99 protein-coding genes, 11 tRNA genes, 1 other RNA gene and 1 riboswitch (1 of these 112 cut by a window edge) are annotated in these 114271 nt (G+C 72.6%); of the genes, 67 read left to right on the top strand and 44 right to left on the bottom strand.

What is annotated here, in order from left to right:
* Window positions 1-370 carry the 5' portion of a uracil phosphoribosyltransferase gene (gene upp, locus AB0E05_RS05865; RefSeq protein ID WP_361959383.1) on the bottom strand. Its footprint begins 266 nt before the window's first position, so the window shows 370 of its 636 coding nt (coding positions 1-370); the start codon lies at window positions 368-370; its stop codon lies beyond the left edge, outside the window.
* Window positions 371-455: 85 nt separating this feature from the next.
* On the opposite strand from upp, the gene AB0E05_RS05860 reads away from it, so the two are divergent.
* The 9 genes from AB0E05_RS05860 to AB0E05_RS05820 all read left to right on the top strand — a co-directional run bounded on the left by AB0E05_RS05860 (window position 456) and on the right by AB0E05_RS05820 (window position 6457).
* Window positions 456-710, top strand: a complete 255-nt coding sequence (locus tag AB0E05_RS05860) for a hypothetical protein (RefSeq protein ID WP_361959380.1) — start codon at window positions 456-458, stop codon at window positions 708-710.
* A 148-nt stretch (window positions 711-858) separates the two neighbouring features.
* The gene (locus tag AB0E05_RS05855) at window positions 859-1386 is read left to right on the top strand and encodes a hypothetical protein (RefSeq protein WP_361959377.1); all 528 of its coding nucleotides are present in this window, start codon (window positions 859-861) and stop codon (window positions 1384-1386) included.
* Window positions 1387-1448: 62 nt separating this feature from the next.
* Complete coding sequence (tadA, locus tag AB0E05_RS05850) at window positions 1449-1877, top strand: tRNA adenosine(34) deaminase TadA (protein WP_361959886.1); 429 nt, start codon at window positions 1449-1451, stop codon at window positions 1875-1877.
* Between the two features lie 67 nt (window positions 1878-1944).
* Window positions 1945-2029, top strand: a tRNA-Ser gene (locus AB0E05_RS05845).
* 463 nt (window positions 2030-2492) lie between these two features.
* The gene (locus AB0E05_RS05840) at window positions 2493-2657 is read left to right on the top strand and encodes a hypothetical protein (RefSeq protein ID WP_361959374.1); all 165 of its coding nucleotides are present in this window, start codon (window positions 2493-2495) and stop codon (window positions 2655-2657) included.
* A 139-nt stretch (window positions 2658-2796) separates the two neighbouring features.
* Window positions 2797-3090, top strand: coding sequence for a Dabb family protein (locus tag AB0E05_RS05835; protein ID WP_361959371.1), 294 nt, complete (start codon window positions 2797-2799; stop codon window positions 3088-3090).
* A 207-nt stretch (window positions 3091-3297) separates the two neighbouring features.
* Window positions 3298-4263, top strand: coding sequence for an RNA polymerase sigma factor SigF (locus AB0E05_RS05830; RefSeq protein WP_361959368.1), 966 nt, complete (start codon window positions 3298-3300; stop codon window positions 4261-4263).
* A 235-nt stretch (window positions 4264-4498) separates the two neighbouring features.
* Window positions 4499-5455, top strand: coding sequence for an RNA polymerase sigma factor SigF (locus AB0E05_RS05825; RefSeq protein WP_361959365.1), 957 nt, complete (start codon window positions 4499-4501; stop codon window positions 5453-5455).
* A 234-nt stretch (window positions 5456-5689) separates the two neighbouring features.
* Window positions 5690-6457: a hypothetical protein gene (locus AB0E05_RS05820; protein ID WP_361959362.1), complete on the top strand. Its 768-nt coding sequence runs from the start codon at window positions 5690-5692 to the stop codon at window positions 6455-6457.
* Between the two features lie 36 nt (window positions 6458-6493).
* Here the strand turns inward: AB0E05_RS05820 and AB0E05_RS05815 are convergent, their stop codons facing one another.
* Complete coding sequence (locus AB0E05_RS05815) at window positions 6494-6712, bottom strand: hypothetical protein (RefSeq protein ID WP_361959359.1); 219 nt, start codon at window positions 6710-6712, stop codon at window positions 6494-6496.
* Window positions 6713-6897: 185 nt separating this feature from the next.
* Here AB0E05_RS05815 and AB0E05_RS05810 point away from each other — a divergent pair, with 185 nt between their 5' ends.
* Complete coding sequence (locus AB0E05_RS05810) at window positions 6898-7449, top strand: MarR family transcriptional regulator (protein ID WP_361959356.1); 552 nt, start codon at window positions 6898-6900, stop codon at window positions 7447-7449.
* Between the two features lie 143 nt (window positions 7450-7592).
* Window positions 7593-9182: an MDR family MFS transporter gene (locus tag AB0E05_RS05805; protein ID WP_361959883.1), complete on the top strand. Its 1590-nt coding sequence runs from the start codon at window positions 7593-7595 to the stop codon at window positions 9180-9182.
* 117 nt (window positions 9183-9299) lie between these two features.
* On the opposite strand, the gene AB0E05_RS05800 is transcribed toward AB0E05_RS05805, so the two are convergent.
* From AB0E05_RS05800 to AB0E05_RS05785, 4 genes are all read right to left on the bottom strand, one after another.
* A complete protein-coding gene (locus AB0E05_RS05800; RefSeq protein ID WP_361959352.1) occupies window positions 9300-10085 on the bottom strand; it encodes a TetR/AcrR family transcriptional regulator in 786 nt (261 codons plus the stop codon).
* 110 nt (window positions 10086-10195) lie between these two features.
* Entirely contained in the window at window positions 10196-11800 is a 1605-nt protein-coding gene (locus AB0E05_RS05795) for an MFS transporter (RefSeq protein ID WP_361959349.1), read from the bottom strand.
* 267 nt (window positions 11801-12067) lie between these two features.
* The gene (locus AB0E05_RS05790) at window positions 12068-12919 is read right to left on the bottom strand and encodes a response regulator transcription factor (RefSeq protein WP_361959346.1); all 852 of its coding nucleotides are present in this window, start codon (window positions 12917-12919) and stop codon (window positions 12068-12070) included.
* 120 nt (window positions 12920-13039) lie between these two features.
* The gene (locus AB0E05_RS05785) at window positions 13040-13915 is read right to left on the bottom strand and encodes a DUF2797 domain-containing protein (protein WP_361959343.1); all 876 of its coding nucleotides are present in this window, start codon (window positions 13913-13915) and stop codon (window positions 13040-13042) included.
* 370 nt (window positions 13916-14285) lie between these two features.
* Here AB0E05_RS05785 and AB0E05_RS05780 point away from each other — a divergent pair, with 370 nt between their 5' ends.
* Together AB0E05_RS05780 and AB0E05_RS05775 are read left to right on the top strand one after the other, a co-directional pair.
* Entirely contained in the window at window positions 14286-16373 is a 2088-nt protein-coding gene (locus AB0E05_RS05780; protein WP_361959340.1) for a TerD family protein, read from the top strand.
* 167 nt (window positions 16374-16540) lie between these two features.
* Entirely contained in the window at window positions 16541-17803 is a 1263-nt protein-coding gene (locus AB0E05_RS05775; protein ID WP_361959337.1) for a hypothetical protein, read from the top strand.
* A 77-nt stretch (window positions 17804-17880) separates the two neighbouring features.
* Here the strand turns inward: AB0E05_RS05775 and AB0E05_RS05770 are convergent.
* Window positions 17881-17968, bottom strand: a tRNA-Ser gene (locus tag AB0E05_RS05770).
* Between the two features lie 72 nt (window positions 17969-18040).
* On the opposite strand from AB0E05_RS05770, the gene ffs reads away from it, so the two are divergent.
* The 6 genes from ffs to AB0E05_RS05740 all read left to right on the top strand — a co-directional run bounded on the left by ffs (window position 18041) and on the right by AB0E05_RS05740 (window position 26632).
* Window positions 18041-18139, top strand: an RNA gene (ffs, locus tag AB0E05_RS05765) — signal recognition particle sRNA small type.
* A gap of 63 nt (window positions 18140-18202) precedes the next feature.
* Window positions 18203-20452, top strand: a complete 2250-nt coding sequence (locus AB0E05_RS05760) for a DNA polymerase III subunit gamma and tau (protein WP_361959334.1) — start codon at window positions 18203-18205, stop codon at window positions 20450-20452.
* Between the two features lie 60 nt (window positions 20453-20512).
* On the top strand, window positions 20513-21766 hold the full coding sequence (gene purD, locus AB0E05_RS05755) for a phosphoribosylamine--glycine ligase (protein WP_361959331.1): 1254 nt from the start codon (window positions 20513-20515) through the stop codon (window positions 21764-21766).
* Window positions 21767-22080: 314 nt separating this feature from the next.
* Window positions 22081-23763: a hypothetical protein gene (locus tag AB0E05_RS05750; protein WP_361959328.1), complete on the top strand. Its 1683-nt coding sequence runs from the start codon at window positions 22081-22083 to the stop codon at window positions 23761-23763.
* Between the two features lie 409 nt (window positions 23764-24172).
* Window positions 24173-25636, top strand: a complete 1464-nt coding sequence (locus tag AB0E05_RS05745; RefSeq protein WP_361959880.1) for a N,N-dimethylformamidase beta subunit family domain-containing protein — start codon at window positions 24173-24175, stop codon at window positions 25634-25636.
* 75 nt (window positions 25637-25711) lie between these two features.
* Window positions 25712-26632, top strand: coding sequence for a phosphoribosylaminoimidazolesuccinocarboxamide synthase (locus AB0E05_RS05740; RefSeq protein WP_361959325.1), 921 nt, complete (start codon window positions 25712-25714; stop codon window positions 26630-26632).
* Between the two features lie 64 nt (window positions 26633-26696).
* Here AB0E05_RS05740 and AB0E05_RS05735 read toward each other — a convergent pair.
* From AB0E05_RS05735 to AB0E05_RS05700, 8 genes are all read right to left on the bottom strand, one after another.
* Window positions 26697-26769, bottom strand: a tRNA-Gly gene (locus AB0E05_RS05735).
* 22 nt (window positions 26770-26791) lie between these two features.
* Window positions 26792-27400 carry a response regulator transcription factor gene (locus AB0E05_RS05730; protein WP_361959322.1) on the bottom strand — a complete coding sequence of 203 codons (609 nt, stop codon included), beginning with the start codon at window positions 27398-27400 and terminating at the stop codon, window positions 26792-26794.
* Window positions 27397-28803, bottom strand: coding sequence for a histidine kinase (locus AB0E05_RS05725; protein ID WP_361959877.1), 1407 nt, complete (start codon window positions 28801-28803; stop codon window positions 27397-27399). Before AB0E05_RS05725 ends, AB0E05_RS05730 begins: the two co-directional genes overlap by 4 nt.
* A gap of 56 nt (window positions 28804-28859) precedes the next feature.
* Complete coding sequence (locus tag AB0E05_RS05720) at window positions 28860-29687, bottom strand: ABC transporter permease (RefSeq protein WP_361959319.1); 828 nt, start codon at window positions 29685-29687, stop codon at window positions 28860-28862.
* A 1-nt stretch (window position 29688) separates the two neighbouring features.
* On the bottom strand, window positions 29689-30606 hold the full coding sequence (locus AB0E05_RS05715) for an ABC transporter ATP-binding protein (protein ID WP_361959316.1): 918 nt from the start codon (window positions 30604-30606) through the stop codon (window positions 29689-29691).
* 186 nt (window positions 30607-30792) lie between these two features.
* A tRNA-Gly gene (locus AB0E05_RS05710) sits at window positions 30793-30865 on the bottom strand.
* Between the two features lie 77 nt (window positions 30866-30942).
* A tRNA-Gly gene (locus AB0E05_RS05705) sits at window positions 30943-31014 on the bottom strand.
* A 175-nt stretch (window positions 31015-31189) separates the two neighbouring features.
* Complete coding sequence (locus AB0E05_RS05700; RefSeq protein ID WP_361959313.1) at window positions 31190-31528, bottom strand: Lsr2 family protein; 339 nt, start codon at window positions 31526-31528, stop codon at window positions 31190-31192.
* A gap of 350 nt (window positions 31529-31878) precedes the next feature.
* On the opposite strand from AB0E05_RS05700, the gene purS reads away from it, so the two are divergent.
* The 9 genes from purS to purM all read left to right on the top strand — a co-directional run bounded on the left by purS (window position 31879) and on the right by purM (window position 41182).
* Window positions 31879-32127 carry a phosphoribosylformylglycinamidine synthase subunit PurS gene (purS, locus tag AB0E05_RS05695; RefSeq protein WP_006348228.1) on the top strand — a complete coding sequence of 83 codons (249 nt, stop codon included), beginning with the start codon at window positions 31879-31881 and terminating at the stop codon, window positions 32125-32127.
* Window positions 32124-32807 (top strand): phosphoribosylformylglycinamidine synthase subunit PurQ, encoded by a 684-nt coding sequence (purQ, locus tag AB0E05_RS05690; RefSeq protein WP_361959310.1) that lies wholly within the window; start codon window positions 32124-32126, stop codon window positions 32805-32807. Before purS ends, purQ begins: the two co-directional genes overlap by 4 nt.
* Window positions 32804-35059, top strand: a complete 2256-nt coding sequence (purL, locus tag AB0E05_RS05685; RefSeq protein WP_361959307.1) for a phosphoribosylformylglycinamidine synthase subunit PurL — start codon at window positions 32804-32806, stop codon at window positions 35057-35059. The genes purQ and purL overlap by 4 nt, the downstream gene beginning before the upstream one ends.
* Window positions 35060-35200: 141 nt before the next feature.
* The gene (locus tag AB0E05_RS05680; RefSeq protein ID WP_361959304.1) at window positions 35201-35734 is read left to right on the top strand and encodes a helix-turn-helix domain-containing protein; all 534 of its coding nucleotides are present in this window, start codon (window positions 35201-35203) and stop codon (window positions 35732-35734) included.
* A gap of 40 nt (window positions 35735-35774) precedes the next feature.
* The gene (locus AB0E05_RS05675; RefSeq protein WP_361959301.1) at window positions 35775-36644 is read left to right on the top strand and encodes a M23 family metallopeptidase; all 870 of its coding nucleotides are present in this window, start codon (window positions 35775-35777) and stop codon (window positions 36642-36644) included.
* Between the two features lie 9 nt (window positions 36645-36653).
* Window positions 36654-37457: a sterol carrier family protein gene (locus tag AB0E05_RS05670; protein WP_361959298.1), complete on the top strand. Its 804-nt coding sequence runs from the start codon at window positions 36654-36656 to the stop codon at window positions 37455-37457.
* A 121-nt stretch (window positions 37458-37578) separates the two neighbouring features.
* A complete protein-coding gene (locus tag AB0E05_RS05665) occupies window positions 37579-38415 on the top strand; it encodes an META domain-containing protein (RefSeq protein WP_361959296.1) in 837 nt (278 codons plus the stop codon).
* Between the two features lie 99 nt (window positions 38416-38514).
* Entirely contained in the window at window positions 38515-40032 is a 1518-nt protein-coding gene (gene purF, locus AB0E05_RS05660; protein ID WP_361959293.1) for an amidophosphoribosyltransferase, read from the top strand.
* Between the two features lie 79 nt (window positions 40033-40111).
* The gene (gene purM / locus AB0E05_RS05655) at window positions 40112-41182 is read left to right on the top strand and encodes a phosphoribosylformylglycinamidine cyclo-ligase (protein WP_361959290.1); all 1071 of its coding nucleotides are present in this window, start codon (window positions 40112-40114) and stop codon (window positions 41180-41182) included.
* A 195-nt stretch (window positions 41183-41377) separates the two neighbouring features.
* On the opposite strand, the gene AB0E05_RS05650 is transcribed toward purM, so the two are convergent.
* The gene (locus AB0E05_RS05650; protein ID WP_361959287.1) at window positions 41378-41632 is read right to left on the bottom strand and encodes a DUF3073 domain-containing protein; all 255 of its coding nucleotides are present in this window, start codon (window positions 41630-41632) and stop codon (window positions 41378-41380) included.
* 292 nt (window positions 41633-41924) lie between these two features.
* Window positions 41925-43025, bottom strand: a complete 1101-nt coding sequence (locus AB0E05_RS05645; protein ID WP_361959285.1) for a Glu/Leu/Phe/Val dehydrogenase dimerization domain-containing protein — start codon at window positions 43023-43025, stop codon at window positions 41925-41927.
* Window positions 43026-43191: 166 nt separating this feature from the next.
* On the opposite strand from AB0E05_RS05645, the gene AB0E05_RS05640 reads away from it, so the two are divergent.
* Entirely contained in the window at window positions 43192-44037 is an 846-nt protein-coding gene (locus AB0E05_RS05640; RefSeq protein WP_361959282.1) for a hypothetical protein, read from the top strand.
* 479 nt (window positions 44038-44516) lie between these two features.
* Complete coding sequence (gene bldC / locus AB0E05_RS05635; protein WP_003949541.1) at window positions 44517-44723, top strand: developmental transcriptional regulator BldC; 207 nt, start codon at window positions 44517-44519, stop codon at window positions 44721-44723.
* 359 nt (window positions 44724-45082) lie between these two features.
* Here bldC and AB0E05_RS05630 read toward each other — a convergent pair whose 3' ends face one another.
* The 3 genes from AB0E05_RS05630 to hrpA form a co-directional block, all read right to left on the bottom strand.
* Window positions 45083-45325 (bottom strand): DUF6274 family protein, encoded by a 243-nt coding sequence (locus AB0E05_RS05630; RefSeq protein ID WP_361959279.1) that lies wholly within the window; start codon window positions 45323-45325, stop codon window positions 45083-45085.
* A 341-nt stretch (window positions 45326-45666) separates the two neighbouring features.
* Window positions 45667-45741 (bottom strand) — tRNA-Asp (locus AB0E05_RS05625).
* A 95-nt stretch (window positions 45742-45836) separates the two neighbouring features.
* Window positions 45837-49781 carry an ATP-dependent RNA helicase HrpA gene (gene hrpA / locus AB0E05_RS05620; RefSeq protein ID WP_361959276.1) on the bottom strand — a complete coding sequence of 1315 codons (3945 nt, stop codon included), beginning with the start codon at window positions 49779-49781 and terminating at the stop codon, window positions 45837-45839.
* Window positions 49782-49981: 200 nt separating this feature from the next.
* On the opposite strand from hrpA, the gene AB0E05_RS05615 reads away from it, so the two are divergent.
* The 3 genes from AB0E05_RS05615 (at window position 49982) to AB0E05_RS05605 (ending at window position 52193) form a co-directional block, all read left to right on the top strand.
* Entirely contained in the window at window positions 49982-50386 is a 405-nt protein-coding gene (locus AB0E05_RS05615) for a hypothetical protein (RefSeq protein ID WP_361959273.1), read from the top strand.
* A gap of 149 nt (window positions 50387-50535) precedes the next feature.
* Window positions 50536-51345 carry a DsbA family protein gene (locus AB0E05_RS05610; RefSeq protein ID WP_361959269.1) on the top strand — a complete coding sequence of 270 codons (810 nt, stop codon included), beginning with the start codon at window positions 50536-50538 and terminating at the stop codon, window positions 51343-51345.
* Window positions 51342-52193 (top strand): cytochrome c biogenesis CcdA family protein, encoded by an 852-nt coding sequence (locus tag AB0E05_RS05605; RefSeq protein ID WP_361959266.1) that lies wholly within the window; start codon window positions 51342-51344, stop codon window positions 52191-52193. The genes AB0E05_RS05610 and AB0E05_RS05605 overlap by 4 nt, the downstream gene beginning before the upstream one ends.
* A 40-nt stretch (window positions 52194-52233) precedes the next feature.
* On the opposite strand, the gene AB0E05_RS05600 is transcribed toward AB0E05_RS05605, so the two are convergent.
* The 4 genes from AB0E05_RS05600 to AB0E05_RS05585 all read right to left on the bottom strand — a co-directional run bounded on the left by AB0E05_RS05600 (window position 52234) and on the right by AB0E05_RS05585 (window position 54262).
* Window positions 52234-52310, bottom strand: a tRNA-Phe gene (locus AB0E05_RS05600).
* 27 nt (window positions 52311-52337) lie between these two features.
* Window positions 52338-52412, bottom strand: a tRNA-Asp gene (locus AB0E05_RS05595).
* Between the two features lie 46 nt (window positions 52413-52458).
* Window positions 52459-52531, bottom strand: a tRNA-Glu gene (locus AB0E05_RS05590).
* Window positions 52532-52612: 81 nt separating this feature from the next.
* Window positions 52613-54262 (bottom strand): metallophosphoesterase, encoded by a 1650-nt coding sequence (locus AB0E05_RS05585; protein ID WP_361959263.1) that lies wholly within the window; start codon window positions 54260-54262, stop codon window positions 52613-52615.
* Between the two features lie 105 nt (window positions 54263-54367).
* Here AB0E05_RS05585 and AB0E05_RS05580 point away from each other — a divergent pair, with 105 nt between their 5' ends.
* From AB0E05_RS05580 to AB0E05_RS05535, 10 genes are all read left to right on the top strand, one after another.
* On the top strand, window positions 54368-54718 hold the full coding sequence (locus AB0E05_RS05580) for a metallopeptidase family protein (protein WP_361959260.1): 351 nt from the start codon (window positions 54368-54370) through the stop codon (window positions 54716-54718).
* Window positions 54715-55230 (top strand): CrcB family protein, encoded by a 516-nt coding sequence (locus tag AB0E05_RS05575; RefSeq protein WP_361959257.1) that lies wholly within the window; start codon window positions 54715-54717, stop codon window positions 55228-55230. The genes AB0E05_RS05580 and AB0E05_RS05575 overlap by 4 nt, the downstream gene beginning before the upstream one ends.
* Entirely contained in the window at window positions 55227-55589 is a 363-nt protein-coding gene (locus AB0E05_RS05570) for a CrcB family protein (protein WP_361959254.1), read from the top strand. Before AB0E05_RS05575 ends, AB0E05_RS05570 begins: the two co-directional genes overlap by 4 nt.
* Before the next feature lie 284 nt (window positions 55590-55873).
* A complete protein-coding gene (locus AB0E05_RS05565) occupies window positions 55874-56515 on the top strand; it encodes a hypothetical protein (protein ID WP_361959251.1) in 642 nt (213 codons plus the stop codon).
* A 279-nt stretch (window positions 56516-56794) separates the two neighbouring features.
* Complete coding sequence (locus AB0E05_RS05560) at window positions 56795-59008, top strand: DEAD/DEAH box helicase (protein WP_361959248.1); 2214 nt, start codon at window positions 56795-56797, stop codon at window positions 59006-59008.
* A gap of 326 nt (window positions 59009-59334) precedes the next feature.
* Complete coding sequence (locus AB0E05_RS05555; protein WP_361959245.1) at window positions 59335-59712, top strand: hypothetical protein; 378 nt, start codon at window positions 59335-59337, stop codon at window positions 59710-59712.
* Entirely contained in the window at window positions 59649-60029 is a 381-nt protein-coding gene (locus AB0E05_RS05550) for a hypothetical protein (RefSeq protein WP_361959242.1), read from the top strand. The genes AB0E05_RS05555 and AB0E05_RS05550 overlap by 64 nt, the downstream gene beginning before the upstream one ends.
* Before the next feature lie 172 nt (window positions 60030-60201).
* Window positions 60202-60834: a FlgD immunoglobulin-like domain containing protein gene (locus tag AB0E05_RS05545; RefSeq protein ID WP_361959239.1), complete on the top strand. Its 633-nt coding sequence runs from the start codon at window positions 60202-60204 to the stop codon at window positions 60832-60834.
* A gap of 135 nt (window positions 60835-60969) precedes the next feature.
* A tRNA-Lys gene (locus AB0E05_RS05540) sits at window positions 60970-61042 on the top strand.
* Between the two features lie 135 nt (window positions 61043-61177).
* Window positions 61178-61447 (top strand): hypothetical protein, encoded by a 270-nt coding sequence (locus AB0E05_RS05535; protein WP_361959236.1) that lies wholly within the window; start codon window positions 61178-61180, stop codon window positions 61445-61447.
* Between the two features lie 31 nt (window positions 61448-61478).
* On the opposite strand, the gene AB0E05_RS05530 is transcribed toward AB0E05_RS05535, so the two are convergent.
* On the bottom strand, window positions 61479-62087 hold the full coding sequence (locus tag AB0E05_RS05530; protein WP_361959233.1) for a choice-of-anchor C family protein: 609 nt from the start codon (window positions 62085-62087) through the stop codon (window positions 61479-61481).
* Between the two features lie 494 nt (window positions 62088-62581).
* Here AB0E05_RS05530 and AB0E05_RS05525 point away from each other — a divergent pair, with 494 nt between their 5' ends.
* A complete protein-coding gene (locus tag AB0E05_RS05525; RefSeq protein WP_361959230.1) occupies window positions 62582-63679 on the top strand; it encodes a methyltransferase domain-containing protein in 1098 nt (365 codons plus the stop codon).
* Window positions 63680-63816: 137 nt separating this feature from the next.
* Here the strand turns inward: AB0E05_RS05525 and AB0E05_RS05520 are convergent, their stop codons facing one another.
* Entirely contained in the window at window positions 63817-64533 is a 717-nt protein-coding gene (locus AB0E05_RS05520; protein ID WP_361959874.1) for an HNH endonuclease family protein, read from the bottom strand.
* A 171-nt stretch (window positions 64534-64704) separates the two neighbouring features.
* Here AB0E05_RS05520 and AB0E05_RS05515 point away from each other — a divergent pair, with 171 nt between their 5' ends.
* The 7 genes from AB0E05_RS05515 (at window position 64705) to AB0E05_RS05485 (ending at window position 70603) form a co-directional block, all read left to right on the top strand.
* Window positions 64705-64944, top strand: coding sequence for a hypothetical protein (locus AB0E05_RS05515; protein ID WP_361959227.1), 240 nt, complete (start codon window positions 64705-64707; stop codon window positions 64942-64944).
* 222 nt (window positions 64945-65166) lie between these two features.
* Window positions 65167-65577 carry a YciI family protein gene (locus AB0E05_RS05510; RefSeq protein ID WP_361959224.1) on the top strand — a complete coding sequence of 137 codons (411 nt, stop codon included), beginning with the start codon at window positions 65167-65169 and terminating at the stop codon, window positions 65575-65577.
* A 133-nt stretch (window positions 65578-65710) separates the two neighbouring features.
* Window positions 65711-66952, top strand: coding sequence for a sigma-70 family RNA polymerase sigma factor (locus tag AB0E05_RS05505; RefSeq protein ID WP_361959222.1), 1242 nt, complete (start codon window positions 65711-65713; stop codon window positions 66950-66952).
* Between the two features lie 66 nt (window positions 66953-67018).
* Window positions 67019-67765, top strand: a complete 747-nt coding sequence (locus tag AB0E05_RS05500) for a MerR family transcriptional regulator (protein WP_361959219.1) — start codon at window positions 67019-67021, stop codon at window positions 67763-67765.
* 75 nt (window positions 67766-67840) lie between these two features.
* Window positions 67841-67914: transfer RNA gene (locus AB0E05_RS05495), tRNA-Met, on the top strand.
* 155 nt (window positions 67915-68069) lie between these two features.
* On the top strand, window positions 68070-69167 hold the full coding sequence (locus AB0E05_RS05490; protein WP_361959216.1) for a PP2C family protein-serine/threonine phosphatase: 1098 nt from the start codon (window positions 68070-68072) through the stop codon (window positions 69165-69167).
* A gap of 286 nt (window positions 69168-69453) precedes the next feature.
* Window positions 69454-69599: riboswitch (cyclic di-AMP (ydaO/yuaA leader) on the top strand.
* Between the two features lie 11 nt (window positions 69600-69610).
* On the top strand, window positions 69611-70603 hold the full coding sequence (locus AB0E05_RS05485; protein WP_361959213.1) for a M23 family metallopeptidase: 993 nt from the start codon (window positions 69611-69613) through the stop codon (window positions 70601-70603).
* A gap of 249 nt (window positions 70604-70852) precedes the next feature.
* Here the strand turns inward: AB0E05_RS05485 and AB0E05_RS05480 are convergent, their stop codons facing one another.
* The 6 genes from AB0E05_RS05480 to AB0E05_RS05455 all read right to left on the bottom strand — a co-directional run bounded on the left by AB0E05_RS05480 (window position 70853) and on the right by AB0E05_RS05455 (window position 78243).
* Window positions 70853-72172 (bottom strand): PrsW family intramembrane metalloprotease, encoded by a 1320-nt coding sequence (locus AB0E05_RS05480; protein ID WP_361959210.1) that lies wholly within the window; start codon window positions 72170-72172, stop codon window positions 70853-70855.
* An 83-nt stretch (window positions 72173-72255) separates the two neighbouring features.
* Entirely contained in the window at window positions 72256-73098 is an 843-nt protein-coding gene (gene trmB / locus AB0E05_RS05475; protein ID WP_361959207.1) for a tRNA (guanosine(46)-N7)-methyltransferase TrmB, read from the bottom strand.
* Window positions 73099-73389: 291 nt separating this feature from the next.
* The gene (gene lhgO, locus AB0E05_RS05470; protein ID WP_361959871.1) at window positions 73390-74619 is read right to left on the bottom strand and encodes an L-2-hydroxyglutarate oxidase; all 1230 of its coding nucleotides are present in this window, start codon (window positions 74617-74619) and stop codon (window positions 73390-73392) included.
* Between the two features lie 562 nt (window positions 74620-75181).
* Window positions 75182-76315: an Mrp/NBP35 family ATP-binding protein gene (locus tag AB0E05_RS05465; RefSeq protein WP_361959204.1), complete on the bottom strand. Its 1134-nt coding sequence runs from the start codon at window positions 76313-76315 to the stop codon at window positions 75182-75184.
* 42 nt (window positions 76316-76357) lie between these two features.
* Entirely contained in the window at window positions 76358-76957 is a 600-nt protein-coding gene (locus tag AB0E05_RS05460; protein WP_361959201.1) for a DUF1003 domain-containing protein, read from the bottom strand.
* The gene (locus tag AB0E05_RS05455) at window positions 76954-78243 is read right to left on the bottom strand and encodes a CBS domain-containing protein (RefSeq protein ID WP_361959198.1); all 1290 of its coding nucleotides are present in this window, start codon (window positions 78241-78243) and stop codon (window positions 76954-76956) included. The genes AB0E05_RS05460 and AB0E05_RS05455 overlap by 4 nt, the downstream gene beginning before the upstream one ends.
* A 175-nt stretch (window positions 78244-78418) precedes the next feature.
* On the opposite strand from AB0E05_RS05455, the gene AB0E05_RS05450 reads away from it, so the two are divergent.
* Entirely contained in the window at window positions 78419-79201 is a 783-nt protein-coding gene (locus AB0E05_RS05450) for a hypothetical protein (protein ID WP_361959195.1), read from the top strand.
* Window positions 79202-79510: 309 nt separating this feature from the next.
* Here AB0E05_RS05450 and AB0E05_RS05445 read toward each other — a convergent pair whose 3' ends face one another.
* Together AB0E05_RS05445 and AB0E05_RS05440 are read right to left on the bottom strand one after the other, a co-directional pair.
* Window positions 79511-80053, bottom strand: coding sequence for a hypothetical protein (locus tag AB0E05_RS05445; protein WP_361959193.1), 543 nt, complete (start codon window positions 80051-80053; stop codon window positions 79511-79513).
* 35 nt (window positions 80054-80088) lie between these two features.
* Entirely contained in the window at window positions 80089-81204 is a 1116-nt protein-coding gene (locus AB0E05_RS05440) for a magnesium and cobalt transport protein CorA (RefSeq protein WP_361959190.1), read from the bottom strand.
* A gap of 529 nt (window positions 81205-81733) precedes the next feature.
* On the opposite strand from AB0E05_RS05440, the gene AB0E05_RS05435 reads away from it, so the two are divergent.
* From AB0E05_RS05435 to AB0E05_RS05420, 4 genes are all read left to right on the top strand, one after another.
* Window positions 81734-82369: a suppressor of fused domain protein gene (locus AB0E05_RS05435; RefSeq protein WP_361959187.1), complete on the top strand. Its 636-nt coding sequence runs from the start codon at window positions 81734-81736 to the stop codon at window positions 82367-82369.
* Window positions 82370-82499: 130 nt separating this feature from the next.
* Window positions 82500-83138, top strand: coding sequence for a DUF6758 family protein (locus AB0E05_RS05430; protein ID WP_361959184.1), 639 nt, complete (start codon window positions 82500-82502; stop codon window positions 83136-83138).
* Window positions 83139-83749: 611 nt separating this feature from the next.
* A complete protein-coding gene (locus tag AB0E05_RS05425; protein WP_361959181.1) occupies window positions 83750-84622 on the top strand; it encodes a PHP domain-containing protein in 873 nt (290 codons plus the stop codon).
* A gap of 157 nt (window positions 84623-84779) precedes the next feature.
* Window positions 84780-85385, top strand: a complete 606-nt coding sequence (locus AB0E05_RS05420) for a MarC family protein (RefSeq protein ID WP_361959179.1) — start codon at window positions 84780-84782, stop codon at window positions 85383-85385.
* A 92-nt stretch (window positions 85386-85477) separates the two neighbouring features.
* On the opposite strand, the gene AB0E05_RS05415 is transcribed toward AB0E05_RS05420, so the two are convergent.
* Window positions 85478-85630 carry a hypothetical protein gene (locus AB0E05_RS05415; RefSeq protein WP_361529577.1) on the bottom strand — a complete coding sequence of 51 codons (153 nt, stop codon included), beginning with the start codon at window positions 85628-85630 and terminating at the stop codon, window positions 85478-85480.
* Window positions 85631-85786: 156 nt separating this feature from the next.
* Between AB0E05_RS05415 and AB0E05_RS05410 the strand changes: the two genes are divergently transcribed.
* Window positions 85787-86680, top strand: coding sequence for an NYN domain-containing protein (locus tag AB0E05_RS05410; RefSeq protein ID WP_361959176.1), 894 nt, complete (start codon window positions 85787-85789; stop codon window positions 86678-86680).
* Window positions 86681-86696: 16 nt separating this feature from the next.
* Here the strand turns inward: AB0E05_RS05410 and AB0E05_RS05405 are convergent, their stop codons facing one another.
* Window positions 86697-87578, bottom strand: a complete 882-nt coding sequence (locus tag AB0E05_RS05405) for an alpha/beta hydrolase (RefSeq protein ID WP_361959173.1) — start codon at window positions 87576-87578, stop codon at window positions 86697-86699.
* 120 nt (window positions 87579-87698) lie between these two features.
* A complete protein-coding gene (locus AB0E05_RS05400; protein WP_361959170.1) occupies window positions 87699-89909 on the bottom strand; it encodes a DEAD/DEAH box helicase in 2211 nt (736 codons plus the stop codon).
* A gap of 641 nt (window positions 89910-90550) precedes the next feature.
* On the opposite strand from AB0E05_RS05400, the gene AB0E05_RS05395 reads away from it, so the two are divergent.
* Window positions 90551-91327, top strand: a complete 777-nt coding sequence (locus AB0E05_RS05395) for a ferritin-like fold-containing protein (protein ID WP_361959167.1) — start codon at window positions 90551-90553, stop codon at window positions 91325-91327.
* A gap of 102 nt (window positions 91328-91429) precedes the next feature.
* Here the strand turns inward: AB0E05_RS05395 and AB0E05_RS05390 are convergent, their stop codons facing one another.
* From AB0E05_RS05390 to AB0E05_RS05375, 4 genes are all read right to left on the bottom strand, one after another.
* Window positions 91430-91705, bottom strand: a complete 276-nt coding sequence (locus tag AB0E05_RS05390; protein WP_361959164.1) for a hypothetical protein — start codon at window positions 91703-91705, stop codon at window positions 91430-91432.
* A gap of 261 nt (window positions 91706-91966) precedes the next feature.
* On the bottom strand, window positions 91967-92194 hold the full coding sequence (locus AB0E05_RS05385) for a DUF3107 domain-containing protein (protein ID WP_361959161.1): 228 nt from the start codon (window positions 92192-92194) through the stop codon (window positions 91967-91969).
* A gap of 125 nt (window positions 92195-92319) precedes the next feature.
* Complete coding sequence (locus AB0E05_RS05380) at window positions 92320-92973, bottom strand: TetR/AcrR family transcriptional regulator (RefSeq protein WP_361959158.1); 654 nt, start codon at window positions 92971-92973, stop codon at window positions 92320-92322.
* 201 nt (window positions 92974-93174) lie between these two features.
* Window positions 93175-93405: a hypothetical protein gene (locus AB0E05_RS05375; protein WP_361959155.1), complete on the bottom strand. Its 231-nt coding sequence runs from the start codon at window positions 93403-93405 to the stop codon at window positions 93175-93177.
* Window positions 93406-93696: 291 nt separating this feature from the next.
* Here AB0E05_RS05375 and AB0E05_RS05370 point away from each other — a divergent pair, with 291 nt between their 5' ends.
* From AB0E05_RS05370 to moeZ, 7 genes are all read left to right on the top strand, one after another.
* Window positions 93697-94662: an alpha/beta hydrolase gene (locus AB0E05_RS05370; protein ID WP_361959152.1), complete on the top strand. Its 966-nt coding sequence runs from the start codon at window positions 93697-93699 to the stop codon at window positions 94660-94662.
* Between the two features lie 9 nt (window positions 94663-94671).
* Window positions 94672-96195: a DUF3152 domain-containing protein gene (locus tag AB0E05_RS05365; RefSeq protein ID WP_361959149.1), complete on the top strand. Its 1524-nt coding sequence runs from the start codon at window positions 94672-94674 to the stop codon at window positions 96193-96195.
* A 296-nt stretch (window positions 96196-96491) separates the two neighbouring features.
* Entirely contained in the window at window positions 96492-98309 is a 1818-nt protein-coding gene (locus AB0E05_RS05360; protein ID WP_361959146.1) for a DUF3492 domain-containing protein, read from the top strand.
* The gene (locus AB0E05_RS05355; RefSeq protein ID WP_361959143.1) at window positions 98306-99673 is read left to right on the top strand and encodes a hypothetical protein; all 1368 of its coding nucleotides are present in this window, start codon (window positions 98306-98308) and stop codon (window positions 99671-99673) included. Before AB0E05_RS05360 ends, AB0E05_RS05355 begins: the two co-directional genes overlap by 4 nt.
* 339 nt (window positions 99674-100012) lie before the next feature.
* Window positions 100013-101080 (top strand): NAD-dependent epimerase/dehydratase family protein, encoded by a 1068-nt coding sequence (locus AB0E05_RS05350; protein ID WP_361959140.1) that lies wholly within the window; start codon window positions 100013-100015, stop codon window positions 101078-101080.
* 41 nt (window positions 101081-101121) lie between these two features.
* Window positions 101122-102003 carry a spherulation-specific family 4 protein gene (locus AB0E05_RS05345; protein WP_361959868.1) on the top strand — a complete coding sequence of 294 codons (882 nt, stop codon included), beginning with the start codon at window positions 101122-101124 and terminating at the stop codon, window positions 102001-102003.
* A 63-nt stretch (window positions 102004-102066) separates the two neighbouring features.
* On the top strand, window positions 102067-103245 hold the full coding sequence (gene moeZ, locus AB0E05_RS05340; RefSeq protein ID WP_361959137.1) for an adenylyltransferase/sulfurtransferase MoeZ: 1179 nt from the start codon (window positions 102067-102069) through the stop codon (window positions 103243-103245).
* Between the two features lie 140 nt (window positions 103246-103385).
* Here moeZ and AB0E05_RS05335 read toward each other — a convergent pair whose 3' ends face one another.
* From AB0E05_RS05335 to AB0E05_RS05325, 3 genes are all read right to left on the bottom strand, one after another.
* Entirely contained in the window at window positions 103386-104972 is a 1587-nt protein-coding gene (locus AB0E05_RS05335; protein WP_361959865.1) for an alpha/beta hydrolase, read from the bottom strand.
* A 96-nt stretch (window positions 104973-105068) separates the two neighbouring features.
* On the bottom strand, window positions 105069-106676 hold the full coding sequence (locus tag AB0E05_RS05330) for an alpha/beta hydrolase (RefSeq protein WP_361959134.1): 1608 nt from the start codon (window positions 106674-106676) through the stop codon (window positions 105069-105071).
* Window positions 106677-106761: 85 nt separating this feature from the next.
* Entirely contained in the window at window positions 106762-109524 is a 2763-nt protein-coding gene (locus AB0E05_RS05325) for a lysylphosphatidylglycerol synthase transmembrane domain-containing protein (RefSeq protein ID WP_361959862.1), read from the bottom strand.
* A 458-nt stretch (window positions 109525-109982) separates the two neighbouring features.
* On the opposite strand from AB0E05_RS05325, the gene AB0E05_RS05320 reads away from it, so the two are divergent.
* Window positions 109983-110348, top strand: coding sequence for an MGMT family protein (locus AB0E05_RS05320; RefSeq protein ID WP_361959131.1), 366 nt, complete (start codon window positions 109983-109985; stop codon window positions 110346-110348).
* A 269-nt stretch (window positions 110349-110617) separates the two neighbouring features.
* Window positions 110618-114013 carry an ATP-dependent DNA helicase gene (locus AB0E05_RS05315; RefSeq protein ID WP_361959128.1) on the top strand — a complete coding sequence of 1132 codons (3396 nt, stop codon included), beginning with the start codon at window positions 110618-110620 and terminating at the stop codon, window positions 114011-114013.
* Window positions 114014-114271: the final 258 nt, after the last annotated feature.

Genomic DNA, 114271 nt, shown 5'->3' with positions numbered 1-114271 from the left:
GCCCGGACAGGTCCTCCGGCATCCGCGTGGCGTACGTGGACGCCTCCAGCGTCTCCTCGTTGCGGATCATCCCGAGGAAGCCGACCTCGGCCGTCGGCAGCAGCCGGACCATGCCGTCCAGCATCCCGAGCCCCGCCCGCAGGATCGGCACGACCAGGGGACGCGGGTGCGACAGCTTCACCCCGGTGGTCCTGGTCACCGGCGTGTCGATGTCGACCTGCTCGGTGCGCACGTCCCGGGTCGCCTCGTACGCGAGCAGGGTGACCAGCTCGTCGGCGAGCCGCCGGAAGGTCGGGGAGTCGGTGCGCCTGTCGCGCAACGTCGTGAGCTTGTGCGCCACCAGCGGGTGGTCGACAACGTGGATCCGCATGCCGTCCACAGTAGCCCGGCTCGCATCAAGCGAGGTGAGCGAGGGAAGGTGGAGGCTTACGTAGAGCCGTGGGGTGGTGAGGCCCGTGCCGGAGCCGGAGGACGCAGAGCACGTAGAGAAGGAGCGCGCGGAGCGCCGGGAGGAGCGCGCGGAGCAGGAGGAGCCGGGCAACCGCGGTGAGCGGGACGAGTCCGCGGAGGACGCCGAACGCCGCCGGCGCCGCGCCGCCTTCCTGCGCGAGCTGAACGAGGCGAAGGCGCTGCGGGACCGCGTCCAGCCCCGGCGCGCCAGGGCCGCCCGGATGCGCCAGCAGATGCGCATGCGGACCTTCCGCTGGTAACTCCGATGGAGCGCGCAAAACAACTGGTGGCCGACGCAACGACGGAAGACCTCTCGCAAAGCTCCGGTTTCTGCCACGATTCCGATTGGGCGGGGCACTCATGCCGCGCCGCCCGGTCGTCACACCTCTGATCAGTGGGAGAGTCACGGTGTACTTCGCCGCACTGCTCGCGCGCACTCAAGACGGGTGGGAAGCGAGCGACACAGAGCTCGACGATGTTGAGACCCTGTCGGACCTGGCCGACCTGGCCCGGGACGCCTCGATCGACGAGGACACGGTGATCCTCTTCATCGAGCAGGAGGGCGCCTGGTTCGCCCTCGTCCGGGTGGAGGGCGAGGACGACCCCCGGGTCTTCGTCTCCAACGCGGCCTCGGCCGCCCGCTCCTCGTACGGGGAGATCCTGACCAACGAGCTGCTCGGCGGGGACGATGACGACCCGGCCGGCGACCTCGACGCCCTCGACCTCGACGGCACCGAAGACGGTGAGCCGGACACGGAGGACGACGACGCTCCGCCCGGCACCGACGGCGCCGTCCCCGCGGGACCGGCCGGCGACGGCGACCTCCTCGCCGACTTCGGCCTGTCCCAGACCGACCTGCTGACCCTGGACACCGACGTCCTGGGAGAGATCGCCGAAGCGCTGGGCGCGGGCGAAGTCCTGGAGGCCGTGCGCTAGTGACGGAAGTGGCAGCGGCGCCCGGGGGGCGCGACCCCGTGCGGGACCCCTGGGTGTCGCCGATGCGCACCGCGCTCACCGAGGCGGTGCGCGCCGCGCGCTCCGGTGACGTACCGGTCGGCGCCGTCGTCCTCGACGGCGCCGGCACCGTGATCGCCGCCGCCCACAACGAACGCGAACTCACCGGCGACCCCACCGCCCACGCCGAAGTCCTCGCGATCCGCCGCGCCGCGGAACGCCTCTCCGGCTGGCGCCTGACCGACTGCACCCTGGTGGTCACCCTGGAGCCGTGCACCATGTGCGCGGGCGCGATCACCCAGTCCCGGGTGGGCCGGGTGGTCTACGGCGCGCGCGACGAGAAGGCGGGGGCCGTCGGCTCGCTGTGGGACGTCGTACGGGACCGCCGGCTCAACCACCGCCCCGAAGTGATCGAGGGTGTCCTCGCGGACGAGTGCGCGGCGGCGCTCACGACCTTCTTCCGCGACCGCTGAGCCCCGACCGCCCCCACCGCGGATACGGATTTCAGCCCGCGGCCCACCTTGGGCTAAGCTCTCTCCCGGTAGCGTGTCCGAGCGGCCGAAGGAGCTCGCCTCGAAAGCGAGTGTGGCGCAAGTCACCGAGGGTTCAAATCCCTCCGCTACCGCTCTTGTGCGAAGGGGCCCGGTTCGAAGAACCGGGCCCCTTCGTTCTGTGCCGAGCCGCAGGTCAGGGCAGCGGAGGACGTCCGGTTCGGGCCGGAGAACACGGGGCGTGCGACCGGTGTCAGCGCAGTTGATCCCTCTGGGCCTGTCCGTGCGCGGCCGTACGGGGTGACGGGCGGGCCGAGACCGGGGGAAGCGGCTACGGGGGGACTGCCGCTTCCCCCGTGTGCGGCCGGCCACAGGCCCGTGCCGCGTCGGGGGAAGCGCGCGGCACGCGGCCCCGCAGTGGGGGCCGGTCGCCCGGCCGCGGGATTCCTGCCAGATCCGCGCGGTCCGCTGCCCATCCTGCTCCCCGCGCGGGCGGAATCCGATCGGCAAAGGGCCTCGATGGTCGGGCCCTTGGTCCATAAACGCTCGGTTAGACTTCCGCGATCGCTCACGGGGAACGTCGAGAGGCAAGGGGCTATGGCGCAGGCGAAGAAGGTCGTGCTCTGGATGCTCGTCGTTTTCGTGCTGTACACGATCATCAAGACCCCGGAAAGAGCCGCGGACCTGGTCCAGATAGGCTTCCAGGGCATATCGGACGCGGCCGACAGCATCGGTGAGTTCATGACCGAGCTGGTCACTTAGGGCCTCGAAGGAGGTCCCGACCGGGGCCCGAGCACGGGTCCCGGTGCCGACGGGGTCGTACGTACGCCCCGGGCGGCGAGGACGCCGCCGCGGCCCCGCACCCGGCCGACCGGCCGGCCACGCACCGGAGGAGCGCCCCTTGATCCGCCACTTGGTCCTCTTCAAGCTGAACGAAGGCGTCGAGCGGGACGAGCCGCGCGTCGTCGCCGGGGTCGAGGCGTTCCGGGCGCTGGAGGGGGAGGTGCCGGAGCTGGTGCAGTGGGAGTGCGCGTGGAACATCTCGGACCGTCCCATCGCGTACGACTTCGCCATCAACTCCGCCGTCGTCGACCGCGATGCGCTGAAGCGCTATCTGGAGCACCCGGCCCACCGGGCAGCCGCCGGCCAGTGGCGGGCGTTCGCCACGTGGGTGATCGCCGACTACGAGATCTGAGCGCCGTTCAGCAGCGCGTTCGAGCCCGTTCGAGGTAGTTCGACGGCCCCTTGCCTCAGAGGCAAGGGGCTTTTTGAGGTTTGAGGCCCAACTTGCCCTCAACACGGTGTTATCTGGTGCTTGCACACAGTGGACATGTCTTGTGATGCTATGACCGCTTTTGACGGATGAGTTGACCGTAGTCGACCGCAAAGGGGTGGCGTCATCGTGCCGGCCAGTACCGCGCCTCATCAGGCGCCGCCTCAGAACGAGCGCCCGGCCGTGCCACCGTCCGCCCAGGCCCCCGAGGACGAAGCCGACAAGGGCGTCGTACGGGCGGACCGGCGGACGGACGGGACGGCGGACGGGGCCACCGAGGAGCCCGCGGACGGAACCGCGGGCGAGGGGGGCGCGCCCGTCCGCCCCCAGAGCCGGGGCGCGGACACCCGCGCCCTCACCCAGGTGCTCTTCGGCGAGCTGAAGGGGCTCGTCCCCGGCACCGCGGAGCACTCGCGCGTCCGGGCCGCGCTGATCGAGGCGAACCTGCCGCTCGTGCGGTACGCGGCGGCCCGGTTCCGCAGTCGCAACGAGCCGATGGAGGACGTCGTCCAGGTCGGCACCATCGGGCTGATCAACGCGATCGACCGGTTCGACCCCGACCGCGGGGTGCAGTTCCCCACCTTCGCGATGCCGACGGTCGTCGGCGAGATCAAACGATACTTCCGGGACAACGTGCGCACCGTGCACGTCCCGCGCCGGCTGCACGAGCTGTGGGTCCAGGTGAACGGTGCCACCGAGGACCTGACGACGGCTCACGGCCGCACCCCCACGACCGGCGAGATCGCCGAGCGACTGAAGATCGGCGAGGACGAGGTGCTCGCCTGCATCGAGGCGGGCCGCTCCTACCACGCGACCTCGTTGGAGGCGGCGCAGGAGGGCGACGGGCTGCCCGGACTGCTCGACCGGCTCGGGTACGAGGACCCTGCGCTCGCCGGCGTCGAACACCGGGACCTCGTACGGCACCTGCTCGTCCAGCTCCCGGAGCGCGAGCAGCGGATCCTGATGCTGCGCTACTACAGCAATCTGACGCAGTCGCAGATCAGTCAGGAGCTCGGCGTCTCACAGATGCACGTGTCAAGACTCCTCGCCCGGAGCTTCGCTCGATTGCGATCCGCAAACAGGATCGAAGCGTAGTCGGAACGGGTAGAGACCTCTCGGAGGTTCTTCCGCAGGACGTCGCACGCGTACCTGCTGCTTCCTGCATCGTTTCCTTCATCACTTGTCGACATGTCACTTCAGCGTGTTGCCGACATGTGACATTCTGCGGATGACGCGTTTGCGGCAGGCCCTGTGCCGGTATCTCAGGGGCAGGCTGCGTTCCTCCGTTGGTCGCGGCCACCGCGACCGACCGCGACCTCTAGGGGGTGGCATGTCCGTAGAACAGGGCAGCTCGAAGGTGCTCACGCTCACGCCCGCGCCCGTGCTCTCGCCCACGTCAGAGCCGTTGTCATCGATGTCGGAGACGGACGGGACGCTGCCGAAGCCGTCGGAGTCGCTGTCCGCGGCCGACTCCCCGCCCGAGCCGATCGCCGACGTGACCAGCAGCGGCGGGGCCATCGACACCCGTACGCTCTCCCGCTCGCTCTTCCTGCGACTGCGCGCGCTGGACGCCCAGCAGGCCGGCGACAGCCCGGAGCGCACGTACGTCCGCGACACCCTGATCGAGCTGAACCTGCCCCTCGTGCGGTACGCGGCGGCCCGGTTCCGCAGCCGGAACGAGCCGATGGAGGACATCGTCCAGGTCGGCACGATCGGGCTCATCAAGGCCATCGACCGTTTCGACTGCGAACGCGGCGTGGAGTTCCCGACGTTCGCGATGCCGACCGTCGTCGGCGAGATCAAGCGCTTCTTCCGCGACACCTCGTGGTCGGTGCGGGTGCCGCGCCGCCTCCAGGAGCTGCGCCTCGCGCTGACCAAGGCGAGCGACGAGCTCGCCCAGCGCCTCGACCGCTCGCCGACCGTTCCCGAACTGGCCGCCGTGCTCGGGGTGTCGGAGGAGGAGGTCGTCGACGGCCTCGCCGTGGGGAACGCGTACACCGCTTCCTCGCTGGACTCCCCGTCCCCGGAGGACGAGGGCGGCGAGGGTTCGCTCGCGGACCGCCTCGGTTACGAGGACTCGGCGCTCGAAGGCGTGGAGTACCGCGAGTCGTTGAAGCCGCTGCTGGCCAAACTGCCGCCCCGCGAGCGGCAGATCATCATGCTCCGCTTCTTCGCGAACATGACGCAGTCGCAGATCGGCGAGGAGGTCGGCATCTCGCAGATGCACGTCTCCCGGCTGCTGACGCGCACGCTCGCGCAGTTGCGCCACGGCCTGACCGCGGACTGACCGCCAACCGGCCCTGGATTGACGGTGGCCTGGCCGCGGCCGACCGCGGACCGGCCCTGGATCGACCGTGGATTGACGCCTCACCCACCTGGCTGGTCCGACCGGCGCCGACCGGACCGACCCAGCACGAACGACGCGGCCGACACCGCCGGCGCGACGGGCACGTCCGCCGTCCGCGCCGCGGACCTTCGCCGACGGCTTCCTTATTGACGGAGCGTCAGACACACTGGCGCGATGCGACGACGACGTCAGAGGGCAGTCCTCGCGGCGGCGGCGCTCTGCCTGGGCGGAGCGCTCACCGCATGCGGCGGGAGCGGTGACGACGACGGATACGCGGCGGTGGGCGCGGGGGCCGAAGGGTCCCCCGACGGCGCGGTCCCGCCGAAGGGCGAGATCGAGCTGATCCCGCTGGAGCCCGGAAGCACGTCCGCGACACCGTCGGACTCAACGGGGTCCGGCTCCGCCACCCCGCCGTCCTCGAACGCCGGCCCGACGCCCACGCCGTCGAGCGGCGGATCCGGTACGTCCTCTTCCGGTGCGACGCCCGGCACTTCGTCCGGCACCTCCGGCTCATCCGGCTCCTCCGGTGCACCTGGTACGTCACCGGGCGCGCCCAGCGCCCCGTCCGCCCCCGTCCGCCCCGGCGCCCGCCCGCCCTCGACCGCCCCCGCTCCCACGCCGCGCCCCCCTGCCGGCCCCGCCGTGCTGGCGGTCGGCGACCCGGTCCGCAAGGGGCTGGACAAGAGGTGGTGCGAAGAGGTCACCGTCGAGTTCCGCAACTCCGGTGGCACGGCGGTCACATCGGGCACCGCCACCTTCGAGACGCACGTCATCGGGGCCCTCGGCGTCGACTGGGCCACCGTCGAGACCAGCCAGCCGCTGCCCGCGCCGATCGCGGCCGGGGCGAAGCGCTCGCAGACGTACACGGTGTGCGTGGACGCCTGGCGCGTACCGCTGGGAATGCGCATCGAGACGCAGGACGTCACGGCCGCCTGGAAGTAACGAGCGCCCGCAGGGGCCGCTGGAGTCCCGGGCGCCTCAGCCCAGGGCGAGCCAGACGACCGCGCCGAGGGCGACGACCGCCGCGACGACCCCGACGATCAGCCCGACGCGGGGCCCGGACTGCGGTTCGGCGGCCCGCCCGCGCCCCTGGGGCGCGCCCTCGTCGACGAACGCACGGAACATCTGCGTGTTGCCCGCGGGGTCGTGGCCCCCGTCGGAGCCCTGACCTTGAGGAGTCTGGGATTGGTGTGCCATGGGCCACGACCCTAGCGAACGACCCCCGCCCACCCAACCCCCGACCGCGCCCGCCCGCGGCGAAGGCTTTGGGGTTCCTTTACTCCCGCACGCACCATTTCGTTTGCCTAGAGCAACCAAATAAATCTATGGTTGCTCTAAGCAACAACCTCGATGTCACTGAGAGCAGGGGAGGATCCCGGGTCATGGCCGCTCAGGCGCTCTACGCGGAACTGGCCCGTCAGCTCAACGCGATCGGCATCCTGCGCCGCGGTCTGCTGCGCGCGCTGCCCACCGACTGCCCGTCGGGCCCCGCGGCCACGCTCTCCCTGCTGCACCGGCACGGCGAGATGCGGGTGGGGCGCCTCGGCGAGCTGCTCGCCATCGACATGTCGGTGACCAGCAGACACGTCGCCCACACCGTCGACCGCGGCTGGGTCGAGCGCGTCCGCGACCCCGCGGACCGGCGCTCCCGGATCCTGCGGCTCACCCCGGCGGGCGCGGCCAAGCTGACGGAGCTGCACGACCGCACGGCGGAGATGTTCTCGCACCGGCTCGACGGCTGGTCCGACGGCGAGGTCGAGGACCTGATCGCGATGCTGACGCGGCTGCGGGACTCCTTCGGCGCGGACTGCCGCGTTCCGCTGCCCGTATCGGCAGCACCCGCCGCCGCATCCGCCGCATCCGCCACAACGCCAGCACCGCCAGCACCGCCAGCACCGCCAGCACCACGCGAACTCCCGCACGACCACGCATGACCAAGGGGGCGCCACCGCACCGGCCGTTCCCAGGACGACGTACGAGAAGGACACACATGGCTTCGACCGCACGGGCCGGTACGGGGGGCGACGGCCGCCCCGTGTCGGCACAGCCGCACGCCCACGACGACGAGACCGCCCCCATGAGCCACCGGCAGATCATGGAGGCGCTGTCCGGGCTGCTGATCGGGATGTTCGTCGCCATCCTGTCGTCCACGATCGTCTCCAACGCGCTGCCGCAGATCATCACCGACCTCGGCGGCGGCCAGAGCGGCTACACCTGGGTCGTCACCGCCGCCCTGCTCGCCATGACCGCGACCACCCCGCTGTGGGGCAAGCTCGCCGACCTCTTCAGCAAGAAGCTGCTCGTCCAGACGTCGCTCGTCATATGGATGGCCGGCTCGATCGCGGCCGGCTTCTCGACGAGCACGGGCATGCTCATCGCCTGCCGCGTCGTCCAGGGCATCGGCGTCGGCGGGCTCACCGCGCTGTCGCAGATCATCATGGCCGCGATGATCTCCCCGCGGGAGCGCGGCCGTTACAGCGGCTACCTCGGGGCGACCTTCGCGGTGGCGACCGTGGGCGGCCCGCTGCTCGGCGGCGTGATCACCGACACCGAGTGGCTGGGCTGGCGCTGGTGCTTCTACGCCGGCGTCCCCTTCGCCCTGCTCGCCCTCGTCGTCCTCCAGAAGACCCTGAACCTCCCCGTCGTGAAGCGCCGGGTCAAGGTCGACTGGGCGGGCGCCGGCCTGATCAGCGCGGCCGTGTCCCTGCTGCTGGTGTGGGTGACCTTCGCCGGCGACCGGTACGCCTGGGCGTCCTGGCAGACCGCCGCGATGGTCGGCGGCACGCTGCTGCTCGGCGCGGCCTTCCTGTACGTGGAGTCCCGCGCGGACGAGCCGATCATCCCGCTGCGGCTGTTCCGCAACAGCACCATCTCGCTGGCGGCCGTCGCCTCGCTCTTCGTCGGCGTCGCGATGTTCGCCGGCACGGTCTTCTTCAGCCAGTACTTCCAACTCGCCCGGGGCCAGTCGCCCACCATGTCCGGGGTGATGACCATCCCGATGATCGCGGGCCTCTTCCTCTCCTCCACCGTCTCCGGCCTGGTCATCACCCGGACGGGGCGCTGGAAGGCGTGGCTGGTGAACGGCGGCGTGCTGACCGCGGCCGGCCTCGGCCTGCTCGGCACGATGCGCTACGACACCCCGTACTGGTACATCGCCGCGTACATGGCCGTCCTCGGCCTCGGCATCGGCATGATGATGCAGAACCTGGTGCTGTGCACCCAGAACCAGGTCTCCGGACGGGACCTGGGCGCGGCCTCCTCCGTGGTGGTCTTCTTCCGCTCCCTCGGCGGCGCGATCGGCGTCTCCGCGCTGGGCGCGGTCCTCGGCAGCCGGGTCACCCACCACGTCGAGGACGGGCTCGCCGCGCTCGGGCCCGAGGCCGCGGGCGCCGGGCAGGGCGCGACCGCGGGCGGCGGGATCCCCGACCTCGCCCGGATCCCGGAGCCGGTGCGCACGGTGGTGGAGAGCGCGTACGGACACGGGGTGGCCGACGTCTTCCTGTACTCGGCGCCGTTCGCCCTGGTCGCCTTCTTCGTCACTCTCTTCATCAAGGAGGTGCCGCTCAAGTCCCGTACGGTCACGCCGGAGGCCGGCCCCGGGGGCGGCCCGGCGTCCGGGACCGCGGCGGAGGACGCCCGTACGCGCACCGCCGACCAGCCGGCGTGACTGCGCTGTCGTCGTGACCGCGCCGGTGCCTGTTCCGGTGCCGGCGCCGGCGCCGGTGCCGGCGCCGTGGACCGTGTGCCGGTGCTCTGAGCCCCGTGCGTGCGCGCCGGCGTGCGGTCAGCCGTGCGCGCCCTGGGACGTGCGCGCCGCCGTTGTCTCGATGCCCGTGATCAGCAGGTCCAACGCGTACTCGAAGTCGCGGGCGCGCATCTCGGCGACCGTGCCGCCGCCGCGCGCGTTCATGATGCGGCGGCTGTTGTCCAGGTAGTCGGAGAAGGCGGGCTGCCCGGTGAAGCCGCCCATGGCCATGTGGTAGTACTCGTCCTGCGTCATGCCGGCCGAGGTGCACCGCTCGACGTAGTGCCCCTCGATCGTCCCGAACCCGTAGACGAACTGGAAGACGGAGGCGATGCCGGCGGTCTGGCGCTCCTCCGGCAGCCCGGAGTTCGCCACGGCCTGCTGCGACGCCGCGGCGAACGCCAGCGATCTGGGGCCGATGTTCAGGAAGTGGCCGACGAGGGGCGAGACCCAGGGGTGGCGCACCAGTACGCTGCGCAACTCCACGGCCAGCGCGCGCAGCTGCTCGCGCCACTGCTCCGGGTCCGTGACGTCCGGCAGGTGCATGCTGGCGAACACGTGGTCGAGGGCGTACTCCAGGAGGTCGTCCTTGGTGTCGACGTACCAATAGACGGACATCGCGGTGACGTCGAGCTCGGCGGCGAGCCGGCGCATCGAGAACTTCGCGGCGCCCTCCGCGTCCAGCAGTCGCACCGCCGTCTCGACGATCTTCGCGCGGTCGAGCGAGGAGGGCTGTCCGGACCTGCGGACCCGTTCGGGCTTTCCGCTGTCCAGCCAGACGCTGGGCCGTACGGGACGCTCCGTCCGGCCGGTCGCGTTCGCCATCGCGCCACCCCTCTCGCTCGCCCTCGCAGGTGGCCGCCGGCGCGTCGTCCGCGGCGGCCACCGGGTCATTTCGGCACGCACGCGGCAATCACGTGTCACCGGTGTCGATGCTATGCCGAGGTGGATGCCTCCGGGACGGCGCCGTCAGGCTTCCCCGCCCCGTCCGTCCCTGCCGGCTCGCCCTGCCGCGGCCCGCCCGTCTTGTCTGCCTTGTCCGCCTGCTCGGCGCGCCACAGCATCGCGGCGGCCAGCAGACCGCCCGCCAGCACGGCGACCGCGCCCACGAGCTGGCTGGTCTCCAGACCCGACGCGAAGGCGTCGGTGATCGCGGCCCGCTCGTCGGGTCCGCTCGCCGCGGCGAGCGCGGCCGGCAGCGACGCGGCGCCGACGGCGGTCGGCACGAGCGCGGCGAAGCGGGCGTTGAGCACCGCGCCGAGCACGGCGACGCCGAGGCCGTTGCCGAACTCCGCGAGCGTGCCGTTGATCCCGCCGCCCACGCCCGCCTTCTCCGGCGGAATGGCGCTCATGATCGCGTTGGCCATCGCCGGCATGCAGAGCGCGATACCGGAGCCCATGACGACCAGGCCGAGGAGCATGCCGCCGTAGCCGTTGCCGCTCATCAGCGCGATCGCGGCGAGACCGGCCGAGGCGAGCGTCATGCCGATGGCGATGGTCAGCGGGGTGCCGACCTTCAGCAGCAACCGCGGGCCGAGCCCGGAGAAGTTGAGCAGGACGACCATGAGCGCCATCGGGGCGGTGCGCAGACCCGCGTCCAGCGGGTCGTACCCGAGGACGAACTGGAGGTGCTGGGTGAGCAGGTAGAGGGACCCGGTCATGCCGAAGGCGACGAGGATCGTGCCGGCGACGGCCCCCACGAACTTCCGGTTCTGGAAGAAGTGCATGTCGAGCATCGGGTACGGGATCTTCAGCTCCCACAGCACGAAGCCGACGAGGACGCCCACGCCGACCACCGCCGCGACCAGCACCCGGCCGGAGCCCCAGCCGTGCTCGGGCCCGGAGATGATCGCGAACACCACCGCGGTCATGCCGATCGTGGACAGCAGCGCGCCGAGCAGGTCGGGCCGGTCGCCCTGCTTGCTCTTGGACTCCGGTACGAGCGCGGCGACCGCGAACAGGCCGAGCACCGCCACCGGCAGGTTGATCAGGAAGATCGCGCCCCACCAGAAGTGGTCCAGGACCACGCCGCCGAGCAGCGGCCCCATGGCGAAGCCGAGGGAGCTGACGGTCGACCAGATCGCGATCGCCTTGACGCGCTCGGTCTCGGAGAAGATCTGGACGATGACGGCGAGGGTGGTGGTGAGCAGCAGCGCACCGCCGACGCCCATGCCGGCGCGGGAGGCGATGAGCTGGGCGGACGTCTGGGAGAGCCCGGCGGCGAGGGAGCCCAGGCCGAAGATCGCGAGGCCGGCGAGGAGCAGCTTCTTGCGGCCGTAGCGGTCGGCGGCGTTGCCCGCGGTGAGCAGCAGGCCGGACTGGACCAGGGCGTACGCGTTGATCATCCACTGGACGTCCGAGGTGGAGGCGTCCAGCTCGCTGGTGAGGGAGGGGATCGCCACGTTCAGCACGGTGTTGTCGATCAACACGACGAGCTGGGCGAGACAGATGACCCCAAGGATCAGCCAGCGCTGGGGGTGCCCGCCGGTGGGGGCGAGCGGGGGCGTGCCGGGTGCGGCGTCGGTGGAGGGCGCTGCCACGGGCACCTCCTTGTACGGTGTACGGGGACAGGTTCCCGTACACCGTACAAGGCTTAGCTATACGGTGTACAACTGCTTTCTCGGTGCCTGCCGGCGCATGGTGGCGGGCACGGCGCGGGTGTCGGTTCCAGCGCGGGTAGCGGGCGCCGGCGCGCAGGAACCCACGCGGGCGCGCGGCATCGGGCGGGGCGCGCCACGTTGGTCAGGGGCGCGCGGCGAGGGGCGCGCGGGGTGCGTGTGGGTGGGTGCGGGTTGGGTGCGTGCGGGCTATTCGCCGGGCTTGATGAGGTAGCCGGCGCCGCGCCGGGTGTGGATCATCGGCGTCCGCCCCGCGTGGATCTTCTTCCGCAGGTACGACACGTACAGCTCGACCACGTTCGCCTGCCCGCCGAAGTCGTACGACCACACCCGGTCCAGGATCTGTGCCTTGCTGAGCACCCGGCGCGGATTGCGCATCAGATAGCGCAGCAGCTCGAACTCCGTCCCCGTCAGATGGATCGACTCGTCCCCGCGCCACACCTCACGGCTGTCCTCGTCCAACACCAGGTCGCCGACCCTGAGGACGCAGTCGTTGCGGGCGGCCGCCGCGCCGCCCGGGTGTGCTCCGGTGCGCAGGCTCGTACGGCGGATCAGTCCCCGCAGCCGCGCCACCACGTCCTCCAGCGAGAACGGCTTGGCGACCAGGTCGTCGCCGCCGGCCGTCAGCCCGGTGATCCGGGCCGTGCCCGCGCCGCGCGCCGCGAGGAACAGCACCGGCACGTCGGGCAGTTCGCGCCGCAGCTCCTTCAGGACCGCGAGCCCGTCCATGTCCGGCAGCGTGGCGTCCAACACCACGGCGTCGGGCTCGAACTCGCGGGCGCAGCGCACCGCACCGGCACCGTCGTCGGCGCCGCGCACCTCCCAGCCCTCGTAGCGCAGCACCATCGACAGCAGCTCCGTGACCGCCTGCTCGTCCTCGACGACCAGGACGCGCACCGGGCTGCCGTCGGCTCTGACCAGGGCGGACGGCGAGGGGTCGGCCCCCCGCCCCCGGTCGGCAGTCAGGGCCGGGGTCCGGGTCGGCTGCTTCGTGAGCGGCGTCGGGTGCGTCGTCGGTCGCGTCGTCGGCGTCAGCGTCATGGCGGCGACGCTAAGAAGCCCGCCTCAAAAGGACCTTGCCCCCAGATGGGAATTGCCTGAGAAAAGCGCCGCGGCGCCGTCGAGGCGGACGTCCTCGGGTCGGAACAGCGCGGTCCGAGGTCAGAACAGCCCCTCCTGTACGCCGTCGTCCTCCTCCCGGACGTCGACCACGGGTACGGAGATCCCGGCCGTCGGCTCGGCGCCCACCAGGGACCACCCCACCAACAACCGGCTGTCCAGGACGACGTGCCGTTGCTGCGCGTCGGCGAGGTGGAGGTCGGGCCCGGCGACGGCCAGCAGCGTGCCGGCGACCGCGCCGCCGTCGACCAGCTCCCGCACCACGGCCCCGGCGCCGGGCAGCCGCTCCAGCCCGAACGCCGCGACGTGGTCCACCGCTTCGTACGCCAACGGCTCCAGCGTCTGGGTCCACTCCCGGACCTCCAGCGCCCGCCGGTGCCACTCCGCCACCTCGCCGGCGCGGTCCTCGGCCCGGGCGGGCAGCGCGGCCCGCACGGCCCGCTTCTCGGCGTACGGAATCCGGTCCGGCACCCCGAGCGCGGCCCGCAGCAACTCCTCCGTCCGCCGCGCGGCCATCAGCGGCCCGCGCCCCAGCCAGCTGAAGACCACCGCGCCCTGCTCCAACAGCCGCGCCGCACCGCGCTCCTCGGCCGTGATCCCCACCTTCACCATGCCGGGCCCGAACCAGGCCAGATACACGCGGTACGTCCGCGGATCGTCCGGCACCCCGTCCGCGGCCACCGAGTGCGCCCGGTCCAACCGCGCGCACTCGCCACAACGCGCCCGGGTGGTGCGCCCCGGGACCAACGCGCCCAGGGGGCACACGTACCCCCGCGCCCCCACGCACCGGCGCTCCCCCTCGGCCCGCAGCCCCAACTGCTTCCCGGCCGTCAACGGACTGACCCGACCGCCCTCCCACCCCAGCACCGCCATCTGCGCCCCCTGCGGCCACGCGAGTCCGGTGCACCGCCACGACATACCCAACCCACCTCCGGGCCCACGCCCCTCAGACCAAAACGCGGAGGGTACAGCAGCCCTCCGTCCCACACCCCTGACACCCACCCCATTCCAGCCGAACTCCCACCCCCTCGCACCTGCACCTTTTCCGTCCCGGCTCGCCATGGCACGGATCCCGCTGACCGAATCACGAGGTGCGGGGTCGGCCCGCCCGGATTTCCTTGACAAGCACACAGTCGACCATTCAACGAATCCATCTCCTGGTAATCGTCCGGTTGCGCTAGGTTCGTGCGTGCGCACTCAGTAGGTGCCGCATGACAGAACGAGATGGCTGTGGCTGCCTGGGGAGTGCATGCTGCGGCCCGTGTGTCCGGGGGGTCACATGCGAGAGATGATCAAAGGTGCCAACGTCAGCCTGGCGGCGCTGAGCGAGGACAGCGGTGGCGTCATCGTGGGTCTGAGCTGGAGCAGCGCGGAGGGCGACGGCGACGCGGACGTGTCGGTCCTGCTCCTGGACGACAGCGGCAAGGTCCGCAGCGAATCGGACTTCTACTTCTACAACCACCCGGCCGCGGCCGACGGCAGCGTCCAGCTCCTGGGCAAGACGCCGACGGACAGCGGCAGCGAGGACCGCATCAGCCTCGACCTGACCGCGGTGCCGCTGGACGTCTCCCGCATCGTGGTGGCCGCCAGCCGGTACGAAGGCGCCCGCTTCGGCGATCTCCACGACATCCGACTGACGCTCGCCGACCGCGCGAACGAGGTGCTGCTCGGCTTCTCCATGGACGACGCGAGCGTGGAGACCGCGTTCGTCTTCGGCGAGTTGTACCGGCGGGGCGAGGAGTGGAAGTTCCGGGCCGTCGGGCAGGGGTACGAGAGCGGACTGGCGGGGCTCGCCACCGACTTCGGCATCGAGATCGACGACGAGGCGGAGGAGGAGGCAGGGGCGGCCGAGGCCGTCGACGCCGCCGCTGCGAAGACCGCCACCGAGACGGCGGCTCCGGCTCCAACGGCGGCCCCGGCCCCGGTACCGGTGGCACCGGCACCGTCGACCGCCGCCGCCGAGGACCCGACGCCCGGTGCCGAGCGGACCGCGGACGCGGAGCCGACGCCGTCGAAGCCCCAGACGCCGCGCGCACGCGGTACGCGGACGGTCAAGAAGAAGGTCACGCTGCCCAAGGTGACCAAGAAGTCCCTCGCCGAGAACGACTCGTGGAGGCCCGCCCGGCTCTTCCCCGTACCGACCCTCCGGAGCGACAAGGAGCGGGAGCTGCGGGCCACGTCCGTACTCCTCTCGGTGATGGCCGAGGTGCCGGAGTTCGGGCGCCGCCTCACCGCGGCGTTCGGCGCCCCCGCCGGTCGGATGCAGACCTTCACCGAGGTCTCGCTGCCCCACGGCGACAGCCCCCGGCGCCCGGACGGCGTGATCCGGGTCGAGCGGGCCGGGAAGCTGTGGACGGCCCTCGTCGAAACGAAGACCAACGGCAACCAGCTCAAGGCCGAACAGGTCCAGGACTACATGGACATCGCGGCCCGCCGCGGCTACGAGGCCGTGATCACCCTGTCGAACGACGTGGCCCTGGACGGCCGTCCGCTGGTCGACGTCAAGATCGACGGACGGCGCAAGCACAAGGTCACGCTCTGGCACCTGTCGTGGGCGGAGGTGGCGCACCAGGCGCAGATGCTGATCCGCCACGAGGGCGTCGGCAACGCCGCGCACGCCTGGCTGCTGCACGAACTGCTCCACTACCTCCAGCACGAGAACTCCGGCTGCCACGGCTTCCAGAACATGGGCCCGGCATGGGTCCCGGTCCGCAACGGCATCGAGGCGGAGACCCTCACCCAAGGAGACCCGCGCGCCGTCCAGGTGGTGGTGAGCTGGGAGCAGCTCATCCGCCAGATCTGCCTCCGGCTCGGCGGCGAACTGGGCCAGAAGGCCCTGCCCGTCCAGCGCGTCAGCCGCGGCACCGACCCGACTTCCCGCCGGGCCGCGACCGCCGACCGGCTGTGCACGGAGGGCCGGCTCTCCTCGGAGCTGCGCATCGACGGCACGCCGGGCATCTTCACGATCACGGCCGACCTGCGCACCTCGAAGCTGCGCACGTCCGTCGACATCCCGGCCCCCGAAGGGGGCTACCCCCTCTCCTCGGCCAAGCGCCTCATCCGCTCACTGGCCGAGGCGCCGGCGGACCTCCACGTGGAGACGCTGGTGGAAACCGGCAACGGCCCCCGGGGCACGCTCGAACGACTGCGCCCCGAGCCGGGCGACCTGCTGCCCCGCGACGGCGCCGCGATCACCGGGTTCCGCCTCTCGCTCTTCAAGGGCATGGGAGGCACGCGGGGCACCACGGAGTCCGGCTTCATCCGCAGCGTCGACGGCGCGATCGACCGCTTCTACGGCAGCGTCGTGGCCCATCTGGGCCCCGCCGACCGCCGCCACCCCCGCCGCCCCCAGCCCGCCACCTCACCGACGGACTGACGGGGGGCGGCCGGATCAAGCGCCCGACGGAGCCCTACGGCCGGGTACGGACGGGGCCGGAGAGGGCGCCCGGCCGCAATCGGCCACCGCCTTCGCCGGCCCGGAGCGGTGAACGCGTGCGTCCACGCGCTCTGTCGGGGGCCGAAGTCCGCTCGTACCGTGGAGAGATGGCCAATGGCGTGTGGCATACGGAATACGGCATTGAGATCAATCTGACGAAGCCCGACCTCGGAGTAGAGGGCTACCCCGGCCTGCTCCAGGAGATCACGACCAGCGTCTCCCGGCGGAACCCCCGACTGCTGGAGTGCCTCGCGCACCACCGGGGGCAGCGGTGCGAGTCCGAAGCGGGCGGCAAGTCGCCCTGGATGTTCGTGCGCCGGGGGCGGGTGGGCGGTCGGCGACCGCTCGTCGCCTCGCACCTTCCGATCACGCACAGGGCTACCCCGGCGGAGAGCGCCCAGCACAGGGCCACCAAGGAGAGGGTCGTCGAGACCGCCGCGCGGTGCGGGCTGGCCGCGGAGGCGGAGGTTCCCCTCGCCCACCGGCGGGGCGTCTCAGACGCCGTCGTCACCGGACCTGACGGGGTGCGGATCGGCTGGGAGATCCAGTACCACCACATCAGCCCCAGCAGCGTCCACCGGCGCACGGCCAACGCACTGGAGCAGGGCATCACCCCGCTCTGGGTGGCGAAGGACCGGACGGCTTCCCTGATCGACCGGGCGCCTTGGGCGCGCGTCGACGACATGCCGTGGAAGGACATCGCCGACGGCAAGGAGATGGTGATCCGCGGCGGGTACCGGCACCTCGAAGTCTGGAAGTGCGTACCGAGCAGCGACCGCCACTGCCTCGACAGCGAGGGCGCCGGCCACTGCGGCGCGATCCACGCGGACTGGTTCGTCCCGGCCCTGTGCCTACCGCAGCGGAAACCCGTCCACATCGAGGACCTGGTGGTGCGGAGCGCGACGGGCGAGAGCGTCCCGGTCCGCGTGCCCGACCGGCGAGACGGCCGCACCGGTCGACACATGTGGGTCTCGGCCGACGACCGGGCGCTGTGGCAGGAGCTCATCGGTGAGAAGACCCCTCTCCCGACGGCCTCGACCGAGGACGAGGACGACGCGATCACCTTCGCCGAGCAGGAGGTCGACCGCACCTGCCGGGCCGGGGAGGAGGGCTGGTTCGTGAGCGACGGCCGGCGCCTCCGCGACCTCGACCGGCCCACCGGCGGCTTCACCCTGCCCCGCATGCCGGTCCAGCCCTCCGGCACCCCGATGCGGATCACCACCGTCGAACGCGCCGCCGCCTCCGCGGCCCTGGGATGCCCGCCCTGGGAGCTGGGGCTGTGCGCCGGCTGCGCCCAGATGATGCGGCGCTACGGCCGGAACGCGGCCATGTACTGCACCCCGTGCCGGACCGCCCTCAACGGGCGGTGAGCCGGGAGCCGCAGCCGGAAACGTCGAAGGGCCCCACCTTGCGGTGGGGCCCTTCGACATCGTGCCCGGTGAGGCACTGGCGGAGGATACGAGATTCGAACTCGTGAGGGGTTGCCCCCAACACGCTTTCCAAGCGTGCGCCCTAGGCCACTAGGCGAATCCTCCGCGGCAAACAATACAAGACGTTGAGGAGTGCTAGCGAACTCGTTCCCACCCCCGTTCATCAGGTACCCTGTGCGGAGCCCCTCACGTGGCGCTATCTGACTGAACTCCCCCAGGGCCGGAAGGCAGCAAGGGTAGGTCGGCTCTGGCGGGTGCGTGGGGGGCGCTTGCGTTGTGGGGGTGGGTGGGGGAGCGGGTGGGGGACGGTTGTCGGTGGGGGCCGATAACCTCGTAGGTGTGTCGTCCCTTGCGTTGTACCGCCGTTACCGCCCGGAGTCGTTCGCCGAGGTCATCGGGCAGGAGCATGTCACCGACCCGTTGCAGCAGGCCCTGCGGAACAACCGGGTCAATCACGCGTACCTGTTCAGCGGTCCGCGCGGGTGCGGCAAGACGACGAGTGCGCGCATCCTGGCGCGCTGTCTGAACTGTGAGCAGGGGCCGACGCCCACGCCGTGCGGCGAGTGTCAGTCGTGTCGGGACCTGGCTCGCAACGGGCCGGGGTCGATCGACGTCATCGAGATCGACGCCGCGTCGCACGGTGGTGTGGACGACGCGCGTGACCTGCGGGAGAAGGCGTTCTTCGGGCCGGCGAGCAGTCGGTACAAGATCTACATCATCGACGAGGCGCACATGGTCACCCCGCAGGGCTTCAACGCCCTGCTGAAGGTGGTCGAGGAGCCTCCGGAGCATCTGAAGTTCATCTTCGCGACCACCGAGCCGGAGAAGGTCATCGGGACGATCCGGTCGCGCACGCACCACTACCCCTTCCGACTGGTGCCGCCCGGGACTCTGCGGGACTACCTGGCCGAGGTGTGCGGGCGGGAGGCGATCCCCGTGGCGGACGGGGTGCTTCCGCTGGTGGTGCGGGCGGGAGCGGGGTCCGTGCGGGACTCCATGTCCGTGATGGACCAGCTGTTGGCCGGTGCCACCGAGGAAGGTGTGACGTACGCCATGGCCACCGGCCTGCTCGGGTACACCGACGGGTCGCTGCTGGACGCGGTCGTGGACGCCTTCGCCGCCGGGGACGGCGCCGCGGCGTTCGAGGTCGTGGACCGGGTCATCGAGGGCGGCAACGACCCCCGGCGGTTCGTTGCCGACCTGCTGGAGCGGCTGCGGGACCTGGTGATCCTGGCCGCCGTGCCGGACGCGGCGGAGAAGGGGCTGATCGACGCCCCCGCCGATGTGATCGAGCGCATGCAGGCGCAGGCGTCCGTCTTCGGCGCGGCCGAGCTGAGCCGCGCCGCCGACCTCGTCAATGCCGGGCTGACCGAGATGCGGGGGGCGACCTCGCCGCGGTTGCAGCTGGAGCTGATCTGCGCGCGGGTGCTGCTGCCCGCCGCCTTCGACGACGAGCGGTCGCTCCAGGCCCGGCTGGACCGGCTGGAACGGGGTGCCGCCGCGGTCGCGTTCTCCGGGCCGCCGGCCGGGAGCCCGCCCGTGGGGTACGTGCCCGGGGCCGAGGCCGCTCCGCACATGCCCGGGCCGGACGGGCCCGTCGTACGGGAACCGGCGCAGTCGATGCAGCAGGTGCCGCCCGCGCAGCCGGCCGTACAGACGCCCCCGGCAGCACCAGCAGCCCCCCAAGCACCCGCAGCACCCGCAACCCCACCCGCACAGCGGCCCGGCGCCTGGCCCACCGGCGGGGGCGACGGCGGGCGGCGGCCGGGCGGCTGGCCCACCGCGACCGCGCCCGGTGCCGGCGCCCGGCCCGCAGCCGCGCCCGCCGCCGCCCCGTCCGCTCCGGCCGGGCCCCCGCAGCCCGACCAGGCCGCGCCGACCGCCCAGGCGCCCGCGCCCGGCATGGCCCAGGGCGCCGTCCAGGTGCGGAACATGTGGCCCGACATCCTGGAGGCCGTGAAGAACCGCCGTCGCTTCACCTGGATCCTGCTCAGCCAGAACGCCCAGGTGGCGGGGTTCGACGGCACCACCCTCCAGATCGGCTTCCTGAACGCCGGCGCCCGGGACAACTTCGCCAGCAGCGGCAGCGAGGACGTCCTGCGCCAGGCCCTCGCCGAGCAGTTCAACGTGCAGTGGAAGATCGAGGCGATCGTCGACCCCACGGGCGGTGCCGGCGGCCCCGGCAGCGGTGGCTACGGCGGCGGCAGCCCCGGAAACGGCGGCTTCGGCGGCGGTCGACCGCCCCAGGCCCAGCCCCCGGCCCCCGCCGCCCGCCCCGCCGCGCCCGCCCCCGCCCCGCCGCCGCCGTCTTCCGCGCCCACCGCCCCGCCCTCCGGGCCGGGCACCGCCGCCGGACCCCAGGACTCCTCCGCCCCGCCGAGACCGGCCGGCGGCTCCAGCCCGGCCCAAGGCCCGGGCCCGTCGCAGCCGTCCGCCCCGCCGGCGTACTCGGGGCCGCCCCCGGTCCGCCCGGAAGACGACATTCCGGAGGACGACGACCCCGACCTCGTCGACTCCGCGCTCTCCGGCCACGACCTGATCGTCCGCGAGCTGGGCGCCACGGTCCTGGAGGAATACACCAACGAGTAGCGCGGGGGCTTTCAGAGGCCCGTACAGGCACTTCGCCCCGCGGCGGTTAGGCTGGCGCCCGTGAAGGTCCTCGTCATCGGCGGCGGCGCCCGCGAACACGCCCTGTGCCGCTCACTCTCCCTCGACCCCGACGTCTCCGCTGTGCACTGCGCGCCCGGCAATGCGGGCATCGGCGAGATCGCCGAACTGCACCCGGTGGACGCGCTGGACGGCGCGGCCGTCGCCCGCCTCGCCATCGACCTCGCGGCCGACCTGGTCGTCGTCGGCCCGGAGGCCCCGCTGGTCGCCGGTGTCGCGGACGCCGTGCGCGCGGCCGGCGTCCCCTGCTTCGGGCCGTCCCGGGAGGCGGCGCAGCTGGAGGGCTCCAAGGCGTTCGCCAAGGACGTGATGGCGGCGGCCGGAGTGCCGACGGCCCGTGCTTACGTCTGTACGAGCCCGCAGGAGGTCGACGAGGCGCTGGACGCCTTCGGCGCTCCGTACGTCGTCAAGGACGACGGCCTCGCCGCGGGTAAGGGAGTCGTGGTCACCCACGACCTCGCCGCCGCGCGCGAGCACGCCCTCGCCTGTGAGCGCGTCGTCATCGAGGAGTACCTGGACGGCCCCGAGGTCTCCCTCTTCGCCATCACGGACGGCGAGACCGTGGTGCCGCTCACCCCGGCGCAGGACTTCAAGCGCGCCCTCGACGGCGACGAGGGCCCCAACACCGGCGGCATGGGCGCGTACTCCCCGCTGCCCTGGGCGGACCCCAAGCTGGTCGACGAGGTCATGACCACGGTCCTCCAGCCGACCGTGGACGAGCTGCGCCGCCGCGGCACGCCCTTCTCCGGACTGCTGTACGCGGGCCTGGCGATCACCTCGCGCGGCGTGCGCGTCATCGAGTTCAACGCGCGCTTCGGCGACCCGGAGACCCAGGTCGTCCTGGCCCGGCTGCGCACCCCGCTGGCGGGCGTGCTGCTGCACGCCGCCCGGGGCACCCTGGACGACGAGCCGCCGCTGCGCTGGCACGAGGACTCCGCCGTGACCGTCGTCGTCGCCTCCCACAACTACCCGGGCACGCCCCGCACCGGCGACCCCATCGAGGGGCTGGCCGAGGTCGCGGCGCAGGATGCGCCCCATGCGTACGTCCTGCACGCCGGGACCAAGCGCGACGGCGACGCCGTGGTGAGCGCGGGCGGGCGGGTGCTGTCGATCACCGCCACCGGCAAGGACCTGGAGCAGGCGCGGGAGCGCGCGTACGCCGCGGTGGGCCGCATCCGGCTGGACGGCTCCCACCACCGCACGGACATCGCCCGCAAGGCGGCCGAGGAGCAGTAACCCCACCGTTCCCGAACGTGCCCGGGCGCAAGCGTGCGCCCGGGCACGTTTGCGTGCGCAGGCCGCCGGAGAACGGCTTGTTCACACCACCTACACACGGAACTCACGGCACCCCCTCACTCGTCATCACCTTTAGCCAAAGCCATTCCATCGAGTGACGCTGAGCCATCCGGATGACGGTCGCCGGCGCCCCAACTAGGGTGCGGCGCATGCGTTCCGGCACTTGGCCCACCGGCATTGCGATGTGGGCGGCGGGTGCCACAGTGGGGGAGTGCAGACAGTCCGTCGCAGGGCAGAGGGGGTGAGGACCGGCCGTGTCCAGTACCGGAGTGGGTGAGTCTCTTGGCGCGCAGGCCGCGCACGCACGGGCGCTGGCCGTGCTGCGGGTCCGCGGTCGGGCCGTCGCCGCCGCCGTGCTGCCCGCGGCGTTCGCCGTCGTGCTGTTCGCCGGGGACGCCACCGGCCACATGCGCGGCGCCGGCTGGGACGTCGCCCGTACGGTCGTGTTGGTCCTCGCCGTCGTCGTCGCGGTCCTCGCCGGCGCCGTCGCCGCGGTGATCGCCCGCGCACGCCCCGCGCTCAGCCCCACGGTCGAGCTCGCCGAGCGCGCCGCCCCCGATCTGTACCGGCTGGTCAGGGAGCTCGCCGAGCGCCTCGACGTGCCCGCGCCGTCCGCACTCGCGCTCACCCCCGACTGCGACAGCTGGCTGGAGGACCGCACCCACCGCGGGCTCCGCCCCGGGCCGCGCGGCGTCCCAGAGGCGCCCGTGCTGGTCATCGGGTCCCCGTTCCTGTGGTGGATGCGGGTCGCCGAGCTGCGGGCGCTGCTGGCGCCCGTGGTGGCCGGCACCGTCTCCGCCGCCCAGCCCGACATAGCCGCGGCCCGTCGGTTCGTACGGGGGCTGGACGCGGCGCTCGCCGTCGCGGCCGGGCCCCCGCCCGGGCTCATACGCCCGCTGGGGCCCCTGGCCCCGCTGCGCCGGCTCGCGCTCGGCTTCGTCGGCCGGGTCGCCGGGCTGCTGCTGCACGGCTGCCGCGGGCACGCGGTGGAGATGGAGCGCGGCGTCGCCGCCGCCGCGTCCGAGCGCGCCCAGGCCGTCGACTACGGCCTGCGGATCGTCGCCCAGGAGCAGGTCGGCCTCGCGTACGCGGGCTGGGACCGGCTGCTGACCCGGGTCGCGCTGCCCGCCTGGCGGATGGGGCGCTGGCCCTCCCGGCTGGACGCGGGCGTCGTCTCGGCCCTCACCGAACTGTCCCGCCGCGACCGCCTCGCCGAGGGCTTCGCCTCCAGGCTGGGCGAGCGGCCCGCCTGCGACCTGCTGGAAGAGCCCGGCGCCGTCGACGAGGCCGCGTCCCTGCTGGCCGCCCGCCTCTTCCACGGCGGCCCCGCGTCACCCGGTCCGGACTGGTCCCCGGTCGACTGGCGGGCGTACCCGGACGAGGTCGTGGACCGCAAGTGGCGTACGGAAGCGGCCCGGCTCCATCGCGTACTGGACGACCTCGCCGGCGTCCCGCCCCTCAGGCCCGCCGGCCCGGGCGGCACGGCCGACGGGCCCACCCTCGACCGGGTCATGGGACACCTCACCGGCTGCCGTCCCGAGGCCGCCGACACCCTCGCGGCCGGGCTCAGCGCCGACGTCGCCCGGGCCGAGGCCCGCGTGGAGGCGCGCACCGAGCAGGCGGCTGCCGCCCGCGGCGGCGGGGACGGCTGGGGGCCGGAGGCCCTGCCCCTGTTCCCGCTCCAGCCCCCGCGCACCGGCCGTGACCTGCTCGCCGACCACGTCACGGCGATGGTCTGCTGCGCCGCCGTCGACACCGCGGGGGCCAACCCCGGCCTCGACTGGCTGGACGGGCCGGTGCTCCTGCTGGACGGGGAGCGCTGCGCCGACCTCGGCCCGCGGGTGCTCGCGCTCACGGAGGACGGCGATCCGGGGCCGCTGCGCGACTGGCTCACGCGGGTGGGCATCCGTACGGAGAAGCCGGTACGGCTCGTCTGACCGCGCCCCGCAGGCCCGGCCCGTACCACCCCGCACGCCTGTCGTGCGTCGCTCACCACCCCGCGTGCACCGGATCGCCTCCGCGCGCCCGCGCCCCTGGCCAAAAAGGCGCCGTCCTCTTCCCCTGGAAACCCTGACAAAACCCCCGTGCACCGGCGCGTCCGGGCCGTCATTCGCGACGAAGGGTGACGGGGTGAGCGCGTTATGTGATGTGCTGGGCCCCGGCGTCGATCGGGCGCCGCGGACCCGCCGGCGGTCCGACCGGCCCACAGGGAACCACGGCCCGACCGGGCCGCCCGGAACCGCCGAAAAACCTGAGCTGACCAGGCAGGATCGCCGCCCGCCGGACCGAAATCCGGTTCCCTGCGGGCAATCCGTGCGCGACAAGACGAAGAGGGGCGCGACGATGATGGGGGCTGGTGCGGAACGGATTCGCCGCTGGGAGTCGGGCGCCCTCGCGCACGCCGTGTCGGACCCCTTCGGTCAGGGCCCCCTCCCCTGGCTGCGCAGCAGCGAGCAGTACATCGACGACACCGGCCAGGCCGTGCCCTGGTACGCGGACCCCGACCGCGGACGCAGCGCCCGCGCCCCCCGCACCGCGGACGACGTGCACCGCCAGATCAAGGGCTTCGCCTCCACCGGCGCGGTCGCCCCCGGCGAGGCGATCGACTTCCACGTCACGGTCGACCCGCCCCAGCAGTTCCTCGTCGACGTGTACCGGATCGGGCACTACGCCGGCCACGGCGCGACCAAGGTCACCACCAGCCCCCGGCTGTCCGGCATCGCCCAACTGCCCCCGCTGATCGCCGGCCGCACGGTCTCCTGCCACCACTGGTGGCTCTCCTGGCGCCTCCAGGTCCCCTCCTACTGGTCGGTGGGCGCGTACGTCGCCGTCCTGACCACCGCCGACGGCTACCGCTCCCACATCCCCTTCACCGTCCGCGACGACCGCCCCGCCGACCTGCTGCTCCTGCTGCCCGACATCACCTGGCAGGCGTACAACCTCTACCCGGAGGACGGCCACACCGGCGCTAGCCTCTACCACGCCTGGGACGACCACGGCCGGCTCCTCGGCGAGCGGGACGCCGCGATCACGGTCTCCTTCGACCGCCCCTTCGCGGGCGCTGGCCTGCCGCTGCACGTCGGCCACGCGTACGACTTCATCCGCTGGGCCGAGCGGTACGGCTACGACCTCGCCTACGCCGACACCCGCGACCTGCACGCCGGCCGCGTCGACCCGGGCCGCTACCGGGGCCTGGTCTTCCCCGGCCACGACGAGTACTGGTCCGTCCCCATGCGCCGCACCGCGGAGGCCGCCCGCGACCAGGGCACCTCCCTCGTCTTCCTCTCCGCCAACACCCTGTACTGGCAGGTCGAGCTGGGTCCGTCGCCCTCGGGGGTGGCGAACCGCCTGCTGACCTGCCGCAAGCGCCGCGGCCCCGGCAAGTCCGCGCTGTGGCGTGACGTCGAGCGGGCGGAGCAGCAACTGCTCGGCATCCAGTACGCGGGCCGGGTCCCCGATCCGCACCCGATGGTCGTGCGCAACGCGGACCACTGGCTGTGGGAGGCGACCGGCGCCGGCGAGGGCGACGAGCTGCCGGGGCTGGTCGCGGGCGAGGCCGACCGCTACTTCCCGCGCGTCCCGCTCCCCGAGCACCAGCGCCGCATCCTGCTCGCGCACTCCCCCTACCGCGACGCCGACGGCGCCGGACGCCACCAGGAGACCTCGCTGTACCGGGCGCCGTCCGACGCGCTGGTCTTCGCGTCCGGCACCTTCGCCTGGTCACCGGCGCTGGACCGGCCCGGCCACGTGGACCCCCGGATCCAGCGCGCCACCGCCAACCTCCTCGACCGCATCTGCAAGCGCGACTGAGAGCGCGACGGAGAGCGCCCGGGCGGCGGCTGCGAGAATCGGTCGTACGCACGTCGGAAACCACGAGGAGCAACCGTGTCCGGATTCGTCGAAAAGCCCGAGGCGCCGCAGGTGCCGGGGCTGATCCATCTCCACACCGGCAAGGTGCGGGAGCTGTACCGGAACGAAGCGGGCGACCTCGTCATGGTCGCCACCGACCGCATCTCCGCGTACGACTGGGTGCTGCCGACGGAGATCCCCGACAAGGGACGGGTCCTCACCCAGCTCTCGCTGTGGTGGTTCGACCGCCTCCAGGACCTCGTGCCGAACCACGTGCTGAGCACCGAACTGCCGCCCGGCGCGCCCGTCGACTGGGCCGGCCGGACCCTGATCTGCAAGTCGCTGCGGATGGTGCCCGTGGAGGCCGTCGCCCGCGGTTACCTCACCGGCTCCGGACTGGCCGAGTACGAGCAGACGCGCACGGTCTGCGGGCTCGCGCTGCCCGAGGGGCTGACGGACGGCTCCGAGCTGCCCGCGCCGATCTTCACCCCCGCCACCAAGGCCGCGGTCGGCGACCACGACGAGAACGTCAGCTACGAGGAGGTCGCCCGGCAGGTCGGCGCGGAGACCGCGGCGCTGCTGCGGCAGACCACGCTCGCGGTGTACGGCCGCGCCCGGGACATCGCGCGGGAGCGGGGCATCATCCTCGCCGACACGAAGTTCGAGTTCGGCCACGCCGCCGACACCACCGCCGACGAGCCCGGCCCGCTGATCCTCGCGGACGAGGTGCTGACCCCCGACTCGTCCCGCTTCTGGCCGGCCGACCAGTGGCAGCCGGGCCGCGCCCAGCCCTCGTACGACAAGCAGTACGTCCGCGACTGGCTCACCTCCCCGGCGTCCGGCTGGGACCGCCGCAGTGAGCTGCCCCCGCCGCCGCTGCCGCCGGAGGTCGTCGAGGCGACCCGCGCGAAGTACCTGGAGGCGTACGAACTGCTGACCGGCACGACCTGGTCCTGACGCGCCCGCCCGGGAACAGGCGAAAGGCCCCGGCTCTCATGAGAGAACCGGGGCCTTTCAGCTGAGCGGACGACCAGGTTCGAACTGGCGACCTCAACCTTGGCAAGGTTGCGCTCTACCAACTGAGCTACGTCCGCGTGCGCCGTTGCGCGCAGCCCACTATACCCAACCGCGCTCCCGAGCGAGACGGGCCGCCGCGTGCCGGTTCTCCGCGCCCAGCTTCGTCGCGGCGGAGGAGAGGTAGTTCCGCACGGTCCCCTGCGACAGCGCGGCCCGCCGGGCGATCTCCGCGACGGGCGCTCCGTCCCCCGCCAGCTCCAGCACTTCGGCCTCCCGGGCGGTCAGCGGGGAGTCCCCGGCGGAGATCGCGTCGGCGGCCAACTCCGGGTCCACGTAACGGTTTCCGGCGTGCACGGTACGGATGACCTCCGCGAGCCGCTGCGCACTGACGGTCTTCGGCACGAAGGCCCGCACCCCGGCGGTCAGGGCCCGCTTGAGGTGCCCCGGCAGCCCGTGACTGGTGACGATCATGGTCCGGCACTCCGGCAGTTCGGTGCGCAGGGATGTGGCGACACTCACACCGTCCGCCCCGGGCATCTGAAGATCCAACACGGCGACGTCCGGCCGGTGCGCCAGCGCCATCGCCAGCGCCTCGGTTCCCGAAGCGGCCTCGGCGACGACCTCCAGATCGTCCTCCAACGCGAGCAACGCGGCGAGCGCCCCCCTGATCAGATGCTCGTCATCCGCAAGCAACACCCGCACGGTCATGCGACCCCCTCCCCACCTTCAGCCCCGCCGCCCACGTATTCGTCGGCCCCGCCGGCGATTGAGGCGCCAGGGCGGCCAAAGCCGACCTCGCCGACGGAGGCACGGGGTGAGCAAAATTCAGCCCCGCCGGCGATTGAGGCGTGGGGGCTCGGGGGCAAGGCCCCCGACGAGGGCCCGCCGTCCACGGGCAACGGCGAGACGGAGCCCCCCGCACAAGAGACCCGCGCCGTCACCCGAAACCTCCCCCCTCGCACCGCACCCGCCGCCAACTCCCCGCCCACCGCCGCCAACCGCTCCCGCAGCCCCGCCAACCCCGACCCGTCCCCGCCCTTCCGCAGCGCCGGCGCGTCCGCGCGGTCGTTCTCGACGACCAGGACGACCGCGTCGTCCCGCACCCCCACGGAGATCGTGCAGCGCTGCGCGTCCCCGTGCCGCAGCACGTTCGTCGTGGCCTCGCGCACCACCCACCCCAGCGCCGAACGCACCTCGGCCGACAGCCGGTCCACCCCGTCGGCGACGACGGTGCAGGTGATGCCCGCGGCGTCGAGCACCGACCGCGCGCCGTCCAGTTCCACGCTCAGGTCCGCCTCGCGGTAGCCGCGCACCACCTCGCGGACCTCGCGCTGGGAGTCCTGCGCGATCCGCTGCACCTCGACCATCTGGTCGACCGCCTCCGCGCGCCCGCGCCGCGCGAGCTGGACGGCCAGCTCCGACTTGAGCGCCACGACGGCGAGGTTGCGGCCCAGCACGTCGTGCAGATCCCGCCCGAACCGCAGCCGCTCCTCCGCGACCGCGAGCCGGGCCTGCACGTCGCGTGCCTCCCGCAGCTCCCACATGATCTTCAGGGTCCACGTCGTGGCGCACGCCGTGAAGGCCATCCACAGGGTGAGGAAGCCGACGAAGCTCATGATCCCGATGAGCTGGGGGCGGGTGTGGCCCATGGCCAGCAGCGTCGCCCACACCCCGGTCAGCACGGTGAACTGGATCGCGAGGGTGGTCCTGAGCGGTACGAGGAGGCTGTGCGCGGCGAGGAAGGGGGCCAGCGCCAGGCCGATCAGATACGCCACGGCCGTGCTGGTCTCGGCCGGATCGCCGGCGTCGGCCAGCGACAGCGCCAGGGCCAGCGCCACCGCGGTGACCGCCACGCCCGACCACAGCAGCGACCGGCTGACCGTGCCCCGCCCGAGGTAGGCGTCCATGGCGCGACGGCTCAGCCGGTGGACGACGAGCCCCAGCGCGATCCCGACCACCGGCCCGGCCAGCGCGAGGCGATGCTCGCGCACCGGCCCGACGAGCGTGGGGAGCACGTAGCCGACGACCATGCTCCACTGGACGAAGTAGACGGTGCCGCGGCAGTAGATGTTCACCTTGGCGAGCCCGGTGCGCCCGCTCCAGCCCTTCATCCGCACGGCACCCTCCTCGTGTCCGGCCCGGCTCGGCGACTTGCGTCCCCACCGGCTCAGCGACGCGGCTCCCAGCGGAACCACCGCTGCACAGCAAACACCGACACGACGATCCATGCCAAAGCGGTCACCGCGGCGCCCACCAGGTCCTTGGCGTCCCCTCCGCCGGTCCAGCCGCTGCGCACCAGCGTCATCACTCCGGTCAGCGGCAGCAGTTCGCACACGGACGCGACCTTCTCGGGCAGCAGCTCCAGCGGCACGAACAGGCCGGAGCCCAGGAGGGACACCGTCAGCAGCGGCAGCGTGGTGAGCTGGGCGCTCTCCACGGTCCTGGTGCCCACCGACACGACCGCCGCCAGCGCGACCATCAGCACCAGCCCCAGCACGATGCCCGCCACCACCAGGTCCGGTCGTTCGGGCGCGCTCACGTCGAACGCGACCAGCGACACCGCGGCGATCAGCACGCACTGCGCCACCGCGAGCGCGCCGGCCGGCAGCGCGGTGCCGACCAGGATCTCCCGGTCGGAGACCTCGCCCGTGCGCAGCCGCTTGAGGACCAGCTCCTCGCGCCTGGCCACGTACGCGGAGACCAGGTTGGCGTGCACCACGAAGAGGAGCACGAAACCGATGCCGGCGGTGACCGAGGCTTCGGCCACGCTCATCGCGGTCTTCTCGTAGTCCAGCTGCTTGGACCAGCCCTGCACCGCCGCGACCATCATCACGGGCATCAGCAGCGCCACGAAGAGCATGGCCCGGTTCCGTACGAGCAGCGTCAGCTCGGCCCGGCCGAGCGCCGTCAACCGGCCGGCGGTGGTGCTGCGGGCGGTGGACTCCGCCGCTCCGGCGCCCCGGCCCGTGCGCGTCGCATCCGTCGTCGTCGCCATGTCACACACCCGCCGTTTCCGTCTGCGCGATCTCAAGGAACGCCTCTTCGAGCGAGGCGGCGCGGGCGTCGAGCCCTTCCAGCCGTACGTTCGACTCCCGGGCCCACGCGAGCAGCACCTCCAGGGACTCCTGGAGTTCGTGGGTGCGGATCTCCACCCGGCGCCCGTCGGCCCCGGCCGTCAGCGAGAGCGGCAGCCGCCCCGCCGGTACGTGCGGGGGCAGGGTGAAGCGGATCCGGGCCGGCCGCGCCGCGGTCACCTCGGCGGGGGTGCCGGCGGTGACGACCACCCCCCGGTGCATGATCGCCAGCCGGTCGGCCAGTTCCTCGGCCTCCTCCAGGTAGTGCGTGGTGAGCAGCACGGTGGTGCCGGTGTCGCGCAGCGCCCGCACCAGGTCCCAGGTGTCGCGCCGGCCCTCCGGGTCGAGACCGGTGGTCGGCTCGTCGAGGAAGAGGACCTCGGGCCGGCCGATCAGCGCCAGCGCCAGGTCGAGCCGTCGCCGCTCGCCGCCGGAGAGCTGCTTGACCCGCACCCGGGTCCGCGCGCCGAGCCCGACGAGGTCGAGCGCCTCGGCCACCGGACGGGCGCCGCTGGTGCACCCGGCCCACATGCGGGCGGTCTCGCCGACCGTCAGATCGGAGGGGAAGCCGCCCTCCTGGAGCATCACGCCGATCCGGGGGCGGACCGCGGAGCGCTCCCGGTAGGGGTCGTGGCCGAGGACGCGCACGGATCCGGCGGAGGGGGCGGCGAGCCCCTCGAAGAGTTCGACGGTGGACGTCTTGCCCGCGCCGTTGGTCCCGAGCAGCGCGAAGATCTCGCCGCGCGCCACGGAGAAGGAGATGCCACGGACGGCCTCGAAGCCGCCGGCGTAGCTGCGGCGCAGGTCCTCCGCTGCGATCACGTACTGGTCTGTGGTCATGTCCCAAGGCTTCCGCGGCCCCGGGCCGGCGGGCAGTGCGCGCTGTCACCGGCCCCGATGACAAATGTCATCGCCGGTCCGACACGAGAGACGGGAGTCGACACGAGGCGCGACACGAGAGGCGACACGAGCCAATGCAGGACACACGAAGAAGGCCCTGGTCTTCGACCAGGGCCTTCTTTACCGAGCGGACGACGAGATTCGAACTCGCGACCCTCACCTTGGCAAGGTGATGCTCTACCAACTGAGCCACGTCCGCATTGCTACCGATGGGCTTTCACCTGCGGTGCGAACACCACTGTACCTGATCCACTGAGCTGATCGGTGAGTGATGAGAGCGGGTGACAGGAATCGCACACTGCGCCTTCCCCCTGGAAGGGGGATGTTCTACTACTGAACTACACCCGCACGCTGCTGAGGTGGGCCTTTCGGCCTTGCCCCTCGGCGTGCTCCAGACTTTAGCCGATGATCTGGGGGGTCGTGCAACTCCGGCTCCGCCGAGGGCCGTCCGAGCCGTCGCGCTCGCCGCGGTGCGGCGGCGCGCGATCCCCGCGGACTCACCCGCCCGCGGGGCGCGCCGTGCTCAACTCGCCTTGCGGAACGCCTCGTACACCGCCTTGGGAATCCGCCCGCGCGCCGGCACGTCCATCTTGTTGGACTGGGCCCAGGCGCGCACGGCGGCGGGTGCGGGCTCCAGCGAGGTGTGCTTGTACGCGGTGCGGGCGAGCCGGGGGCGCTTCCCGGCGGCGGACTGCTTGCGGCCCGCGGCCAGGTACGGCGCCAGTGCGCTGCGCAGTTTCTTTGCGTTGGCCGTATTGAGGTCGATCTCGTATGACTTCCCGTCCAGACCGAACTTAACCGTTTCCGCCGCTTCTCCGCCGTCGATGTCGTCGAAGAGTGCGACCACTACTCGCTGAGCCACGGATATCGGTCCTTTCCCGCGGTATCACCCGGCCCATAGGGCGCGGAACGCCAGCCGCCGGTTCCGTCACCGGCGCCGGTGGTGGTGATGCCGACTTTTCGGCAATGAGGGTTACGTATTCCTTTGTACAGCGGCGAGCGGCCCATTGTGAAGCCCACGCAATTATCCGCGCGTCCCGTGATGCGGGCGGACGTGGTCCCGGCAAAGACGTCCGGGATATTCTCCCGGATTTTCGACGTCTGACGCCTTCTGTGTTCCCTGTTGCGCAGATGAGATATCTACGCGGGTAGATTTTCTGGCCGGGTACGCTGAGGGAACCGCCTTCGCACCACATCACCCCGGGAGTGCCCGTGGCACGCGTCGTAGTCGACGTCATGCTCAAGCCCGAGATCCTCGACCCGCAGGGACAGGCGGTGCAGCGTGCACTGCCCCGCCTCGGATTCGACGGCATCGCGGACGTACGTCAGGGAAAGCGTTTCGAGTTGGAGGTCGAGGGGCCGGTCGACGACGCCGCCCTCGCCCGTATCCACGAGATGGCCGAGACCTTCCTCGCCAACACCGTCATCGAGGACTTCGTTGTAAAGGTAGACGAGTCGTGACAACTCGTATCGGAGTCGTCACTTTCCCCGGCACGCTCGACGACCGGGACAGCCTTCGGGCGGTGCGCCTCGCCGGCGCCGAGCCCGTGTCGCTGTGGCACCGTGACAAAGATCTCCACCAGGTGGACGCCGTCGTCCTCGCCGGTGGCTTCTCGTACGGCGACTATCTGCGCGCCGGCGCCATTTCCCGGTTCTCCCCGGTGATGGAAACGATCATCGACCAGGCCCGGGCCGGCATGCCGGTGCTCGGCATCTGCAACGGCTTCCAGATCCTCACCGAGTCGCATCTGCTGCCGGGCGCCATGCTCCGCAACAACCACCTGCACTTCGTCTGCCGCGACCAGAAGCTGCGGGTGGAGAACGCCGGCACGGCCTGGACCTCCGACTACGTCGAGGGCCAGGAGATCTCCGTACCCCTGAAGAACATCGACGGACGGTACGTCGCCGACGAGCGGGTGCTGGACGAACTGGAGGCGGAGGGCCGGGTGGCCTTCCGCTACCTCGACACCAATCCGAACGGCTCGCTGCGGGACATCGCGGGAATCACCAACGCCGCGGGCAACGTGGTCGGTCTGATGCCGCACCCCGAGCACGCCGTGGAACCCCTGATCGGCACCGGCCGCACCGACGGCCTCCCGTTCTTCACGTCGGTCATCAAGAAGCTGGTGGTCACCCAGTGAGCAAGAACCTCGACACGGTCAAGCACGCCGAGGGGACGCCCGAAGCCGAGCAGCCCTGGGCCGAGCTGGGCCTCAAGGAGGACGAGTACGCCCGGATCCGCGAGATCCTGGGCCGCCGGCCGACCGGCGCCGAGCTGGCGATGTACTCGGTCATGTGGTCCGAGCACTGCTCGTACAAGTCCAGCAAGGTGCACCTGAAGCAGTTCGGCGAGAAGGCGCCCGAGAACGATGCCATGCTCGTCGGCATCGGCGAGAACGCGGGCGTCGTCGACGTCGGCCAGGGGTACGCGGTGACCTTCAAGGTCGAGTCGCACAACCACCCCTCGTACATCGAGCCCTACCAGGGCGCGGCCACCGGCGTCGGCGGCATCGTCCGCGACATCCTCGCCATGGGCGCCCGCCCGGTCGCCGTCGTCGACCCGCTGCGCTTCGGCGCCGCGGACCACCCCGACACCCGTCGGGTGCTGCCCGGCGTGGTCGCCGGCATCGGCGGCTACGGCAACTGCCTGGGCCTGCCGAACATCGGCGGCGAGGTCGTCTTCGACCCCTGCTACCAGGGCAACCCCCTGGTGAACGCCGGCTGCATCGGCGTGATGAAGCACGAGGACATCCACCTCGCCAAGGCGTCAGGACCGGGCAACAAGGTCATCCTCTACGGCGCCCGCACCGGCGGCGACGGCATCGGCGGCGTCTCCGTGCTCGCCTCGGAGACTTTCGAGGACACCGGCCCGGCCAAGCGCCCCGCCGTCCAGGTCGGCGACCCCTTCCAGGAGAAGCTGCTCATCGAGTGCACCCTGGAGATCTTCGCGGAGAAGCTGGTCGCGGGCATCCAGGACCTCGGCGGCGCCGGGCTGTCCTGCGCCACCAGCGAGCTGGCCAGCGCCGGCTCCGGCGGCATGCGCGTCGAGCTGGACTCCGTGCCGCTGCGCGACGCGACCCTCTCGCCCGAGGAGATCCTCATGAGCGAGTCGCAGGAGCGCATGTGCGCGATCGTCGAGCCCGACAAGGTCGACCGCTTCCTGGAGATCTGCGAGAAGTGGGACGTCATCGCCACCGTGATCGGTGAGGTGACCGAGGGCGAGCGGCTGGAGATCTTCTGGCACGGCGAGCAGATCGTCGACGTGCCGCCGCGCACGGTCGCCCACGAGGGCCCGGTCTACCACCGCCCGTACGCCCGTCCCGAGTGGCAGGACGCGCTCCAGGCCGACGACGCCGGCGCGCTGCCCCGCCCGAAGACCGGCGACGAGCTGCGCGAGCAGGTCCTGAAGCTGGTGGCCTCGCCGAACCAGGCGTCGAAGGCGTGGATCACGGACCAGTACGACCGCTTCGTGCAGGGCAACACGGTCCTCGCCCAGCCCGAGGACGCGGGCGTGGTCCGGATCGACGAGGAGACCAACCTCGGCGTCGCCCTGGCGACCGACGGCAACGGCCGGTACGCCAAGCTCGACCCGTACGCGGGCGCACAGCTCGCGCTGGCGGAGGCGTACCGCAACGTCGCCGCCACCGGCGCCAAGCCGCTCGCGGTCTCCGACTGCCTGAACTTCGGCTCGCCCGAGGACCAGGGCGTGATGTGGCAGTTCGCGGAGGCCACCCGCGGTCTCGCCGACGCCTGTCTGCACCTGGGCACCCCGGTCACCGGCGGGAACGTCTCCCTCTACAACCAGACGGGGGAGACGGCGATCCACCCGACGCCGGTCGTCGCCGTCCTCGGCGTGATCGACGACGTCAACCGGCGCACCCCGATGGCGTTCGCCGAGGAGGGGCAGCTGCTGTACCTCCTCGGGGAGACGAAGGAGGAGTTCGGCGGCTCGGCCTGGTCGCAGGTCGTCCACGACCACCTCGGCGGGCTGCCGCCGGCCGTGGACCTGGACCGGGAGCGGCTGCTGGCCGAGATCCTGATCTCCGCCTCCCGCGACGGCATGGTCGACGCGGCGCACGACCTGTCCGACGGCGGTCTGGTGCAGGCGGTCGTGGAGTCCTGCCTGCGCGGCGGCAAGGGCGCGCGGCTGGTCGTCCCGGACGGCCTGGACGCCTTCACGTTCCTGTTCAGCGAGTCGGCCGGGCGCGCGGTGGTCTCGGTGCCGCGGAGCGAGGAGCTGCGCTTCACCGACATGTGCGGTGCGCGCGGGCTGCCCGTGACGCGGATCGGCGTGGTCGACGGCGACGCGGTCGACGTCCAGGGCGAGTTCACGCTGCCGCTGGCCGAACTGCGCACGGCGCACGAGGAGACCATCCCCGGTCTGCTGGTGTGACCCCGGTGTGATCGCCGCCGCGTTCTGAGCGGTTTCCGGGCCCCTGTCCGCACTCGGTGCGGGCAGGGGCCCGTCGCTTTGTCCGACTTCTCCGACCAGCCGTTCGCGATAAATTACGTAACTACGTAGATTGGGCTCACGATGGATCTGGAACAGCGGGTGACCGAGCTGGAACGTCGGCTGGACGCCCTGGACGCCGAGCGGTCGGCCGGCGTCCCGTCAGCACCTGACGGGACGCCGCCCACCGGCGAGTTCGACGAGCGACTGTGGGCCCTCCAGGGCCTCAAGCGGCAGATGTCCGGGCTCGACGGGGAGGAGGACGGGGCGGTGGTCTTCGCCGGGGCCGTACGCCTGCCCACGGGCGAGCGCTACGAGTGGCAGTGGGGCGAACGGACGCCGACGCTGCTCGCCGCGCACTGGGCCGACGCGGCCGACGCCTTCGCCGCGCTCGGGCACCCGGTGCGGCTGCGGCTGCTGCGCGAGGTGCTCGGCGGACGCCGCACCGTGGCGGAGCTGGCCGAGCTGGAAGGGCTCGGCACCACCGGCCAGATCTATCACCACCTGCGCCAGCTCACCGCCGCCGGCTGGCTGCACACCGCCGTCCGCGGGCAGTACGCGGTGCCGCCGGTGCGGGTCGTCCCGCTGCTGGTGGCCCTCACGACGGCGCGACCGTAGAGCAGAGACCGACCCAGGCGACACCAGGGGGAGCGACACCATGAGGTTGTCCGTACGCATGCGCAAGGCACTGGCGATGGCCAGCAGGGTCTGCTGGCCCGTCTTCTTCTCCTTGGTGGTCCTCGGCCTCGTCTTCGACTTCCCCTTCTGGGCCGTGGTGGGGCCGGGGCTGCTGATCGTCGCCCTGGACCTGCTCCGCACGTACGGGGCGGCCGTCGAGCGCCGCGCCGCGCCGTCCCCCGACCCGATCGAGGTCGAGGCGCCGTTCGCCGGCCGCTGGCTGGCGCACAACAGCCCGGCCGACAAGGTCCCGAGCCACGGCACGCACGTGTACGGCCAGACGTACGCCATCGACGTCATCGCCGAACCGGAGGGCAGCCCCGAGCGGCCCCCGTTCTCGCCGCTGTGGCCCCCGGCCCGCAAGCCGAGCGCGTATCCGAGCTTCGGGGTCCCGCTGTACGCGGTCGCCGACGCCACCGTGGTGCACGCCTCCGACGGCCAGCGCGACCACCTGAGCCGCACCTCGTGGCCGATGCTCGTCTACTTGATGACGCTGGAGGGCTTCCTGCGGATGCTCGGCGGCCACGCGACCGTCTTCGGCAACCGCGTCGTGCTGGACCTCGGCGACGGTACGCACGCGGCGTACGCCCACCTCAAGCGGGGCTCCCTGCGGGTGCGGGCGGGCGACCGGGTCACGGCCGGCCAGCAGATCGCCGCGTGCGGCAACTCCGGCAACTCCTCCGAGCCGCACCTGCACTTCCAGCTGACGGACGGGCCCGACCTGGAGATCGCGCGGGGCCTCCCCTTCCGGTGGCGGGGCCTGGAGACGCCCGCGGCCGGCGAACACGTCACGCACCCGGCCCGTACCGCCGAGCCCGCGCCGACCTCCTCGACGCCGGACAGCGCTTAGTCTCTGCCCATGCCACCGGCCAAGAAGCGCACCCGCAGCTACGACCCAGCGAAGACCCGAGCCGCGGTGCTCGCCCAGTTCGACCACGTGCGCACGGCCGTCGCCGCCCTCACCCCGGAGCAGTTGGCCCTGCCCACCCGGCTCGGGGGCTGGACCGTGCGCGAGCTGGTCGTACATCTCGCGAGGGTGGCGACCAGCGTGGTCCGCAGCGCCGACGCGCCCCCGCCGACCGGGCCCGAGCTGGCCCTGGAGCGCTGGCCCTCCGCCGCCCGCGCCCACGCGCAGGCCGATGAGGACGCCCGCGACCCGGCCGCGCAGGGCCCCCTCGACGCGCTGTACGCCCGTACCGCCGACGACCTCGCCCGGACCCTCGCGGCGACGCCCGACGACCGGGCGGTCACCACCCCCGTCGGCGCCCTGCGCTTCGCCGACCTCCTCGTCACCCGCACCGTCGAGCTGATCGTGCACACCGACGACCTGAACGACGCGCTCGCCGCGGGGGGCGACGCCGGGCCCGTGCCGTACGACCGGGGGGCCCTCGCCGCCAGCACCCGCCTGCTGCTCGACGCGCTCGCCGTGGCGGCGCCCGGGGGCTCCGTGGAGGTGCGCGTCCCGCCGTTCGCGGTCGTCCAGTGCGTCAAGGGCCCCCGGCACACCCGCGGCACCCCGCCGAACGTCGTGGAGACCGCCCCGCTGACCTGGCTCCGGCTCGCCACCGGGCGCACCTCCTGGGCCGACGCCGTCGAGGGGGCCGAGGTCAGCGCCAGCGGCGAGCGCGCCGACCTCTCCGCGCTGCTGCCGCTGCTCGGCTGAGCCGTACGGGCAGCGGGACCCGGGTCGTACGGCCCTGGGGAAGGCCGATGGCGGCGGAAAGCCCATGGCAGCTCCATGAAAATGACGGGAACCGGTCAAGCTCCTCCGTCGTCCCAGGGGCATGCGAAGGCTGCTGCTCATCCCCGCGACCGTCCTCACGCTCCTCACCCTCGCCGCGTGCGGCAAGGACGGCACCGGCGGCCCCGGAGACTCCGGGGCACCGGGACAGCCCGACGAGGTGACCATCCAGGGCGTGCGCTGGAGCGTCGACAGCGTCACCGTCGACGGCACCACCATCCCCGCCCCCGACAGCGCGAACGTCTTCCTCCGCAAACACGACCGGCTGGAGGGGAACTACGGCTGCAACAGCTTCGGCGCCGACGTGGAGCTGAAGGGCGACGTCCTCGTCATGAAGGGCTCCGAGTCCACCGCGATGGGCTGCGCCGCCGACGTCTCGCGGTTCGAGGCGGCGATGCAGTCGACCCTCGCCGGCCGGGTGTCGATCGAGATGTCCGCCGACCGCAAGACGGCCACGCTCACCCAGAACGCCACCGGGGCGAAGAAGGGCGGCACCCTGGTGCTCAGCCGTGACGCCGGCGCGTCCAAGATCATCCCGTTCACCGGCACCACCTGGACGGTGAACGCCCTGGTCACCGGGGAGACCGCGGCCTCCCTGCCGGCCGGCACCGAAGGCATCGCCCAGCTGGTCTTCACCAGGGACGGCACGGTCCGCGGCAAGCTCGGCTGCAACAGCTTCACCGCCTCGATGAAGAGGTCCAGGGGGACGATCAACATCGGGCCGCTGGCCAGCACCAAGATGCTGTGCGAGGGCGACCGGAACAAGGTCGAGCAGCACCTGCTGAAGGTCCTCACCGGCACGATCTCGTACGAGGTCAGGTCGCACGGACTGACCCTGCGCGGCCCCGCCGGCACCGGCCTGACCGCCGCCGCGCCGTGAGCCGCCCCGCAGGTGGTCGGAGCCGCTCTCCGGCCACCCGCGCACCCCGGGGCCATCCCCAATTCGGACCAGTGGTCGATCTCGCCTACACTCGGTGCCGTGCCACGTGGTGACGGTCGACTCAATCACGATCTGCTCCCCGGTGAGAAAGGCCCCCAGGACGCGTGTGGCGTCTTCGGGGTCTGGGCTCCCGGAGAAGAGGTCGCAAAGCTCACTTACTTCGGGCTCTACGCCCTCCAACATCGGGGCCAGGAATCCGCGGGCATCGCGGTGAGCAACGGCTCCCAGATCCTCGTCTTCAAGGACATGGGCCTCGTCTCCCAGGTCTTCGACGAGACCTCGCTTGGCTCCCTCAAGGGACACATCGCCGTCGGTCACGCCCGGTACTCGACGACCGGCGCCTCCGTCTGGGAGAACGCCCAGCCCACCTTCCGGGCCACGGCCAACGGCTCCATCGCCCTCGGCCACAACGGCAACCTGGTCAACACCGCCGAACTGGCGAAGCTCGTCGCCGAGCTGCCCCGCCAGGACGGGCGGGCGACCCAGGTCGCCGCCACCAACGACACCGACCTGGTGACCGCCCTGCTCGCGGGCCAGGTCGACGACGACGGCAAGCCGCTGTCGATCGAAGCCGCCGCCGCCCGGGTCCTCCCGGACGTCCAGGGCGCCTTCTCTCTCGTCTTCATGGACGAGGGCACCCTCTACGCGGCCCGCGACCCGCAGGGCATCCGCCCGCTGGTCCTCGGCCGCCTGGACCGGGGCTGGGTCGTCGCCAGCGAGTCCGCCGCCCTCGACATCTGCGGCGCCTCGTACGTGCGCGAGATCGAGCCGGGCGAGCTGATCGCCATCGACGAGAACGGCATCCGCACCTCCCGATTCGCGACTGCGAAGCCCAAGGGCTGTGTCTTCGAGTACGTGTACCTGGCCCGCCCGGACACCGACATCGCCGGCCGGAACGTCTATCTCTCCCGAGTGGAGATGGGCCGGAAACTGGCCAAAGAAGCACCGGCCGACGCGGACCTGGTGATAGCGACGCCGGAGTCCGGCACCCCCGCCGCCATCGGGTACGCCGAGGCCAGCGGCATCCCGTACGGCGCCGGGCTGGTCAAGAACGCCTACGTCGGCCGCACCTTCATCCAGCCCTCCCAGACCATCCGCCAGCTCGGCATCCGACTGAAGCTGAACCCCCTCAAGGAAGTCATCCGGGGCAAGCGCCTGGTCGTCGTGGACGACTCGATCGTCCGCGGCAACACCCAGCGCGCCCTGGTCAAGATGCTCCGCGAGGCCGGCGCCGCCGAGGTCCACATCCGGATCTCGTCCCCGCCGGTGAAGTGGCCCTGCTTCTTCGGCATCGACTTCGCCACCCGCGCGGAGCTGATCGCCAACGGCATGTCGATCGAGGAGATCGGCACCTCCCTGGGCGCGGACTCGCTCGCGTACATCTCCATCGACGGCATGATCGAGGCGACCACGATCGCCAAGCCGAACCTCTGCCGGGCCTGCTTCGACGGCGAGTACCCGATGGCGCTGCCCGACCCCGAGCTGCTCGGCAAGCAGCTCCTCGAAACCGAGCTCGCGGGCGGCGCCGACGCCGCCGACGCGCTCCGCCGTCCGTGACGACCGCGCAGAACGAGCCGACGCGCCGCCGTGCGGGACGCCCCGAGCAGACCGCGCCGATCAGAAAGTCCTTCCCGTCATGACCACTGAGTCCACCGGTGCCAGCTACGCGTCCGCGGGCGTCGACATCGAGGCCGGCGACCGCGCCGTCGAGCTGATGAAGGAGTGGGTCAAGAAGGCCCGCCGCCCCGAGGTCCTGGGCGGCATCGGCGGCTTCGCCGGGCTCTTCGACGCCTCCGCGCTCAAGCGGTACGAGCGCCCGCTGCTGGCGTCCGCCACGGACGGCGTCGGCACCAAGGTCGACCTCGCCCGCAAGCTGGGCGTGTACGACACCATCGGGCACGACCTGGTCGGCATGGTCGTGGACGACATCGTCGTGTGCGGCGCCGAGCCGCTGTTCATGACCGACTACATCTGCGTCGGCAAGGTCCACCCCGAGCGGGTCGCCGCGATCGTCAAGGGCATCGCCGAGGGCTGCGTCCTCGCCGGCTGCGCCCTCGTCGGCGGCGAGACCGCCGAGCACCCCGGACTGCTGGGCGAGGACGACTTCGACGTCGCCGGCGCCGGCACGGGCGTGGTGGAGGCCGACCAGGTGCTGGGCGCCGATCGCATCCGTAAGGGTGACGCGGTGATCGCCATGGCCTCCTCCGGCCTTCACTCCAACGGGTACTCACTGGTCCGGCACGTGCTGCTGGACCGCGCCGGCATGGCGCTCGAACAGCACGTGGACGAACTCGGCCGCACCCTCGGCGAGGAGCTGCTGGAGCCCACCAGGATCTACTCGCTGGACTGCCTGGCGCTGATCAGGACCGCCGAGACGCACGCCTTCAGCCACGTCACCGGCGGCGGCCTGGCGAACAACCTCGCCCGGGTCGTCCCGGACGGCCTGCACGCCGTCGTCGACCGCTCCACCTGGACCCCGCCCCCGGTCTTCGACCTCGTCGGCCGGGCCGGCCGGGTCGAGCGCCTGGAGCTGGAGAAGACCCTGAACATGGGCGTCGGCATGATCGCCGTCGTACCGCAGGAGTCGGTGGAAGCGGCACTGACCCTGCTCGCCGACCGCGGCGTGGACTCCTGGGTGGCGGGCGAGATCACCGACCGCGGCGACCGGACCACGGGCGCCGAACTCGTCGGCGACCACGCGGCCTGACGGCGCAGCGGGCGACGGGACGGCAGCGGGACCGGCGGTGAGCACGGTGGGCCGGGCAGTCGGGGCGGCGGTCGGCGACGGCCGCACCCGGGTCCGGCGGTCCTGGTCGGACAGCACAGAAACCCGGTCCGGGGGCTCACCCCGGGACCGGGTCGGTGATCGTCGTCAGTGCGACGTCAAAGGGTCAGGACGACGTCAAGCGCCGCGGCGCTGTTGCGACGCAGGGCCGGAGTCCTCGTCCTCGTCCCCGTCGTCGCTGTACAGATCCGCGTACCGCGCGTACGGGTCGTCTTCCTCATCGTCTTCGAACGGTTCCGCGTTCGGCGGCTGGCTCGAAGTCGATGCGCCCAGCTCATTGGCCAGTCGCGACAGGTCAGTGCTCGCGCCGCTGTTGTACTTCAGCTGGCGGGCGACCTTTGCTTGCTTGGCCTTGGCCCGGCCGCGCCCCATGGCTCGACCCCCTCGGTGACGGGGCTCGACGGCCCCAGAGTCTTGACACGCGTTCATGATCCGGAACGGACTCTCGTCGGAGAGATCCGGCCCGTAGGGCTTCAACGGTACCTGCTTCCGCGGCCATGCGGTACGCCGCCCGCATGACGTGCCACGTCACAGGACCTGCGAGGCGCCCCGTCCTCGCTGGTCACCTGCGATATTAACCTCTTCTTGGCCTGCGCCCCGCCTTCCGGGTGAGTCTCGTCCCACCGGAAGGCGGGTGATGCGCCACGGCCGGGCCCGGGCCCGGCTAGTTCTCGGCGGCCCGTCGGGCGTCCGACATGCGCTGCTCCGCGATCCGGTCGGCCGCGACGGCCGGCGGAACACCCTCGTCATTTGCACGTGCGAATATTGCCAGCGTGGTGTCGAAGATCCCGGCGGCCTTCGCCTTGCACCGGTCGAAGTCGAATCCGTGCAGCTCGTCGGCGACCTGGATGACGCCGCCGGAGTTCACCACGTAGTCCGGGGCGTACAGGATCCCGCGGTCCGCCAGGTCCTTCTCGACGCCGGGGTGGGCGAGCTGGTTGTTGGCCGCGCCGCACACCACGGCGGCGGTGAGCACGGGCACGGTGGCGTCGTCCAGCGCCCCGCCGAGCGCGCACGGCGCGTACACGTCCAGACCCTCGGTCCGGATCAGCGCGGCCGTGTCCGCGACGGCGGTCACTTCGGGATGGCGCTCCAGGACGCGACGTACGGAATCGGCCCGCACGTCCGTGATCACGACCTCCGCGCCGTCCTCCACGAGGTGGTTCACCAGGTGATGGCCCACCTTCCCGACGCCCGCGACGCCCACCCGGCGCCCGCGCAGCTCCGGGGTGCCCCACAGGTGCTGGGCGCTGGCGCGCATCCCTTGGAAGACGCCGTACGCGGTGAGCACGGAGGAGTCGCCGGCGCCGCCGTTCTCCGGGGAGCGGCCGGTGGCCCAGCGGGTGGCGCGGGCGACCACGTCCATGTCGGCGACGTACGTGCCGACGTCGCAGGCGGTGACGTAGCGCCCGCCGAGCGAGTCCACGAACCGCCCGTAGGCGAGCAGCAGCTCCTCGGACTTCGACGTCTGCGGGTCACCGATGATGACCGCCTTGCCACCGCCGTGGTCGAGGCCGGCCATGGCGTTCTTGTACGACATGCCCCGCGAGAGGTTCAGCGCGTCGGTGACGGCTTCCTCCTCCGAGGCGTACGGGTGGAAGCGGGTGCCGCCGAGGGCCGGGCCGAGGGCGGTCGAGTGGATGGCGATCACGGCCTTGAGGCCGGACGCGCGGTCCTGGCAGAGCACTACCTGCTCGTGGCCGCCCTGGTCCGATCGGAAGAGGGTGTGCAGCACATGAGCGGAGGAGCCGGTCAAGTCGGTCACTGTGGTGACTCCCGAGTACGAATGCGGCGGTGGACTTCCCGGGGGTGGGGGGAAGTCCCCCAGTGTGGGACGAGCGTAAGTCCTCGTCGGGCGAAGATCAGGCCCAGTGCCCAGGATCACCCGGCTGAGGGGTGCGCGGGGGCCGCCGCGTGGAAGGATTCCGGGTATGCCTGCGGTGTCCTCGATGATCGTTCCCTATGCGACCTACCTGCGGGTCTACGAGCCCCTGGCGGCCTTCCCGGAGCCGGAGCGGGCCCACTGGGCGCGCTACGCGGCCCGTGGCGGGACCCTGACCGCGCAGGACGAACTGCGCCGCTCCCTCGCGGACTTGCTGCCCACCCCGCCCGTCCCCGTGCCCGTGCACGAGAGCGGGGACGCCTTCGTCGTCGAGGTGGACGGCGTGGTGTGCGTCTGCCCCTGGCGCACCCGGCTGCGCGGCTGGCTGGCCCTGGAGGAGCTGGTGACGCAGCTGCCCGCGCCGCTGCTGGACGCGGTGCTGCCGCCGGTGGTCCGCGGGCAGGCCGCGGCGGACTGGGAGCGCTGGCGGATGCGGAACCCGGACGCCCGCCCGTGGATCAGGACGGCGGTCTGGCAGGTGCCGGTGCGCTGGTTCACGCTCTTCGCGGACGAGGAACGGGAGTACGAGCCGGCCGGCGGCGCCTCGGGCGAGCCCGTGCTGCGGTACCGCACGCCGATGGTGCAGGCGCGGCGGCGGATCGCCCGGGCGCTGAAGGCGCTGCGGGACTCCGAAGACGCGGGCCCGCTGACGTCGGGCCTGGTGGACGTGGGGAAGTGGCTGGAGGAGTTCCATCCGCGCTCGCTGGTGGAGTTGGACTACGGCGGCCTGGTGCACGCGGTGAGCGAGGCGCAGCTCGCCGACGACCACTCGGCGGCGGACGTGGCGGCGGGCATCGCGGCCCTGAGCTCCGGCGACGACGAGGGCGCGAGCGAGGCGTACGCCCGGCTCGTGGATCGCTGGCGGGCGGTCAAGGGACTCCAGTTCGCGAACTGAGCGATTTTGTGGATGATTGAAGCCTTTCCGAGACAGGCCCTAAGTCCCGATCCGGGCTTTTGCGCCAAGCGTGACGGAGTGCACTATCTGGGCCCTTGCGCCCAACGCCTACCCTCGTGTCAAAATAGGACAAGGAGTCCGGGGAGGGTTCCTTCCGCCCAAGTAAGGGCGGAACGCTCGGCATTGTGCTCTATGGGGGGTCTGGTGGCTCCTGGTCGCTCTGTGACTGATCGTCACTGTGGCGTGACTGTCCGCTATGGCATGGTCCATCGGGCTTCCGCCGCTGATGAACACCTCGGAGGGCAATTCCAACGGTTTGGCCGACGTGGCTGGACAGATGGTGTAGTTGTAGTGCCGAGGACAAGCCGTTCGTCCTATAACCGACTCGACCCGCATCCGCCATTTCGGGCAACGCGGGTCAAGGTGCAGAATTTAGAGGAATGAACCGAGAAGGTTCGGTTCTCCCGAGGAGGCCGCTCATGACCGCTCGCACCCCTGATGCTGAGCCGCTGTTGACCCCGGCTGAGGTCGCCACGATGTTCCGCGTGGACCCGAAGACGGTGACCCGCTGGGCCAAGGCAGGCAAGCTCACGTCCATCCGCACGCTCGGTGGACATCGCCGGTACCGCGAAGCAGAGGTACGCGCCCTGCTGGCGGGCATTCCGCAGCAGCGCAGCGAGGCGTAAGTCTCGTGCCGGTGGGTTGGACCTCGGTCCGTTCCTGCCGGATCCGGGCGATTCCGGGACCCCCATCCTGGTGCAGCCCACCCCATAGCTCCACTTGACGCAAGACCCGCCCCAACGGGTCGCGAGTCATCCATCGCGCTGGACTCCGCCGGGTCCAGCGCGATTCTTTTTGTGCGGTCGGGGAGGCGTGCGGAAGGGGGCGCCAGGGGGAGTGCAATTGCACATATTAAATTGGTCGCTCGTAAGCGGGGGCTAAAAACCCGGGTTATCAAAACCTATACGGTGACACCCGTCACATGCTGCAACCCTTGCCAACGTCCAGCGTGTCACTTCGCGAACGGGATGGAATCGGCCCGAAGTCACTCAGTGCCGGGACCTTCGTCCCGCGTCGCGCGCGGCGGCGGTGGAGGTTGTTCCGGGGGCTCCGGCCGCCCTGGCTGCTCCGGGGGCTCGGCGGACTCGCAGGCGAGGCGCTGGAGGTGCCGACAGGCCGGACAGCGGCCCGTCAGATGCCGGTAGCCCCGAGCGCGCGCTGCGGCGGCGAGGTGCGCGCGCAGCAGTGCCTTGACCTTGCGTGCTGGTGCCGTGGTACTCGCCGCCATCCCGACCACCTCACGTAGATGGGTACCGTTCGCCCGCGCCCGCGTCAACGCCCCGTGCGCGCACGCGGCTTCTTGACTGCGCCGGCCCCCTGTGGGTGCGTTGCCCCCTGCGCCCCGTCCACGCGGCCCCTCGTGCCCCTGGGCACCATCGACGAGCCCACCACCGGGCCGCGGAGGCCAAACTGCCGGCAGGGCTACGGCGGTGGTGTCCGGTCGCTCAGGCAGGCCCTAGGCGCCCCGCCAAGGGGGGAGTGGCGCGTCGCGGAGGAGCGACCACGGCGTCAGCCGACGACGAAGGGCCCGCCGCCTCAAAGAGGTGCGGGCCCTTCATTAACTACACGCGGTCCTGACGGGATTTGAACCCGCGGCCTCCACCTTGACAGGGTGGCGAGCACTCCAAACTGCTCCACAGGACCAGGTTTCGCAGCTCCGATTCCTTCGCTGGGCTGCGAGAAGAGACTCTACAGCAGCACCCGCCCAGTGGTCGAACTCGCCCAGCGTGACCGCGTGGTCACGGCGCTGCCGCGTCGATCGCCTTCACGATCCGCTTGTCCGAGACGGGGTACGCCGTCCCCAGCGCGTGCGCGAAGTAGCTGACCCGCAGCTCCTCGATCATCCAGCGGATGTCGCGCACGGCCTGCGGCACCGGCCGCCCCTGCGGCAGTTGCTCCAGCAGCCAGGCGTACTCGTCTTGCATCTCGTGGACCTTCTGCATCCGCGTGGTGTCCCGCTGCACCCCCGACGGCATCTGTTGGAGGCGGCGGTCCACGGCGACGAGGTAGCGCATCAGGTCGGGCAGCCGGCGCAGACCGGTCAGGGTGACGAAGCCGGGCGGCACGAGCGCGTCGACCTGGCGGCGGACGTCCTGGACGTTCGCGAGGAGCGCCGGGCTGGTGGTGGCCTTGAGGCGGCGTTCGCACGCCTGCCAGGCCGCCAGGACCTGCTGCACCTGCGCGACCGTGCGGACCGTGGTGTCGACGAGGTCGGCGCGTACGGAGTCGTACAGCTTGCGGTAGGACTCCTCGTCCCACGCCGGCCCGCCGTGGTCCGCGATCAACCGGTCCGCCGCCGCCGTCGCGCAGTCGTCGAAGAGGGCCTGGATGGAGCCGTGCGGATTGCTGGAGAGGGCCAGCTTCTGCTGGTTGGTGAGCTTGTCGGAGGCGAACTTCGCCGGGTTCACCGGGATGTTGCGCAGGATGAGGCGGCGCGTGCCCTGCCACATCGCGGTGCGCTGCTCCGCCTCCGTGTCGAAGAGGCGTACGGAGACGGTGTCCTTGCCCGTGCCGCCCGTCGCGTCGTCGACCAGCGCCGGGTACGCCTTCACCGGCTGGCCCGCCCGACGGGTCTCGAAGACCTTGCTCAGGGAGCCCATGGACCAGTCCGTGAGGCCCGTGCGCTCGATCGACTCGCCCGAGGGACCCGCGGTCGCCGCCGCGGCCTGGGAGAGCGCCTGGCGGGCCTTGGGGCGCAGTTGGACCCGCAGGGTCTCCAGGTCCTTCGCCTCGGCGAGCTTGCGGCGCCGCTCGTCGACGATCCGGAAGGTGATCTTCAGGTGGTCCGGGACCTTCGACAGGTCGAAGTCGTCCGGGTGCACCGGCACCCCGACCATCCGGTGCAGTTCGCGCGCCAGCGTCACCGTCAGCGGCTCCTGGAGCGGTACGGCCCGGTCCAGGAACGCCCTCGCGAAGTCCGGCGCGGGCACGTAGTGCCGGCGCACCGGCTTCGGCAGGGCGCGGATCAGCTCGGTGACGACCTCCCCGCGCAGGCCCGGGATCTGCCAGTCGAAGCCCTCGTCCGTGACCTGGTTCAGCACCTGGAGCGGTACGTGCACGGTGACGCCGTCGGCGTCCGCGCCCGGCTCGAACTGGTACGTCACCCGGAACTTCAGCCGGCCCTGTCGCCAGGAGTCCGGATAGTCGTCCTTGGTGACCGCGCCCGCCTTCTCGTTGATGAGCATCTCGCGCTCGAAGTCGAGCAGTTCGGGCTCGTCCCGGCGCTTGTGCTTCCACCAGGAGTCGAAGTGCGCCCCGGAGACGACGTGCGCGGGCACCCGCTGGTCGTAGAAGTCGAAGAGGGTCTCGTCGTCCACCAGGATGTCGCGGCGGCGGGCCCGGTGCTCCAGCTCCTCGACCTCGGTGAGCAGCTTGCGGTTGGCCGCGAAGAACTTGTGGTGGGTGCGCCAGTCCCCCTCGACGAGGGCGTTGCGGATGAAGAGGTCCCGGGAGGTCTCGGGGTCGATCCGGCCGTAGTTCACCTTGCGCTGGGCGACGATCGGCACGCCGTACAGCGTGACCTTCTCGTACGCCATCACCGCCGCCTGGTCCTTCTCCCAGTGCGGCTCGCTGTAGGTGCGCTTGAGCAGGTGCTGGGCGAGCGGCTCGATCCACTCGGGCTCGACCTTGGCGTTCACCCGCGCCCACAGGCGGCTGGTCTCCACCAGCTCCGCGGACATCACCAGCCGCGGGGGCTTCTTGAAGAGCGCGGAGCCGGGGAAGACGGCGAACTTGGCGCCGCGCGCGCCCAGGTACTCGTTCTTGGCGTCCGTGTCCTTGAGGCCCACGTGCGACAGCAGACCGGCCAGCAGCGAGACGTGCACGCTGGCCTCCGGGCCGTCCTCCTCGTTGACGTGGATGCCCATCGAGCGGGCGACCTGGCGGAGCTGTGCGTAGATGTCCTGCCACTCGCGGATGCGCAGGAAGTTCAGGTACTCCTGCTTGCACATCCGGCGGAAGCTGGAGGAGCCGCGCTCCTTCTGCTGTTCGCGGACGTACCGCCACAGGTTCAGGAAGGCGAGGAAGTCGGACGTCTCGTCCTTGAAGCGGGCGTGCTGCTGGTCCGCCTGCGTCTGCTTGTCCGCGGGGCGCTCGCGCGGGTCCTGGATGGAGAGCGCGGCGGCGATCACCATCACCTCGCGCACGCAGCCGTTCTTGTCCGCCTCGACGACCATCCGGGCCAGCCGCGGGTCCACCGGGAGCTGGGAGAGCTGCCGGCCGAGCTGCGTGAGCTTCTTTTTGGGGTCTTTCTGTGCCGGGTCGAAGGCGCCGAGCTCCTGGAGCAGCTGTACGCCGTCGCGGATGTTGCGGTGGTCCGGCGGGTCGATGAAGGGGAACTTCTCGATGTCGCCGAGCCCGGCCGCCGTCATCTGGAGGATGACCGACGCCAGGTTCGTCCGCAGGATCTCGGCGTCCGTGAACTCGGGGCGGGCCTCGAAGTCGTCCTCGGAGTACAGCCGGATGCAGATGCCGTCGGAGGTACGGCCGCAGCGGCCCTTGCGCTGGTTGGCGCTGGCCTGGCTGATCCGCTCGATGGGCAGGCGCTGGACCTTGGTGCGGTGGCTGTAGCGGGAGATCCGGGCGGTGCCCGGGTCGATCACGTACTTGATGCCGGGGACGGTCAGCGAGGTCTCGGCGACGTTCGTCGCCAGAACGATCCTGCGGCCGGTGTGCGGCTGGAAGACCCGGTGCTGCTCGGCGTGCGAGAGCCGGGCGTACAGCGGCAGCACTTCGGTGAATCTGTATTGCTTCTTGTTCAGCGCGTCCGCGGTGTCGCGGATCTCGCGCTCGCCGGAGAGGAAGACGAGGATGTCCCCCTTGCCCTGGCCCTGGAGCTCCTCGACCGCGTCGCAGATCGCGGTGATCTGGTCGCGGTCGCTGTCGGACGAGTCCTCCTCCAGCAGCGGTCTGTAGCGCACTTCGACCGGATACGTACGGCCGCTGACCTCGACGATCGGGGCGTCGCCGAAGTGCCGGGAGAAGCGCTCCGGGTCGATCGTCGCGGAGGTGATGACCACCTTCAGGTCCGGCCGCTTCGGCAGCAGCTGCGCCAGGTAGCCCAGCAGGAAGTCGATGTTCAGCGACCGCTCGTGCGCCTCGTCGATGATGATCGTGTCGTAGCCGCGCAGCTCGCGGTCGGTCTGGACCTCGGCGAGCAGGATGCCGTCCGTCATCAGCTTGACGAACGTCGCGTCCTGGTCGACCTGGTCGGTGAAGCGGACCTTCCAGCCGACGGCCTCGCCGAGCGGGGTGCGCAGCTCGTCGGCGACGCGCTCGGCGACCGTGCGGGCCGCGATCCGCCGCGGTTGGGTGTGCCCGATCATGCCGCGCACGCCGCGCCCGAGCTCCAGACAGATCTTGGGGATCTGCGTCGTCTTGCCGGAGCCGGTCTCGCCGGCGACGATCACGACCTGGTGGTCCCGTATCGCCGCCAGGATCTCGTCCTTCTTCTGGCTGACCGGGAGCTGCTCCGGGTACGTGACGGCGGGCACGCGGGCGGCCCGGGCGCCGGTGCGGGCCGCGGCCTTCTCCGCCTCGACGGCGATCTCGTCCAGCACGGCCTGCCGCGCCTCGGGCTTGCGGATGCGGCGGGCGCCTTCGAGACGCCGGCCCAGCCGGTGGGCGTCGCGCAGCGAGGCCCCGGCCAGCAGCGTCTGGAGGTCGGCGAAGGAAGAAGTAGACATACGGTCTTAAGCATCGCACCCCCGGGAAACCGAGGGCGAGCGCATTTCGCCCGCAGACCGGTAGTGCAGTATGGAGCGGATCATCGACGCGTTCCGATGCCCGTGCTCCCGTGCCCGTGCACCGGTGTTCGCGTGACGACGCCCGAAGTCCGTAGCTCGTAGTCCATGCCCGTCCTTCCGCTCGAAGGGACCGCGCGCCCATGCCGCCGCCGTTCAGCCGTGACCGCAGTCGGTCCCGTCTGTCGGCGGCGTCCGCGTTCGCGCTGCTGGGGCTGGTCGTGGCGGCGCTGCTGGCCTTCTGCCCGCCGCCCGCACCGCCCGCGCACGCGGCCGGCGACCACGGCGTCGTCGGCGGGGCGGTGCTGACCGCCCTCGACCAGGCGCCGGGCTGCGGCAAGGGCTCCCCGGACGGCGACCGGGGCGCACAGCCCGCGGCGCCGCCGCGCGGGGCCGTCGCGTACGAGCCGCCGCCGGCGCCGTACGTCACCCACTGCGCGACCTGGGACCAGGGCCGGAGCCAGGTGGTGCCCGGGGTGCTGCCGGACGGCCGTCCGCCGCCGCCCGCGCCCCCCTCTCCGGAGGAACTGTCGATCGTGCGCGTGTAGGCCGGGAAGTCATGCCGGTGAACGACCGCTTTGTCGGGTTCGTAGGTATTTCCTCCTAGCGATCCCTGTGGTCCCGGCCCCTCCCGTCTGCCCCCTTTCGCACCCATCGACGTCCCTCTCGTCGTCACAGGACTCAGGAGCACCCACCCATGTCTTCGCCCAAGCGCAATCGGAAGCCGCTGGTCATCGGCGCGGGCGTGGCCGTCGCCGCGCTGCTGCTCGGCCTCGCCTCGTACACCGCCACCCGCCCCGATGACGCCGCCTCCGCCCCCAAGGCGTCCGGCGCGAACTCCACCTCGGGCCCGGCCGCCGACGTCACCGTGGACCCGCAGTCCGGGGCCTACCCCGAGCTGGAGAAGCTGGCCCGCCGCGACGCCAAGGACGGGCTCGCCATCGGCCGGGCGGACGCGCCCGTCGTGATGGTCGAGTACGCCGACTTCCAGTGCGGCTTCTGCGGGAAGTTCGCCCGGGACACCGAGCCGGAGCTGATCAAGAAGTACGTCGACGCGGGCACCCTGCGCATCGAGTGGCGCAACTTCCCGATCTTCGGCGAGCCCTCCGAGAACGCGGCGCGCGGCGCCTGGGCGGCGGCCCAGCAGGGCAAGTTCTGGCAGTTCCACTCCGCCGGGTACGCCAAGGGCGCCAAGGAGAAGGGCTTCTCCGTCGACCGGGTGAAGACGCTGGCGGAGGAGGCCGGCGTGCCCGACCTGGAGCGGTTCGCCGCGGACATGGAGAGCGAGGCCGCGAAGGCGTCCGTCAAGCGGGACCAGGACGAGGCGTACGGCCTGGGCGCGACCTCCACGCCGTCCTTCCTGATCAACGGCCGGCCGATCGCCGGCGCCCAGCCGAAGGAGACCTTCACCGACGCCATCGACGCGGCCCTGAAGGCGGCCGGCGGCAAGAAGCCCCAGGGTGCCGGTGCGGACGTCGGGGACGCGAAGGAGTCGGTCGGACGATGACGGAGATCGGCTACCTGGCCGCCTTCCTCGGCGGCCTCCTCGCCCTGATCAGCCCCTGTAGCGCCCTGCTGCTGCCGGCCTTCTTCGCGTACTCGCTGGACTCGACCGGCCGACTGCTGGCCCGTACCGGGATCTTCTACGCGGGACTCGCGACCACCCTCGTCCCCCTCGGCGTCGCCGGCTCGTACGCCAGCCGCTTCTTCTACGGCAACCGGGACCTGCTGGTGTCCGTCGGCGGCTGGCTGATCATCGCCCTCGGCGTGGCCCAGATCCTGGGGCTCGGCTTCGCGTCCCGTCGCCTTTCGGCCATTTCCGGCCGCATCCGGCCCACCACGGCCGCCCCCGTCTACGCCCTCGGCCTGGTCTACGGCTTCGCCGGCTTCTGCGCCGGGCCGATCCTCGGCAGCGTCCTGACGGTCTCGGCGTTCAGCGGCAGCCCGGTCTACGGAGGGCTGTTGCTCGCCGTGTACGCGCTGGGCATGGCGGTCCCGCTGTTCTTCCTGGCGCTGCTGTGGGACCGCTTCGACCTCGGCAAGCGGCGCTGGCTGCGGGGCCGCGGCCTGGCCGTCGGCCGCTTCCAACTGCACACCACGTCGCTGCTGTCCGGCCTCTTCTTCGTGCTGCTCGGCAGCCTCTTCCTTGTCTTCGACGGCGCCACGGCCCTGCCCGGGCTGGTCTCCGTCGACAACTCCTTCGCCGCGGAGCAGTGGGCGAGCGAAGTGGGCGCGGCGGTGCCCGACTGGGCACTGCTGGTGGGGGTGGTGGCCGTGGTGGCGGTGGCGCTCGCGATCCGCGGCTGGCGCCGCAGCTCCCGTACGGCCGCTCCCGCCGCCGGCGACAAGACCTGAGGAACGACGAAGGCCCCGTCCAGGGGACGGGGCCTTCGGGTGGTGGCTGGGGCCGGGATCGAACCGGCGACCTATCGCTTTTCAGGCGATCGCTCGTACCAACTGAGCTACCCAGCCACGCAGTTCGCCGAGGCGATCTGCAAGCGGTCCTGACGGGATTTGAACCCGCGGCCTCCACCTTGACAGGGTGGCGAGCACTCCAAACTGCTCCACAGGACCATATGTCGCAACGCTGTGCGAGAACCAGTCTCGCACAGGCGTAGCGTGCCCCCAACGGGATTCGAACCCGTGCTACCGCCTTGAAAGGGCGGCGTCCTGGGCCACTAGACGATGAGGGCTAAGGGCCCACCTGGGCGCTTTGTCAGCGCGTCGGGGACGTGAGAAGCATATGGGATGGCGGGAGGTATCGCCAAAACGGTTTACGGATCGGGGGAACGGGGGGTCGCGGCCGGGGGCCCGGAGGGCGGGGGCGCAGGCGGCGAGGGCGCGGGCGAGGGGCGTGCGCCCGGCTGGTTCTCTGCGGGCAGGTGCCGGCTGACCTCGGCCGTCGTCAGCCCGAGTCCGCCCAGCGTGATCTCGTCCCACGCCTGGAGCCGTTTGGTCGTACGGTCCAGGTAGAGCACCGACGCACGGACCTTCTCCGGCTTGTCGTTCTGCACCGCCCGCAGCCCGCCGCCGCCCGTGGAGCCCTCGATCTTCAGCCGGGTGCCCTGCTTCAGCACCTCGACCTCGCGCCGGTGGACGTGCCCGGCGAGCACCAGCGGGACCGTGCCGTCCGTCTCGCGGGCGGCGACCGGATTGTGGGCCACGGCGACGTCCACCGGGGTGCCGGCGCGGGCCTGGTCGCGGAGGGCGGAGGCCAGCCGGATGCCCGCCATCCGCTCGGCCGGGTCGCCCTCGGCGACCACGGAGCGGTCGGGGGTGAACTGCGGGTCACCGGTGCCGGCGATGCGCAGCCCGCCGACGGTCACCGCCCGGCCCTCGTCCAGGACGTGCGCGTTCTCCATCCGGTCCAGGTACGCCTGGGTGGCGCGGGAGTCGTGGTTGCCGCGCACCCACACGTAGGGCGCGTCCAGGTCGCGGATCGGGTCGAGGAAGGCGTTCTCGGCGCCGGAGCCGTGGTCCATGGTGTCGCCCGAGTCGATGATCACGTCGATCCGGTACTGCTCCACCAGCGAGGCGACGATGTGCCAGGCGGCCGGGTTGAGGTGGATGTCGGAGACGTGCAGCACCCGGATGCTGCCGGGGTCGGGGCGGTACGCGGGCAGGCTCGACGTCGCGTCGTACAGCTTGGTGACGTTGGTGACCAGGCGGGCCAACTCCTGCTGGTAGACGTCGAACTCCGTGACGATCGAGCGGGCGTTGCCGACCAGTGACGGCGCGCTGGTGAGCAGCCCGGAGAACTTCGGCTCCAGGACGGACTTCGGGTTCCAGGTGGCGAACGCGGTGACCGCGGACGCGGCGAGCAGCGCGAGCGCGAGGCCGCCGGCCGCCAGCGCGCGGCGCGGGCGGCGGTAGACGACCAGGCCGAGGGCGGTGGCGCCGACGACGACCGCGACGCAGGAGCGCACGGCCAGTTCGGTGGTGCCGCCGACGACGTCCCGGGCGACTTCGTCGCCGAGCCGGTTGAAGCGCTCCGGCTGCTCGACGAGGGCGGTGGAGCGGGCCGGGTCGAGCCTCTCGACGTCCACGTCGAGGCGGAGCGGCGCGGTGTGCGAGGCGAGGTCGAGCGAGCCGAGCGGGGAGACGTCGATCCGGGTGCCGCCGCTCAGGTCGGGGCGGAGCGCCATGCTGGTCTCCATCGGCCCGACCGAGGTCTGGACGCTGCCGACGACGAGCAGGCCGAGCCAGCCGCCGAGCACGACGACGGCGGCGAGGCCGAGGGCCCGCAGCCAGGGATGGCCGGGAGGCTCCCGCAGCGTCCGCTCCGGCCCGCGGAGCGTGCGACGGCGGGCCCGCAGCCACAGCGCACGCGGTGACGGGGCACGCAGCCACGGGGCACGCAGCCAAGGACCGCGGGCCCGGGACGTGGCGGGCCGCGGCCGGCGGGCGCGGGCTGAGCGTGCCATTGGGCCCGTATGCCCGCGGTCGGTGATCGGTATGCCGTACGGGCGTGGCGAGAGGGCGCCAAGGGCGCGGGTGGCGTCCAGGGCGGCGTACGTGACAATGGCCAGGTGCTGGAGATGACGCGCGAGGAGTTCGAGGAACTGGTCGCCGAGGCGCTGGACCGGATCCCGCCCGAGCTGACGAGGCTGATGGACAACGTCGCGGTCTTCGTGGAGGACGAGCCGTCCCCCGACGACCCCGAGCTCCTCGGGCTGTACGAGGGCACCCCGCTCACCGAGCGCGGCGAGTGGTACGCGGGCGTGCTGCCGGACCGGATCACGATCTACCGCGGGCCGACGCTGCGGATGTGCGAGAGCCGCGAGGACGTCATCGCCGAGACGGAGATCACGGTGGTGCACGAGATCGCGCACCACTTCGGCATCGACGACGAGCGCCTGCACGCGCTGGGGTACGGGTGAGCCAGCCGGCTGAGCCCCCGGAGCCCCTTCCGCACGGGCCCGCGGGCGAGGCGATCGACCCCGACGTCGATCTGCACGTGCCCGCGCAGCGGGCGGAGACGGCCGGCGTCCACCTGCTGCTCGTCCTCGCGGCCGTGTCGGCCGGCGGGGCGGCCGGAGCGGTCGCGCGGTACGCCGTGGGCCGCGTCTGGCCCGTCGACCACGCCGCGGCGGGCGCCGCGGCCTTCCCCTGGGGCACCTTCGGCATCAACGTGGCCGGCTCCGCGCTCATCGGCGTGCTGATGGTCCTGGTCAGCGAGGGCGGCCGGACGGCACACCCGATGGTGCGGCCGTTCCTGGGGGTCGGGGTGCTCGGCGGGTTCACCACGTTCTCCGCGTACGCGCTGGACTTCCGCGAACTGCTGGTGCACGGGCACGGCGGCGCCGCGTACGCCTACGCCGGCGGCACGGTCGCCGGCTGTCTCGGCGCGGTGTGGCTGGCCGCCGCGCTCACCCGGCGGGCGCTCCGGTGACCTGGCTGCTGGTCGTCGTCGGCGCGGCCGTCGGGGCGCCCCTGCGCTATCTGACGGACCGCGCGGTGCAGTCGCGGCACGCGTCGGTCTTCCCCTGGGGCACCCTCACGGTGAACGCCTGCGGCTGCCTGGTGCTGGGCCTGGTCGCCGGGGCGTCGGTGTCCAGCGGGACGTACGCCCTGCTCGGTACGGGCCTGTGCGGCGCGCTCACCACGTACTCGACCTTCTCGTACGAGACGCTGCGGCTGGCCGAGCGGGGATGGAGCGGGATCGCGGCGGCGAACGCGGCCGTGTCGGTGCTGGTGGGCATCGGGGTGCTGGCGCTCGGGGTGGAGCTGGCGCAGGCCCTGTCGCTCTGAGGCGGCGCGGGCCGGGCGCGCGTGCCGTCGGATGCGCGGGGCGTGCGACCCGGAGCGCCTTGCCGCGCGTGGGCGGACGGCGCGGTCGGACGTCCGATCGGCTGCGCGGTCGTGTACTCGTCAGGGAGTTGTGCGTGTCCCCCACGGGGCGCCGGGAGTTGGGCAGGTCGACCTGCACACGGGATCGGTCCTGTGCGCGGGCGTGAAACCGGTGTTCGGGCGCGGTGGTGCGCCCGGGCGCAGATCGTGCGCTCCTGTCCCCGTACCGCTCCGGAGGTGCCCCCGTGCGCCAGTTGCCCGCCCTCGGCCGTACGGCCGCTCACGACCGCACGGCTCCTCCCGACCGCCCTGGCCCGTCCGGCAGGTCCGGTCGCATGGCGGTCGCGCTCGCCGCGTCGCTGGCGATCGCGGCCACGGCGGGCTGCATGAGCGTCGGCGACGACGAGCGGGCCAAGCCCGTGCCCACCCCGTCGTCCGACCGGCCGCGCACGGAGGCGGACGTGGACGGCGGACGGGTGGACCCCCGCGCCCGGCGGGCCGCGGGCGGCGGACGGGTCGACTCCGGGAAGCCGGGCGACCGCGGGTCCGCACCGGACGCGTCGCCGGCGCCGAGCGGGACGGCCGACGCCTCGCCCCGGCCCACCCGGGAGCCGCACCGGCCGCAGCGCCCCGGGGAGCCCGAGGCGACCGGCGACGGGCGGCCCACCCCGTCCGCGCCGCCGGCGACGGAGCCGGTGGACCCGCCCGTCGAGCAGCCCTCCGTGCCGCCCGCCTCCCCGCAGCCGCCGGACCCGACCGAGCCGCCGTCGGCGTCGTCCGCGCCCGAGGTGCGCGCGGGGGCGTTGCAGATGTCGGGTGCGCAGGAGTACCTGGCGCAGGCGGACCCCGGTGACGTCGCCCCGTCGCCGCAGCGGGGGCCGGCGTGACGGGCGTGCGGCGGGAGGGCGGTGCGCCGGGGGCGGGCGGGTGCGCGGCCGGGCGCGCGCCGGGGTGCGTGTAATCGGGGTCACGCCCGAGCGGTTTGCCTCGGGCGGGGGAGGGTGCGTATGGTGGTAGATCGTTTGATCCCATTGCCCGGCGCCGTAGCAGAAGCGCGCCGTGTGGCGCGTACCTCCCTAGCCGTGGCTGACCGCATCGAGGCGGTCGAATTGTGACATCACGGAGTTTGGGCGCGTGCCGAGACTCCGGAAGGTTTCGCATTTCGCATGTCCACTTTCAGCACTGAGCACGCCGCCATGCCCGCCGAGGGCGCTGGCGAGACCGAGGGTCCCGTGACCCTGGAGACGATCGGGGCCGCTGAGGCTGCCGAGCCCGTTGAGGGCACGGAGACGGTCGAGGCCGTTCAGGTCGCGGAGGCCGTCGAGACCCCCGAGGTCGCCGACGTCGCGGTCTCCGACGAGTCCGACGCGGACGCCGACGAGGCTTCCGACGCCCCCGAGACCACCTTCGCCGACCTCGGCCTCCCCGAGGGCATCGTCCGCAAGCTGGCGCAGAACGGCGTCACCGTCCCGTTCCCGATCCAGGCCGCGACCATCCCGGACGCCCTGGCCGGCAAGGACATCCTGGGCCGTGGCCGCACCGGCTCCGGCAAGACCCTCTCCTTCGGCCTCCCGCTGCTGGCCTCGCTCGCCGACGGCCGCACGGAGAAGAAGAAGCCCCGCGGCGTCATCCTCACCCCCACCCGTGAGCTCGCGATGCAGGTCGCGGACGCCCTCCAGCCGTACGGCGACGTCCTCGGCCTGAAGATGAAGGTCGTCTGCGGCGGCACCTCGATGGGCAACCAGATCTACGCCCTGGAGCGCGGCGTCGACATCCTCGTCGCCACCCCGGGCCGACTGCGCGACGTCATCAACCGCGGCGCCTGCTCGCTGGACCAGGTGCAGGTCGCGATCCTCGACGAGGCCGACCAGATGTCCGACCTGGGCTTCCTGCCCGAGGTCACCGAGCTGCTCGACCAGGTGCCCGCCGGCGGTCAGCGGATGCTCTTCTCCGCGACGATGGAGAACGAGATCACCACGCTGGTCAAGCGCTACCTGAACGACCCGGTCAGCCACGAGGTCGACAGCGCCCAGGGCAACGTCACGACCATGACCCACCACGTCCTCGTCGTGAAGCCGAAGGACAAGGCCCCGGTCACGGCCGCGATCGCCGCCCGCAAGGGCCGCACCATCATCTTCGTCCGCACCCAGCTGGGCGCGGACCGGGTCGCCGAGCAGCTGCGTGAGTCGGGCGTGAAGTCGGACGCCCTGCACGGCGGCATGACGCAGGGCGCGCGCACCCGCACGCTGTCGGACTTCAAGGACGGTTACGTGAACGTCCTCGTCGCCACCGACGTCGCCGCCCGCGGCATCCACGTCGACGGCATCGACCTGGTCCTGAACGTGGACCCGGCCGGCGACCACAAGGACTACCTGCACCGCTCGGGCCGCACCGCCCGCGCGGGCCGCTCCGGCACCGTCGTCTCGCTGTCGCTGCCGCACCAGCGCCGCCAGATCTTCCGGCTGATGGAGGACGCGGGCGTGGAGGCGTCGCGGCACATCGTGGGCGGCGCGGGCGCGTTCGACCCCGAGGTCGCCGAGATCACCGGTGCCCGGTCGCTGACCGAGGTCCAGGCGGACTCCGCGAACAACGCGGCCAAGCAGGCCGAGCGCGAGGTCGCCGACCTCACCCGCCAGCTGGAGCGCGTCCAGCGGCGCGCCGGTGAGCTGCGCGAGGAGGCGGACCGCCTGGTGGCCCGTGCCGCGCGCGAGCGCGGTGAGGACCCGGAGGCCGCGGTCGCCGAGGTCGCCGAGGCCGCGGGTGCGGAGCTGGAGGCCGCTGTGGAGGCGGCGACGGCCGCGGAGCGCCGCGAGGAGCGCCGTGACGAGCGGGGCGGTCACGACCGCGACCGCCGTGACGACCGCGGCAACTTCGAGCGGCGGGGTCGCTCGTACGACCGTCGTGACGACCGCCGTGATGACCGTCGGGACGACCGTGGTGGTTTCCGTCGTGATGACCGTCGTGACGAGCGTTCGTTCGGTCGCGACCGTCGGGACGACCGTCCCTCCGGTGGCTTCCGCCGCGACGACCGTCGTGACGACCGCCGTGATGACCGTCGGGACGACCGTGGTGGTTTCCGTCGTGATGACCGTCGTGACGAGCGTTCGTTCGGCCGTGACCGTCGGGACGACCGTCCCTCCGGTGGCTTCCGCCGCGACGACCGTCCGTCCGGTGGCTTCCGCCGCGACGACCGCCCGAGCGGTCACCGCGGCAGCGACCGCCCGTTCAACCGCGACCGTCGCGACGACCGCCCCTCGGGCGGCGGTTACCGCTCCGGCTCGTCGGACCGCCCGTACGGCCGTCGCGACGACCACCGCAGCAGCAACTCCGCTCCGTACGGCCGCCGCGACGACAAGCCGCGCTGGAAGCGCAACGGCTGACGCCTGACGGCTGACGTCCGCGCCGCCGAACCCCCGCAGGGCCCGCACCTCCACCCGAGGCGCGGGCCCTGCGCCGTTCGCAACCCTGTACGATCTCGCCCGTCTGGGGCGGGAGTTGGATCCTGCAACGTCCACGAAGCGGCGCCCGTGCCGCTGCTCCCAGCCACACGGCACATGTCGCGGGTCCGCCGCCGCACGCGCGGTGGCGCCGTCGGCCGCCTCCGACGCGGTCGTACCGCCGCAGGCGCGCTACCTGCCGCGGGAGGACACCCTCCTGGAGGCGGACGCCACCGGCTACCTCCACAAACGGGAGGGCCACCGCCCCGGTGACCACCACGATCCCGCGGCCGACCGGACCCGAGCGGTCCCACGGCGGTTTCGCCGTCGTCGGTGACCGGCTCCTGATCAGCAGGGACGTCGAGAAGTCCCCGGGGCCGGGAGGCGAGAAGTACGTGCCGGGCGGCGGGCTGTACGCGATCCCGATCGGCGGCTCCCAGCAGCACCAACTGCTGCGCTACTCCGACACGAACCTCGCCACCGCGCCCGACGGCAGCGTGCTCGTGGTCGGCGGCAGCCGGGCGGGGACTGGGCCGTACGCCGCGTCACCGTCGGCGCGGACGGCAAGCCGCAGCTCACCAAGGTGCGCGACGTGCCCTTCGTCCCGGCCCAGCTCCAGGGGCTGGCGCTGGGCGGCGGCGTGCTGAGCTACGCGGTCCACTCGGACGCCGCACAGTTGCCCTCGCTCTACGACCACGACGTGTCCTTCGCCGGGGCGCCCGCGGTGGGCGAACGTCGGCTCCGCCACACCCAGCCGTCGAATTTCCACGGCGGGGTGCACGCCCTCGGTGACAGCCGTACGGGCTTCACCAGCAGCGTGGGCATGTACGTCCCGAACGCCGACAAGAGCCTGTCCGTCGTCAGGTTGCCGGTGGCCAGGAAGTGGTGCAGACCACGGGCCGCTACTCGATCGTCCGCTCCCGTGAGGGGTCGTGGCGGCAGCACGTCGGCGACGTCCGCATGAACTCCGACGACAACGTGCTGATGAACTGGGGCACCGTCGCGAGCCTCTGGGGCGGCCAGATCTGGAAGCCGGGGCACACGGTCGGCACCATCGCCCGTACGACTTCGCCCCCAAGCGCACCACGAGGGACTTCCACCTGGACTCGGGCTGCACCCCGGACCGGCTCCAGGCCGTGGGCCGCTGGGTGTACTGGAGTTGCGGCTCGGGCGCCGCGGCCAAGGCGGGAGTGTGGGACCACAAGGTCCGCAAGAGCATCCCCGTCCCGACGAACGGCTCGGCCCGCCTCGGCGACGGCTTCGTCGTGCGCGAGGCGGACGGCAAGCTGCTGCTGACCGACTTCCACCGGGGCGCGGGCGGCGCGGTGGCGACGCGCGACTTCGCCGCCGTGCCCGCGGGCGGGAAGTGGACGGTGGACAAGTTCGGCGGGGACGTCGCCTTCACCGACGCGGAGGGGGCGATCCGCATCCGCCCGGTGAACGTGCCCCGCTCCCCGATCACGATCGTCGAGGGCGTCGCCGACACCACCGACACCGGCGACGGCGCGTGGAACGCGCGCTGGCAGCTCAGCCGACCCCCGGCGTCCTGGACCGTCACCGTGAAGGACACGTCGGGCAAGACCGTACGGACCCTGACGTCCACCGCCCGCTCCGGCGCGCAGCTCGAAGCTGTCTGGGACGTCAAGGACTCCGCGGGCAGGAAGGCCCCGGCCGGTTCCTACACCTGGACCCTCACCGCGACCCCGCCCGACTCCCCGACCCCCGCCGTGCTGCGCACGGGCAAGGTCACCGTCTCGGCCGCTCGTTGACCTGTCCGCGGGGGCACGCCACCACCCGGCCCGCCCCGCGGTCCCGCCGCTGATCACGCGCCGATCGACACAGAGATCGGATACCCGATCGGTGCACGCGCCCGCTCCGGCTATGCTCAGGTGTGGCGTGGCCGCGGGCCGTTAGCTCAATTGGCAGAGCAGCGGACTTTTAATCCGTAGGTTGTGGGTTCGAGTCCCACACGGCCCACCGCAAGTGGCCAGGGGCGTATGCCTCGTGAGCTGCGGGGAAGTGCCCCACCCGGTTCCGACCGGGTGGGGCACTTCCGCGTTCGCGGCGGGTCCGCCTTGCTCAGAAAATCGAACACGTTATCTAATTCAAGCCATGAGCAGGCACCTCTTTCCCGCTGACCTCCTGGAGACCCAGATCGCTTGGTACGTCGTGTACGGGCAGCTCGCCGGTGCGTCCTCGGCGTACGGCGCGGCCGCCCATCGGCGGCGGCTGCTCCAGTTGTCGTCCCGGATCGCCGGGCATCCGTACTGGCTGAGTCCGGCCGGGACGCCGGCGGCGCGGGTGGCGTTGAAGGAGGCGGCGCGGGAGCTCGCGGGCGTGGGCGGCGGTGCCGGCGGGGCCTGGCGTGGAAGCCCCCGCTGACGGGCGTCAGCGGGGGCTTGTGTGGGGCGGGTCAGCAGCTGGTCGAACAGGAGCAGCAGTTGGCCCGGACGCGGACGTCGTCGATGACCGGGCCCCACGCGCCGGACATGGTGCTGGCGAAGGCCAGTGTGGAGGTGGTTCCGGTGGCCACGAAGGTGAACTGACGGTTCACGTAGCCCATGTTGGTGGCGCTCTTGCCGGTGGTGTCGAAGGAGAAGTCCTGGAAGTTCTGGCCGTCGACGAGGGCGCGGCCCGTCTTCAGGATCGACAGGTGGGCGGGGGAGATGTTGCCGGCCAGAGCGTACGAGACGGTGTACGTCGTGCCGGGCACGGTCGTGAAGGTCTGGGAGACCGTCCCGGCCGAGGTGCCGTTCAGGTCGACGGACTGGTCGCCCTCGGCGGCGCCCCAGTACCCCTTGCCGATCAGGTCGACCGTGCCGCCGGTGACCTGCCAGGGGCCCAGGGGCTGGCCCGCGGAGTACGTCGTGAACGCGTTGGCGGGCGCCGTGGGGTACTCGAAGCTGCCGTCGTCGAAACGGCTGACGGCCGCCGCGTGCGCCGGGGTCGTCAGGGCCGCGCCGACGCCGGCGAGCAGGGCGGCCGAGGCGACGGCGGCGGTGCAAGCGCGCAGGAGTTTCATGGGGGCCTCCGTGGTTCTCCGGGAATTCGTGCGGAGCCGGGCTGGCTCAGCGGGTTGAATTTCCCGTTAATCGGTCCGGAGGCCAAGCCTGATGTGGCGGCGCATGATGGTGTTGCCGAGGGGATCAGAGCCTCTGTGCGCCTGTTTAGTCGGCGCTCTGCCCCTGACTGCGCCGCCGTCATCGCTCCTGGTGGGGAGGGGTGCGGCGGCGAGTTCACTTGCGCATTTAATTATATGCGGAGTTGAGAAAACGATACTCCGCTCGGATGTGCGTAAGGAATGGCATGGGTATTCGGTTGAAGAATGCGGCCCCGCCGCGCGGGGGGATCGCGGCGGAGCCTGGACCGCTTCTTAAGGACCGGAAGCGGCCCTGACCGGCTGCTGCCCCGGGTGTGCGTCGGCATGCGCCCTGAAAGCGACTTGATCACGCCAATTCGCGGCGCAATTCCCTCCGTAGTACGTGCCGCGTAGTACGCGCTACGTAACATCGCGCCATGCGTACTCATGACGCCCAGACGCTTGTGCTCTCCGCCCTCGCCGACGGGCCCCTGCACGGCTACGCCATCAACGCGGCCATCGAGAAGCTCGCCGGAGACCGCCTCGGCGCCGGCAGCCTCTACGGGGCGCTCGCCCGTCTGGAGGCCAAGCGCTTCGTGGAAGCGCTGGAGGGGGAGGGGCGCCAGCGGCCCTTCCGGCTGACCGGGCGGGGGCGGCAGGAGTTGGCGCTCCAGGCGAAGTCCATGGCCCGGGTCAGCGAGCACGTCTTCGAGTCGATCCCGCCCGACGACGTCCACTACCTCGACCGGGTGGCCGCGTCCGACACCGGCCGCTCGTACAAGCGCGTGGTGCTGCACGCGCTGGGGGCGCGGCCGGGCCACACCGTGCTCGACCTCGGCTGCGGTCCCGGTACGGACCTCGGCACGCTCGCCGACGCGGTCGGTCCCGCGGGCGCGGTCGTCGGCGTCGACGCCAGCCGGGAGATGGTCGAGCGGGCACGGGGGCGTGCGGGCGAACGTACCGAAGGGGCTGAAGGGGCTGAGGCGTCTGGCGGGTCTGAAGGGGCGGCGGGCGTCCGGGTGTTGCTGGGCGACGTCCACCGGTTGCCGCTGGCGGACGCGAGCGTCGACCGGGCGCGTACGGACCGGGTGCTCCAACACGTGACGGACCCCGCGCAGGTGCTCGCGGAGGCGCGACGCGTCCTGCGGCCGGGCGGGCGGCTGGTGATGGCGGAGCCCGACTGGGACTCGCTGGTGGTCGACTACCCCGACCTCCACGTCGCCCGCGCGTACACGCGGCACATCACGGACCGGATCGTCCGCAACGGCGTCATCGGGCGGGAGCTGCCGCGGCTCGCGGAGGAGGCGGGGTTCGAGGTGCCGATGGTGGTGCCGGTGACGTCGGTCTTCCGCGACGTCGGCGCGGCGGACGTGGTGTTGGGGCTGGAGCGGAACACGCGGCGGGCGGTCGTCGCGGGGTACTTCGGGGAGGAAGAGGGGCGGGCGTGGCTCAGCGCGCTCGGGGGTGCGGGGCGGTTCTTCGCGGCGGTGACGCTGTACGTGGTGGTGGCGCAGTCCCCTGCGGTGGCGGTTTGAGCGGGGCGGCGCCGGTGTCCGCGGGCCGGTGGGTGGCTGCTCGCGCAGTTCCGCCCCCGGTGCCCGCGGGCACGGGGGATCCCCGCGCCCTTGGCGGCTCCCGCCCTGCGGGCGCGGGGACGACAGCGGCGTCGGGGCTACGAGGCCGGTTCGAAGGTGACGCGGGTGGACGGGCAGCCGGCGGCGAGTTGGTAGAGCCTGCGCTGTTCGTCCTCGTCGATGGACAGGGCCCAGCGGAGCTTGGTGGCGAGCCATTCGGAGGTGTAGCGGCACAGGGCGTCCGCGGACGGGGGGAGCCATTGCGCGGGATCCTGGTCCGCCTTGGAGCGGTTGGACTTGGCGGTGACGGCGACGAGGGAGGACGCCTGGCCCTGGTCGTTGGCGTACGCCTCGCGGCGCGCCGCGGTCCAGCCGTACGCGCCGGAGTCCCACGCCTCGGCGAGCGGGACCATGTGGTCGATGTCGAGTGCGGACGCCGAGTCCACCACGGTGTCGTCGTAGTACGACCACCAGGAGCCGCCGCTCAGGGCGCAGCGGGCGCCGACCGTGGGGGCTTCGACGGCCTCCGCGATGAGGACCTCGTTGCGGGTGTTGCAGCCGTCGGGCTTGAGGCCCGCGTTCCAGTGCTTGAACGCGTCGCGCGTGTAGCCGGTCCGGCTCTCGGTCGCGACGGGCAGCCGGCCCACGGCCACGGCGAGGGACAGGGTCTCGGCCACGCGCGCGGAGGGCGCGGCTGCGGAAGGCGCCGCGGCACGAGCCGACGCGGCTTCAGGCGCCGCAGCGGCCGGGGCCGTTGCCGCGACGAGGGGGAGAAGGGCGAGTGCGGTGGTCACGGTGACGCGTGTCAGGTTGATGATCACATCAATCTGACTACGCGGCCTTCGCCCTTCTGCGGTGCTATGAATCGACTTGCTGGGCCGGACGGGCGTACCCGTTCACCCTGGAAACGTTTCAGCGCCCCGGGTCACTCCTCCGCACCGCCCCCACCCCCGTGACCCGCCCCCCTCCGCGGGCGTTCTCCCGGCATGACCAAGACCAAGCGCATCCTCGCCGCCGTCGCCCTCGCCGCCGGCGCCTCCGCCCTCTCCGTCTCCGGTGCGAGCGCGACCGGGCACGTCGACGGGCAGACCGCCACCGACGCCACCTCCCTGAGCCAGCTCGACCAGCTCGGCGAGCTGAACCAGCTCAACCAGCTGATGGAGGTCCCGAACCAGCTCGCCCCGCTGCTCGACCCCGTCACCCAGCTCGTCGGCGCCGTCCAGTAAGACCGCCCGCAAGAACCTCACGAAAGAACCAGCCAGCACCGTCCCGTTAGAAACCGCAGGTCACAGCGGATACGGCACCCGCACGCCCGCCGCTCGGAAAAAAATCCCAGAAAGTTTCCCGGGCCGTGTAGAGAACCCGTCACCGGCTCCGACGTCTCTTGTGAGAGTTGCCCACCGGGGGCAGCCGAAGGGGAAGAACCCCCGCGTCACAAGGAGCGAACCATGAAGTACTTGGTGATGATCCAGGGCAACCAGGCCGCGCACGAGGCCATGACGGGCAAGGCGTCGCCCGGCTACCCCGCGTGGAGCGAGCAGGACATGCAGGCCATGTTCAGCCACATGGGCGCCCTCAACGACGACCTCGCCGAGAGCGGCGAGCTCCTCGACGGCAACGGACTCGCGGAGCCGGCCAAGACCCGTCACGTCCTGGCGGGCAAGGACGGCAAGCCCGTGATCACGGACGGTCCGTACGGCGAGACGAAGGAAGTCCTCGCGGGCTACTGGGTGCTCGACTGCGCAAGCCTGGAGCGGGTGACCGAGATCGCCGCCCGCGCCGCGGCCTGTCCCGTCCCTGAGGGCACCATCTGCTCGCCCCTCGTCATCCGGCCCATCATGGAGGCCCCGGAAGCCTGACCGCACTGCACTGCACTGCACTGCACTGCACCGCACCGCACGGCGCTGCACCGCACCGCCGGAAGCCACCCGGTCCGCCGCCCGGACGTCGCACGGCTGACCGCTGTCGGTGGCCTGTGATACGTACGACCACATGAGCAACACGCGTCGTACGCCCACGATCGAGGACCTGCTGCGCCATCACGCGCCGCAGGTCCTCGGTGCGTTGGTGCGCCGTTACGGGCACTTCGACCTGGCCGAGGACTCCGTCCAGGAAGCGTTGCTCGCCGCCGCCCAGCAGTGGCCCGCCACCGGCACTCCGGACAATCCGCGCGGCTGGCTGATCAAGGTCGCCTCCCGCCGGCTGACGGACCTGCTGCGCAGCGAGGAGGCCCGGCGCCGCCGGGAGGAGAGCGCCGCGCAGCTCGCCCCGCGCGACTCCTTCACCGCACCGGCGCCCGGCGACGACCGCGCCCCCAGCGAGGACGACACCCTCACCCTGCTCTTCCTGTGCTGCCACCCCGATCTGACGCCGGCCGCGCAGATCGCCCTGACGCTGCGCGCCGTCGGCGGACTGACCACCGCGGAGATCGCCCGTGCGCACCTGGTGCCCGAGGCGACGATGGCCCAGCGCATCAGCCGGGCGAAGCTGAAGGTGAAGGAGGCGCCGTTCCGGCCGCCCGGGCCCGCCGACCGGGACCAGCGGCTGGCCGCCGTGCTCCAGGTGCTGTACCTGATCTTCAACGAGGGGTACACGGCGACGTCGGGCGCCCGGCTGCACCGCTCCGACCTGGCGCACGAGGCGATCCGGCTGACCCGGCGCATACGGCTGCTGCTGCCCCGCGAGGGCGCGGTCACCGGGCTCCTCGCGCTGATGCTGCTCACCGAGGCCCGTGCCGCGGCCCGTACCGGGCCCGACGGCGAGATCGTCCCGCTCGACGAACAGGACCGCACGCTCTGGGACCGGGACGCCGTCGCCGAGGGCACCGAGCTGGTCGAGGAGGCGCTGGCACAGGGCCCGGCCGGGGTGTACCAGCTCCAGGCGGCCGTCGCCGCGCTCCACGACGAGGCGGCCAGCGCGGACGACACGGACTGGCCGCAGATCCTCGCGCTGTACAACCTGCTGGTGGAGATCGCGCCCGAGCCGATGGCGGAGCTGGGACGCGCGGTGGCGGTGGCGATGGTGCGCGGGCCCGAGGCCGGGCTCGCCGAGGTCGACCGGCTGGCGGACCGGCTCAGCGGACACCACCGGCTGGACGCGGTCCGCGCCCATCTGCTGGAGCGCTCGGGGGACGTGGCCGGCGCGCGCGAGGCGTACCGACGGGCGGCCGGGCTGACCCTCAGCGCACCCGAGGCGCGCTACCTCCGGATGCGCGCCGACCGGCTCGTCCCCTGACGCCCGCCTTGCCCGGGTTCTTTGCCGGTTGACCTTTACGCAACGTCAAGTTCTACCGTTCACGTCATGGAGTGGTCGATCCAAGAGGTCGCCCGACGCGCCGGCACGACGAGCCGCACCCTGCGGCACTACGGCGACATCGGGCTGCTGGAGCCGTGCCGGGTCGGTGCCAACGGCTACCGCTACTACGGCGCCGAGGAGCTGGTGCGCCTCCAGCGCATCCTGCTCCTGCGCGAGCTGGGGCTCGGGCTGCCCGCCATCGCCGAGGTGCTGGCGGGGCAGCGGGACACGGCCGCCGCGCTCCGCGCCCACCTCGGGCTGCTGGAGCTGGAGCGGAAGCGCATCGGGCGGCAGATCGCCTCGGTGCGAACCACCCTGCACAAGACCGAACGAGGGGAGGAACCGATGGCTGAGGACGTGCTCGACGGCTTCGACCACACGCAGTACGAGCAGGAGGTGACCGAACGCTGGGGCGCGGACGCCTGGGAGCGCAGCGACCGCACCTGGCGTTCGCTGAGTGAAGGGGAACGCCGGGACCACCAGCGCGCCCACGACGAGATCGCCCGGGACTACGGGCGGGCCCTCGGGGACGGGCACCCGGCCGACGGCGAGGTGGCGCAGGAGGTCACCCGGCGGATGTACGCCTGGCAGTCCCTGATGGGCGCCCCGTCGAAGGCGCACTTCGCCGGGCTCGGCGAGATGTACGTCGCCGATCCGCGCTTCGGGCGCCACTACGACCGGCACGGCGAGGGGACGGCGGTCTTCGTGCGGGACGCGATGGCGGCGTACGCGGAGCGGAACCTCACCGACTGAGACCCCCGTGATCATCGACTGAGCCCCAGGTGGTCGCGAGCACTGCTCCGGATGGCGTAGAGTTGTGTTCACCGACGCGGGGTGGAGCAGCTCGGTAGCTCGCTGGGCTCATAACCCAGAGGTCGCAGGTTCAAATCCTGTCCCCGCTACTGAAGGCCACGGCCCGGCACTCGATTCGAGTGCCGGGCCGTGGTCGTTCTCCCGTTCTCCCGCCCGCCCGGGCTCCACGGGCGTCCCCCGACCGGCCCAGCCGGCTCGCCGTCCGTGCCCGCCGCACCGAGGCTGAGGGGGGAGGAGAGCACCCGTGGCGGAGGAAGAGCAGCGGAACAACTTCGGTGCCCGGCGCTTCGCGCGGATGCTGCCGGCGCTGATGATCATCGTCGGGGTGGTCTACGACCTCTCGACCCCGGGGAAGTTCACGGCGGTGCCGATGTTCACCGCCGCCCCGCTGATCGCCGCCCCGTTCTTCTCCTGGGCCGTCACGCTGGCGACCGGCGCCTTCGCCGTGCTGACCGAGCTGGCCCTGGACGTCTACAACCACTCGCTCGGGCAGACCCAGGCGTACACCGAGCTGACCACCGTCTTCACCGTCTCGGTGCTCGCGCTCTTCATCAACCGGGTCGTCGCGCGCAGCAACGAGCGGCTGGCCTCCGCCCGGGTGATTGCCGAGACCGCGCAGCGCGCCGTGCTGCCCACCCCCGCCGAGGAGATCGGCGGGCTGCGGATCGCGGCCCGGTACGAGGCGGCGCTCGCGGACGCGTTCATCGGGGGCGACCTCTTCGCGGTGCAGGACACCCCGCACGGGGTGCGGCTGGTGGTCGGGGACGTACGGGGCAAGGGGCTCGGCGCGGTGGAGGCGGTGGCCGTGCTGATCGGCTCGTTCCGCGAGGCGGCCGAGCAGGAGAGCGCCCTGGAGGGGGTGGCGGAGCGGCTGGAGCGGGCGCTGACCCGGGAGGCGGGGCGGCGGGGCGAGGCCGACGTGGACGCCTTCGAGGGGTTCGCCACCGCGGTCATCGCGGAGATCCCGCACGGCCTCGGGGTCGTACGGCTGGTGAACCGCGGGCACCCGGAGCCGCTGCTGCTGCGCGGCGACGGAGGGTTGGGGCGGCTGGCGCCGGGGGAGCCGGCGCTGCCGATCGGAATGCAGTCGCTGGGGGAGTGGCCGGACCGGGTGGACGAGCACCCGATGCCGCCGGGGGCGACGCTGCTGCTCTACACGGACGGCCTGTCGGAGGCGCGGGACGCGTCCGGAGCCTTCTATGAGCCGGGCAGCCGGCTCGTCGGGCGCGCCTTCCCGGGCCCGGGGGAGCTGTTGGACGCGCTCATCGACGACGTCCGCCGGCACACCGGGGGCGGCTCCACGGACGACATGGCGCTGCTGGCGGTCACCCGGCCCGCCTAGGGCCTGATCCGTAGGAGAGACCCCAGCTCCCGCCGACGGTCCACGCAGCGTAGTCGAACGACTGCTCGGAGCACGCCATCTGACGTACTGTCAGGGCCATGGCAGGGTCGAGGTGCGGGTTAAACCTCGTTCGGGCCGCTCAAGTCGCCCGAATCCGGCCGCTTGTGTCCCGGTTGGTTCCGCGATCTTCGTTAACGATCATGGGGACCGGCTTGGAATCCGGTCCGGGTGTCTATTAACGTTCGATAACGCAGCGCGGTCGTCCCAGTCGCCGTCAGGGCGACGCCGTGCGCACGCGCCGAATCCCGCAAGGGAACCGGGGAACCACCTCTTGGGGTGAATCGGATGCTTCGCAGCCTGCGAAGCGTTCCGTAGGAGACCTTCCTGCTCCGAACCCGTCAGCTAACCCGGTAGGCGAGAAGGAAGGAAAGGAGTACGCCTCAGTGGCGTCCAACAGCCCTGCCCCGGAAGCTCCTGCCGGGTCCTCCAGGACCGGTGCCTTCAGCGAAAACGGGGCCGAGCGCTCGTACGGCGAGTGGAACCCCAGCGCGGACACGGTCGGCTCCTCGCGCGGTCGCCACCGCGTCCTGCGCCAGCAGCGCAGGGCCTTCGCCCGTAGCTCCACCGTCCTCGGCGTCGGTGTGATCGCCGCGGTCGGCGCGGGTGGCATCGCCACCGCCCAGAACAAGCCCCCGGTCGCCATCTCCCTCCCCGACGGTCTCGGGGGCGGCGACGGCAAGGACGATGACGGTAACGAGCCGTCCACCGAAGGCTCCAGCGAGCTGATGGCCATGGGCGCCACCGCCGAAGGCGGCGCCGGCGAGGCCCTGCGCTCCAGGATCCTCCAGCAGGCCGAGCAGCAGCAGGCCCAGGCCGAGGCCGCGAAGCAGGCCGCCGCCGACAAGGCCGCGAAGGAGAAGGCCGAGGCGGAGGCGCGCGCGAAGGCCAAGGCGAAGGCCGAGGCCGAGAAGAAGAAGGCCGAGGCGGAGGCCAAGGCCAAGGCGGAGGAGGAGCGCAAGGCGAAGCTCGCGAAGATGTTCGCGCTGCCGCTCTCCTCGTACAGCATCTCGGCGACGTACGGCCAGTCCGGTTCGATGTGGTCCTCCGGCCAGCACACCGGCCTCGACTTCGTCGCCTCGGCGGGCACCCCTCTGAAGGCCGTGGGCGCCGGTACGGTCAAGTTCGCCGGCTGGTCCGGCCCGGCGTACGGCTACCAGGTCATCCTGGAGCTGAACGACGGCACCGAGATCATGTACGCCCACATGCAGACGGTCGGCGTGAGCGCGGGCCAGAAGGTCGTCGCGGGCGACGGCGTCGGGCGCGTGGGCGCGACCGGCAACGTCTCCGGTGCGCACCTGCACATGGAGGTCAAGACCCCGGGCGGTGCCACCATCAACCCGGCGTCCTGGCTGCAGAGCAAGAACCTCAACGTCTGAGCAGCGAGTCCCGGGCCCTGAGCTTTTGGCCCGACGACGGCTGCGACGAGCGGGCGCCGGCTTCCTCGCACTGCTGAGTTCCCTGAGCTCTTCCGGCTCTTGGGCATGGGGCGCGCTCGTGCGCCCTCAGCCGGCTGCCGGCCGTGCTCGTACGCCGTCCCCGAAATCGCCGATGGCCCTGGTGTCACCCCCCGACGCCAGGGCCGTCGGTCTTTTCCGCCGGATCTTGGCCAGCGATACGTCCCCGCGTCACACGCGGTACGGGTTGTAGCCCTCGTAGTCCCGGTACGGCGGGGGCACCCGGACCGCGCCCGTCGCCCGGGCCGCGTACGTCAGCGCCGGGCTCGCCACCTCCTTGCGCCGCCACATGTGGTGCAGCAACTCCTGCTCCCGTGCGACGAAGTCAGGGTCGACCGCGCCGCGCTGCGCCCGGTGGCGGAGGAAGGCGAGCGAGGTCGCGAAGCGCTGGTACTCCGCCACCGCGTGCGCCGCCGCGGACCCCTGCGTACGCCGGGCGAAGTCACGGGCCGCGGTGCGCGCCCGCATGGAGGCCAGCGCGGAGGGCTCGGCGGACGCCAGCCAGCCGGCCGCCGCGTACGCCGGCAGCGCCGTGGAGACCGTGCGCAACTCCCGCTGCCGGGACCAGATCGTCAACCACGTCAGCAGGCCGAAGGCCGGGACCATGAACAGCGCGTACACCGCGTAGAAGCCGAACGGGCCGAGCATCGACGCCGAACCGTTCCACAGCGCGTGCACGCCCATGGCGAGGACGAGCCCCAGCAGCGGCAGGGCGGTGCGGCGGAACCTGCGCCGGCGGGCCGCCAGCGCGGCCAGCCCGAAACCGATGCCCGTGAGCACCGTGAACAGCGGGTGCGCGAACGGCGACATGACGATCCGTACGAAGAAGGTCGCCGCCGTCATCGACTCGAAGCCCTCCGAGCCCGTCGACTGGTCGTCGTCGAAGGCCCGGCCGAGGTAGAGGATGTTCTCGGTGAAGGCGAAGCCGGTCGCGGTGAAGCCGGCGACCACGACGCCGTCGACCAGGCCCGTGAAGTCCCGTCTGCGGAAGAAGAAGAGCAGGAAGACGGCCGCGGCCTTGGCGCTCTCCTCGACGACCGGGGCCACCACCGTCGCGCCGAGCGTGTCCGCGCTGGAGGGGTCGGCGGTGGCGGTGGCTATCCAACGGGCCGCGAAGGTGTTCGCCGTGAGCGACACCAGGGCGGCGGCGAACGCGCCCCAGGCGAATGCGAAGACGAGGTGGCGCCAAGGGCCCGGCTCGACCCGGTCCAGCCAGCGGAACGCGGCGAGCAGCAGTGGAACGGGCAGGGTGGCCAGCCCCAGGCCGACGAGGAAGCCCCGGGTGCCCGTCTGCTCCCGCACCAGCGCGAGGATCACCAGGCCGCACAGCGCCAGCAGGGTGATCAGCACCCCGACGCGGATCGCCCTGCTGCGCCACAGCTGCGAGGCGCGACGGGGCTTGTAGCGCCAGTGGGAGCGCTCGGGCAGCGCGTCGAACACCGGCTGCGCCTGCTGGGGCGCGGACCGGGGAGGGGGCGGCGGCTCGGACACCCGACGACCCTAACGAGGACCAGTGACAGTCGGCGAGGCGGAATCGGTTTCCGTGGCCGCGGACCGGCCCGGTGACGGCCCCGTCAGGACGATGTGGGGGCGGCCTGCTGCTGGGGGACGCCTTCGGGACCGGAACCGGCGGGGGGCGCCACGCGCCGGAAGAGGAGGTCCCGTACGACGTGTCCCTTGTCCAGCCCCTGCCCCTCGAAGCGGGTACGGGGCCGGAAGTCGGGCCGCGGCGCGAAGCCGCCGTCGGCGCACGCGTTCTCGAAGTCCGGGTGCGCCGAGAGCACCTCCAGCATCTGCTCCGCGTACGGCTCCCAGTCCGTGGCGCAGTGCAGCACCGCGCCCGGCCTCAGACAGCGCGCGGCCAGCGTCAGGAACTCGGGCTGGATCAGCCGGCGCTTGTGGTGGCGCTTCTTCGGCCAGGGGTCGGGGAAGTACACCCGCATCCCGTCGAGCGCGCCCGGCGCGAGCTGCTCGCGCAGCAGGATGATCGCGTCGCCGTTGGCGACCCGGACGTTCGTCAGGCCGTTCCGCTCGGCGAGGGCCAGCAGATTGCCCTGGCCGGGGGTGTGCACGTCGACGGCGAGGATGCCGGTGCGGGGGTCGGCCGCGGCCATCCGGGCGGTGGCCTCGCCCATCCCGAAGCCGATCTCCAGGACGACGGGCAGCCCGTCGAACATCTCGGCGAGGTCGAGCACCCGCCGCCCGTCGATGTCCAGCCCCCAGGCGCCCCACAGCCGCCGCAGCGCGTCCTCCTGCCCGGTGGTCACCCGGCTCCGCCGCGGCTGGAAACTCCGGATCCGCCGCTCGTGGTGCGATCCGGCGGGGTCGGCGGCGGGCCCGCCGGGGAAACGCGGCTCGCCCCGGTCCCGGCTGGGAGCGGAGGCTTCTTCTGGGGTGTGATGACGCAGCTTCGACACAATGCGCCCATTCTACGGTTGCGCCTCCGGCTCCGGCTCCGCTCCTGGGGCCGCGTCTGCGCCATGCCGGCCGCGGTCCTCGGGCGCCTGCGCCCCGGTGGCGGGTTGCTCGCGCAGTTCCGCCCCTGTGCCCTGCGGGCACGGGGGTACCCCCAGCGCCCCTGATGTGCTGGCCCCGTCTTTCGTCTGCGGGGCACGGACAGGGGGTTTAGGGGCGCGGGGAACTGCGCGGGCAACCACAGACGAGCCGCAGGCGCTGGAACACCGCAGCTGGCATGGCGCAGACAGGCCCTAGAGGTGGGCGCGGGCGCGGGAGGCGATCGCGCGGCCGATGGGGAGGCTCGCCGTCGCCGCAGGCGAAGGCGCGTTCAGGACGTGCACCACCCGGCTCGTCTCGTGGATCAGGAAGTCGTCCACCAGCGCCCCGTCCCGCCCGACCGCCTGGGCCCGCACCCCTGCCGGCACCCGCCGCAGACCGTCCTCCTCCGCCGCCGGCAACAGCTCCCGCACCGCCGTCGTGAACGCCCGCTTCGACAGGGAGCGCCGCAGCTCGCCCGCCCCGTACCGCCAGTGCCGGCGGGCTATGCGCCAGCTGCCGGGCCAGGCCAGGGTGGACGCCAGCTCGCGCGGGTGCACGACGTTCCATCCGTACCCTTCGCGGGCGAGCGCCGGCACCGCGTTCGGGCCGACGTGGACGTGGTCGTCGAGGCCGCGGGTGAGATGGACGCCCAGGAACGGGAACGCCGGGTCCGGCACCGGATACACCAGGCCCCGCACCAGCGAGGGGTCCGCCAGCTCGTAGTACTCACCGCGGAAGGGGACGATCCGCACGCCGGGGTCGTCCCCGGTCAGCCGGGCCAGCCGGTCGCTGTGCAGCCCCGCGCAGTTCACCATCGCGCGGGCCCGGACGACCGCGCCGGACGCGGTGCGCACCGCGACGCCCCAGGGCCGCCGGTCCACCGCGACGACCTCCTCGCCGCACCGGACCTCAGCGCCGGCCGCCTGCGCGGCCTCGCCCAGCGCCCGGGCGACCGCGGCGAAGTCGCACACGCCCGTCGTGCCGACGTGGATCGCGGCGAGGCCGCGCACCTGCGGCTCGTACTCCGTGATCTGCGCAGGCCCCAGCTCGCGCACCGGGATGCCGTTCTTCCGGCCGCGCTGGACCAGGGCGTGCAGCCGGGGCAGCTCGTCGCGCCGGGTGGCGACGATCAGCTTGCCGGTGACCCGGTGGGGCAGGCCGTGCTCCGCGCAGAACTTCACCATCTCGGCCGCGCCGCGCGTCGCGTACCGCGCCTTGAGCGAGCCGGGACGGTAGTAGATCCCGCTGTGGATCACGCCGCTGTTCCGGCCGGTCTGGTGGCGCGCCGGGGCCGGCTCCTTCTCCAGGACGACGACGCGGGTGCCGGGCGTCGAGCGCGTCAGGGCGTACGCCGTCGACAGGCCGACGATCCCGCCGCCGACCACGAGCACGTCGCAGTCGAAGCCGGTCCGGGTCCCCCCGGTCCGCCCCGCCCCAGACATCGCCGTCACCGCGCCACCTCCCACCCCGATGGTGCACCCCACCACTGACAGTGCCGCCGGTGCGGCGGACCGAGTGCACCCGTAGGTCCTGTCTGGAGTTCCCCCGCGGCGTCGCGACGCTCGGCACCGCCGCCTCCGGCGTTGTCGTCACTCGCCGACACTCCGCGTCGGCTCCCTCCTCCGCCTTGGATTCGACGGCACCAGTCGCCGCTCCTTCTCCCGCGCTGGAACTCCAGACAGGACCTAGGTCCTGTCTTACGGATCTTGCTGGGCTCGCGTGCCCTGGTGCCGCTCCCCCTGGGCCTTCGGCCCGGGAGGTGCCCCCACGCCGCGTTGTCGTCGGTCGCCGACGGCCCCCTGTGCCCTGCGGGCACGGTGGTACCCCCACCGCATTGGCTCTCCCCCTGGGCCTAGCGGCCCGGGTGGGGGCGCCCCCACGCGTAGCCGTGGGGGAGTACCCCCATCCTCCGCCTTGAGATCCACGGCACCAGACCCCTCCCCCTACGCCCGGAGGGCGTGGGGGCACCCCCACCCTGATCCAGCCTGATCCGTAAGACAGGCCCTAGAACTTGTTGCGGGGCGTGATGCCGAGGCTCAGGCCCGCCAGGCCGCGCTGCCGGCCGCCGAGCTTCCCCGCGATCGAGCGCAGCGCCGCGCCCGCCGGCGACTCCGGGTCGCTGAGGACGACCGGCCGGCCCTCGTCGCCACCCTCCCGCAGCCGTACGTCGATCGGGATGGAGCCCAGCACCGGCACGTTCGCCCCGGTCGTCTTCGTCAGACCCTCGGCGACCTTCTGGCCGCCGCCGGTGCCGAACACGTCGACCATCTCGTCGCAGTGCGGGCAGGGCAGCCCGGACATGTTCTCCACCACGCCGACGATCTTCTGGTGGGTCTGCACGGCGATGGAGCCGGCGCGCTCCGCGACCTCCGCCGCGGCCTGCTGCGGGGTGGTGACGACCAGGATCTCCGCGTTCGGCACGAGCTGGGCGACGGAGATGGCGATGTCGCCGGTGCCCGGCGGCAGGTCGAGCAGCAGGACGTCCAGGTCGCCCCAGTAGACGTCGGCGAGGAACTGCTGGAGCGCGCGGTGCAGCATCGGGCCGCGCCACACCACCGGGGTGTTCCCCGGGGTGAACATGCCGATGGAGATCACCTTCACGCCGTGTGCCGACGGCGGCATGATCATGTTCTCGACCTGGGTGGGACTGCCGTCCGCGCCCAGCATCCGGGGCACCGAGTGACCGTAGATGTCGGCGTCCACCACGCCGACCTTCAGCCCGTCCGCGGCCATCGCCGCGGCCAGGTTCACGGTCACGGACGACTTGCCGACCCCGCCCTTGCCGGAGGCGACCGCGTACACCCTGGTCAGCGAGCCGGGCTGGGCGAAGGGGACCTCGCGCTCGGCGGTGGTGCCGCGCAGGGCCGTCGCCAGCTCGCGCCGCTGTTCGTCGCTCATCACGTCCAGCGTCACGTCCACGCGACTGACGCCGTCGAGCCGGGCGACCGCGTCCGTGACGTTCTTGGTGATCGTCTCGCGCATGGGGCAGCCGGAGACCGTGAGGTACACCGTGACGGCGACCGCGCCGTCCGCCCCGACCTCGACCGATTTCACCATGCCGAGTTCGGTGATCGGTCGGTTGATCTCGGGGTCGTTCACCGTCGCCAGTGCTTCGAGCACCGCGTCTTCCGTAGCCATACGGAGATGGTACGGCGCGGGCTCCCGCCTCAGGAAAGGCCGTCAGCGGTCGCCTTCGTCACGCTCCGGAGCGGCCTCGCCCGGGAATAGGGCCGTCCGCTCGTCCAGCTCGCGCAACTCCCCGGGGTCGCGCACCAGGTCCTGGAGCTCCGAGCGGATCCAGTCGCGGGTGGCGACCTCGCCCAGGCCCATCCGCAGCGACGCGATCTCCCGCGTCAGGTACTCGGTGTCCGCGATGGAGCGCTCGTTCTGCTCGCGGTCCTGCTCGTAGGTGACCCGGTCCCGCTGGTCCTGGCGGTTCTGCGCCAGCAGGATCAGCGGCGCGGCGTACGACGCCTGGAGCGACAGCATCAGGGTCAGGAAGATGAACGGATACGGGTCGAAGCGCAGCTCGGCGGGGGCGGCGATGTTCCACACCACCCACAGGATGATCACCGCGGTCATCCAGACGATGAACCGCCCCGTGCCCAGGAAGCGCGCGATCCGCTCCGTCAGCCGGCCGAACGCCTCCGGGTCGTACTCCGGCAGCACCGTGCGCCGCGGCACCTGCGGCAGGTCGAGGCGGGCGCGGGCGCGCGCCGGGGGCCGCTCCTTCTGGTCCCCGCGGTCGCGGTCGACGGACTGCCCGAAGTCGCCGCTCACGACCCGCCCGCCCGTCGGGCGTCGTCGTGCAGGGCGGACTCCTCGAACTCCGTCTCCCGCCAGTCCTCCGGCAGCAGGTGGTCGAGCACGTCGTCCACCGTCACCGCGCCCAGCAGCGATCCGCTCTCGTCGACGACCGGCGCGGCGACCATGTTGTACGCGGCGAGGTAACTGGTCACCGCGGGCAGCGGGGTGTCCGGCGCGAGCGGCGGCAGGTCCGAGTCGACGACCGAACTGACCAGGGTGTACGGGGGGTCCCGCAGCAGCCGCTGGAAGTGCGCCGTGCCCAGGTACTTCCCCGTCGGCGTCTCGTCCGGCGGCCGGCACACGTACACCTGCGCCGCCAGCGCCGGCGACAGGTCCTCCTGGCGCACCCGGGCGAGCGCGTCCGCGACCGTGGCGTCCGGGCGCAGCACGATCGGCTCCGTCGTCATCAGACCGCCCGCGGTGCGCTCCTCGTACGACAGCAGCCGGCGCACGTCCGCCGCGTCGTCCGGCTGCATCAGCCGCAGCAGCCGCTCCTTGTCGTCCTCCGGCAGCTCGGAGAGCAGGTCGGCCGCGTCGTCCGGGTCCATCGCCTCCAGGACGTCCGCGGCGCGCTCCTGGTGGAGCTTGCCCAGGATCTCGATCTGGTCGTCCTCCGGCAGCTCCTCCAGCACGTCCGCCAGCCGGTCGTCGTCGAGGGCCGCCGCGACCTCGCTGCGGCGCTTGGGGGAGAGGTGGTGCAGCACGTTGGCGAGGTCGGCGGGGCGCATCCGTTCGAAGGTGGCGACCAGGTTCTCCGCGCCCTGCGCCTCCTCCTCCAGCCGGAACCCGCTCACCGCGGACCACTCCACCGTCAGCGTCTCGCCCTTGCGGCGCAGCGCACCGCCCCGGCCGCGGCGCACGAAGACCCGGTCGATCTCCCACTCCCGGCGCGCCGGCAGCCGCTGCACCGACACGTCGAGGACGGTCACCTCCTCGTCGTTCTCCACCAGGTGCACCCGGCGGTCCAGCAGCTCGCCGAGGACCAGGCGTTCGGTGGGGCGCTGCTCGAAGCGGCGGACGTTCACCACGCCGGTGGTGATGACCTGGCCGGACTCGATGCCGGTCACCCGGGTCATCGGCAGGAAGATCCGGCGCCGGGTCAGCACCTCCACCACCATGCCGAGGAGCCGGGGCGGCCGGCGGCCCACCCGGAGCATGACGACGAGGTCGCGGACCCGGCCGACCTGGTCGCCGTTGGGGTCGAACACGGGCACGCCGGCGAGGTGGGAGACGAAGATGCGGGGGGTGCTCGCCGCCATGCCGCCCCCTTTCCCTGTTTTCGGGGTTTTCAGGCTAGCCCGTACCGTTTCGCTCCGCTGTTGTTGGGCGTCCGTATGGCTGTGCACGGCTGCTGCCGAAGCGCACGCGCGACACGGGTACGCTGCGCTCTGCACCCCCCATTACCAGCAGTACTCCAGCAGCAATGCGAAGCAGATGAGAGGCAGTGCGCAGGTGGCTCTTCTCCCGCCCGTCCCCCGTGCGCGCCGGGCCGTCGTGGCCGCGGTGCTGAGTGCGGGGCTCACCGCAGGGCTCGTGTCGTGCAGCGAGGGCGAGGACCCGGACAAGGGGACGAACGGCCTGGGCAAGCTCCCCGCCGCCGAGATCGAGAACCGGGCGCGGGCGGCGGCGGACGCGGCGAAGGCGGTGAGCCTGTCGGGGACGCTGGTCAGCAAGGGCGGCACGTACAGGCTGAACATGCGGTTGAAGGACGACGGCGGCACGGGGTCCGTGACGGCCGGCGACAACACCTTCGAGCTGCTGCGGGTCGCCGACGACCTCTATCTGAAGGCGGACGCCGGCTTCTGGGCGCCGTCCGCGAAGTCGGACGCGAAGGGGGACGGGGACGGGGAGGCGGTGGACAAGCTGGAGGGGAAGTACGTGAAGGTCCCCGAGGGCGACCCGGCGTACGACCAGTTCCGCGGCTTCACCGACAAGGACGCGCTGCTCGACGGCTTCCTCGGCATGACGGGCGAACTCAGCAAGGGCGACCGCACGAAGATCGGCGACGTCCGCGCGATCCAGGTGTCCGCGGGCGAGGGGGCGGGCGGGGTGCTGGACGTCTCGCTGGAGGGCGAGCCGTATCCGCTGCAGTTCGCGCGCGCGGGGGGCGGCGGTGTGCTGACGCTGGGCCAGTGGGGCGTGGACTTCCCGCTGGAGCCCCCCGCGCAGTCCGCGACGGTCGACTACGGCAAGTCGCTCCCGAAGACGATCGACTAGCCCCCCACGCGGTGGTGGGCTGCCCGCGCCGCACTCACCGTTCCCTGCGGGAGCGTTGGTCTCTGCGGATCGTGGGTGGTACCCCCAGTCGCCCGTGATGTGCCCCTGCCGTCGCTCGTCCGCGGAGCTGGAGGGTGATCAATCCCCGTGTGCCCGCATGGGGGCAACCCAGGGGCGCGGGGAACTGCGCGAACAACCACGATGCAGCCGCAGGGACCAACGCTCCCGCAGGGAAGCGGCGAGGGCGTCAGGAGCGCGAGGAACGGCGCGGGGAGCACACCACCGGGCCGCAGGGACGCGGCGCACGCGTCACGCGCGGCGTCCGCGGCGGAGGAGCTTCGGGAGGGCCGGTGGGATCGGGCCGCGGGTCGTCGCGGAGGTGGGGCGCGGGGGCTCCGCGAGGGAATCGTCCGGGAGGGGCGCAACCACCGTCGCCAACTCCAGCCGCAGCACCCGGCACCCCCGCGCCCACCCCTCCCGCAACCCCTCCGTGTCCGTCGCGTTCAGGCGCTTCGTCTTCAGCTCGGCGACCGCCGACTCCCACTCCTCGGAGCGCGGTTCGAGTTCGCGCACGGACGCGGCCCAGGACACCAGCCGGCCGCCCTTGTCCTTGCTGCGGACCGTGACGGTCGCGCGCCCGCCGGCGACGAGGCCCGGCAGCGGCTGCTCCTGGGGGCCGTCGCCGACGACGTGCGCGGCGCCGTCGTGCCAGACGTGCCACAGCGCCCGCTCCTGCGCGTCCGCGCCCTCGCCGCGTACCCACACCAGTCCGGACTTCTTGGTGGCCTCTTCGACCAGGGCCGCGTCCAGGTCGGACGGTTCGGAGAGGTCCGCCCGCTGCGTCGGTGTCATGGCCGCAGCTTATCGCCAGGCGTGACAGCCGCCCCTCACAGCCAACCGTTCCGCTTCAGCGTGCGGTGGATGGTGAAACAGATGACGCCGATCGCGGTCAGCACCATCGGGTAGCCGTACTTCCAGCCCAGCTCCGGCATGTAGTCGAAGTTCATGCCGTAGATCCCGCACACCGCCGTCGGCACGGCGATGATCGCGGCCCACGAGGTGATCTTCCGCATGTCCTCGTTCTGCGCGACCGTCGCCTGCGCGAGGTTCGCCTGGAGGATCGAGTTCAGCAACTCGTCGAAGCCCAGCACCTCCTCCTGGACGCGGGCGAGGTGGTCCGCGACGTCCCGGAAGTACTTCTGGATGTCCGGGTCGATCAGCCGCATCGGCCGCTCGCTGAGCAGCTGCATCGGCCGCAGCAGCGGCGTCACCGCCCGCTTGAACTCCAGCACCTCCCGCTTGAGTTGGTAGATGCGGCCCGCGTCCGTGCCGCGCGGGCTGCCCTTGGACGGCGCGGAGAAGACGTCGATCTCCACCTCGTCGATGTCGTCCTGCATCGCCGCGGCGACCGCGATGTAGCCGTCGACGACGTGGTCCGCGAGGGCGTGCAGCACCGCCGACGGGCCCTTGGCCAGCAGCTCCTCGTCCTTCTGGAGCCCGTGCCGCAGCGCCCGCAGGGAGCCCTTGCCGCCGTGCCGGACCGTGATCACGAAGTCCCGGCCGGTGAAGCACATGACCTCGCCCGTCTCGATGACCTCGCTGGTCGCGGTGAGTTCGGCGTGCTCCAGGTAGTGCACCGTCTTGAAGACGGTGAAGAGGGTGTCGTCGTACCGCTCCAGCTTCGGCCGCTGGTGGGCGTGGACGGCGTCCTCCACGGCCAGCGGGTGGAGCCCGAACTCCGCGGCGATGCCGGCGAACTCCTCCTCCGTCGGCTCGTGCAGCCCGATCCACGCGAAGCCGCCGCCCTCGCGCACCCGCAGCATCGCCTCGCGCGGCGTCAGACACGTCTCGCTGGTCACGCGCTGCCCGTCGCGGTAGACGGCGCAGTCGACGACGGCGCTGGAGGCGGAGGGGTCGTGGGCGGGGTCGTACGTGCTGTACGGCGCGCTGCTCTTGCGCAGCGAGGGGCGGACGGCGGCGCGCAGGTCACGGATCATCGACACGGCTGGCTCCTTCACGGAGGGGCCGTCGGGGCGCGTGGCGTGGCACAGCCCGGAATGGGGACGTGGTCCTCACGTCCGCAAAGCGGGCGGCACCGCGGGGTGCGCGGTGACGGCGTTCGCTACAGACAGGCAAAGACAGCTGGGAAAGTCAGCGGGAAAGGCGGGGGCGCTGTGCTCTTCCGCCGTGCGGATCGCCGTGCGTCACGGAACGTCGCGTACGGACGTACCGTGACGGGACGGGCCGTGGACCGCGGTGCGGTGCGTGGGTCAGCTCATCGGGAGAAGCGATGACGCTGCGCGGAAGAGCGGCTGGTACTACACGGTCGACTTCGATCCACCGTGGATCCCACCTCCTCCGGCCGGTCCCCCGTGGGGGATAGACGAGCGGCTCGGGACCGGAGGGCGGAGCTGGCGTCCGCCTTCGGGTCGACGCCTTCGCGCCGTTGTCCCGACCAGCCGCCAACACTATCAGCCGACTGACGGTCAACAGGTGTCTTTGCCCGTTCCCTACGCGATTTATGCTCACCGGATGGCAGAAGTTCTCGCTCTGGTCGAAGCGCGGTTGCAGACGGCGCTCGGTGCGCCGGACGCGCGCGCGGCGGTGACGTTCCTCGGGACGGACCGCATCGAGGTGCTCCGCTTCCGCGCCGACGACGCACGCGGCAGCGACGGCGGCAACAGCGGCGGCGGAGGTGACGGCGCCGGCATCGTGCGGTACGCCACGCTCGGCATGTCGGCCCACCCGATGGCCGACCCCACCGCGGTGGTCGCGGACCCGCTCAAGGGGCCCCGCGCCGAGTTGGTCCTGTCGGTGCGGTCGGGACTCGCGGACACCGACCGGGTGCTGCGCCCGCTCGCCGTGCTCGCCGCGTCCCCTCAGGTCGAGGGCCTCGTCGTGGCCCCCGGCGCCTCGCTCGACGTCAGCGAGGCGCTGTGGCCGGGCGCTCCCTTCACCTCGGTGCTGGTGGGTGAACCGGGCGGCCTGGTGGACGACCTGGAGCTGGACGCCCCCCTGGAGGCCGTGCGCTTCCTGCCGCTGCTGCCGATGACGCCGAACGAGGCCGCCTGGAAGCGCGTCCACGGCGCCCAGGCGCTGCAAGAACGCTGGCTGACCCAGGGCACCGACCTGCGCGATCCGCTGCGCGCGCCCGTACGGCTGGACTGAACGTCCGCGTAGACGTCCGCGTACGCGTGCTGGCGGCGTCTACACCCGGTGTCGTGCGACCGCAAGTGCACACGCCGGAAAGGGTGATCGTCCTTGACGTGGGGGCGGGCTGGTAGGACCGTTGGGCCCTATGAGGGGCGAACCCAGTTGCCCGAAGTGCGGTGGGCGGGTCAGGGCGCCCGGACTCTTCGCCGACGCCTGGCAGTGCGATGTCCACGGCGCCGTGCATCCGCTCCAGCCGGTGATCCCGCCCAGCGTGGAAGCCCTCGGCGTCGTGGTGCACCGCGCCCGGGTGCCCGTGTGGATGCCCTGGCCGCTGCCGGTCGGCTGGCTCTTCACCGGCGTCGCGTACGCCGGCGACGACCGCAGCGGCGGCCGGGCCACCGCCGTCGCCTGCTCCGGCCCGGGCCCGCTCGGCGGCATCGGTGAACTACTGCTGATCGCCGAGGAGTTGGGGGTGGGCCTCGGTGCGCGCTACGCCGGCATCGACGGCCCCGACCCCGGCCCGCACATCCACTTCGACCGGGCGCCGCAGGCGAAGATACTGGCCGCCGGCCGCCCCACGCCCCTGTGGCACGTCCGCGCCGCCCCCGACGACCGCGCGGTCTTCGCGGGCGAGGCGCGCGGGCTGTGGCTGTGGGCGATCGTCTGGCCCGAGCGGTCCGGACTCCTGATGTACGACGAACTCGTCCTCACCGACTTGCGCGACGCGGGCGACGAGGTCGAACTGGTCCCCTGCGGCGCGCTGTCGCCACGGCTCCTGGCCTAGGGAGTGTCTTCAAAGTGGCGTCGTCCGCCCTTTGGGTGGGCCTGGCGGGGTCTGGTGCGTGCGATCGCAAGGCGGAGGAGGGAGCCGACGCGGAGCGTCGGCGACCGACGACAACGAGGCGAGCGTGCGTGCCAGGGCACGCCAGGCAGACGGGCCTTTGAAGACACGACCTAGGGCCTGTTCGCGGAGTCCCACGTGGCCCTCGCGCCGCGGCAGCCCACCACCGGGCCGCGGGGACCAACGCTGCCCGCAGGGCTACGGCGGTCACGTCCAAAGGCGCAGGAGAGCGAGACCTGCGGCAACGTGCCGGGGCGCCCTCCCGTGCGCAGCCGAAGGCGCGAAGCGCACGCGGGGCTTTGCGGACGGGCCCCGGGCCGCGCCTGGAACGATGTCCGCCCGGGTGTGCGGCCGGCCGTACAGGCTCCCCGTAGCCCTTCGGGCACGGGTGGCGCCCCACCCGAAGCGGTGGGGGAGCGCCCCCGCGCCGCGGGGCGTCGCAGCCCCGCCCCAAGGACGGCGCTCGCGCGCTCGTGCGGGTGACCGGGGCGGATACACTGGATCGGCCCTTGTCTCGACCGTCCCGTCCGCCCCACCCACCCTTGGAGTCCCGCGTGCGCATCGACCTGCACACCCACTCCACGGCGTCGGACGGCACGGACACCCCCGCCGAGCTGGTGCGCAACGCCGCCGCCGCGGGGCTCGACGTCGTCGCGCTCACCGACCACGACACCACCCGCGGGCACGCCGAGGCGACCGCCGCGCTGTCCGGTCTGGAGCGCCCGCTGACGCTGGTCACCGGGGCCGAGATCTCCTGCGCCCTCGACGGCGTGAGCCTGCACCTGCTGGCGTACCTCTTCGACCCCGCGGAGCCCGAGTTGCTGCGCGAGCGCGAGCTGCTGCGTGACGACCGGGTGCCGCGGGCGCGGGCGATGGTCGCCAAGCTCCAGGAGCTGGGCGTCCCCGTCGAGTGGGAGCAGGTCGCCCGGATCGCCGGGGACGGCACCGTGGGCCGGCCGCACGTCGCCGCGGCGATGGTGGAGGTCGGCGCGGTGGCGACGGTCTCCGACGCGTTCACCGAGGAGTGGATCGCCGACGGCGGCCGGGCCCACGTCGTCAAGCACGAACTCGACCCGTTCACCGCGGTGCGCCTGGTCAAGGCGGCCGGCGGGGTCGCGGTCTTCGCCCACCCGGCGGCCGTCAAGCGCGGTCGCACGGTCCCCGAGGAGGCCATCGCCGAGCTGGCCGCCGCCGGTCTCGACGGCATCGAGGTCGACCACATGGACCACGACGAGCCCACCCGCGCCCGGCTGCGCGTGCTCGCCGGAGACCTGGGGCTGCTCACCACGGGATCCAGCGACTACCACGGCAGCCGCAAGGACGTCGCCCTCGGGCAGTACACCACCGACCCGGAGATCTACGGGGAGATCACGCGCCGCGCCACGGGCGCGTTCCCGGTCCCGGGCGCGGGTGGGAGCCCCGCGTAGGACCGCGCCCCGCGCCGTCCCCCTACCTCCCTCCGCACGGCCCTGCGCAGGCCGAACCGAGCGCCCGGTAGTTCTGTACCGCAGTCCTCGGCGTCGCGCGGGCGTGCCCCTCCCCACCTCATCAGCACGTTCCCTTCGCACTCCCTTAGGCACCACCGTGTTCGACGCCGCCGTCTTCGGCTCGCTCTTCCTGACCCTGTTCGTGATCATGGATCCCCCCGGGATCACCCCGATCTTCCTCGCGCTGACTTCCGGGCGCCCCGCCAAGATGCAGCGCCGGATGGCCTGGCAGGCGGTCGCCGTCGCCTTCGGCGTGATCACCGTCTTCGGCCTCGTGGGCCAGCAGATCCTCGACTACCTGCACGTGTCCGTGCCCGCGCTGATGATCGCGGGCGGACTGCTCCTGCTGCTGATCGCGCTCGACCTGCTCACCGGCAAGACGGACGAGCCCAAGCAGACGAAGGACGTGAACGTCGCGCTGGTGCCGCTCGGCATGCCGCTGCTGGCCGGGCCCGGTGCGATCGTCTCGGTGATCCTGGCCGTGCAGAACGCGGACACCGCCGGCCAGCAGATCGCGGTCTGGTCGGCGATCCTGGTCATGCACGCGGTGCTCTGGCTGAGCATGCGCTATTCGCTGCTGATCATCCGCGTGATCAAGGACGGCGGCGTGGTGCTGGTGACCCGGCTCGCGGGCATGATGCTCTCCGCGATCGCGGTCCAGCAGATCATCAACGGCGTGACCCAGGTGGTCCAGGGCGCCTGAGCCCGCGCCCCGGGCCCCGTTCCGGCTCCGGACACGACCGTGCCCCCGCGGAGATCCGCGGGGGCACGGTCACGTCTGTTGCTCCGAACGAGCTATGAAGCCGGCGTTTCGGCTGGGCGGATGTAGATGCGCTGGCCCGTCGCTGCGGCCTGCTGCACGATCCGGTTGACGGAGGCGGCATCCACGACCGTACTGTCCACGGCGGTGCCGTCGACGTCGTCCAGTCGCATGATCTCGAAGCGCACGGCTTCTCCCTTCGTCCTGATCCTCCTGCTGGAGAACTGATGCGGTCAGTCATCATCAACATGGGTTGCCGCATCAATTATTCCCTACGCTAAGGAAACTTTTTACGTGTCTAAGTACTGGTGGGTTCGTGCAGGTCGAGCGGGAAGGGGAGCGGCATGAACGAGGTCAGTGAGATCGCCGCCCGGCTGGATCGCACCAACGAAATCCTCCAGCGCGTCCTCGTCGAGGTGTCGCGGACCCCCTCGACCCACGCCATCTTCGTGGACGCGGGATACGTCTACGCGGCGGCCGGGCTGCTGGTGACCGGCATGGAGGACCGGCGCTGCTTCGACCTGGACGCCGAAGGGCTCATCGAGGCGTTCATCGACAAGGCGCGCGGCATCTTCGCCGACAGCCGACTGCTGCGGGTGTACTGGTACGACGGCGCCCGCCGCCGCATCCACACCACGGAGCAGCAGTCCATCGCGGAACTGCCCGACGTCAAGGTGCGGCTGGGCAACCTCAACGCCAACAACCAGCAGAAGGGCGTGGACTCCCTGATCCGCGGCGACCTGGAGTCGCTCGCCCGCCACCGCGCCATCAGCGACGCCGCCCTCGTCGGCGGGGACGAGGACCTGGTCTCGGCGGTGGAGGCGGCGCAGGGCTACGGCGCCCGCGTCCACCTGTGGGGCATCGAGTCCGCGGACGGCAGCAACCAGGCCGAGCCGCTGCTGTGGGAGGTCGACAGCCAGCGCACCTTCGACCTCGACTTCTGCCGTCCGTACATCACCCGCCGCGCCGTCACCACGTACGAGCACGACGGCTCGCCGCCGCCCTCGCGCGAGGAGGTCCGCTTCGTGGGCGCGCGGATCGCGGCGACCTGGCTCGGGGAGCGCGGCCGGGAGGCGCTGGCGGAGCTGCTGCCCGGCCATCCGTATCTGCCCGGACCGGTCGACCAGGACCTCCTGGTCCAGGCCGAACAGATGCTCCAGACGTCCCTGCGCGGGCAGGCACCACTGCGGCGCGCCCTACGGGACGGCTTCTGGCAACACCTCCAGGCCCAGTACTAGGACCCCGCCGTCCTCGTCAGTGGCGGTCCCAGAAGCCGGCGACGGCGCGGGCGGTCTCGGCGGGGCGGTCGGTGTTGGGGGAGTGCTCGGCGCCCGCGACGACCGTGCGCTCCGCGCCGAGCCGTACCGCCATCTCGTCCATCAGCGCCACCGGCCACACCTCGTCCCGCTCACCGCTCAGGACGTGCTTGGGCAGCGCCGCCACGGCGGCCAGCTCGGCGACCCGGTCCGGCTCCACGGACAGCTGACGGCCCGTCGTGATCAGCTGTACGGGGTTGTGGCGCAGCCAGCGCTGCCGCAGGTCCTCGCGGTCCGGGTCCGCCGACTTCGCGACGTCCACGTCCTGCGGCGTCTCCTGCGTCTGGATCGCCTCCCACACCTGGGCCATCCCCGTGGACGCGAGCGCCTCGCTCAGCATCCGCACCTGCGCCCGCTGGCCCTCGCTGATCAGCGCGGGCCCGGACGACATCAGGGTCAGGGTCCGAAACGGCGCCGCGTCGATGAGGACCGCCGCACGGGAGATCTGACCGCCCAGGGAGTGGCCCAGCAGATGGACCGGGCCGCCACCGGTCTCCCCGGCGAGCGCCACGGCCTGTGCGAGCAGGTCGCGGGCGAGTTCCTCCTGCGCGTACGCCTGTGGATCCGTCGGCCCCGTGCTCTCGTACTGCCCGCGCCCGTCGACGGCGACGATCCGGTACCCGGCGTCCGTCAACGGCTGGAGGAGGGCGATGAAGTCCTCCTTGCTGCCGGTGAAGCCGGGCACGAGCAGGGCGGCACCCCGGTGGCCGCCGACGGGCGCCTCGGCGACGGCGTCGAGGACCGCGAAGTCACCGCGGGCGGTGCGCAGGGTCCGGGAGCGCGAGCAGGCGGGCGGCTGAAAAGTCGATGGGCGGCTCATGCGCTGAGGTTAACGGCGTCCCCAGGGGGGTGCCCGGCCGGGGCGGAACGCCGACGGCCCGGTCCCCTGTGCGGGACCGGGCCGGTCGGTGTGCGCTGGTGCGCCGGTGGCGTCGCCGGATCAGCCCTCGGGCTGGGCGACGGCCGTCTTGCGCGTACGGGTCCGCTTCGGCTTGGCCTCGGCCTCCGGGGCGTCCGTCGCGGTCGCCGTCGACTTCACGGCGCGCGTACGGGTCCGCTTGGGCTTCTCCGCCACCGCGGCGACCTCGGCGGTCTCCACCGAAGCGGCGGACTTCACCGCCTTCACGGCCCGCTTCCGCTTCGGCTTCTCCGCCACCTCGGCCACGACGTCAGCCGCGACCTCGGCCGGAGCCTCGGCGGCTGCCACCGTCTTGCGGGTACGCGTGCGCTTCGGCTTGGCCTCGGCCTCCGGGGCGACCTCGGCCACAGGGGCGTCGGCGACCGGAGCGACGGCCTTCTTGCGGGTCCGCTTCGGCTTCTCCACGACGTCCACGACCTCGGCCGCGGGGGCGTCGGTGGCGACCGGTGCAGTGACCTTCTTGCGCGTGCGCTTGGGCTTCTCCACGACGTCCACGACCTCGGCCGGAGCCTGGGCCACGACCTCGGCGGCCACAGCCGCCTCGACCGTCTTGACCGCGCGCGTCCGCGTCCGCTTGGGCTTCTCCGCAACCGCGGTGACATCGGCGGCCTCAGCGACGGTGACCTCGGCCTCCGGCGCCGCTGCCGGCGCGGGGACCTCGGCCTTGACCGCGCGCGTACGACGACGACGCGGCTGGCTCTCCACCGGAGCGTCGGCCGTCTCCACCGGAGCGGCAACCGCCGTCTCGACCGTCTCGACCGGGCTGGCGACCGCCGTCTCGACGACGGACTCCGCCACGGCCGGCGCCACGGCACCGGCAGCGCCGGAACGCGTACGGCGACGACGCCTCGGCGTGCGCACCGCGGCCGTCTCCGCCGGGGCGTCCGCCCCGACCACGGCCTCCGGCGCGCCCTGCGCCCCGGCGGTGTCCATGGGCTGACCGCTCCGCGTGCGCCGACGACGGCGCGGAGTCCGCGTCTTGGCCGGTCGCTCGGTCGCGGCGGCGGGAGCGGGGGCGGACGACTTGCGCCCACGACCACCGGTCTCGCCCAGGTCCTCCAGCTCCTCCGCCGCCAGACCGGCGCGGGTGCGCTCGGCCCGCGGCAGGACGCCCTTGGTGCCCGCCGGGATGTCCAGTTCCTCGAAGAGGTGCGGCGAGGTGGAGTACGTCTCCACGGGGTCGTGGAACTTCAGGTCCAGCGCCTTGTTGATCAGCTGCCAGCGCGGGATGTCGTCCCAGTCGACCAGGGTGACCGCCGTACCCGACGCCCCGGCGCGGCCGGTGCGGCCGATCCGGTGCAGGTACGTCTTCTCGTCCTCGGGCGACTGGTAGTTGATGACGTGGGTGACGCCCTCGACGTCGATGCCGCGCGCGGCGACGTCGGTGCAGACGAGGACGTCCACCTTGCCGTTGCGGAAGGCGCGCAGGGCCTGCTCGCGCGCGCCCTGGCCCAGGTCGCCGTGGACCGCGCCGGAGGCGAAGCCCCGGCGCGCGAGCTGCTCGGCGATGTCCGCCGCAGTCCGCTTCGTACGGCAGAAGATCATCGCCAGCCCGCGGCCCTTGGCCTGGAGGATGCGCGAGACCATCTCGGGCTTGTCCATCGAGTGCGCGCGGTACACGCGCTGTGTGATGTTCGCGACGGTCGCGCCCTCGTCGTCCGGCGCGGTGGCGCGGATGTGCGTGGGCTGCGACATGTACCGCCGGGCGAGCCCGATGACGGCGCCCGGCATCGTCGCGGAGAAGAGCATCGTCTGTCGGCGGACCGGCAGCAGCTGGATGATCTTCTCGACGTCGGGCAGGAAGCCCAGGTCGAGCATCTCGTCGGCCTCGTCGAGCACGAGCGCGCGCACCCGGGACAGGTCGAGCTTCTTCTGCCCGGCCAGGTCGAGCAGGCGCCCGGGGGTGCCGACGATCACGTCGACGCCCCGCTTCAGCGCCTCGACCTGCGGCTCGTAGGCCCGGCCGCCGTAGATGGCGAGCACGCGCACGTTCCGCACCTTGCCGGCGGTCAGCAGGTCGTTGGTGACCTGCGTGCACAGCTCGCGGGTGGGGACGACGACGAGCGCCTGCGGAGCGTCGGTCAGCTGGTCGGGCTGGGCCCGGCCGGCCTCGACGTCCGCGGGGACGGTGACGCGCTCCAGCAGCGGCAGGCCGAAACCGAGCGTCTTGCCCGTGCCGGTCTTGGCCTGGCCGATGACGTCGGTGCCGGAGAGGGCCACCGGGAGCGTCATTTCCTGAATGGGGAAGGGGTTCACGATGCCGACGGCTTCGAGCGCCTCGGCGGTTTCCGCCAGGATTCCGAGATCCCGGAAAGTCGTGTGCTGCGTAGTCAGGATGTTGCCTCTTCTGTGAGACGCGGCGCGAGGCGAGCGACGGGGGTCGTACCGCACCTGGATGTCGCACCGGGGTGCTGGCCGGCCGCGGGTTGGCCGATGGCGCGGGACCACTGCCGTCGCTCGAAGCGCTCGTGCCGCTGAGGGGGCCCCTCATCTGCGGACATGCGCGAGAGGGCGCACGGTCCGCGCTGAGGGCGGTCGGTTCGGAGCCGATCGTGCCACCGACCGGGCATCCTCATGGGGTCAGAAGGATCACGAGGATCACTTAAGGAAACGAAATCCTTCATCCCTCAGTCAAAACACTGCGATCGCCCGCCGAACGCGTCATGCAGTCAGACACACGACTGTCATAACGCCCAGCAGGCGCATTACCACTGTACCCCGGAATCGTGCATCTGTGTTGGCCGGTGTTCTGCCGATCTTGTGGGAATCACGGGAATCCGGGTGGGTCAGGGGCCGGGCCGGGGCCCGGGCCAGCCGCGGACCCGGCTCGTCGGCCCCTTACGACACCGGCGGGGGCGGCTATTGTGCGGTTCATGCAGACGCCTGACCGAGCCCCTGACCACTCCGCCGACGAGGTAGCCGGGGCGACCGCGGCACAAGCCGCTCCCGAGCACACCGGCATCGCCGCCCAGGACTGGGCGACGGCGTCCGCCGACCCCCAGTACCGCGCCGCCGTGGTGGACCTGCTCGGGGCGCTCGCCTACGGCGAGCTGGCCGCCTTCGAGCGGCTCGCCGAGGACGCCAAGCTGGCGCCGACGCTCGGGGACAAGGCCGAGCTGGCGAAGATGGCGTCCGCGGAGTTCCACCACTTCGAGCGGCTGCGGGACCGGCTGACCGCGATCGAGGAGGACTCGACGGCGGCGATGGAGCCGTTCGCGAAGGCGCTGGACGACTTCCACCACCAGACGGCGCCGTCGGACTGGCTGGAGGGCCTGGTCAAGGCGTACGTCGGGGACTCGATCGCCAGCGACTTCTACCGGGAGGTCGCCGTCCACCTGGACTCCGACACCCGCGGGCTGGTGCTCGCCGTCCTCGACGACACCGGGCACGGCAACTTCGCCGTCGAGAAGGTGCGCGCCGCGATCGAGGCCGACCCGCGGCTCGGCGGCCGGCTCGCGCTGTGGGCGCGACGGCTGATGGGGGAGGCGCTGTCCCAGGCGCAGCGGGTCGTCGCCGAGCGGGACGCGCTCTCCACGATGCTCGTCGGCGGGGTGGCCGACGGCTTCGACCTGGCGGCGGTCGGCGCGATGTTCACCAGGATCACCAAGGCGCACACGAAGCGGATGGCCGCCCTCGGCCTGGCTGCCTGAGCGGCCCGACGGGTCCGCTCGGACCGCGTCCTGCTGGCCCTCCCCCTCGTACGTCATCCGATGACCGGCTCCGCGTACTGCTCGCGCCGTGCGCGGACGCCGTCAGAAGGGGAGCGGTCGACCGGCGAGCCGGCGGCGGCCCGCCGGGAGCAGCAGCAGCGACAGCGAGACGCCCCCGATCAGCACGGCGCCCACCAACGTCCCCAGCGAATGCCCGGGGCCCAGTGCGGCATGCGTCACGTACGCCCCGAAGAGCGCGCCCAGCGGGCCGGTGAGCAGCACCGGACGGCGCGCCGGCAGCCGGTCGGCGAGCTGGCGGACGGCCGCCCAGGACAGGGCGAGACCGAGCAGGACCGAGCCGATCGCTTCCAGCAGCACTGCTGATCACCTCGCGGACGCGGAAGGGGGTGGAGCGGTTACAGCCGGTACTACCCCCCGGCCGTGGAAAGCAACCCTCCACCCCGCGCAAGCCGCCAGAAAGAATTGATCTGTGTACGCGCCCCCTGGCGCCCCGCCGTCGACCTGCGACGGAGCGTCGGTCGATCTTCGAACGCCGCGCTCGTACGTCCGTACGCGAAGGGGTCCCGGTGGATCGTCCACCGGGACCCCTTCGCACCCGCGTCGAGCGGGCCGCCCGCCTTACAGCGCGCCGAAGCCCACGCGCCGGCTCGACGACTCGCCGATCTCGACGTACGCGATCCGGTCGGCCGGCACCAGGATCTTGCGACCCTTCTCGTCCGAGAGGCTCAACAACTGAGACTTGCCGGCCAGCGCCTGGCTCACGGCGCTTTCGACTTCCTCGGCTGACTGCTCGCTCTCCAGGACGATCTCCCGGGGCGAGTGCTGCACGCCGATCTTGACCTCCACGGCTATGTCCCTCCGAACGGTCAGTGCGTTTGCGCGGTCACCGCGCCGTACCAGCACACATTAGCCCGGAGGGGTGCCCGCACAGCCGCGCTCGGGGAACGCCATCAGCGAACACCGGTCCGCGGTCAGTGCCCGTCCGGGTGGGCGTCGGTGCCGTGCAGCGGGAATCCCGCGATGCCCCGCCAGGCCAGCGACGTCAGCAGCTGTACGGCGCGGTCGCGCGGAATGCCCGACTCGCTGGAGAGCCAGAAGCGCGCGACCACCTGAGCGACGCCGCCGAGCCCCACGGCCAGCAGCATCGACTCGTCCTTCGACAGGTCCGTGTCCTCGGCGATCACGTCGGAGATCGCCTCCGCGCACTGCAACGACACCCGCTCCACGCGCTCGCGCACCGCGGGTTCGTTCGTCAGGTCGGACTCGAAGACCAGCCTGAAGGCGCCGCCCTCGTCCTCGACGTACGCGAAGTAGGCGTCCATCGTGGCCGCGACCCGCTGCTTGTTGTCGGACGTCGACGCCAGGGCCGAGCGCACCGCCAGCAGCAGCGCCTCGCAGTGCTGGTCCAGCAGGGCCAGGTACAGATCCAGCTTGCCGGGGAAGTGCTGGTAGAGCACCGGCTTGCTGACGCCCGCCCGCTCGGCGATGTCGTCCATCGCCGCCGCGTGGTAGCCCTGGGCCACGAAGACCTCCTGGGCGGCGCCCAGGAGCTGGTTCCTGCGGGCTCGGCGTGGCAGGCGCGTGCCCCGCGGGCGCGCTGCCTCTGTCTGCTCGATGGCTGTCACGCCGCCTCCCAAAATCGTTCCGTGCGCGGTCTCCGCCGCGCCCGCCATCGTACTTTTGGGTAACCCGGCCGTGCGCGTCGCGGACGCAGAATTTCACGGACCGGACAGTCGCGGTAGCTCCCTATTCGTGGGCAAAGGGGGGCAGGTCGGGGCCGGTGGCACGGAAGCGGAGGAGCGGCGTCACCGGGCGTCGACGACACGTCACCGGTAGTCGTCCTCGTCCAGCGTCACCACGCGCGCCTGCTCGACCGCGTCGGCCTCGTTCGCCGCGTCGTGGTCGATGCGGGGCGGCGGTCCGTCGTCCTCGGGGCGCAGGTCCGCGTGCTGCTCGACGGCATCGGCCTCCGGGACCTCGTTGGTTCCCGAACCCTCGGCGCCCGGACCGGTCGTCTCCGGTTCGGTGGTCTCCGGTTCGGTGGGATCGACAGCCATGCGGCACCTTTTCTTCGGCTTGCCCGTCTTACGGTCTCCCCGGCCCGCCCGCCTGCCACCTCTTCTTCCATGGGGTTCTCATGGGTGCTGCGGCCCCTTCTTCGGGGGCTCTGCTCCGGGGGAGGCTTTCCGCCGTTTCCGTGACGCCCGTGGACCCGGACCCGAGGCCCGGGAACGGAGCCCTCCCCTTTGAGCGTAGGAGCTTGCGAACCGTGGCGCTATGCGTCCGCGTACCCCCTTGTGACGCCGAACACACGATTCGCGGTGTGATCCTCTCGTAACATTGCCCGCATGTCTTCGACCGAGCTGCCCGGTGCCCGTGCCGCCGTCGTCGCCACGGTTCCCGAGGTCGCCGCCGTGCGGGTCGCCGAAGGCGAGGAGCTGCGCTCCGTCGCCCTGCCGGGGCTCACCCTCACCGTCCGCTCCCGGCCGCCGACCCGCCCGGGCCTGCCGCCGGCGCTGTACGTGCACGGACTCGGCGGCTCGTCGCAGAACTGGTCGTCCCTGATGCCGCTGCTCGCGGACGTGGTCGACGGCGAAGCGGTCGACCTGCCCGGCTTCGGCGACTCGCCGCCGCCGGACGACGGCAACTACTCCGTCACCGGTCACGCCAGGGCCGTCATCCGCCACCTCGACGCCTCCGGCCGCGGCCCCGTGCACCTCTTCGGGAACTCGCTCGGCGGCGCCGTCGCCACCCGCGTCGCGGCCGTCCGGCCCGACCTGGTGCGCACCCTCGCGCTGGTCTCGCCGGCCCTGCCCGAGCTGCGCGTCCAGCGCACCGCCGTGCCCACCGCGCTGCTCGCGCTGCCCGGCGTCGGCAGCGGCTTCAGCCGGCTGACCTCGGGGTGGAGCGCCGAGCGGCGCACCCGCGCGGTCACCGCGCTCTGTTACGGGGACCCCGGCCGGGTTTCCGACGAGGCGTTCGGGTACGCCGTGGCCGAGATGGAGCGGCGGCTGCAACTGCCGTACTTCTGGGACGCGATGGTCCGCTCGGCGCGCGGTATCGTCGATGCGTACACGCTGGGCGGACAGCACGGGCTGTGGCGGCAGGCGGAGCGGGTCCTCGCACCGACGCTGCTGGTGTACGGCGGGCGTGATCGGCTCGTCTCGTACCGGATGGCCCGCAGGGCCGCGGTGGCCTTCCGGGACTCCCGGCTGCTGACGCTGCCGGACGCCGGTCACGTGGCCATGATGGAGTACCCGGAGACGGTCGCCCAGGCGTTCCGGGAATTGACAGACGACTGCGGCAGGAGCTGATCGGGGCCCGTGGGACGACACAGCCGTAAGGGCCCCGGGCCCAAGGGCTCGAACACCGACGGCGGGGGCGGCGCGGCAGCCGGTGCCGACCCGGCGGGCGCGGCCGGCGCTCCCGGTGCCGCCCGGGTGCGGACCGCTGGCGACGCCGGCGGTGGCGACGCCGATCCGTACGGCGGTGCGGGCGGGCCGGGCGTCCTTCCGGCGTACGACGCGGGTGGCCACCCGGTGGTCGACCCCTACAGCGGCGACTCCTACGGCCAGGCTCCGCAGCAGGCGGCCGGTCCGGGTGCGTACCACCCCGGTCACGCCGCCCCCGGCGCGTACGACCAGGGCACCCCGCACCACCACGGTGGGGCGTACGGCTACGGGGCCGAGCACACGGCCTCCGGATACGGCGTCCCGACGGCCCGCGGCGGCCATCCCGAGCAGCACGAGGCGGGCGGCGGCTGGGGCGCCGGCACGCCGTCCGCGTACGACCACGGGCAGCACGGCCAGCAGCACCCCGCAGGGCCCGCGCAGTACGTCCACCCGGAGCACGCTGCGGCGCCGGTGGGCGCCCAGCCCGAGGCGGACCCCATGGGCTCCCGGATACCGGGCCCGCGCAGGGAGTTCGTCGACGCGTTCGACCCCGCCCGGCCGCCGGACGGTGCTGCTGCGCCGCCCGCCGCGCCGACTGCGCCGACCGCTCCGGACCCGGTCCCGCGCCCCAGGCGCGGCGGCAAGGGCCGCACCATCACCGGGATCGCCGCGGCGGCCGTGACCACCGTGCTCGCGGTCGTCGTCGCCGGGCAGGTCTCCGCCGAGAACGAACGCCGCAAAGAGGTGCCCGCCACGGGCGACGAGCGCGGTGACGCGGCCGAGTCGGCGTCCCGCTCCGACGGCCGGCAGGGCGGGCCGCGGCCGCACGCCCGGGACAGCGAGCCGAAGGCCCCCACGTACGAGCAGCAGATGGCCGCCCGGTTCCCCATCGACCCCGACTCGACCGCCGAGGGCACCTTCGAGACCGTGCCGGGGTTCGACAAGGCACCCGGCCCGGGCAAGAAGGTCCGCTACCGGGTCGACGTGGAGAAGGGGCTCGACATGGACGGTGCGTTCTTCGCCGCCGCCGTGCAGCGCACCCTGAACGACGAGCGCAGTTGGGCCCGCAAGGGCGCCATGAGCTTCGAGCGGATCTCCTCCGGGGACCCCGACTTCGTCATAACGCTGGCCAGCCCCGGCACCACGGACGTGTGGTGCGCCAAGTCGGGGCTGAACACCTCCATCGACAAGGTGAGCTGCGACTCGGCGTCCACGAGCCGGGTGATGATCAACGCGTTCCGATGGGGGCAGGGCTCCGAGACGTACGGGGCGGACGCGATGCTCTCCTACCGGCAGATGCTCATCAACCACGAGGTCGGCCACCGGCTCGGCCACGGGCACGTGAGCTGCCGCACCGAGGGGTCGCTCGCCCCGGTGATGCAGCAGCAGACGAAGTCGCTGAAGATCGACGGGATCAGCTGCAAGCCCAACCCCTGGGTGTATCCCAAGGGGTGACGGCGCCCCGGTCGTCAGGTCGCCTCCCCTCTCGACCAGGTTCCATGGCCCCTTTTTGGGGCTTTTCCGGTGTTTCGTACGGCGTGAGGGAATGGCCCCAGCCTGACGATCGGTAACGGAGTGCATCTGTAGCGCGACAGAACGCTATCGCGCTGTGAAAGTCACGTGTATTCACCCCTTCCGGTGGCGCGGCGGACAACCGTCCGTCGTGCCACCGTCCCGGCGGCTTACGGTCGTTCCGCCGCGTGTCACCGGGTCAACGGTGGCCGCTCACACGCGAGATCGGGGGTGTGCACGTGCGGGTCGGACTGCTCACGGAGGGTGGTTATCCGTATGCGTCAGGTGAGTCGTCGGTGTGGTGCGACCGGCTCGTGCGCGGGCTCGTGCAGCACGAGTTCCACGTGTACGCGCTCGGTGGCGCCACCCCCTGGGACGGCCGCGCCGTCCCGTTGCCGCCGCAGGTGCGGCAGGTCCGCACCGCGCCGGAGCTGACGCCCGGCGACGGCGGGCGTCCGCTGCCGCGTCGCGGGCGCCGGCGCTTCGTCGACCACTTCGCGCAGGTCGCGAGGGCGATCTGCACCCCCGGCCCGGACGGGGCAGACGCCTTCGCCGACGGGCTGTACGGCCTCGCCGACCTCGCCCGCGGGTACGGCGTCCTCGGGGCGGACCTGCGCTCCGAACACGCCGTGCGCATCCTGGAGTCCGCCTGCCGTGCGCCCGGCGCGCACCGCGCACTGCACGGCGCCACCGTGCTCGACCACCTCACCGTGGCCGATGCGCTGGAGCGCCGGCTGCGCCCGCTCTCCCTGGACTGGTACGGGGACGGCGCCCTCGGGTCCGTCGACCTCTGCCACGCCGTCTCCGGCGGAGCCGCGGCCGTCCCCGGGCTGTTGGCCAAACGCTTCTGCGGGGTTCCGCTGCTGGTCACGGAGTACGGCGTACAACTGCGGGCGCACTACCTCCGCCAGGTCGACCACGCCGACCGTCCCGGGCACGCCGAGCGAGGCGGGCAGGGCGCGCGGCCTGGTCGAGGCGGCGCCCCGAGCGCGGTTCGCGCCGGTTCGCGCCGGAGCCCGGCCCGGGGCGCGTACGCCGGGGGTCAACCGACCGCGCGGCGCGCCCCCCTGAGCACACCCGTGCGCGCCGTGCTCGCCACGTTCCAGCGCCGGCTCGCCACCGAGGTCTACACCCAGGCGACGATCATCACGCCCGGCAACAACCACGCCCGGCGCTGGCAGGAGCAGTGCGGTGCCGACCGGGCGAAGCTGCGCACGGTCCACCCCGGGCTCGCGGCCGACCCGTTCGCGTCCGTCGGCGAGGCCGAGCACGGCGGCGACCCGTACGCCCTCGTCTGGGTCGGCCGGATCGACCCGAGCAAGGACCTGATCGCGCTGCTGCACGCCTTCGCCGAAGTGCGCCGGGGCGAACCGCTCGCCCGGCTGTGGCTGTTCGCCCCGCCGGCCGACGGGCCGGCGGCCACCGCGTACCTCGCCCACTGCAAGGCGCTGGCCGCACAGCTCTTCCCGGACGAGGCGGCCGACGCGCACACCGTCGGGGACAACCCCGTCTCCTTCGAGGAACTCGGCGGCCCGGAGGCGCCCGAGCCCGCGGACGCCTACGCCGTCGGCGGGGTCGTGGTGCTCTCCAGCGTCGTCGAGGGCTTCCCGCACACGCTCGTCGAGGCCATGCTCTGCGGCCGGGCCACCGTCTCCACGGACGCCGGCGCCGTCGTCGAGGTGATCGGCGGCACCGGGCTCGTCGTCCCGCCGCGCAACCCCCGGGCGCTCGCCGACGCCTGTCTCGACCTCATCCGCGACCCGGCGCGCGCCGCCCGCCTCGGCGCCGCCGCGCGCGCCCGCGCACTCGAACTCTTCACCGCCGACCAGAACATCGCCGCCTTCCGCTCCCTCTACCTCGAAGTCATCTCCCGCGCCCCGGTCCACCGGGACGCCGTCGACGCGGCCGGCGGACCCCTGCCCTTCGGGCACCCCGCGGAGGCGCGGGTCCCGGTGGAGTGGCGGGGGCCGGAAGCCGCGGTCCGTACCGAGTCGACCGCCGAGACCTCCGGGCCCGGCCCGTTCGCACCGGTGACGGCCAAGGAGGCCCGCACATGACCACGTCACAGATCGCCGACCCGCCGCACGCGGACGAACCCGGTCCGCCGCAGAGCCCCGGGGGTTGGGACGAGCGCTCGGACGCGCTGCTCGGCACGGCGTCGGTCGGCGGGGCCGGGGCGCACGACGGCGCGGGGGCGAACGACGGCGCGGGCACCGACGCGGGTCGACGCCCGGGCGAGACGGGGCGTGCGCCGCACCGGACCGGACGCGCCGGCGCCAGGTCGGGCGCCGCGAGTTGGGGCCGGTCCGCCGCGACCCCGAAGAAGCCCGCCGGCACTGGCACCGGCGCTGTGGCCGGCCGCAGCGCGCCGCGCCGCGGCCCCGTCGACCCCGTGAAGACCCTGCTGCACCGCCACCGCGGGCTGTGCGAACGCGCCGTCGACCCCCTGGAGATCGCCGCCGGGCTCGAAGCGCACGGCGTGACCGACCGGACGGCCGCGCGCTTCCGCCACCGCGACGTGTTCGCGCTGGCGGAGGAGTTGTACGCCCGGGTCCCGCGGGACGACGAGGCGCCGCGGCCCCCGGGGCCCGCGCCCGCGCCCCCGCCGGGCGTCGCCTGGGCGCTGCTGCCGACCGTGCTCGCCGCCCTGACCGGCGCGGGCTGGCGGCTCCTGGACGGCACTCCCCGTACGGTCGCCGCGCTGTTCGGCACGCTCGCCGTCGCCGTCGCCGTGGTGCTCTGCCTGCGGTACGGGCCCCTGCGGGCGCGGGGGCGCACGGCGCGCACCACCGTCGTGTGGGCGCCGTGCCTGCTCGGTGCCGTCGGATACGGCTCGGGGCTGCTCGACGCCTTCGCCGCCGGCGGGCCCTTCGCCGTGCCCCCCTTCACGCCCGCGCCGCTGGTGGGGCTGGCGCTCGCCGTGGCGCCCGCGGCCTGGTGCGTCCGGCTGTTCTCCGTACGGGCCCGGCGACGGCTGGGGGTGAGCAGGGCGCTCGGCGCCTTCGCGTCCGGGGTGCGTCCGCTGCTGTTGGGCGTCGTCGCGCTGTACGCGACCGCTCTGGCCGGGGCGGTCGCGGCGAGCGCCGCGACGGTCGGCGCAGGGGAGGTCGACGGGGGCGTCCTCGCGGCGACCTGCGCGCTCGGGCTGCTGTTCTTCGTGGCCCGGCTGCTGATCGTGCACGGCTTCGCGCGGGACGCGGCCTTCGGGCTGGGCGTCGCCTGCGCCGGCCACGCCCTGGGGCCGGTGCTGCTGGCGGTCGGTCGGCTGCCGGGCTGCGACGTCGTGGGGCGCCCCGTCGAGGCGGTGCTGACGGCGTGGGGCGCGGGCGCGGCGTCCGCCCTGGTGTGCGGGCTGGCCGCCGCCGGGCTGCTGGTGCGGGCCGCGGGCGCACTGTCCCGGGCCTCCGCGCACGCCTCATGACCTGCGCAGCGCCCCGGCCGCCGGGCCGACCGGCGCCGGACCTCTGAGTCGTACGTGCAAGGCCCGACGTACCAGAAGTGCCGGCCGTACCGGGCGGCTCGGCCGGGGCGGTCGCGCCAGCACCGCCGCCGCAGCCGTGCCGGCCGTGTCGGCGGCCCGGGCAGCACGCACCACCTGCACCTCCCCCACGAGTCGTACCAGCCGTACCAGTCCGTATCTGCCGTACCTGTCGTCATCCGCTGAATCAGCCGTCGCCGAACCCAGACGACGCCCTAAGGAGAGACCCGACATGAACCGCCAGTCCCCAGCCATGAACCGTCGGTGCGAAAGGGTCGCGCGATGAGGGTGTTGCTGCTCGGTGCCAATGGATTCCTCGGCCGCTTCGTCGCGGACCGACTGCTCGCCGACCCCGCCGTCCACCTCACCGCCCTCGGGCGCGGGGACGACGCCGACGTGCGCTTCGACCTCGCCGGCGGCAGCCCCGGCGCGCTCACCCGCTTCCTGACCGCAGTCCACCCCGGCGTCGTCATCAACTGCGCCGGGGCCACCCGCGGCGGCGCCCGCGAGCTGACCCGGCACAACACCGTCGCCGTCGCCACCGTCTGCGAGGCGCTGCGCCGCAGCGGCTGCGGGGCGCGGCTGGTCCAGGTGGGCTGTTCCTCGGAGTACGGGCCGTCCCAGCAGGGCTCGTCGACGGCGGAGGACGCGGTGCCGCGGCCCGGCGGCCCGTACGGCGTGAGCAAGCTTGCCGCGACCGAGCTGGTCCTCGGCTCCGGGCTGGACGCCGTGGTGCTGCGGGTCTTCTCGCCCGTCGGCCCCGGCACCCCGGCCGGCTCCCCGCTGGGTCGGCTCGCCGAGGCGATGCGCCGTGCGATGCAGTCCGGCGACGGCGAGTTGAAGCTGAGCGGCCTCGGCGTCCAGCGCGACTTCGTGGACGTGCGGGACGTGGCCCGCGCCGTGCACGCCGCCTCGCTCTCCGCCGCGCAGGGCATCGTCAACATCGGTACGGGCCGGGCCGTACGTCTCAGAGACGCGGCGGCGGTCCTCGCCCGGGTCGCCGGGTACGCCGGTGCGCTGCACGAGTTGGACGTGCCGCAGGGGCGGCCGGGGGCGCTCGGCGGCGGACCCCTCGGCCACCAGGGGCACCCGGGTCATCCAGGGCACCCGGGCCACCCGGGGCACGGCCCCGGTCACGTAGGGCACGGGCCCGGCCACGGCATCGGGCCGCAGCGCTCCGAGTCCGTCCTGGAGCAGCTCTCCTCGACCCCCGTCCCGTACCCCGACGGCTGCGGGAGCTGGCAGCAGGCGGACATCCGCACCGCCCGCGACCGCCTCGGCTGGCGGCCCCGGATCAACCTGGAGGAGTCGCTGGCCGACATCTGGATGGAGGCGGCGTGTCGCATCTGACCACCCGGGCCCTGCGGCGCCGCGTCCCCGCCGCGTCCGGTCTGTCGCAGGCGCTCCGCGACCGCGACTGGGGCCGGCTGCGCATCGGCATCCCCGGCTACGCCCACCCGCTCGTCGCACCCACGGAGTGGGCCGAGCTGACCCGGCCCGGGACCCCGCTGGACTGGGTGGTGCTGAACGTGGCGAACGGGCCCGGAGCCCGTCCCGACCCGCACTGCCTGGCCGCCGCGGGTCAGTTGACGAACGCGGGCGTACGCGTCATAGGCCACCTCGACCTGGCCCGCGGCGCCCGGCCCTTCGCGGAGCTGGTCGCCGACGCCCACCACTACCTGGAGTGGTACCGGGTCGGCGGCTTCCTGTTGGACCGCTGCCCGGTCGAGCGCCCGGAGCTGGCGGGCGTGCGCCGGGTGACGGCGACGCTGAGCGTGCTCCTGGAGGGCCGGGGGCCGGGCGGGTCGGACGGGCACCTCGTCCTGGGGCACGGCGGCCATCCGTACCCGGGATACGCGGAGGCCGCGGACCAGTTGGTGACCTTCTCCGGTGCCTGGACGGAGTACCGCTGGTCGCAGGTGGCGGAGTGGACGGCCGGCTATCCGCCGGAACGGTTCGTGCACTTCGTCCACGGGGTGCCGCGCACACACCTGGACGAGGCCGTGCGGATCGCGCGCTGGCAGGGCGCCGGGACGATCTTCTTCACCGACCGCCCGGACCGCGCCCCGGCGGGCCCAGGGGGCCTCGCGGATCCCGTAGACCTCGGGGGCCCCACGAACCCCGTAGACCCTCCGAACCCCACAAACCCCACAGACCTCACGGTGCCCGCGGTCCGGGTCGACCCGGACCGGGAACGAATGGTGGCATTTGAGGCGCTGCCCGGCTACTGGGACGAAATCGTCTCGCGGATCGGACCAGGTGTCTCGGAATGAGTAGGCGCGTGGCAGTGTTACCAGGGAACAACCGTACTGACTTACCGACGCAACGGAGTCCCCGTGTCGCTGCCACCCCTGGTCGAGCCAGCTGCTGAGCTCACCGTCGACGAGGTCCGCAGGTACTCCCGCCACCTGATCATCCCGGATGTCGGGATGGCGGGGCAGAAGCGGCTGAAGAACGCCAAGGTGCTCTGTGTCGGCGCGGGCGGCCTGGGGTCCCCCGCGCTGATGTACCTCGCCGCCGCCGGAGTCGGCACCCTCGGCATCGTCGAGTTCGACGAGGTCGACGAGTCCAATCTGCAGCGCCAGATCATCCACAGCCAGTCCGACATCGGCCGCTCCAAGGCTGCGTCCGCGAAGGACTCGGTCCTGGGCATCAACCCGTACGTCGACGTCGTCCTGCACGAAGAGCGGCTCGAAGCCGACAACGTGATGGACATCTTCAGCCAGTACGACCTCATCGTCGACGGCACGGACAACTTCGCCACGCGCTACCTCGTCAACGACGCGTGCGTGCTGCTCAACAAGCCGTACGTCTGGGGCTCCATCTACCGTTTCGACGGCCAGGCGTCGGTCTTCTGGTCCGAGCACGGCCCCTGCTACCGCTGCCTGTACCCCGAGCCCCCGCCGCCGGGCATGGTCCCGAGCTGCGCCGAGGGCGGCGTCCTCGGCGTGCTCTGCGCCTCCGTCGGCTCCATCCAGGTCACCGAGGCGATCAAGCTCCTCACCGGCGTCGGCGAGCCCCTGGTGGGCCGGCTGATGATCTACGACGCCCTGGAGATGCAGTACCGCCAGGTGAAGGTCCGCAAGGACCCGAACTGCGCGGTCTGCGGCGAGAACCCCACCGTCACCGAACTGATCGACTACGAGGCGTTCTGCGGCGTCGTCTCCGACGAGGCCCAGGAGGCCGCGGCCGGCGCGACGATCACTCCCAAGCAGCTCAAGGAGTGGATCGACGAGGGCGAGAACATCGAGATCATCGACGTCCGCGAGGTCAACGAGTACGAGATCGTCTCGATCCCGGGCGCCAAGCTGATCCCCAAGAACGAGTTCCTCATGGGCGCGGCCCTGGAGAGCATGCCGCAGGACAAGAAGATCGTCTTGCACTGCAAGACGGGTGTCCGCAGTGCGGAAGTCCTCGCGGTCCTCAAGTCGGCGGGCTTCGCCGACGCGGTCCACCTGGGCGGCGGCGTCATCGGCTGGGTGAACCAGATCGAGCCCAGCAAGCCCGTGTACTGAGCCCCGCGAAGCACTGGGCACTTCCGGCCCCGGTCGCGTACCGACGTCCTCCCGACGCGGCGCACGGCCGGGGCCGCGCCATGTCCGGCGGACCCACCCGCGGGGCCGTCCGCCGGCCTCGGCCGCCGGTAGGACAGGCCCTAGCCGCAGGTCGTGCCGTTCTTCGGGACCTTGCCGCTCAACAGGTACGCGTCCACGAGACGGGTGACGCAGGGGGAGAAGCCGTACGAGCCGTGGTTCTGCCCCTTGCTGCTGATCAGCACCCCGACCCCGGCGCCCAGGCCCTCCGCCATCCGCTGCGCGCCCTCGTAGGGCGTGGAGGGGTCGCCGGTGGTGCCGATGACGAGGACGGGCGGCGCCCCCTTCGCCGAGACCTGCGGCTTCTCCCACGTGCCCTTCACCGGCCACTGCGCGCACCAGCCCGCCACGTCCCACGCCAGGTACGGGCCGAAGACCGGGGACACCCGGGTGAAGTCCGCCAGATGGCGGGACTTCACGTCGTCCGCGGTGGGCCTGGCCCGGGCATCGGCGCACGATATCGCCCGCTGCGAGTGGCTCTTCGTGGAGTAGCGGCCTTCGGCGTCACGGGAGTTGTAGCTGTCGGCGAGGTCGAGCAGCTTCGTGCCGTCGCCCCGCTCGGCGGCTGCCAGCCCCTCCGTCAGCAGCGGCCAGCGCTCCTCGCTGTAGAGGGAGAAGACGACGGCGGTGAGCGCGAGGGACTCGGTGAGTTCGCGGCCCGGTGACGCCGGCAGCGGCTTGCCGTCCAGCCGCTTCAGCAGCGCCGCGACCTCGGCCGTGCCGTCCTTGGCGCTGGTGCCGCGGCTGGTGAAGTAGTTGTCCAGGGCGCGTTGGAAGCCGAGGGCCTGGTTCCGCGCGCCGCCGGCGAAGTCCGCGGTGGGGTCGACGACCGCGTCCATGACCAGGCGGCCCACGTTCTTCGGGAAGAGGTGGGCGTACACGCCGCCGAGTTCCGTGCCGTACGAGAAGCCGAAGTAGTGCAGTTCGGCATCGCCCAGGACGTGTCGGATCAGGTCCATGTCGCGGGCGGTGTTCGCGGTGCTGACGTGGGGGAGGACCTTTCCGGAGCGCTGGGCGCAGCCGGCGCCGAAGGCGGCGGAGTCCGCCAGGAACGCCCTCTCCTCGGCGGGCGAGTCGGGGGTGTTGTCGACCCGGTGGGACGCTTCGGTCTCCCGGTCGTCGCGGCACACGACGCTGGAGCTGCCCGCCACGCCGCGCGGATCGAAGCTCACCAGGTCGTACCGCTCGTTGAGCTGGGTGAAGTCTTCGGCGAAGCCGGGCAACGCGCCGACGCCGGAGGCGCCGGGTCCGCCGAAGTTGAAGACGAGGGAGCCGATGCGGCGCTTCTCGTCCGTGGCTTCGGCGCGGATCAGCGCGAGGGACATCGTCTCGCCGTCGGGCGTCGCGTAGTCGAGCGGAGCCCGGATCGAGGCGCACTGCCAGCGCCCGCCCGGGGCGTCCGCGCCGGGGTCGCCCGCGGGGGCCTTGCACGGGCGCCACACGGGCAACTGCCCGGTGACGGAGGCGGGCAGGGCGCCGCCCGACGGACTAGCGGCCGGACTGCTGGGCGGGGCGCTCGACCGCGTGGCGTCCGGGCTCGGCCCTGTCGTGCCGCCCCCGTCGTCCGTGCAGCTGACGGCCGTCCCGGCGAGCAGCACGGCCGCCGCGACCAGCGCCCCCGCCCGAAACCTCCTGCGCACCGCGCGCATCTGCCCCATGCGAACCCCCCGTGGTCCGTGCCCGACCGATGCCGAACGCGTTCCATCGTAGGTGCCCCCACTGACAGCGCCGTGGCCGTGCGCGTCCTACGGGCACACCGTCCCGGCCGCGGGGACGCGCCCTTCCAGCAGGTACGCGTCGACGGCGCCCTTCACGCACGTGCTGGTCGCGCCGTACGCCCCGTGCCCCTGGCCCCGGTAGGTGATCTCGACGCCGACGCCCGGCCCGAGCGCGTCGACCATCGCCTTCGCGCCCTCGTACGGGGTGGCGGGGTCGCCGGTGTTGCCGATGACGACGATCGGCGGGGCGCCCGGCGCGGAGACGTCGGGGTGGTTCCAGGTGCCGCCGACGGGCCAGTTGGTGCAGCTGATCATGCCCCAGCCCAGGTAGTCGCCGAAGACCGCCGACGCATCGCGGAAGGTGGGCAGCTCCTTCTTCGTCTGCGCCACCGAGTAGCGGTCCTTGGAGTCCACGCAGCTGATGGCGTTGAAGGCCGCGCCCGAGTTGCTGTACTGGCCGTTCGTGTTGCGTCCGGTCATCGCGTCGGAGAGGGCGAGCAGCAGGGAGCCGTCGCCGCCGTCCGCCTCGCTGACGCCCGCCTCCAGGTACTCCCAGAACTCCTGCGAGTACAGGGACTGCGCGATGCCGTTCAGCGCCTGCGTCTGGGTCAGCTCCCGGCCGCTGCCGGTGGGGATCGGCTGGCGGTCGAGCCGCTCCAGCAGGTCGACGACGCCGGCCTCCACCTCCTCGACGGTGGTGCCGGCGAGCAGGCACTCGTCGCCGCGGTCCACGCAGTCCCGGGCGAAGTTGTCGAGGGCGAGCTGGAAGCCCTTCGCCTGACCCAGGGAGCTCTGCTCGGAGTCCTTGGTGGGGTCGACGACGGCGTCGAAGACGGCCCGGCCGACGTTCTTGGGGAAGAGGTGGGCGTACACGCCGCCGAGTTCCGTGCCGTACGAGATCCCGAAGTAGTGCAGCTTGGCGTCGCCGAGCACCTGGCGCATCAGGTCCATGTCGCGGGCCGCGTTGAGGGTGCCGACGTGGGGGAGCGCGTCGCCGGAGTTCTTCTTGCAGGCCGCCGCGTAGGACTTCAGGCCCTTCTCGTACGCCGTGATCTCGGCCGCGTCGTCGGGCGTGGCGTCCAGGGCGTAGAAGGCGTCGAGCTGCTTGTCGTCCTCGCACACCACGCCGGCGCTGCGGCCGACGCCGCGCGGGTCGAAGCTCACCAGGTCGTAGCGGGCGTTCAGGGCGACGTAGTCGGTCGCGGCGGCGGGGAGGGTGGCGACGCCCGAGCCGCCGGGCCCGCCGAAGTTGAAGATCAGCGAGCCGATGCGGTCCGCCGTCTGGGTGGCCTTCGCCCTGATCAGGGCGAGTTCGATCGTCTCGCCGTCCGGATCGGCGTAGTCGAGGGGCGCGTCCATGAAGGAGCACTCCCACTCCGAGCCGCCGGGCAGCGGGGCGGGCGACGGGCCGCCGCCCTCGGCCTCAGAAGGCGCCGGACACGGCTTCCACGTCAGCTTCTGCCCGGTGAGCTTCTTGCCCAGGGGCGAGGCGCCGGTCTCGGGGGAGGCCGTGCTCGCCTTCCCGCCGGCCGGATCCTTCCCCTTCTCGCCGCTCTCGGAGCAGCCCGCCGCCAGCAGCACGGACAGGGAGGCGACGAGGGCGGCGGCGCGGACGGCGCTGGCGGTGGTCGGCATGCCGCCATCGTGCGCGGTGGTGCAGCCGGGCGCCCCCGCGGCGGTCCATGCGGGTGGTTTCTCGACCGGGCCCTTGCCCCACGCCCTAGAGCGAACCCCGGCGCGTGAGGTGGTTGAAGGCGAACCAACCGGGCAGGACGGGCAGCCACAGTGTCAGGATCCGGTACAGCAGCACCGCGGCCGTCGCCACGTCCCGCGGCACTCCGGCGGCGATCAGGCCGAGGATCAGCGCGCCCTCGACCGTGCCCACGCCGCCGGGCGTCGGCGCGGCCGACCCCAGCGCGTTGCCCGCCAGGAAGACCACCGCGAGGCTCGCGTAACTCAGCGGTTGGTCGCCGCCGTTGAACGCCCGGATCGAGGCGTCCAGGCACATCACGAAGGCGAAGGTGAGCAGGAGCTGCCCGCCGATGCCCGTCAGCAGCTTGCCGGGCCGCTGGAGCACGTCCAGCATCCGCGGCACGACGCCTGCGAACAGCGACCGCAGCCGCGTCGAGACGAACTTGCGCAGGAACGGGATCGCGGTCACCACCAGCACCAGCACCGCGACCGTCAGCAGTCCGGCGATCACCGTCCTGGACGGGCTCAGGGACGGCGTCTTCTCCGTGCCGGTGAGGTAGCCGAAGGTCAGCAGGAGCAGGATGTGCGCGCCGAGGCCGAAGAGCTGCGCCGCGCCGACGCTCGCCACCGCGAGCCCGGGCCGTACGCCCGAGCGCTGGAGGAACCGGGTGTTCAGCGCGACCCCGCCGACCGCCGCCGGGGCGACGATCTTGACGAAGGAGCCGGCGACCTGGGCGAGGACCGTCTTGGGGAACGGCACGCGCTCGGGCACGAAGCCGAGCAGGCTCATCGCCGCCGCCAGGTAGCTGAGCACCGAGAACGCGACCGCGACCGCCACCCACACCCACTTGGTGCTGCCGAAGTCGGCGGCCAGGTTGTTGCCCGCGATCTGGGAGAGCAGGAAGTACGCCGCGATCGCGCCCGCGATCAGGCTCACCAGCGTCCGCGGCCGGATGCGTTCGAGCCGGACCGGCTCCACCGGCGCCTGGGGGCGGATCAGCAGCACCTGGTGACGGATCTGGGTGAGCAGGTCCTCCTCGCGGGCCTCGTCGAGCGCTTCGTCTATGGCCCGTTTGTTGGCCTGCTTCTCCGCCCGCTCGGACTTGCGCACGGCCTTCTTGCCGGCCGCCGCCGTGCGCTCGCCGGCCGCTTCGGCGCGGGCGCGGCGATCGGCGGCGGACGCCTCCAGGACGGCCTCCCGCTCCCGCTCGGCCCGCTCCCTGGCCAGCTTGCGCAGGGTCGCCCGGGTGGAGCGGCTGAGCGCGATCGGCTGGAGCAGCGGCAGACAGTCCGCCACGGCGTCGGGGCCCAGCACCTCCAGGGCGCCGGAGACCGCGCGTTCGGCGCCGACCCGCAGCCCGATGGTGACCAGCAGCTGGGCGACGTCCATCCGCAGCACCAGGTCGCCCGCGGCGATCTCACCGCCCCTGAGGTCGGTCAGGATGACCTTGCCGGAACGATCCACCAGGATGGCGTCGCCGGTCAGCCTGCGGTGCGCGATCCGACGCGACTGCAACGCCTTGACCTGGCGCCAGGCCCCCCGGACCACGTCGTCGGTGATCTCCTCGTCCGCCATGTCGTCCAGGCTGCGCCCGCCCAGGTGCTCGTACACGAGCATCACGGCGTCCGGGCCCAACTCGGAGGTGGCGATCAGCTTGGGGGCGTTCGCGCCGGCCGCGATCGCCGCGTACGCCAGCAGCGCCTCCTGCTCCAGGGCCTGGCGCAGGGACTGGAGGGAGGAGCGGCGGGTGGTGATGGTGCGCAGCGTCAGCCGGCGCCACAGCCGGTAGAAGAAGCCGTGCGCCTGCTGCTCGCGGTCGACGACGGTGACGTCGAGCGGCGGCCCGGTCTCCAGGGTGACCAGATAGCGCCGGCCCCGGTCGCCCTGCTCGGCGCCGCCGCTGCCGGCGGAGCGCAGCGGGGAGGACTCCGGTACGTCCTCGGCGCGCATCGCGGTGACCGGGCGGAACCCGACGTGGCGCAGGCCCGCCAGCAGGGTCTGCCCGGTGGGGCGGACGTTCGGCGAGCCGACCGCGTACAGCGTTCCGTACGCCACGGTCCAACCGAGCAGCACGGTGAGGATGATCGAGAACGGTGTGGTGTACCCGGCGACGAGCATCGCGAAGGCGTCCAGCAGCAGCACCACCCACAGCACGACCCGCCAGCGGGGTCTGCGGGCCATCCCGACCGCCGTCATGTACGCGATGACGGGGGCCAGGTAGCCGTGGACCGGGTCGGTGAGTCCGCCGCTCTGGGACTGGGTGAGCGCGTCCTGGATGCTGGCGGGCGCCACCCGGGCGACCCAGAGGTCGGTGGCGAGGGTGACGCCGTGGGCGAGCACGGCCGCGAGGACGCCGTCGGCGATGCGCAGCCCGTCCCGTTTGATCAGGCGTTCGATCGCGAAGGCGATGGGGACGAGCAGGACGGCGATGGAGGACACCAGACCGGCGAGCTTGACCAGGAGGTCGGGGGCCTGGCCGGTGCCCTTGTTGATGTCGTTCTCCAGGCCCGTGGTGGTGCCCTGGGCGAACGCGGCGATGGCGAGGACGACGGCGATCGCGAGGATGCCGACGAGGAAGCGCATGAGGTCGGAGGGGCGGTGGACGCGGGCGGCGAGCAGGGGCTCGTCGCCGGACACGCTGTCGACGCCGTCGGTGTAGGCGGCGTCCTTGCCGCGCCTGCCGCCGTCGGGGGAGCGGTCGGCACCGGGGGAGCGGTCGCCCGCACCCTCGCGCCGGCCGTTGTCACCGCTGTCGGCGCCGGCGTCGTCTACGTGCTTCTTGTCCTCGATCGGTCCTACGTCCTTGGTGGGGGGCGCCTTCCTGGGCGGGGCGCCGTCGGCGGGTGCGGCGGGGGTGCCGGGACCCGTGTGCTCCCGGTGGTCCGCGAACCCTCCTGGAGCGGGCCGGTCCGGCCCGCTCCAGGAGGGGTCAGCCGTCGTCCCGGGCTGCACGCCCTCCCCCTTTCGCCGTCTCGGTCTCTTCCTGCACTTCCTGCTGCTCTTGCTGAGCGCGCCTCACCAGTCACCGTCCGCACGATGGTGGCACGACCGGACGGCGGACGAGGGCATCAGGGGGCATCGCACGGACGTCGCCCGGATGATACTTCGGCTTTTGTCTGCTTTGCCGCTCATGGTGGTCCGGACCATTCGCAAACGCCCGCGCTGTGGCGGGGTTGGCGGCTTTGGTCGCGTCGGCTGCGTTGGCCGCGTTGGCTGTGTTGGCCGCGTTGTCGGTGGGGTGGGGCAGGATGGGCCGGATGGAAGAGCTTCCGGAGTACGCGGAGCGGGTCCTCGACGTCACGGAGCTGATCCCGCCCGGCCGCGTGATGACGTACGGCGACATCGCCGAGTGGCTCGGCGAGGGCGGGCCGCGCCAGGTCGGCCGCGTCATGGCGCTGTACGGCGGCGCCGTGCCCTGGTGGCGCGTGGTCCGCTCGGACGGCACGCTGCTGCCCGGCCACGAGCTGGAGGCCCTCGGGAACTACCGCGCGGAGGGCACCCCGCTGCGCGAGGCCCCGCCCGCCGCCGAGGGGCACGTACCGCGGATCAACATGAGGCTCGCCCGCTGGGACGGCGGCGACGGTGGTGGCGCGATAGACGACGCTCACACCTGACGGCTTCCGGCACGCGACGGCGGAGCTGACGGGGCCGGGACCGTACGGAGTACGAGGGCGGGGGACGGCGGTCCGGGCGCGTGGAGGCGCCGGGTGCGCCCGGGCGCCCGGCGGCGGCGAGGTAGCGTCGACTGCGCGCGGCCCCGGCCGCGCGGGGACGACCCGACGGGACTCCTCCCGTACCCCTTCCCGTGCTCCCCTCCGACTCTCCCTCCATGTCACTTCCAGCTCCATCAGCACCACCACACCCACCAGGACCGGCGATCCACGTGACCTCCTCCTCCACCACAGGGCGCACGCCGCACCCGCGACAGGGACGGCAGGGGGGCTTCCCGCGCCCGCAGGGAAACCGAGGGCGGGGCACGAGCACGTACCGGCTGGTCCGCACCCCGCTCGGTACCGTTGGTCCCCTCCCTCTGGACGCCGCGCAGCGCGCCGTGGTTGACCACGGCCACGGCCCCCTGCTCGTCCTCGCCGGCCCCGGCACCGGCAAGACGACCACCCTCGTCGAGGCGGTCGCCGCCCGGCTGGCCAAGGGCGCCGACCCCGAGCGGATCCTCGTCCTCACCTTCAGCCGCAAGGCGGCCGTGGAGCTGCGGGACCGGATGGCGCTGCGCCTCGGCGGCGCGCGCGGCCCGCAGGCCACCACGTTCCACTCCTTCTGTTACGCCCTGGTCCGCGCCCACCAGGACGCCGAGCTGTTCGCCGAGCCGCTGCGGCTGCTGTCGGGCCCCGAACAGGACGTCGCCGTGCGCGAACTGCTCACCGGCCAGCTCGACCTGGAGGGCGAGGGGTTGGCCCGCAACCGCTGGCCCGACGAGCTGCGGGCCTGTCTGACCACCCGGGGGTTCGCCGACGAGGTGCGGGCCGTGCTCGCCCGCAGCCGGGAGCTGGGCCTGGACCCCGCGTCCCTGGCGCGGTTCGCCGCGCGCACCGGACGGCGCGACTGGGGGGCCGCGGCCTCCTTCCTCGCGGAGTACCTGGACGTCCTCGACATGCAGGGCGTCCTCGACTACGCCGAGCTGGTGCACCGGGCGGTCCTCCTCGCCGAGCGCACGGCGCCCGCGCGCTCCTTCCCGCACGACTTCCCGTACGACGCGGTGTTCGTGGACGAGTACCAGGACACCGACCCGTCACAGGTCCGGCTGTTGAAGGCGCTCGCGGGCGGCGGCCGGACCCTGGTCGCCTTCGGCGACCCCGACCAGTCGATCTACGCCTTCCGGGGCGCCGACGTGAACGGCATCCTCGGCTTCCCGACCGCCTTCCCGCACGCGGACGGCGCCCCCGCGGGCGTCGCCGTCCTCACCGCGTCCCGGCGCAGCGGCGAAACGCTGCTCGAAGCGACCCGTCTGCTCACCCGGCGGATGCCGCTGACCCGGCTGCCCGGCGACAAGGTCCGCGCCCACCGGGACCTCGCCGCGACGCGCGGCGGCGGGCGCGTGGAGGCGTACACCTACCCCACGTCCTCCGCCGAGCTGGACAACGTCGCCGACGTCCTCCGCCGGGCCCATCTGGAAGACGGCGTCCCATGGCACGACATGGCGGTCCTCGTCCGCGCGGGCAACCGCACCATCCCCGCGATCCGCCGCGCCCTGACGTCCGCCGGGGTGCCGCTGGAGATCGACGGCGCGGACGTGCCGCTGCGCCACGAACCCGCGGTCGCGCCACTGCTGACGGCCCTGCGTGCGGTGGCGGCGCAGCCCGCCGACGGCGACGCAGGTAGTAAGGACGGCGCCGACGGCGAAGGCGGCGAGGACGGCGACGCGGGTGGCGAGGACGGGGCATCGGGCGGCTGGCTCGACGTCGAGACCGCGCTGACCCTGCTCAGCTCCCCCCTCGGCGGGATGGACGCCGCCGACCTGCGCAAGCTCGGCCGCGCCCTGCGCGACGAGGAACGTGCCGCGGGCAACCGCCTGCCCCCGCCGTCCGACCTCCTGATCGCCCGCGCCGTCGCCGAACCCGAACGACTGGTCGCCCACGACCCCTCGTACGCCCGCCGCGCCCAGGAACTCGGGCGGTTGCTGGCCCGGGCCCGCGCCGTCCTCGACGGCGGCGGCACGGCGGAGGAGACCCTGTGGACGCTGTGGAACGGCACGTACTGGCCGCAGCGACTGGAGAACGCCGCCCTGCGCGGCGGCGCGGCCGGACGGAACGCGGACCGCGACCTGGACGCCGTGTGCGCACTGTTCGACACCGCCGCACGGGCCGAGGAGCGCACCGGCGGGCGCGGCGCGCTCAACTTCATCGAGGAGATCGAGGCCCAGGACATCGCCGCGGACACCCTCTCCGGCCGCCAGGAGCGCCCCGACGCGGTGCGCCTGATGACCGCGCACCGCTCCAAGGGCCTGGAGTGGCGCCTGGTCGTCGTCGCCGGCGTGCAGGAGGGGCTCTGGCCCGACCTGCGCCGCCGCGGCTCGCTCCTTGAGGCCGACCGCATCGGCCGCGACGGCCTCGCCGAACCCCTCACGCCCGGCGCGCTGCTCGCCGAAGAACGACGCCTCTTTTACGTCGCCGCAACCCGCGCGCGCGAGCGCCTCGTCGTCACTGCGGTCCAGGCGCCCGCCGACGACGGCGACCAGCCGTCCCGCTTCCTCGCGGAACTCGGCGTCACCCCGGTCGCCGTGGCCGGCCGCCCCCGCCGGCCCCTCGCCGTCGCCGCGCTCGTCGCCGAGCTGCGCGCCACGACCGTCGACCCCGACGCCTCGCCCGCGCTGCGGGACGCCGCCGCCCGACGGCTGGCCAAGCTCGCCGCGCTCCAGGACGACGAGGGCCTGCCGCTGGTCCCCGCGGCGCACCCGCAACGCTGGTGGGGCCTGCACGAACCCACCCAGAGCAGCGCCCCGCTACGGGACCGCGACCAGCCCGTCGCCTTGTCCGGCAGCGCCCTGGACCAGCTCGCCAACACCTGCGCGCTCCAGTGGTTCCTGGGACGGGAGGTACGGGCGGACGAGCCCGCCACCGTCGCGCAGGGCTTCGGTAACGTGATCCACGTCCTCGCCGACGAGGTCGCCTCCGGCCGCACCCCGGCCGACCTCGCCGTTCTGATGGAGCGCCTCGACTCGGTCTGGGACGCGCTCGCCTTCGACGCGCCCTGGAAGTCCGAGCAGGAGAAGCGGCACGCGCGCGCGGCGATCGAACGCTTCCTGCGCTGGCACGTGATGGACCGCGCGGGGCGCGTCCCGGCGGCGACGGAGCGCGAGTTCGACGTGACGTTGGAGGCGGGGGAGTACGAGGTGCGGATCCGCGGCTCCATGGACCGCGTCGAGCGGGACGCGCAGGGCAGGGCGTACGTCGTCGACTTCAAGACGGGCAAGCAGGCCCCGACGGGCGAGGAGGTCGCGCGCCACCCGCAGCTCGCGGTGTACCAGCTCGCGGTGCGCGAGGGCGCGGTCGACGAGGTCTTCGACGGCCGCCGCCCCGAGCCCGGCGGCGCCGAACTGGTCCACCTGCGCCAAGCGGCCCCCCGCAAGGAGGGCGGCGACGCCGCCCCCAAGGTCCAGGCGCAGGAGCCCCTGGCGGGCGAGTGGGTGGGCGACCTGCTGGCCACGGCGGCGGGCCGCGTCCTCGACGAACGCTTCACCCCCACGACGGGCCCCCACTGCACGACCTGCACCTTCCGCACGTCCTGCACGGCGCAGCCCGAGGGCCGTCACGTGGTGGAGTGACCTCCTGGCACCCCTCCGGGCTGCGGCGCTCCCGAGACCCCGGTGGTTCCCCTCCCCGGACCGGTCCCACGATTCAGCTGTGGCTGTCCTGCTGCGCCGTGGCGACTGGGACTGTCTGTGGCGTCCCCTGCGGTGTGCGTTGCTCTCTGCGGCCCGGTGGTGGGCTTGTCGCCGTTCCTCCGATCGCCCGGGCCGTGATGGAGGCGGCCATCACCGGATGAGCCGGCCCGGCGCGGCGTCATGGTTCGGATCACGAGG

It is taken from the genome of Streptomyces sp. NPDC048057 (assembly GCF_040653095.1).
Taxonomy (GTDB): domain Bacteria; phylum Actinomycetota; class Actinomycetes; order Streptomycetales; family Streptomycetaceae; genus Streptomyces.
This window is presented reverse-complemented; position numbering and strand designations above follow the sequence as displayed.

What these genes read in the sequence shown, in the direction of transcription:
- AB0E05_RS05400 (WP_361959170.1), bottom strand. Translation starts at nt 89,909, where the DNA reads ATGACGCTCCCGGTGGCCCTCTCCGGCACCGACGTCATCGGCCAGGCC.
- AB0E05_RS05435 (WP_361959187.1), top strand. Translation starts at nt 81,734, where the DNA reads ATGGCAGAAGTTCTCGCTCTGGTCGAAGCGCGGTTGCAGACGGCGCTC.
- AB0E05_RS05515 (WP_361959227.1), top strand. Translation starts at nt 64,705, where the DNA reads ATGACCAAGACCAAGCGCATCCTCGCCGCCGTCGCCCTCGCCGCCGGC.
- AB0E05_RS05790 (WP_361959346.1), bottom strand. Translation starts at nt 12,919, where the DNA reads ATGACGCTGACGCCGACGACGCGACCGACGACGCACCCGACGCCGCTC.
- AB0E05_RS05410 (WP_361959176.1), top strand. Translation starts at nt 85,787, where the DNA reads ATGAACGAGGTCAGTGAGATCGCCGCCCGGCTGGATCGCACCAACGAA.
- AB0E05_RS05450 (WP_361959195.1), top strand. Translation starts at nt 78,419, where the DNA reads ATGAGAGGCAGTGCGCAGGTGGCTCTTCTCCCGCCCGTCCCCCGTGCG.
- AB0E05_RS05810 (WP_361959356.1), top strand. Translation starts at nt 6,898, where the DNA reads ATGGCCGCTCAGGCGCTCTACGCGGAACTGGCCCGTCAGCTCAACGCG.
- AB0E05_RS05370 (WP_361959152.1), top strand. Translation starts at nt 93,697, where the DNA reads ATGTCTTCGACCGAGCTGCCCGGTGCCCGTGCCGCCGTCGTCGCCACG.
- AB0E05_RS05320 (WP_361959131.1), top strand. Translation starts at nt 109,983, where the DNA reads ATGGGCCGGATGGAAGAGCTTCCGGAGTACGCGGAGCGGGTCCTCGAC.
- AB0E05_RS05355 (WP_361959143.1), top strand. Translation starts at nt 98,306, where the DNA reads ATGACCACGTCACAGATCGCCGACCCGCCGCACGCGGACGAACCCGGT.
- AB0E05_RS05510 (WP_361959224.1), top strand. Translation starts at nt 65,167, where the DNA reads ATGAAGTACTTGGTGATGATCCAGGGCAACCAGGCCGCGCACGAGGCC.
- AB0E05_RS05775 (WP_361959337.1), top strand. Translation starts at nt 16,541, where the DNA reads ATGGCCAATGGCGTGTGGCATACGGAATACGGCATTGAGATCAATCTG.
- AB0E05_RS05465 (WP_361959204.1), bottom strand. Translation starts at nt 76,315, where the DNA reads ATGGCTACGGAAGACGCGGTGCTCGAAGCACTGGCGACGGTGAACGAC.
- AB0E05_RS05560 (WP_361959248.1), top strand. Translation starts at nt 56,795, where the DNA reads ATGTCCACTTTCAGCACTGAGCACGCCGCCATGCCCGCCGAGGGCGCT.
- AB0E05_RS05455 (WP_361959198.1), bottom strand. Translation starts at nt 78,243, where the DNA reads ATGGCGGCGAGCACCCCCCGCATCTTCGTCTCCCACCTCGCCGGCGTG.
- hrpA (WP_361959276.1), bottom strand. Translation starts at nt 49,781, where the DNA reads ATGTCTACTTCTTCCTTCGCCGACCTCCAGACGCTGCTGGCCGGGGCC.
- AB0E05_RS05720 (WP_361959319.1), bottom strand. Translation starts at nt 29,687, where the DNA reads ATGGCGACGACGACGGATGCGACGCGCACGGGCCGGGGCGCCGGAGCG.
- AB0E05_RS05605 (WP_361959266.1), top strand. Translation starts at nt 51,342, where the DNA reads ATGACGGAGATCGGCTACCTGGCCGCCTTCCTCGGCGGCCTCCTCGCC.
- AB0E05_RS05610 (WP_361959269.1), top strand. Translation starts at nt 50,536, where the DNA reads ATGTCTTCGCCCAAGCGCAATCGGAAGCCGCTGGTCATCGGCGCGGGC.
- AB0E05_RS05725 (WP_361959877.1), bottom strand. Translation starts at nt 28,803, where the DNA reads ATGAAGGGCTGGAGCGGGCGCACCGGGCTCGCCAAGGTGAACATCTAC.
- AB0E05_RS05715 (WP_361959316.1), bottom strand. Translation starts at nt 30,606, where the DNA reads ATGACCACAGACCAGTACGTGATCGCAGCGGAGGACCTGCGCCGCAGC.
- AB0E05_RS05445 (WP_361959193.1), bottom strand. Translation starts at nt 80,053, where the DNA reads ATGACACCGACGCAGCGGGCGGACCTCTCCGAACCGTCCGACCTGGAC.
- bldC (WP_003949541.1), top strand. Translation starts at nt 44,517, where the DNA reads ATGACCGCTCGCACCCCTGATGCTGAGCCGCTGTTGACCCCGGCTGAG.
- AB0E05_RS05525 (WP_361959230.1), top strand. Translation starts at nt 62,582, where the DNA reads ATGCGTACTCATGACGCCCAGACGCTTGTGCTCTCCGCCCTCGCCGAC.
- AB0E05_RS05675 (WP_361959301.1), top strand. Translation starts at nt 35,775, where the DNA reads ATGAGGTTGTCCGTACGCATGCGCAAGGCACTGGCGATGGCCAGCAGG.
- AB0E05_RS05615 (WP_361959273.1), top strand. Translation starts at nt 49,982, where the DNA reads ATGCCGCCGCCGTTCAGCCGTGACCGCAGTCGGTCCCGTCTGTCGGCG.
- AB0E05_RS05820 (WP_361959362.1), top strand. Translation starts at nt 5,690, where the DNA reads ATGCGACGACGACGTCAGAGGGCAGTCCTCGCGGCGGCGGCGCTCTGC.
- AB0E05_RS05800 (WP_361959352.1), bottom strand. Translation starts at nt 10,085, where the DNA reads ATGGCGAACGCGACCGGCCGGACGGAGCGTCCCGTACGGCCCAGCGTC.
- AB0E05_RS05665 (WP_361959296.1), top strand. Translation starts at nt 37,579, where the DNA reads ATGCGAAGGCTGCTGCTCATCCCCGCGACCGTCCTCACGCTCCTCACC.
- AB0E05_RS05780 (WP_361959340.1), top strand. Translation starts at nt 14,286, where the DNA reads ATGATCAAAGGTGCCAACGTCAGCCTGGCGGCGCTGAGCGAGGACAGC.
- AB0E05_RS05330 (WP_361959134.1), bottom strand. Translation starts at nt 106,676, where the DNA reads ATGCCGACCACCGCCAGCGCCGTCCGCGCCGCCGCCCTCGTCGCCTCC.
- AB0E05_RS05500 (WP_361959219.1), top strand. Translation starts at nt 67,019, where the DNA reads ATGGAGTGGTCGATCCAAGAGGTCGCCCGACGCGCCGGCACGACGAGC.
- AB0E05_RS05825 (WP_361959365.1), top strand. Translation starts at nt 4,499, where the DNA reads ATGTCCGTAGAACAGGGCAGCTCGAAGGTGCTCACGCTCACGCCCGCG.
- lhgO (WP_361959871.1), bottom strand. Translation starts at nt 74,619, where the DNA reads ATGTCTGGGGCGGGGCGGACCGGGGGGACCCGGACCGGCTTCGACTGC.
- AB0E05_RS05535 (WP_361959236.1), top strand. Translation starts at nt 61,178, where the DNA reads ATGAGCAGGCACCTCTTTCCCGCTGACCTCCTGGAGACCCAGATCGCT.
- AB0E05_RS05505 (WP_361959222.1), top strand. Translation starts at nt 65,711, where the DNA reads ATGAGCAACACGCGTCGTACGCCCACGATCGAGGACCTGCTGCGCCAT.
- AB0E05_RS05680 (WP_361959304.1), top strand. Translation starts at nt 35,201, where the DNA reads ATGGATCTGGAACAGCGGGTGACCGAGCTGGAACGTCGGCTGGACGCC.
- AB0E05_RS05785 (WP_361959343.1), bottom strand. Translation starts at nt 13,915, where the DNA reads ATGTCGTGGCGGTGCACCGGACTCGCGTGGCCGCAGGGGGCGCAGATG.
- AB0E05_RS05585 (WP_361959263.1), bottom strand. Translation starts at nt 54,262, where the DNA reads ATGGCACGCTCAGCCCGCGCCCGCCGGCCGCGGCCCGCCACGTCCCGG.
- AB0E05_RS05640 (WP_361959282.1), top strand. Translation starts at nt 43,192, where the DNA reads ATGCCTGCGGTGTCCTCGATGATCGTTCCCTATGCGACCTACCTGCGG.
- AB0E05_RS05650 (WP_361959287.1), bottom strand. Translation starts at nt 41,632, where the DNA reads ATGGGGCGCGGCCGGGCCAAGGCCAAGCAAGCAAAGGTCGCCCGCCAG.
- AB0E05_RS05530 (WP_361959233.1), bottom strand. Translation starts at nt 62,087, where the DNA reads ATGAAACTCCTGCGCGCTTGCACCGCCGCCGTCGCCTCGGCCGCCCTG.
- purM (WP_361959290.1), top strand. Translation starts at nt 40,112, where the DNA reads ATGACCACTGAGTCCACCGGTGCCAGCTACGCGTCCGCGGGCGTCGAC.
- AB0E05_RS05840 (WP_361959374.1), top strand. Translation starts at nt 2,493, where the DNA reads ATGGCGCAGGCGAAGAAGGTCGTGCTCTGGATGCTCGTCGTTTTCGTG.
- AB0E05_RS05815 (WP_361959359.1), bottom strand. Translation starts at nt 6,712, where the DNA reads ATGGCACACCAATCCCAGACTCCTCAAGGTCAGGGCTCCGACGGGGGC.
- AB0E05_RS05375 (WP_361959155.1), bottom strand. Translation starts at nt 93,405, where the DNA reads ATGGCTGTCGATCCCACCGAACCGGAGACCACCGAACCGGAGACGACC.
- AB0E05_RS05730 (WP_361959322.1), bottom strand. Translation starts at nt 27,400, where the DNA reads ATGACCGTGCGGGTGTTGCTTGCGGATGACGAGCATCTGATCAGGGGG.
- AB0E05_RS05630 (WP_361959279.1), bottom strand. Translation starts at nt 45,325, where the DNA reads ATGGCGGCGAGTACCACGGCACCAGCACGCAAGGTCAAGGCACTGCTG.
- AB0E05_RS05670 (WP_361959298.1), top strand. Translation starts at nt 36,654, where the DNA reads ATGCCACCGGCCAAGAAGCGCACCCGCAGCTACGACCCAGCGAAGACC.
- tadA (WP_361959886.1), top strand. Translation starts at nt 1,449, where the DNA reads ATGCGCACCGCGCTCACCGAGGCGGTGCGCGCCGCGCGCTCCGGTGAC.
- AB0E05_RS05405 (WP_361959173.1), bottom strand. Translation starts at nt 87,578, where the DNA reads ATGAGCCGCCCATCGACTTTTCAGCCGCCCGCCTGCTCGCGCTCCCGG.
- AB0E05_RS05805 (WP_361959883.1), top strand. Translation starts at nt 7,593, where the DNA reads ATGAGCCACCGGCAGATCATGGAGGCGCTGTCCGGGCTGCTGATCGGG.
- AB0E05_RS05745 (WP_361959880.1), top strand. Translation starts at nt 24,173, where the DNA reads ATGGGGGCTGGTGCGGAACGGATTCGCCGCTGGGAGTCGGGCGCCCTC.
- AB0E05_RS05395 (WP_361959167.1), top strand. Translation starts at nt 90,551, where the DNA reads ATGCAGACGCCTGACCGAGCCCCTGACCACTCCGCCGACGAGGTAGCC.
- AB0E05_RS05430 (WP_361959184.1), top strand. Translation starts at nt 82,500, where the DNA reads ATGAGGGGCGAACCCAGTTGCCCGAAGTGCGGTGGGCGGGTCAGGGCG.
- AB0E05_RS05350 (WP_361959140.1), top strand. Translation starts at nt 100,013, where the DNA reads ATGAGGGTGTTGCTGCTCGGTGCCAATGGATTCCTCGGCCGCTTCGTC.
- AB0E05_RS05335 (WP_361959865.1), bottom strand. Translation starts at nt 104,972, where the DNA reads ATGCGCGCGGTGCGCAGGAGGTTTCGGGCGGGGGCGCTGGTCGCGGCG.